89 protein-coding genes and 3 tRNA genes are annotated in these 94,406 nt (G+C 74.4%); 60 read left to right on the forward strand and 32 right to left on the reverse strand.

Features of this window, described 5'->3' with window-relative positions; genetic code table 11:
* Positions 1 to 61 precede the first annotated feature (61 nt).
* Complete coding sequence (locus ACPYN7_RS05425; protein WP_424346946.1) at positions 62 to 1,099, forward strand: zinc-binding dehydrogenase; 1,038 nt, start codon at positions 62 to 64, stop codon at positions 1,097 to 1,099.
* Positions 1,100 to 1,197: 98 nt separating this feature from the next.
* Positions 1,198 to 1,758 (forward strand): hypothetical protein, encoded by a 561-nt coding sequence (locus tag ACPYN7_RS05430; protein WP_424346947.1) that lies wholly within the window; start codon positions 1,198 to 1,200, stop codon positions 1,756 to 1,758.
* A 57-nt stretch (positions 1,759 to 1,815) separates the two neighbouring features.
* Here ACPYN7_RS05430 and ACPYN7_RS05435 read toward each other — a convergent pair whose 3' ends face one another.
* Entirely contained in the window at positions 1,816 to 4,227 is a 2,412-nt protein-coding gene (locus ACPYN7_RS05435; protein WP_424346948.1) for a TIM-barrel domain-containing protein, read from the reverse strand.
* A 126-nt stretch (positions 4,228 to 4,353) separates the two neighbouring features.
* On the opposite strand from ACPYN7_RS05435, the gene ACPYN7_RS05440 reads away from it, so the two are divergent.
* The 3 genes from ACPYN7_RS05440 to ACPYN7_RS05450 are packed head-to-tail and all read left to right on the forward strand — an operon-like array spanning position 4,354 to position 6,754.
* Positions 4,354 to 5,541, forward strand: coding sequence for an LLM class flavin-dependent oxidoreductase (locus ACPYN7_RS05440; RefSeq protein WP_424346949.1), 1,188 nt, complete (start codon positions 4,354 to 4,356; stop codon positions 5,539 to 5,541).
* Positions 5,538 to 6,221 (forward strand): CE1759 family FMN reductase, encoded by a 684-nt coding sequence (locus ACPYN7_RS05445; protein ID WP_424346950.1) that lies wholly within the window; start codon positions 5,538 to 5,540, stop codon positions 6,219 to 6,221. Before ACPYN7_RS05440 ends, ACPYN7_RS05445 begins: the two co-directional genes overlap by 4 nt.
* The gene (locus ACPYN7_RS05450; RefSeq protein WP_424346951.1) at positions 6,218 to 6,754 is read left to right on the forward strand and encodes a MarR family winged helix-turn-helix transcriptional regulator; all 537 of its coding nucleotides are present in this window, start codon (positions 6,218 to 6,220) and stop codon (positions 6,752 to 6,754) included. The genes ACPYN7_RS05445 and ACPYN7_RS05450 overlap by 4 nt, the downstream gene beginning before the upstream one ends.
* Before the next feature lie 66 nt (positions 6,755 to 6,820).
* Here ACPYN7_RS05450 and ACPYN7_RS05455 read toward each other — a convergent pair whose 3' ends face one another.
* The 4 genes from ACPYN7_RS05455 to ACPYN7_RS05470 all read right to left on the reverse strand — a co-directional run bounded on the left by ACPYN7_RS05455 (position 6,821) and on the right by ACPYN7_RS05470 (position 11,186).
* Positions 6,821 to 7,327 carry a hypothetical protein gene (locus ACPYN7_RS05455; RefSeq protein WP_424346952.1) on the reverse strand — a complete coding sequence of 169 codons (507 nt, stop codon included), beginning with the start codon at positions 7,325 to 7,327 and terminating at the stop codon, positions 6,821 to 6,823.
* Positions 7,328 to 7,471: 144 nt separating this feature from the next.
* Positions 7,472 to 8,629 carry an acetate/propionate family kinase gene (locus ACPYN7_RS05460; RefSeq protein ID WP_424346953.1) on the reverse strand — a complete coding sequence of 386 codons (1,158 nt, stop codon included), beginning with the start codon at positions 8,627 to 8,629 and terminating at the stop codon, positions 7,472 to 7,474.
* A gap of 58 nt (positions 8,630 to 8,687) precedes the next feature.
* Positions 8,688 to 10,781 carry a phosphate acetyltransferase gene (gene pta / locus ACPYN7_RS05465; protein ID WP_424346954.1) on the reverse strand — a complete coding sequence of 698 codons (2,094 nt, stop codon included), beginning with the start codon at positions 10,779 to 10,781 and terminating at the stop codon, positions 8,688 to 8,690.
* A 147-nt stretch (positions 10,782 to 10,928) separates the two neighbouring features.
* Positions 10,929 to 11,186 carry a metal-sensitive transcriptional regulator gene (locus tag ACPYN7_RS05470; protein ID WP_058875528.1) on the reverse strand — a complete coding sequence of 86 codons (258 nt, stop codon included), beginning with the start codon at positions 11,184 to 11,186 and terminating at the stop codon, positions 10,929 to 10,931.
* Between the two features lie 125 nt (positions 11,187 to 11,311).
* Here ACPYN7_RS05470 and ACPYN7_RS05475 point away from each other — a divergent pair, with 125 nt between their 5' ends.
* The 4 genes from ACPYN7_RS05475 (at position 11,312) to ACPYN7_RS05490 (ending at position 13,746) form a co-directional block, all read left to right on the forward strand.
* Positions 11,312 to 11,881, forward strand: coding sequence for a rhodanese-like domain-containing protein (locus tag ACPYN7_RS05475; protein ID WP_058875527.1), 570 nt, complete (start codon positions 11,312 to 11,314; stop codon positions 11,879 to 11,881).
* A 139-nt stretch (positions 11,882 to 12,020) separates the two neighbouring features.
* Positions 12,021 to 12,338 (forward strand): thiamine-binding protein, encoded by a 318-nt coding sequence (locus ACPYN7_RS05480; protein ID WP_058875526.1) that lies wholly within the window; start codon positions 12,021 to 12,023, stop codon positions 12,336 to 12,338.
* A 71-nt stretch (positions 12,339 to 12,409) separates the two neighbouring features.
* Positions 12,410 to 12,877, forward strand: coding sequence for a GNAT family N-acetyltransferase (locus tag ACPYN7_RS05485; protein ID WP_424347014.1), 468 nt, complete (start codon positions 12,410 to 12,412; stop codon positions 12,875 to 12,877).
* Positions 12,874 to 13,746: a spermidine synthase gene (locus tag ACPYN7_RS05490; protein ID WP_424346955.1), complete on the forward strand. Its 873-nt coding sequence runs from the start codon at positions 12,874 to 12,876 to the stop codon at positions 13,744 to 13,746. Before ACPYN7_RS05485 ends, ACPYN7_RS05490 begins: the two co-directional genes overlap by 4 nt.
* A gap of 104 nt (positions 13,747 to 13,850) precedes the next feature.
* Here ACPYN7_RS05490 and ACPYN7_RS05495 read toward each other — a convergent pair whose 3' ends face one another.
* Positions 13,851 to 14,414: an NADPH-dependent FMN reductase gene (locus tag ACPYN7_RS05495; protein WP_424346956.1), complete on the reverse strand. Its 564-nt coding sequence runs from the start codon at positions 14,412 to 14,414 to the stop codon at positions 13,851 to 13,853.
* Between the two features lie 191 nt (positions 14,415 to 14,605).
* On the opposite strand from ACPYN7_RS05495, the gene ACPYN7_RS05500 reads away from it, so the two are divergent.
* Together ACPYN7_RS05500 and ACPYN7_RS05505 are read left to right on the forward strand one after the other, a co-directional pair.
* Positions 14,606 to 15,283, forward strand: a complete 678-nt coding sequence (locus ACPYN7_RS05500) for a haloacid dehalogenase type II (RefSeq protein WP_424346957.1) — start codon at positions 14,606 to 14,608, stop codon at positions 15,281 to 15,283.
* A gap of 37 nt (positions 15,284 to 15,320) precedes the next feature.
* A complete protein-coding gene (locus ACPYN7_RS05505) occupies positions 15,321 to 16,484 on the forward strand; it encodes an aminotransferase class V-fold PLP-dependent enzyme (RefSeq protein ID WP_424346958.1) in 1,164 nt (387 codons plus the stop codon).
* Here ACPYN7_RS05505 and egtC read toward each other — a convergent pair.
* From egtC to ACPYN7_RS05525, 4 genes are all read right to left on the reverse strand, one after another.
* A complete protein-coding gene (gene egtC / locus ACPYN7_RS05510; protein WP_424346959.1) occupies positions 16,436 to 17,260 on the reverse strand; it encodes an ergothioneine biosynthesis protein EgtC in 825 nt (274 codons plus the stop codon). The genes ACPYN7_RS05505 and egtC overlap by 49 nt on opposite strands.
* Positions 17,261 to 17,264: 4 nt before the next feature.
* Entirely contained in the window at positions 17,265 to 18,617 is a 1,353-nt protein-coding gene (gene egtB, locus ACPYN7_RS05515; protein ID WP_424346960.1) for an ergothioneine biosynthesis protein EgtB, read from the reverse strand.
* 101 nt (positions 18,618 to 18,718) lie between these two features.
* Positions 18,719 to 19,537: an alpha/beta fold hydrolase gene (locus tag ACPYN7_RS05520; protein ID WP_424346961.1), complete on the reverse strand. Its 819-nt coding sequence runs from the start codon at positions 19,535 to 19,537 to the stop codon at positions 18,719 to 18,721.
* A gap of 54 nt (positions 19,538 to 19,591) precedes the next feature.
* Complete coding sequence (locus ACPYN7_RS05525) at positions 19,592 to 20,941, reverse strand: dihydrolipoyl dehydrogenase family protein (protein ID WP_424346962.1); 1,350 nt, start codon at positions 20,939 to 20,941, stop codon at positions 19,592 to 19,594.
* A 331-nt stretch (positions 20,942 to 21,272) separates the two neighbouring features.
* On the opposite strand from ACPYN7_RS05525, the gene ACPYN7_RS05530 reads away from it, so the two are divergent.
* Together ACPYN7_RS05530 and cysE are read left to right on the forward strand one after the other, a co-directional pair.
* On the forward strand, positions 21,273 to 22,214 hold the full coding sequence (locus ACPYN7_RS05530) for an ABC transporter substrate-binding protein (protein WP_424346963.1): 942 nt from the start codon (positions 21,273 to 21,275) through the stop codon (positions 22,212 to 22,214).
* 122 nt (positions 22,215 to 22,336) lie between these two features.
* Positions 22,337 to 23,164, forward strand: a complete 828-nt coding sequence (cysE, locus tag ACPYN7_RS05535) for a serine O-acetyltransferase (RefSeq protein ID WP_197412748.1) — start codon at positions 22,337 to 22,339, stop codon at positions 23,162 to 23,164.
* A 36-nt stretch (positions 23,165 to 23,200) separates the two neighbouring features.
* Here the strand turns inward: cysE and ACPYN7_RS05540 are convergent, their stop codons facing one another.
* Together ACPYN7_RS05540 and ACPYN7_RS05545 are read right to left on the reverse strand one after the other, a co-directional pair.
* On the reverse strand, positions 23,201 to 24,166 hold the full coding sequence (locus ACPYN7_RS05540) for an alpha/beta fold hydrolase (RefSeq protein WP_424346964.1): 966 nt from the start codon (positions 24,164 to 24,166) through the stop codon (positions 23,201 to 23,203).
* The gene (locus tag ACPYN7_RS05545; RefSeq protein ID WP_424346965.1) at positions 24,163 to 25,818 is read right to left on the reverse strand and encodes a flavin-containing monooxygenase; all 1,656 of its coding nucleotides are present in this window, start codon (positions 25,816 to 25,818) and stop codon (positions 24,163 to 24,165) included. Before ACPYN7_RS05545 ends, ACPYN7_RS05540 begins: the two co-directional genes overlap by 4 nt.
* A gap of 70 nt (positions 25,819 to 25,888) precedes the next feature.
* On the opposite strand from ACPYN7_RS05545, the gene ACPYN7_RS05550 reads away from it, so the two are divergent.
* From ACPYN7_RS05550 to ACPYN7_RS05560, 3 genes are all read left to right on the forward strand, one after another.
* Entirely contained in the window at positions 25,889 to 26,914 is a 1,026-nt protein-coding gene (locus tag ACPYN7_RS05550; protein ID WP_424346966.1) for an AraC family transcriptional regulator, read from the forward strand.
* A 139-nt stretch (positions 26,915 to 27,053) separates the two neighbouring features.
* Positions 27,054 to 27,917: an SDR family NAD(P)-dependent oxidoreductase gene (locus tag ACPYN7_RS05555; RefSeq protein WP_424346967.1), complete on the forward strand. Its 864-nt coding sequence runs from the start codon at positions 27,054 to 27,056 to the stop codon at positions 27,915 to 27,917.
* Between the two features lie 9 nt (positions 27,918 to 27,926).
* Entirely contained in the window at positions 27,927 to 28,292 is a 366-nt protein-coding gene (locus ACPYN7_RS05560) for a VOC family protein (RefSeq protein WP_058875515.1), read from the forward strand.
* Positions 28,293 to 28,302: 10 nt separating this feature from the next.
* Here the strand turns inward: ACPYN7_RS05560 and ACPYN7_RS05565 are convergent, their stop codons facing one another.
* Positions 28,303 to 28,692 (reverse strand): YchJ family protein, encoded by a 390-nt coding sequence (locus tag ACPYN7_RS05565; protein WP_424346968.1) that lies wholly within the window; start codon positions 28,690 to 28,692, stop codon positions 28,303 to 28,305.
* Between the two features lie 164 nt (positions 28,693 to 28,856).
* Positions 28,857 to 30,326: an NCS2 family permease gene (locus ACPYN7_RS05570; RefSeq protein WP_424346969.1), complete on the reverse strand. Its 1,470-nt coding sequence runs from the start codon at positions 30,324 to 30,326 to the stop codon at positions 28,857 to 28,859.
* A gap of 485 nt (positions 30,327 to 30,811) precedes the next feature.
* Here ACPYN7_RS05570 and ACPYN7_RS05575 point away from each other — a divergent pair, with 485 nt between their 5' ends.
* The 9 genes from ACPYN7_RS05575 to ACPYN7_RS05615 all read left to right on the forward strand — a co-directional run bounded on the left by ACPYN7_RS05575 (position 30,812) and on the right by ACPYN7_RS05615 (position 40,695).
* Positions 30,812 to 31,291: a general stress protein gene (locus ACPYN7_RS05575; protein WP_058875512.1), complete on the forward strand. Its 480-nt coding sequence runs from the start codon at positions 30,812 to 30,814 to the stop codon at positions 31,289 to 31,291.
* 220 nt (positions 31,292 to 31,511) lie between these two features.
* The gene (locus ACPYN7_RS05580; RefSeq protein ID WP_424346970.1) at positions 31,512 to 33,206 is read left to right on the forward strand and encodes a nitrite/sulfite reductase; all 1,695 of its coding nucleotides are present in this window, start codon (positions 31,512 to 31,514) and stop codon (positions 33,204 to 33,206) included.
* The gene (locus tag ACPYN7_RS05585) at positions 33,203 to 33,970 is read left to right on the forward strand and encodes a phosphoadenylyl-sulfate reductase (protein WP_424346971.1); all 768 of its coding nucleotides are present in this window, start codon (positions 33,203 to 33,205) and stop codon (positions 33,968 to 33,970) included. Before ACPYN7_RS05580 ends, ACPYN7_RS05585 begins: the two co-directional genes overlap by 4 nt.
* A gap of 26 nt (positions 33,971 to 33,996) precedes the next feature.
* Positions 33,997 to 34,929 carry a sulfate adenylyltransferase subunit CysD gene (gene cysD / locus ACPYN7_RS05590; protein WP_058875552.1) on the forward strand — a complete coding sequence of 311 codons (933 nt, stop codon included), beginning with the start codon at positions 33,997 to 33,999 and terminating at the stop codon, positions 34,927 to 34,929.
* A gap of 2 nt (positions 34,930 to 34,931) precedes the next feature.
* Entirely contained in the window at positions 34,932 to 36,314 is a 1,383-nt protein-coding gene (locus ACPYN7_RS05595; RefSeq protein WP_424346972.1) for a sulfate adenylyltransferase subunit 1, read from the forward strand.
* 1 nt (position 36,315) lies between these two features.
* The gene (locus ACPYN7_RS05600) at positions 36,316 to 37,461 is read left to right on the forward strand and encodes an ABC transporter substrate-binding protein (RefSeq protein ID WP_424346973.1); all 1,146 of its coding nucleotides are present in this window, start codon (positions 36,316 to 36,318) and stop codon (positions 37,459 to 37,461) included.
* Complete coding sequence (locus ACPYN7_RS05605) at positions 37,458 to 38,222, forward strand: ABC transporter ATP-binding protein (protein WP_424346974.1); 765 nt, start codon at positions 37,458 to 37,460, stop codon at positions 38,220 to 38,222. The genes ACPYN7_RS05600 and ACPYN7_RS05605 overlap by 4 nt, the downstream gene beginning before the upstream one ends.
* Positions 38,212 to 39,168 (forward strand): ABC transporter permease, encoded by a 957-nt coding sequence (locus ACPYN7_RS05610; RefSeq protein ID WP_424346975.1) that lies wholly within the window; start codon positions 38,212 to 38,214, stop codon positions 39,166 to 39,168. The genes ACPYN7_RS05605 and ACPYN7_RS05610 overlap by 11 nt, the downstream gene beginning before the upstream one ends.
* 99 nt (positions 39,169 to 39,267) lie before the next feature.
* Positions 39,268 to 40,695 carry an FAD-dependent oxidoreductase gene (locus ACPYN7_RS05615; RefSeq protein ID WP_424346976.1) on the forward strand — a complete coding sequence of 476 codons (1,428 nt, stop codon included), beginning with the start codon at positions 39,268 to 39,270 and terminating at the stop codon, positions 40,693 to 40,695.
* 116 nt (positions 40,696 to 40,811) lie between these two features.
* On the opposite strand, the gene ACPYN7_RS05620 is transcribed toward ACPYN7_RS05615, so the two are convergent.
* A complete protein-coding gene (locus ACPYN7_RS05620; protein ID WP_424346977.1) occupies positions 40,812 to 42,173 on the reverse strand; it encodes a D-arabinono-1,4-lactone oxidase in 1,362 nt (453 codons plus the stop codon).
* Positions 42,174 to 42,350: 177 nt separating this feature from the next.
* Here ACPYN7_RS05620 and ACPYN7_RS05625 point away from each other — a divergent pair, with 177 nt between their 5' ends.
* Positions 42,351 to 43,430, forward strand: a complete 1,080-nt coding sequence (locus ACPYN7_RS05625; protein WP_082697270.1) for a universal stress protein — start codon at positions 42,351 to 42,353, stop codon at positions 43,428 to 43,430.
* A gap of 10 nt (positions 43,431 to 43,440) precedes the next feature.
* On the opposite strand, the gene ACPYN7_RS05630 is transcribed toward ACPYN7_RS05625, so the two are convergent.
* Positions 43,441 to 43,785: a metallopeptidase family protein gene (locus ACPYN7_RS05630; RefSeq protein ID WP_408669435.1), complete on the reverse strand. Its 345-nt coding sequence runs from the start codon at positions 43,783 to 43,785 to the stop codon at positions 43,441 to 43,443.
* A gap of 163 nt (positions 43,786 to 43,948) precedes the next feature.
* On the opposite strand from ACPYN7_RS05630, the gene ACPYN7_RS05635 reads away from it, so the two are divergent.
* The 5 genes from ACPYN7_RS05635 to ACPYN7_RS05655 all read left to right on the forward strand — a co-directional run bounded on the left by ACPYN7_RS05635 (position 43,949) and on the right by ACPYN7_RS05655 (position 45,099).
* Positions 43,949 to 44,021: transfer RNA gene (locus ACPYN7_RS05635), tRNA-Glu, on the forward strand.
* Between the two features lie 79 nt (positions 44,022 to 44,100).
* Positions 44,101 to 44,174 (forward strand) — tRNA-Asp (locus ACPYN7_RS05640).
* A 62-nt stretch (positions 44,175 to 44,236) separates the two neighbouring features.
* Positions 44,237 to 44,309 (forward strand) — tRNA-Phe (locus tag ACPYN7_RS05645).
* Positions 44,310 to 44,412: 103 nt separating this feature from the next.
* Entirely contained in the window at positions 44,413 to 44,874 is a 462-nt protein-coding gene (locus ACPYN7_RS05650; RefSeq protein ID WP_424346978.1) for a hypothetical protein, read from the forward strand.
* 66 nt (positions 44,875 to 44,940) lie between these two features.
* Entirely contained in the window at positions 44,941 to 45,099 is a 159-nt protein-coding gene (locus ACPYN7_RS05655) for a hypothetical protein (RefSeq protein ID WP_157571486.1), read from the forward strand.
* Between the two features lie 27 nt (positions 45,100 to 45,126).
* On the opposite strand, the gene ACPYN7_RS05660 is transcribed toward ACPYN7_RS05655, so the two are convergent.
* The 5 genes from ACPYN7_RS05660 to ACPYN7_RS05680 all read right to left on the reverse strand — a co-directional run bounded on the left by ACPYN7_RS05660 (position 45,127) and on the right by ACPYN7_RS05680 (position 51,303).
* Positions 45,127 to 46,830, reverse strand: a complete 1,704-nt coding sequence (locus ACPYN7_RS05660; RefSeq protein ID WP_424346979.1) for a glycoside hydrolase family 13 protein — start codon at positions 46,828 to 46,830, stop codon at positions 45,127 to 45,129.
* A gap of 128 nt (positions 46,831 to 46,958) precedes the next feature.
* Positions 46,959 to 48,014 (reverse strand): DMT family transporter, encoded by a 1,056-nt coding sequence (locus tag ACPYN7_RS05665; RefSeq protein ID WP_424346980.1) that lies wholly within the window; start codon positions 48,012 to 48,014, stop codon positions 46,959 to 46,961.
* Positions 48,011 to 49,036: a Gfo/Idh/MocA family protein gene (locus ACPYN7_RS05670; RefSeq protein WP_424346981.1), complete on the reverse strand. Its 1,026-nt coding sequence runs from the start codon at positions 49,034 to 49,036 to the stop codon at positions 48,011 to 48,013. The genes ACPYN7_RS05665 and ACPYN7_RS05670 overlap by 4 nt, the downstream gene beginning before the upstream one ends.
* Before the next feature lie 109 nt (positions 49,037 to 49,145).
* Complete coding sequence (locus tag ACPYN7_RS05675; RefSeq protein ID WP_424346982.1) at positions 49,146 to 50,393, reverse strand: MFS transporter; 1,248 nt, start codon at positions 50,391 to 50,393, stop codon at positions 49,146 to 49,148.
* Positions 50,394 to 50,517: 124 nt separating this feature from the next.
* Entirely contained in the window at positions 50,518 to 51,303 is a 786-nt protein-coding gene (locus tag ACPYN7_RS05680; protein ID WP_424346983.1) for a formate/nitrite transporter family protein, read from the reverse strand.
* A gap of 439 nt (positions 51,304 to 51,742) precedes the next feature.
* Between ACPYN7_RS05680 and ACPYN7_RS05685 the strand changes: the two genes are divergently transcribed.
* The 4 genes from ACPYN7_RS05685 (at position 51,743) to ACPYN7_RS05700 (ending at position 55,718) form a co-directional block, all read left to right on the forward strand.
* Positions 51,743 to 52,276, forward strand: a complete 534-nt coding sequence (locus tag ACPYN7_RS05685; protein ID WP_424346984.1) for a hypothetical protein — start codon at positions 51,743 to 51,745, stop codon at positions 52,274 to 52,276.
* 116 nt (positions 52,277 to 52,392) lie between these two features.
* A complete protein-coding gene (locus ACPYN7_RS05690; RefSeq protein WP_424346985.1) occupies positions 52,393 to 53,961 on the forward strand; it encodes a phospholipase D-like domain-containing protein in 1,569 nt (522 codons plus the stop codon).
* Between the two features lie 167 nt (positions 53,962 to 54,128).
* The gene (locus ACPYN7_RS05695; protein WP_424346986.1) at positions 54,129 to 54,554 is read left to right on the forward strand and encodes a hypothetical protein; all 426 of its coding nucleotides are present in this window, start codon (positions 54,129 to 54,131) and stop codon (positions 54,552 to 54,554) included.
* A gap of 219 nt (positions 54,555 to 54,773) precedes the next feature.
* Positions 54,774 to 55,718 carry a metallophosphoesterase gene (locus ACPYN7_RS05700; protein WP_424346987.1) on the forward strand — a complete coding sequence of 315 codons (945 nt, stop codon included), beginning with the start codon at positions 54,774 to 54,776 and terminating at the stop codon, positions 55,716 to 55,718.
* A gap of 27 nt (positions 55,719 to 55,745) precedes the next feature.
* Here the strand turns inward: ACPYN7_RS05700 and ACPYN7_RS05705 are convergent, their stop codons facing one another.
* A complete protein-coding gene (locus tag ACPYN7_RS05705; protein WP_424346988.1) occupies positions 55,746 to 56,273 on the reverse strand; it encodes a hypothetical protein in 528 nt (175 codons plus the stop codon).
* A gap of 413 nt (positions 56,274 to 56,686) precedes the next feature.
* On the opposite strand from ACPYN7_RS05705, the gene ACPYN7_RS05710 reads away from it, so the two are divergent.
* Positions 56,687 to 57,190, forward strand: a complete 504-nt coding sequence (locus ACPYN7_RS05710; RefSeq protein ID WP_424346989.1) for a hypothetical protein — start codon at positions 56,687 to 56,689, stop codon at positions 57,188 to 57,190.
* Between the two features lie 142 nt (positions 57,191 to 57,332).
* Positions 57,333 to 58,646, forward strand: a complete 1,314-nt coding sequence (locus ACPYN7_RS05715; RefSeq protein ID WP_424346990.1) for an AI-2E family transporter — start codon at positions 57,333 to 57,335, stop codon at positions 58,644 to 58,646.
* 30 nt (positions 58,647 to 58,676) lie between these two features.
* On the opposite strand, the gene ACPYN7_RS05720 is transcribed toward ACPYN7_RS05715, so the two are convergent.
* The gene (locus ACPYN7_RS05720; protein WP_368827477.1) at positions 58,677 to 59,549 is read right to left on the reverse strand and encodes a hypothetical protein; all 873 of its coding nucleotides are present in this window, start codon (positions 59,547 to 59,549) and stop codon (positions 58,677 to 58,679) included.
* 6 nt (positions 59,550 to 59,555) lie between these two features.
* Positions 59,556 to 60,362, reverse strand: a complete 807-nt coding sequence (locus tag ACPYN7_RS05725; RefSeq protein ID WP_058875492.1) for an exodeoxyribonuclease III — start codon at positions 60,360 to 60,362, stop codon at positions 59,556 to 59,558.
* 164 nt (positions 60,363 to 60,526) lie between these two features.
* On the opposite strand from ACPYN7_RS05725, the gene ACPYN7_RS05730 reads away from it, so the two are divergent.
* Complete coding sequence (locus ACPYN7_RS05730; RefSeq protein ID WP_424346991.1) at positions 60,527 to 61,771, forward strand: CAP domain-containing protein; 1,245 nt, start codon at positions 60,527 to 60,529, stop codon at positions 61,769 to 61,771.
* 75 nt (positions 61,772 to 61,846) lie between these two features.
* Here the strand turns inward: ACPYN7_RS05730 and nadE are convergent, their stop codons facing one another.
* Complete coding sequence (gene nadE, locus ACPYN7_RS05735) at positions 61,847 to 62,671, reverse strand: ammonia-dependent NAD(+) synthetase (protein ID WP_424346992.1); 825 nt, start codon at positions 62,669 to 62,671, stop codon at positions 61,847 to 61,849.
* Between the two features lie 159 nt (positions 62,672 to 62,830).
* Between nadE and ACPYN7_RS05740 the strand changes: the two genes are divergently transcribed.
* The 16 genes from ACPYN7_RS05740 to ACPYN7_RS05815 all read left to right on the forward strand — a co-directional run bounded on the left by ACPYN7_RS05740 (position 62,831) and on the right by ACPYN7_RS05815 (position 78,017).
* The gene (locus tag ACPYN7_RS05740) at positions 62,831 to 63,646 is read left to right on the forward strand and encodes an enoyl-CoA hydratase (RefSeq protein ID WP_424346993.1); all 816 of its coding nucleotides are present in this window, start codon (positions 62,831 to 62,833) and stop codon (positions 63,644 to 63,646) included.
* A gap of 49 nt (positions 63,647 to 63,695) precedes the next feature.
* Entirely contained in the window at positions 63,696 to 66,050 is a 2,355-nt protein-coding gene (locus ACPYN7_RS05745) for a glycoside hydrolase family 65 protein (protein WP_424346994.1), read from the forward strand.
* A gap of 33 nt (positions 66,051 to 66,083) precedes the next feature.
* A complete protein-coding gene (recQ, locus tag ACPYN7_RS05750; RefSeq protein WP_424346995.1) occupies positions 66,084 to 68,069 on the forward strand; it encodes a DNA helicase RecQ in 1,986 nt (661 codons plus the stop codon).
* Positions 68,070 to 68,129: 60 nt separating this feature from the next.
* A complete protein-coding gene (locus ACPYN7_RS05755; RefSeq protein WP_424346996.1) occupies positions 68,130 to 68,528 on the forward strand; it encodes a TOBE domain-containing protein in 399 nt (132 codons plus the stop codon).
* Between the two features lie 7 nt (positions 68,529 to 68,535).
* Positions 68,536 to 69,306: a molybdate ABC transporter substrate-binding protein gene (gene modA / locus ACPYN7_RS05760; protein WP_424346997.1), complete on the forward strand. Its 771-nt coding sequence runs from the start codon at positions 68,536 to 68,538 to the stop codon at positions 69,304 to 69,306.
* Positions 69,303 to 70,109 (forward strand): ABC transporter permease, encoded by an 807-nt coding sequence (locus ACPYN7_RS05765; RefSeq protein WP_424346998.1) that lies wholly within the window; start codon positions 69,303 to 69,305, stop codon positions 70,107 to 70,109. Before modA ends, ACPYN7_RS05765 begins: the two co-directional genes overlap by 4 nt.
* Positions 70,106 to 70,765 (forward strand): sulfate/molybdate ABC transporter ATP-binding protein, encoded by a 660-nt coding sequence (locus tag ACPYN7_RS05770; RefSeq protein WP_058875484.1) that lies wholly within the window; start codon positions 70,106 to 70,108, stop codon positions 70,763 to 70,765. The genes ACPYN7_RS05765 and ACPYN7_RS05770 overlap by 4 nt, the downstream gene beginning before the upstream one ends.
* A gap of 114 nt (positions 70,766 to 70,879) precedes the next feature.
* Positions 70,880 to 72,088 (forward strand): acyl-CoA dehydrogenase family protein, encoded by a 1,209-nt coding sequence (locus ACPYN7_RS05775; protein ID WP_424346999.1) that lies wholly within the window; start codon positions 70,880 to 70,882, stop codon positions 72,086 to 72,088.
* Positions 72,089 to 72,156: 68 nt separating this feature from the next.
* The gene (locus ACPYN7_RS05780; protein WP_424347000.1) at positions 72,157 to 72,915 is read left to right on the forward strand and encodes an SDR family NAD(P)-dependent oxidoreductase; all 759 of its coding nucleotides are present in this window, start codon (positions 72,157 to 72,159) and stop codon (positions 72,913 to 72,915) included.
* Between the two features lie 25 nt (positions 72,916 to 72,940).
* A complete protein-coding gene (gene pyrE / locus ACPYN7_RS05785) occupies positions 72,941 to 73,522 on the forward strand; it encodes an orotate phosphoribosyltransferase (RefSeq protein ID WP_058875481.1) in 582 nt (193 codons plus the stop codon).
* Positions 73,515 to 74,165 carry a TrmH family RNA methyltransferase gene (locus ACPYN7_RS05790; RefSeq protein ID WP_058875480.1) on the forward strand — a complete coding sequence of 217 codons (651 nt, stop codon included), beginning with the start codon at positions 73,515 to 73,517 and terminating at the stop codon, positions 74,163 to 74,165. The genes pyrE and ACPYN7_RS05790 overlap by 8 nt, the downstream gene beginning before the upstream one ends.
* An 88-nt stretch (positions 74,166 to 74,253) precedes the next feature.
* Positions 74,254 to 75,276 carry a class II fructose-bisphosphate aldolase gene (gene fbaA / locus ACPYN7_RS05795; RefSeq protein WP_058875479.1) on the forward strand — a complete coding sequence of 341 codons (1,023 nt, stop codon included), beginning with the start codon at positions 74,254 to 74,256 and terminating at the stop codon, positions 75,274 to 75,276.
* A 184-nt stretch (positions 75,277 to 75,460) separates the two neighbouring features.
* A complete protein-coding gene (locus tag ACPYN7_RS05800) occupies positions 75,461 to 75,901 on the forward strand; it encodes a helix-turn-helix domain-containing protein (RefSeq protein WP_058875478.1) in 441 nt (146 codons plus the stop codon).
* Positions 75,902 to 75,952: 51 nt separating this feature from the next.
* Positions 75,953 to 76,552 (forward strand): PIN domain-containing protein, encoded by a 600-nt coding sequence (locus tag ACPYN7_RS05805; protein WP_424347001.1) that lies wholly within the window; start codon positions 75,953 to 75,955, stop codon positions 76,550 to 76,552.
* 177 nt (positions 76,553 to 76,729) lie between these two features.
* Positions 76,730 to 77,149: a DUF3151 domain-containing protein gene (locus tag ACPYN7_RS05810; protein WP_058875476.1), complete on the forward strand. Its 420-nt coding sequence runs from the start codon at positions 76,730 to 76,732 to the stop codon at positions 77,147 to 77,149.
* A 103-nt stretch (positions 77,150 to 77,252) separates the two neighbouring features.
* A complete protein-coding gene (locus tag ACPYN7_RS05815; protein ID WP_424347002.1) occupies positions 77,253 to 78,017 on the forward strand; it encodes a maleate cis-trans isomerase family protein in 765 nt (254 codons plus the stop codon).
* A gap of 26 nt (positions 78,018 to 78,043) precedes the next feature.
* Here ACPYN7_RS05815 and ACPYN7_RS05820 read toward each other — a convergent pair whose 3' ends face one another.
* Positions 78,044 to 78,754, reverse strand: a complete 711-nt coding sequence (locus ACPYN7_RS05820; RefSeq protein ID WP_424347003.1) for a maleate cis-trans isomerase family protein — start codon at positions 78,752 to 78,754, stop codon at positions 78,044 to 78,046.
* Between the two features lie 92 nt (positions 78,755 to 78,846).
* Between ACPYN7_RS05820 and ACPYN7_RS05825 the strand changes: the two genes are divergently transcribed.
* The 3 genes from ACPYN7_RS05825 (at position 78,847) to ACPYN7_RS05835 (ending at position 81,533) form a co-directional block, all read left to right on the forward strand.
* Positions 78,847 to 80,292, forward strand: coding sequence for an amidase (locus ACPYN7_RS05825; protein WP_424347004.1), 1,446 nt, complete (start codon positions 78,847 to 78,849; stop codon positions 80,290 to 80,292).
* Complete coding sequence (locus ACPYN7_RS05830) at positions 80,289 to 80,792, forward strand: DUF3830 family protein (protein WP_368827500.1); 504 nt, start codon at positions 80,289 to 80,291, stop codon at positions 80,790 to 80,792. Before ACPYN7_RS05825 ends, ACPYN7_RS05830 begins: the two co-directional genes overlap by 4 nt.
* A 78-nt stretch (positions 80,793 to 80,870) precedes the next feature.
* Entirely contained in the window at positions 80,871 to 81,533 is a 663-nt protein-coding gene (locus tag ACPYN7_RS05835; protein WP_424347005.1) for a GntR family transcriptional regulator, read from the forward strand.
* Between the two features lie 38 nt (positions 81,534 to 81,571).
* Here ACPYN7_RS05835 and ACPYN7_RS05840 read toward each other — a convergent pair whose 3' ends face one another.
* Positions 81,572 to 82,498 carry a trimeric intracellular cation channel family protein gene (locus tag ACPYN7_RS05840; protein WP_424347006.1) on the reverse strand — a complete coding sequence of 309 codons (927 nt, stop codon included), beginning with the start codon at positions 82,496 to 82,498 and terminating at the stop codon, positions 81,572 to 81,574.
* A 214-nt stretch (positions 82,499 to 82,712) separates the two neighbouring features.
* On the opposite strand from ACPYN7_RS05840, the gene ACPYN7_RS05845 reads away from it, so the two are divergent.
* Complete coding sequence (locus ACPYN7_RS05845; RefSeq protein WP_424347007.1) at positions 82,713 to 83,660, forward strand: helix-turn-helix transcriptional regulator; 948 nt, start codon at positions 82,713 to 82,715, stop codon at positions 83,658 to 83,660.
* 31 nt (positions 83,661 to 83,691) lie between these two features.
* Here the strand turns inward: ACPYN7_RS05845 and ACPYN7_RS05850 are convergent, their stop codons facing one another.
* From ACPYN7_RS05850 to ACPYN7_RS05870, 5 genes are all read right to left on the reverse strand, one after another.
* Positions 83,692 to 84,984, reverse strand: coding sequence for a PLP-dependent aminotransferase family protein (locus tag ACPYN7_RS05850; protein ID WP_424347008.1), 1,293 nt, complete (start codon positions 84,982 to 84,984; stop codon positions 83,692 to 83,694).
* A 4-nt stretch (positions 84,985 to 84,988) separates the two neighbouring features.
* Complete coding sequence (locus tag ACPYN7_RS05855; RefSeq protein ID WP_424347015.1) at positions 84,989 to 86,218, reverse strand: M24 family metallopeptidase; 1,230 nt, start codon at positions 86,216 to 86,218, stop codon at positions 84,989 to 84,991.
* Between the two features lie 79 nt (positions 86,219 to 86,297).
* On the reverse strand, positions 86,298 to 87,803 hold the full coding sequence (locus tag ACPYN7_RS05860; RefSeq protein WP_082697266.1) for an NAD-dependent succinate-semialdehyde dehydrogenase: 1,506 nt from the start codon (positions 87,801 to 87,803) through the stop codon (positions 86,298 to 86,300).
* The gene (locus ACPYN7_RS05865; protein ID WP_424347009.1) at positions 87,800 to 90,838 is read right to left on the reverse strand and encodes an FAD-binding and (Fe-S)-binding domain-containing protein; all 3,039 of its coding nucleotides are present in this window, start codon (positions 90,836 to 90,838) and stop codon (positions 87,800 to 87,802) included. Before ACPYN7_RS05865 ends, ACPYN7_RS05860 begins: the two co-directional genes overlap by 4 nt.
* Positions 90,835 to 92,106 carry an aspartate aminotransferase family protein gene (locus ACPYN7_RS05870; RefSeq protein WP_058875470.1) on the reverse strand — a complete coding sequence of 424 codons (1,272 nt, stop codon included), beginning with the start codon at positions 92,104 to 92,106 and terminating at the stop codon, positions 90,835 to 90,837. Before ACPYN7_RS05870 ends, ACPYN7_RS05865 begins: the two co-directional genes overlap by 4 nt.
* A 63-nt stretch (positions 92,107 to 92,169) precedes the next feature.
* On the opposite strand from ACPYN7_RS05870, the gene ACPYN7_RS05875 reads away from it, so the two are divergent.
* A complete protein-coding gene (locus ACPYN7_RS05875) occupies positions 92,170 to 93,171 on the forward strand; it encodes a D-2-hydroxyacid dehydrogenase (protein ID WP_424347010.1) in 1,002 nt (333 codons plus the stop codon).
* Between the two features lie 73 nt (positions 93,172 to 93,244).
* Positions 93,245 to 94,339 carry an alanine dehydrogenase gene (gene ald, locus ACPYN7_RS05880; RefSeq protein ID WP_058875468.1) on the forward strand — a complete coding sequence of 365 codons (1,095 nt, stop codon included), beginning with the start codon at positions 93,245 to 93,247 and terminating at the stop codon, positions 94,337 to 94,339.
* Positions 94,340 to 94,406: the final 67 nt, after the last annotated feature.

Genomic DNA, 94,406 nt, shown 5'->3' on the forward strand with positions numbered 1-94,406 from the left:
GCGGGGACGCATCACCGGCATGCCGCCTGCGGGGGCCGCGCGGCCGTGGGAGAGTGGGGGCATGCGTGCCGTGGTCATCGATGCGTTCAGGAGCCGGCCCGAGGTCCGTGAGGTGGCCGAGCCCACGGCCCCGCCCGGCGGGGTGGTCGTGCGGGTGATGGCCACGGGCCTGTGCCGCAGCGACTGGCACGCCTGGGCCGGGCACGACGAGATCGCGCTGCCCCACGTCCCCGGGCACGAGCTCGCCGGCGTGGTCGCCGCGGTGGGCGCGGGCGTGCGGCGGTGGCGGACCGGGGACCGGGTGACCGTCCCGTTCGTCTGCGGCTGCGGCCGGTGCGAGTGGTGCCGGTCCGGTGACGCACAGGTCTGTCCCCAGCAGGAGCAGCCCGGGTTCACCCACTGGGGGTCGTTCGCCGAGCACGTCGCCCTGCGCGCGGCCGACACGAACCTCGTGGCCGTTCCCGAGCACGTGGACTTCGCGACCGCGGCCGGGCTGGGATGCCGGTTCGCCACGGCCTACCGGGCCCTGGCCGGGCGGGCGCAGGTCGCCGCCGGGGAGTGGGTGACCGTGGTCGGCGCCGGCGGAGTGGGACTCAGCGCGGTGATGATCGCGCGGGCCCTGGGCGCCCGGGTCATCGCGGTCGACCGCAATCCGGAAGCGCTCGCCGTGGCGCGCGGGCTCGGCGCGGAGCACACGCTGCGCGCGGCCGGGGCCGACGTGCCCGCGGCCGTCGCCGACCTCACCGGCGGGGGCAGCCACGTCGCCGTCGACGCGGTGGGCAGCGAGCAGACCTGCGCCGATGCGGTGCTCAGCCTGCGCCGGCGCGGGCGGCACGTCCAGATCGGGCTGCTGCCGCCGGTCGAGGGCCACCCGCGGGTGCCGATGGCGCGGGTCATCGGCTGGGAGCTCGACCTGCTCGGCAGCCACGGCATGGCGGCCGCCGACTATCCGGACATGATGAGGCTCATCGAGCAGGGCGCCCTGGAGCCGCAGAGACTCGTCGAACGGACCATCGGGCTCGAGGAGGCCGCGGCGCTGCTGCCGGTGTTCGACACGACGCCGGTGGCCGGCATGACGATGATCGACCCCGCGCTGTAGGCGCGCCCGCGCCGGCCCGGTGGGCGTCCGGGGCGGAATACGCCGCGCAGCGGCACCGTTGATGATGGGACTCAGTGCCCAGCGACGAGGAGGCCGGCTTGCCCCCACCACGACCGGCGCGCGACGGCGACGACCACCAGGAGCCCGATCCCCACCCTCTGGACGTCGAGCTCGAGGCGCTGATCAGCGACTACCAGGAGCTGCACAAGGACGACGAGCGCCTGCGCCGGATCGAGCGCATCGTCCACCCCGGGCACCGGACCGCCGACGAGGAGCCCGGGGAGCGTGCCGGGGCGGTCCGGGAGGAGCAGATCGTCCCCGAGCTGAGGACCCAGGACCTCCGGCGGGTCGCCGCCGGGCTGCTGCGCACCGAGGCGGACATGCGGGCCTACGCGGCCCGGTTCGCCCAGCGCAGCACGCGGCAGGACCCGGCCGGACGGGACCTGGACCGCCAGGCCCACGCGCTGGACGCCGCGGGCCGGCACTGGCTGCTGATGATCGGCCAGAACCGGGACCACGGGCTGGTCGCCTGCCGCTTCGTCCGCGAGCAGGGCATCCCGCACGCCAGGGTCGTGTCCTTCACCCCCGAACGGCTGCGGCTGCCGATCCTCGTCGTCGAGCTCGGCCCGGACGCGGACGGCTCCGCGGCGGGGTGCTGATCCTCGTGGGGAGCCGCCGGGCTCCGGTCCCGAGGGCCGGGGACCGTGCCCGGACCGTCACCGCCTGGCCAGCACCAGCTCCGTGAGCGCGCTCAGCAGCGGTCCCTCGACGCCCAGGGCGCTCGCCTGCCCGAGCGCCCCCACGGGATCCCGCCGCACGGCCTCGTGCACCCGCTCCTTGACGTCGTAGCCGATCTGCGCGTCGTTGAGCAGGTCGAACACGCGGGCGGCGAGGTCCGGGGCGGCCACGGTGCGCAGCGCGGCCGACCGCACGACGATCCGCGCCCCGGGGGCCACACCCTCGACGACGACGGAGGTGCGGTGTCCGCGCACGGCGTCCCCGTGCCGGACGGTCCGCGCCGGGACCGTTTCTCCGTCCACGGTCACGGCGAGCTCCGCCGGCTCCTCGAAGCCGATGAGGGTGAGGGTCCAGGTCCGCGCCGCCGGCAGGCAGCCGAGGTTGCCCCGTGCCGGGCCGACCGTGAGCTCCCCGGCGGCGACGTCGAGGGCGAGCGGGGTGCGCGCCCAGCGGCCCGGATCGCGGCCGTCGCCGCTGTCGTCGTCCTCGTCCAGGGCGGAGGTGTGCGAGGCGCCGGCGACCACGAGGACCTCCAGCTCGTCGGGATTGCCGACGTCCGGCGCGGCGTCGTCGTCGGACCCGGCGAGGGGCACCACGGCGCCGGCCCGGGCGAGGACGGGGACGTCCTCCAGGCGGCGGTGCAGCACCAGCTCCCGCCCGCCGTCGTAGACGGCGCCCGTGAACAGGTCCGTCCAGGATCCCTCCGGCAGCCACACCGGCACCGCCGCGCGCGTGACCACGGGGTCCGCGGGGGAGGTGACCGGGGCGACCATCAGCTCGGACCCGAACAGGTACTGGTGCCCGTAGCGGTAGGCCTGCTCCGCCTCCGGGTGCTCGTAGTACAGCGGCCGCACCAGGGGGACGCCCTCCACGGCGGCGGCCCGGTTCGCGGTGTGCAGGTAGGGGACCAGCCGGTGCCGCAGCCGGAGACCGCGCTCCATGACCTCCGCGAAGGGGGAGCGGTAGCGCCAGGGCTCCTTGGCGATGAAGTCGTTGTCGCCCGAGTGCAGGCGCAGGATCGGCGAGAACACGCCGAACTGCAGCCAGCGGGTGGCCAGCTCGTCGTCGCGGGCGCCGAAGACGTGCCCGCCGATGTCGTGGCTCCACCAGCCGAAGCCGATGTTCGCCGCCGTCGCCGTGAAGTACGGCTGGAAGGCCAGGGACGCCCAGGAGATGACGGTGTCGCCCGAGAAGCCCACCGGATACCGGTGGCTGCCGGGACCGGCGTAGCGGGAGAGCGTCAGCGGGCGGGACCCGTCCGCCCCCGAGTCCAGGAAGTGGTAGTGGTTGAGCACCCACAGGGGGTCCACGCCCGGCAGTCGGGAGTGCGGCCCGGACTGCCAGTCGATCCACCAGAAGTCCACGCCGTCGGCCTCCAGGCCGCGGTGCAGGACCTCGAAGTACGCGGCCACGAACTCCCGGTCGGTGACGTCGAAGGCCACCGGCTCCTCCGATCCCGGGTCCCGGCCCAGGGCCTCGAGCATGGCCGGGTGCGCGTCCTCGAAGGAGCGCACCCCGTCGGCCGGGTGCAGGTTGAGCGTGACCCGGTAGCCGCGCTCGTGCGCCCACGCGAGGAAGTCCCGGGGGTCCGGGAACAGCTCCCGGTTCCAGGTGTAGCCCGTCCAGCCCGAACCGTGCCGGCGCTCCACGTGCTCGTCGGTGAGGTGCCAGTCCATGTCCACCACCAGCACGGAGAACGGCAGCCGGTGCCGGTCGAAGTCGGCGACCAGCTGCCGGTACTCGGCGTCGTCGTAGGCGTGGTAGCGGCTCCACCAGTTGCCGAGCGCCCAGCGGGGCAGGACGGGCTGCGGTCCGGACAGGGCGTAGAAGTCCCGCAGCGCCTGCTGGTGGTCGTGGCCCCAGCCGAAGAGGTAGAGGTCCACGGCCCCCTCCTCGCCGGCGCGCGGCGCGTACCAGCCGTCCTCCGTGAGCAGCACCGAGGCGGAGTCGTCGACCACCCCGAAGCCCTCGCGGGAGGTGATGCCCGGCTCGAGCGGGATGGGTCCGTCCGCCTCGTCCAGGGTGCGCGCGGTCCCGCCCAGGGTGGGCACCGGGGTGCCGTAGCGCCACACGCTGTGGTAGCTGGTCACGCCGCCGCGGATCTGCGCGGACAGCCCGGTCGGGCTGAAGGCCCGCTCGTCGTAGCTGAGGTGGATCCGCTCGGTGACCAGCTCGATCCCGGCCGCCGTGCGCCGCACCCGGAACTCCGGCACCGGGAAGCGGCGGTCGAGGGCGAACGCGGACGGGCGGTCCTCGAAGCGTCCGCTGGGGCTGTGCTCCAGGCGTAGCAGGCCGGGGCTCAGCACGCTGATGCGGTAGTGCTCGCCGGCGACCACGGCGTCCGGGTCAACGGCTCCGGTGCCGGTGGGGCGGAAGTGGGGGAGGGGCATGCGTCCACCCTAGGCGGACCGGGGCGGGAATAACCCGCCCCGGGGATGCCTTGTACGGAGTAGTTCAAATTTGAAGCAACTGTGCGGGGTGTCCGACCGGGCGCCTCCGCGGAGCAGGAGGACGGCATGCAGTTCGGCATCTTCACCATCGGGGACGTCACCGAGGACCCCACCACGGGGCGCACCCCCACCGAGCACGAGCGGATCAGGGCCACGGTCGAGATCGCGAGGAAGGCCGAGGAGGTGGGCCTGGACGTCTTCGCCACGGGCCAGCACCACAACCCGCCGTTCGTGGCCCCGGCGAACCCGCCGATCCTGCTGGCGAGCATCGCGGCGCAGACCGAGCGGATCCAGCTGTCCACGGCCACCACGCTGATCACCACCACCGATCCGGTGCGCATCGCCGAGGACTACGCCTATCTGCAGCACCTGAGCGGCGGGCGCGTGGACCTCACCATGGGCCGGGGCAACACCGGCCCGGTCTATCCGTGGTTCGGCCAGGACATCCGCCAGGGCATCCCTCTGGCGGTCGAGCACTACGGTCTGCTCCACCGGCTGTGGCGGGAGGACGTGGTGAACTGGCAGGGCCGGTTCCGCAGCGCCCTGCAGGGCTTCACCTCGACGCCGCGCCCGCTCGACGACGTGCCTCCCTTCGTGTGGCACGGGTCCATCCGCTCCCCCGAGATCCCGGAGCAGGCCGCGTACTACGGCGACGGGTTCTTCCACAACAACATCTTCTGGCCCGCCGAGCACACCCGGCGGATGGTGGAGTTCTACCGGGCCCGCTACGAGCACTACGGCCACGGCTCCGCCGACCAGGCGATCGTGGGCCTGGGCGGCCAGGTGTTCATGCGCCGGAACTCCCAGGACGCCGTGCGGGAGTTCCGCCCCTACTTCGACAACGCCCCGGTCTACGGCCACGGACCCTCGCTGGAGGACTTCACCACGCAGACGCCGCTGACCGTGGGCTCCCCGCAGCAGGTCATCGAGAAGACCCTCGCCTTCCGCGACTACGCCGGCGACTACCAGCGCCAGCTGTTCCTCATGGACCACGCGGGCCTGCCGCTGAAGACCGTCCTGGAGCAGCTCGACCTGCTCGGCGAGGAGGTCGTGCCGGTGCTGCGCCGGGAGTTCGCCGCGCTCAAGCCCGCCCACGTGCCCGAGGCCCCGACCCACGCCTCGCTGGTGGCCCGCCGCCGCGACGGCCAGGACCCGGTGCCGGGCGGCGCCGAGGACTCGCCCGCCGGGCGCGCCCGCGCCGCGCAGGCCGCGGAGCGGGGCGCGGGGACGACCGCGGAGGGGGCCCGCCGATGAGCGCCCCCACGACGACGCCGGAGCCCGGCGCGGCGCGCCCGCTCACCCTGACGGTGGTCTCGGCCGGGATGTCGGACGCGTCCGCCACCTCGCTGCTGGCCGGCCACCTCGCCGAGGCGGCCCGCGACGCCCTGGAGGGGACGCCGGTGCGGATCGAGCGCGTGGACCTGCGCCCGCTGGCCCATGCGATCGCCGATCACCTGCTCACCGGGTTCCCCGGTCCGGAGCTGCGGAGCGCGCTGGAGGCGGTCGCGGGGGCGGACGCCCTGATCGCGGCCACGCCGACGTACAAGGCCTCCTACTCGGGACTCTTCAAGTCCTTCTTCGACCTCCTCGAGGAGGGGGTCCTCGAGGACCTGCCGGTCCTGGTGGCGGCCACCGGCGGCACCGCGCGGCACTCCCTGATGCTCGACTCGGCCATGCGCCCGCTGTTCGCCCATCTCAAGGCCCTGGTGCTGCCGATGGGGGTGTACGCGGCCACCGAGGACTGGGCCGGGGAGACGCTCGACGCCCGGATCCGGCGGGCCGGGGCCCAGCTGGCGCGCGCGGTCGCCCCGGGCGCCGAGCCTGCCGGGCGCACGGCGGGCACCGTTCCGGCCGGGGCCCGGCGCCCGCAGCGGGAGGACGGGTACGAGCAGGTCCCGGACTTCGCGGACCTGCTCGCCCGGGCCGGACGGTGACCGCCCTGCCGGGCGGCGCCGCGTCCGCGGGTGCTCCCTCCGCGGACCTTCCCTCCGCGGGCTCCCCCTTCGCCGGCGTTCCTGCGGAGGGCGCGCCGGAGGAGAGCTCCCGCCCGTGGCAGGTCTGGCAGCTGTACTTCGAGACCACGGCGCGGCTCACCACCGAGATCGAGGCCCGGCTCAAGGAGCACGGGTGCTCGCTGATGGACTACCAGGTCCTGCTGCTGCTGACCGACGCGGAGGGGCACCGGCTGCGGATGGGGGAGCTGGCCCAGCGGATGGTGTTCTCCCCGAGCCGGCTCAGCTACCAGATCGGCGTGCTCGAGAAGCGCGGCTGGGTGCGGCGGCGGCGCTGCGCCCAGGACGCGCGCGGGCTCGAGGCCGAGCTCACCGACGAGGGGCAGCGAGCCTTCCGCCGCCTGCGTCCCGCCCACGCCCGCGACGTCGAGAAGCTGTTTCTCAGCGCACTCGAGGGGGACGACGCCGAACGGCTGGCCGCTGTGATGGGCCGGCTGGCCCGCAACCTGGCGTGAGGGCGTGAGGGGGCGACCTCGGGAGGCGGGGGCGGCCACGGCCGGGCCCCGCCGCCGCTCGCCGGCTCAGCGCAGGGCGGCCCGCACACCGGGGCGGACGGCCACCACGAGCCAGGTCACGTCCACGACCGCCTTGAGCGCGCTCGTCAGGAGGCCGGCCGAGACGCCGGCGGGGACCACGAGCAGCAGCGCGGCGTTGGCCAGGGTGCCCAGGAGCGCCATGGACGCGAGGACGATGCCGAGGATCCACGCCCACTGCCGCTGCTCGCGCAGCGGGAAGTACACCAGGGCGTAGAGCCCGGCGGTGACGCCGAGCCCGAGCAGCACGGAGCCGACGAGGACGACCGTGTCGAACGCCGGGCCCAGCGCCGTGGCCGCGGCCTGCTCCGGGGCCGTGAGGAACCCCACCGCGCTGCCGAGGAGCGCCATCACGAAGGACGCCACGGTGAGCCGCAGGAGCAGCCGCAGGTCGGCGGTCAGCGGTGGCCGGGGCGAGCGGTCCTTCGCGTAGGGCGGAGCTCCGGGCGGGGGCGGGCCGCCGTGGGCCCGCGGTTCGTGGGGCTGCTGGGACATCGTCGGTGCCTCCTGGCGCAAGGATCCGTCACGGGGAAGGGGCCCGGGCAGGCCCAGCACCGAACCTATCCGCCGAAATCGCTTTCGCGAACACCCGACGGCCCGGTTGCGGCCTGTGCGGCGGACCGTGACGCCCCGAGCCGCTCAGCTGCCGGACCGGCCGCCCGCCACGAGGGCCGCGGTCGCGGCCGCGATGGCCTGCTCCTCGTCGGTGGGCACCACGAGCACCTCGAGCGCGGAGTCCGGCGCGGAGATCCGCCGGACCTCCCGGGAGCGGGCGGCGTTGGCGTCGTCGTCGAGCACGACGCCGAGGGCACCCAGCCGGGAGCAGACGCGGGCCCGGAAGGCCGAGGCGTTCTCGCCGATGCCGGCCGTGAAGACCAGCGCCTGCGCCCCGTCCACGGCCACGTGGTAGCCGCCCAGGTACTTCGCCAGGCGGTGGGCGGCCATCTCCAGGGCGAGCTCGGCGCGCTCGTCGCCGCGGTCCGCGGCCTCCTGGACGGCGCGCATGTCGTGGTCCCCGGCGATCGCCCGGAGGCCGGACTCCTTATTGAGCACGGCGTCCAGCCGCTCGGCGGTCATCCCCGGGTCCCGGCGCAGGACGGCGGTGACCACGGAGGGGTCCAGGTCCCCGGTGCGGGTGCCCATGACGAGCCCCGCCAGGGGGGTGTAGCCCATCGACGTGTCGTAGGACGCGCCGTCCTTGACCGCCGTCACCGACGCGCCGTTGCCCAGGTGCGCCACCACGCAGCTGAAGCGCTCGCGCGGGACCCCCAGGAACTGCGCGGCCCGCCCCGTCACCCAGTCGTGGGAGGTGCCGTGGAACCCGTAGCGGCGGATGCCCCAGTGCTCGTAGAACTCCTCCGGCACGGCGTAGCGCCACACGTGCTCGGGCATCGTGCGGTGGAAGGCGGTGTCGAACACGCAGATCTGCGGCAGGTGCGGCCACGTCCGCTGCACGGCCCGCAGGCCGAGGACGGCGGCGGGGTTGTGCAGGGGCGCCAGCGGCACCAGCCGCTCGATGTCGCGGATGATCTCGTTCGTGGCGAGCACCGGGGCGGAGAAGCGCTCGCCGCCGTGGACCACGCGGTGGCCAGCGGCGTCGATCGTGCGCCCCTCCAGCTCGACCTCGAGGCGCTGGGCGAGCAGCTCGAGGGCCTGCGTGTGGTCCTCGATCTGCGAGCTGCCGATGTTCTCGATCAGCCCGGAGGCCAGCACCGTCCCGCCGTCCGCACCGGCCTCGAGCTCCCGGACCTGGTACTTGAGCGAGGACGAGCCGCAGTTGACGACGAGCACGAGCATGGAGGACTCCCTGGGGCGGTGCGGACGGGGACGGTGGGGCACGCGGTGCCGGGCCGGCTCACATGCCCTGCGCCTGGATCGCGGTGATCGCCACCGTGTTGACGACGTCGTCCACGGTGCACCCGCGCGAGAGGTCGTTGACGGGCTTGCGCAGCCCCTGCAGCACCGGGCCCACGGCCACGGCGCCGGCCGACTGCTGGACGGCCTTGTAGGTGTTGTTCCCGGTGTTGAGGTCCGGGAAGACGAACACGGTCGCCCGGCCGGCCACCGTGGAACCGGGCAGCTTGGAGGCCGCGATCGAGGCGTCCACCGCGGCGTCGTACTGGATGGGGCCCTCGACCTCGAGCTCCGGGTCGGCACCGCGCACGATGTCGGTGGCCGTCCGGACCTTGTCCACGTCCTCGCCGGAGCCGGAGCCGCCGGTCGAGTAGGACAGCATCGCGACCTTCGGCTCCACCCCGAACCGGCGGGCGGTGCGGGCGGAGGCGAGCGCGATGTCCGCGAGCTGCTGCGCGTCCGGATTGGGGTTCACGGCGCAGTCGCCGTAGACCAGCACGCGGTCCTCGAGGAGCATGAAGAACACGGAGGAGACGATCTTCACGCCCTCGGAGGTCTTCACGAACTCCAGGGCGGGCCGGATCGTGTTGGCGGTGGTGTGCGCGGCGCCGGAGACCATGCCGTCCACGTCCCCCAGCTGCACCATCATGGTGCCGAAGTAGGAGCCGTCGAGCATCCGCTCCAGGGCGGTCTCCTTCTGCATCCCCTTGTGGGCGCGCAGCCGCACGTACTCCCCGGCGTACTTCTCGCGCAGCTCCTCGTCGTGCTCGAAGTCCACGAGGGTCAGCCCGTCCTCGGTGAAGTCGAGGTTGATGCCCTCCGTCTGGCACAGTTGGGCGATCCGCCCGGGGTCGCCCAGGATCGTGAGGTCGCAGAAGTTGCGGCGGTGGATCATCTCGGCGGCGCGCAGGATGCGGGGGTCCTCGCCCTCGGGCAGCACGATGTTCTTCCGCTCCGCCCGGGCGGTCTCGACGAGCTCGTGCAGGAAGCGCAGGGGTGTGCGCTTGGCGGGGCGGGGCAGGTCGAGCCGGCTCACCAGCTCCTCGCCGTCCACCCGTCGGGCCCACTCGCCGAGCGCGGCCGCGACCTTGCGCGGGTGCGCCCCCGAGAGGGTGCCCCGGGTCCGGGACACCTCGCGGGCGGCGCGGTAGGTGTCCAGCCCGGTGGTCAGCACGGGGAACGGCGCCGCGGCGGTGAGCTCCCGGATCCGACCCTCGGTGTCGAAGCCGCCCGTCAGCAGCATCCCCGAGGGGACGGGCAGGGCGGGGGAGAGGGCGGAGGCCAGGGACGCCACGACGATGTCGGAGCGGTCTCCCGGCGTGATGACGAAGTCGCCGTCGGCGAGCTGCTCGAGGTAGTGGCCCACGGTCATCGCGGCGATCTTCACGCCCTTGACGTCGCGGTCGAGGGAGACCGTGGACGGGCCGTCCCCGAAGCCGTGCCGGTCCCGCAGCTCGGCCACGGTGGGGGCGGCCACCGCCTCGTTCTCGGCGATGACGTACACGGGCAGGCCCCGCACGCCGCGGGCGGCGTTGTGCTCGATCCGCTCCACCCAGTCGGGGCGGGCCCGGTTGACGATGACCGCGAAGATGTCGCACCGCACCTGGTTCAGCTCGGCGCGGGTGACCTCGATGGCGTTCAGCACGTCCTCGGGGCTCTCGGACTCGTCGGCGCCGATCACCGCCAGGACGGAGGCGCCCAGGTTGTTGGCCATCCGGGCGTTCATGTCGAACTCGGCGGTGGCCGCGTTGTGCGCCAGGAGGTCGGTGCCGTCCACCACGACCACGTCGCAGTGCCGGGCCATCTCGCCGTAGACCGTCACGGCCATCGCGTCCAGCTCGTCGTGGTCCCCCGCGGCGAGCAGCTCGCGGGTGCGGGCCAGGGAGATGCCGCCGCGGCAACGCTCGTCCGGGAGGTCGAAGTTGCGCTTCATCAGCTGCACCATCGGGTCCTCCGCCGGCGTCTCCCCGAGGTGGACGGGCCGGAAGTAGCCCAGGCGGTCCGTCTTGCGGAACAGCGAGTCGGCCAGGCCGAGGGCCACGAGCGACTTGCCGGACTGCGGCGTCATGGCGCTGACGTAGATGCCTTGGGTCATGGTGGCGGGGTCCTCCGACGGTCGGGCTGGGTCCGTGCCCAGTGTAGGGCCCGCCCCCCGGAGAACCCGGCGCGGGAATCGCGCCGGTGGTCGCACCGTTGCCCCGGCCGGGGCCGTCCGTCCGGCCGGGGCCGCTCAGGCCGGGGATCAGGCCAGGGAGAGGAACATCTTCTCCAGCTCGGCCTTGTCCAGGCTCGGGTCCTCCTGGCGCAGGCACTGGTCCAGGCCCGTGGCGATGATGCTGAAGCCGGCCTTGTCGAGGGCGCGGGAGACCGCGGACAGCTGCGTCACCACGTCCTTGCAGTCGCGGCTCTCCTCGAGCATGCGGATGACGGCGCCGAGCTGGCCCTGGGCCCGCTTGAGGCGGTTGATGGTGGGGGTGAGGTCCTGGGGATCGAGTTGCACGGGGCGCTCCTGGGTGTGGTGGTGGGCTTCCACCATTGTATACCCCCTGGGGGATCTTGCATACCCAGGGGGGTATGGTGCATCATGGAGTCACACCCACCGCCACCTCCGGAAGGAACTGCCGCATGACCTCGAAAGTCGCCCCCGCCGAACTGAAGTCCTGGATCGACTCCGGCGAGGAGGTCGCCGTCCTCGACGTGCGCTCCGCCGCCGAGTTCGCCGCCGAGCACATCGACGGCGCCTACAACGTCCCCGTCGACCTCGTGGCCGACCACGCCAAGGACATCGCCGAGGCCCTCGGCGGCAAGGTCGCCCTGATCTGCCGCTCGGGCGCCCGTGCCTCCCGCGCCCAGGAGATCCTCTCCTCGGTCGGCACCGAGAACGCCTACGTCGTCGACGGCACCGTCGACGACTTCGAGAAGGCCGGCGGCGCGGTCGTCCGCGGCGCCTCGACCTGGGCGATGGACCGCCAGGTCCGCATGGTCGCCGGCTCGCTCGTGCTGGCGAGCGTCGTGGGCGGGCAGCTCGTCTCGCCGAAGCTGCGCGCCGTCGCCGCGGGCGTCGGCGGAGGCCTCGCGTACTCCGCGCTGTCCAACACCTGCGCCATGGCCAACGTGCTCTCGAAGATGCCCTGGAACCAGGGCGCCAAGGATCCCTCCAAGGACGCCGTGCTGGAGCAGCTCGCCGCCCAGTGAGCCGCCGGGATCGATCCGTCGCCGAGCCACGGGCCGCCCGGCCCTGCGACCGGCCCCGCCGCCACGCCGTCCGCGTGGCGGCGGGGCCGTCGTCGTCCCCGGGGTTCACCCGGACGCCGCCGGGTGGGAGGATGGGGGCATGCTGGTTGCCTTCTCCGTCTCCCCGTCCGGTGGCGAGAACCCGAGCGGTTCCGTCCACGACGCCGTTGCCGCCGCCGTCCGCGTGGTCCGCGAGTCCGGCCTGCCGCACGAGACCGACGCCATGTTCACCACGATCGAGGGCGAGTGGGACGAGGTCATGGACGTCGTCAAGCGCGCCACCGAGGTGGTGGGCGACTACGGGCCCCGGGTCTCCCTGGTGCTCAAGGCCGACATCCGCCCCGGGCACACCGGTGAGCTGCAGGGCAAGGTCGAGCGCCTCGAGGCCGCGATCCAGCGGCAGGCCATAGAGTCCTGAGCACTGTCCCCGCGGCGGTCCCCCTGCGGGCCGCCGGGCCGTCCGACGCCGAGGCCTGGACCGCCCTGCACCTGCACTGCCTCGACGAGACCTACCGGCCGCTCTTCGGCGACGCCTTCGCCGACCGGCAGCAGGCCGCCGCCGGGCGCACCGCCGGCTACGACCGCGCCCTCCTCGCCGACCCGCACGTGCGCACCCTTCTCGCCTTCGACGACGACGGCACCGCGCTCGGGCTGGTCTCGGCCGGCCCGGCCCCTGCCGCGTGGGAGGGGCGCGCCGGGGTGCCCGCCCCGCTCGTCCCCCGACAGCTGTTCCAGCTCTACGTGCGCCGGGCCGCCCACGGCACGGGCCTCGGCGCCGCGCTGCTGGAGGCCGCGCTCGGCCCCGCGGACGCCTACCTGTGGATCATGGACGGCAACGCCCGCGCCGAGCGCTTCTACGTCAAGCACGGCTTCCGGGCCCTGGCCGAGTCCTTCCCCGCCGGCGGGCCCTGGGCCGGGCAGCACATGCACCGGATGCTGCGGAGGGAACCCGCGTGAGCCGGGCGTCCCGCCGCTCACGGGCCCTGCCGGCGCCCGCGGGGCCCACCGGCCCGGCGGCCGGGTCCTACGAGATCTCGACCGGCACCGCCGAACTGGTGCCGGACGCGTACGCCCCCGGCTCCTGGGTGCTGCACGTCAACGGCGTCCCCTCCTCCCACGTGGACCCGGAGCACCCCGAGCGGCTCGACTTCGAGTACATGCGCTGGATCGCCGCGCTCGTGCACGCCCACGTGGACGTCCACCTAGACCCGGAGCGGCTGCGGGTCCTGCACCTCGGCGGCGGTGCCTGCTCCCTGGCCCGGTACCTCGCCCACGCCCACCCCGCGGCGCGGCAGGTGGTGGTCGAGCTCGACGGCCGGCTCGCCGAGCTGGTCCGGGAGTGGTTCGACCTCCCGCGGGCCCCGCTGCTGCGGATCCGGGTGGGGGAGGCGCGGGCCGTCACGGAGTCGCTGAGCCCCGCCACCCGGGACGTGGTGGTCCGCGACGTCTTCGCCGGCGCCGTGACCCCCGAGCCGCTGACCACGGTCGAGTTCGCCCGGCACGTCCGGCGCGTCCTGGCCCCGGGCGGGCTGTACGTGCTCAACTGCGGCGACACCCGGGACCTCGCCGGGGCCCGCGCCGAGCTCGCCGCGCTGTCCGAGGTCTTCGAGCACGTCGCCGCCGTGGCGGACCCGGCGATGCTCAAGGGCCGCCGCTACGGCAACATCGTGCTCGCCGCCTCCGCCGCGCCGCTGCCGCTGGAGGGCTCGCCGGGAGCGGCCGCGCTGGGCCGGGAGCTGCTGGGCGGCGCGGTGCCCGCCCAGTACAAGGACCAGGCGTGGGTGCGCTCGTTCACGGGCGGCACCCCGCCGCGCCGGGACCCCTGAGCACCGCGCGCACCCTGCGCGCGGTCCGGCGCGCCCCGTGCTCCCGGGGCGGCGCCGGCGGGCGGGCGCCCCGTCCGCTGCCCGCTCGCGGCGGGGCGCCGGCCCTACGGCCGGCCGCGCAGGGGCGCGAGCGCCTCGGCCCAGGCGACGACCTGGTCGAAGACGGTCTGCAGCGCGCCGGCGGCGTCCTCGGTGGGCGTGAAGGCGAAGTCGTCGTCGAACTCGGAGCCGAACGGCAGGAAGACCTGGGCACGGACGTCGGCCATCTGCAGCTCGGCCGCGATCAGCCGCCAGGCCTCCACGGCGCGGGTGCCGCCGGCGCTGCCGTAGCTGACGAAGCCGATCGACTTGTTGTTCCACTCCGCGTACAGGTAGTCCACGGCGTTCTTCAGCGCCGCCGGGACGGAGTGGTTGTACTCCGGGGTGACGAAGACGAACCCGTCGTAGGAGGCGATCTTCTCCGCCCAGGCCCTGGTGTGCTCCTTCGAGTACTGCCCCGTGGCCGGGGGCATCGGTTCGTCGAGCAGCGGCAGGTGCTGGTCGGCGATGTCGACCAGGTCGAACTGCGCGTCGGTGCGGTCCTGGGCGTGCTCGTGCACCCAGTCGGCGACGGTCCTCGCGTTGCGGTTGGGGCGGGTGCTTCCGGCGATGACGGCGATACGGGTCACAGGGCGACTCCTTCGGCCTCGGCTGCTGGTGCGATCGGGGCGCGCACAGTGCGGCGCACCTCGCTCCTCAGCGTAGTGACCGGGCGCGGGAAGGGAAGACCGGTGCCGCCGGGTTCCGGCACCGCGTAGGCTCGGCGGCACGCCGGTCCGCTCCGGGCCGGGGCCGCAGCGAGGAGATGCGAGGCAGCACCATGGCGACCACCCCGGACCTGATCGTGTTCGACGTCAACGAGACCCTCTCCGACCTGGCTCCGCTGGGTCAGGCCTTCGAGCAGGAAGGAGTGGCGGCGGGCCTGTCACGGACGTGGTTCGCCGGCATCCTGCGCGACGGCTTCGCCGTGACGGCCGCCGGCGGGAACACCGGCTTCACCGAGATCGCCCAGGACAGCCTGCACCGGCTGCTGAGCGAGCACGGGGTCACCGCACCGGGTGAGTCCGTGGAGCGGATCATGGGCACCTTCAAGAGCCTGGACGTGCACCCCGACGTGGTGGCCGGGGTCAAGGCCCTGCACCAGGTCGCCGAGCTGATCACCCTCACCAACGGGGCCGCCCAGGTCGCCGAGACGCTGCTGAGCAGTGCCGGGGTCCGGGAGCACTTCTCCGAGCTGCTCAGCGTCGAGGACGCCCCGGCGTGGAAGCCGGCCCGGTCCGCCTACGACTACGCCGCCACCCGTCGCGGCACGGACCCGCAGGACATGCTGCTGATCGCGGTGCACCCCTGGGACATCCACGGCGCCCACGAGGCCGGGCTGCGCACCGCCTGGATCAACCGGACGGGCGCCGAGTACCCCGGGTACTTCGCGCGCCCGGACCTGGAGGCCCCCGATCTGCCGGCGCTGGCCGAGCAGCTCGCGCGCTCGCGCGGCTGAACCCGGGGGAGGCCGACCGCTTCGAGAGGACGGGACCATGGCGATCGACGTGGACGCGGCGCGGCAGGACACCCGGGGGACGGCGCACGTCACCCACCTGGACAGCGCAGGCAGTTCCCTGATGCCCCGGTCCGTGGCGGACACCGTGGTCGCCCACCTGCGCCGCGAGGAGCTGGTCGGCGGGTACGCGGCCGCCGCCGAGGCCGCGGAGCGCCTGGAGGCGGTCTACTCGTCGCTGGCCCGGCTGATCGGGTCCTCGCCCGGGGAGATCGCCGTGCTGGAGAGCGGGTCCACCGCGTGGGCCGCCGCCGTGTCCCGCCTCCGGCCGGCCGCCCCGCGCGTCCTGCTCGGACGCTCGGAGTACTGGCACAACGTCCTGGTCCTGCGGCGGCTGGCCCGCCGGGACGGCCTGGAGCTGGTGGTGCTCGACGACGACGCGCACGGCCAGGTGGACGTGGCGCACCTGCGGCGCGAGCTGGACCGGGGCGACGTCGGGATGGTGGCCCTCACCCACGTGCCCATGGGCGGGGCGCAGGTCCAGCCGGCGGCCGAGGTGGGCCGGGCCTGCCGCGCGGCCGGGGTGCCGTTCGTCCTGGACGCCTGCCAGTCGGCCGGGCAGCTGCCGCTGGACGTGCAGGAGCTCGGCTGCGACGTCCTGGTCGGCACGGGCCGGAAGTTCCTGCGGGGACCGCGGGGCACGGCCTTCGTCCACGTCCGCCGGGAGCTGCTGGACCGGCTGGAGCCCGAGCTGCTGGACCGACGGTCCTCGGTGCCCGGCGCCGGCGAGGTCCGGGCCCGGCTGCTGGAGAGCTGGGAGACCGGCGTGGCCGCCCGGCTGGGACTGGGCCGGGCCGTGGACCACGCCCTGGAGGTCGGGCCGGAGCCGATCCGGGACCGCGTCCGCGCGCTGGCGGAGTTCCTGCGCGCCCGGCTGGCCGCGGTCCCGACGGTGCAGGTGCACGACCGGGGCCTCGTCCGGTGCGGGATCGTGACGTTCTCCGTGCGGGACCGGCCGCCCGACCGGGTGCAGGCCCACCTGGCCGGGCAGCGGATCACCGTCTCCACCGCCCCGCTCCCACCGTCGGCGGCGGAGCACGTCCTGGACCCGGGCCCCGAGCAGCAGACCGTGGCGGTGCGGGCCTCCGTGCACTACTACAACACCGAGGAGGAGCTCGACCGGCTGGCTGCCGCACTGTCCTGAGCGGCACCGTCCTGGGCGGAGGCGTGCCCGGTCCGGGCGGAGGCGATGGGGCCCACGTGCACGTGCTCCCGGGTGGCCGTGAGCACGGACCCGTCCGGGACGCAGTGCCACCCGGGCCCGTCGTCGGAGGGCTCGCTGGCCACCACGGTCCCGGAGCCGTCCCGGCGCCAGCACAGGGTGTCCCCGGCCGCCGTGGCGGCGATCGTGGTGCCGTCGGTGAGCAGGAGGTTGAACCGGCCCGTGGTCCGCGCCGAGACGTCCTGGACCACGGCGGCCAGTGCCTCCGGTGCCGAGGACCCGGCGGCGAGCCGCTCCTGGACCAGGGCCCAGAGCAGGGCGGAGTCGACGCGCGCCTCGAGGCCCAGCAGGCGGACCGGGGGCAGGGAGGCGGCCAGCGTCTCCACGGACCGCGGCCAGCCGTCGACCCGCCCGTTGTGGCTGAACAGCCACCGGCCGTCCGTGTAGGGGGCGGCCGCGGCCTCGTCGGGGGTGGTGCCCGGCGTGGCCGAGCGCACGGCGGCCAGCACCGCCGTGCTGGTGGTCACCCGGGCCACGTCGGCGAAGGAGGAGTCCGCCCACATCGGCACCGCCCTGCGGTACCGGGCCGGCACGGCATGACCGGGGGCGTACCACCCGGCGCCGAACCCGTCGGCGTTCATGAGGCCGTTGCGCTGGTGCCGCGGCGCCCAGGACTGGGTGAGCAGCCCGTGCTCGGGGGCCAGGAGGAGATCCGCCAGGGACGTCGGCGGGCCGAGGAAGGCCAGGTGGCGGCACACCCGGCTACCGCCCCTCGGCCGCGGCGTCGCGCACGGTGCGGAAGCCGGTGAAGATCTGCCGCCGGACGGGGTAGTCCCAGTTCCGGAACGTGCCGCGGCAGGCCGCCGGGTCCGTGGCCCAGGACCCGCCGCGCAGCACCTTCTGCTCGGGCCCGAAGAACACCGCGCTGTACTCCCGGTACGGGAACGCGCGGAACCCCGGGTACGGCAGGAAGTCGCTCGAGGTCCACTCCCACACGTCCCCGATGAGCTGGTGCACGCCCAGCGGCGAGGCGCCGGCGGGGCAGGAGCCCACCGGCGCCGGGCGCAGGGCCGTCCCGCCGAGGTTGGCGTGGCGGGACGTCGGCTCCTCGTCCCCCCACGGGTAGCGCCGGGACCGGCCGGTGGCCGGGTCCCAGCGGGCGGCCTTCTCCCACTCCGCCTCCGTGGGCAGCCGGCGTCCGGCCCACCGGGCGTACGCCTCGGCCTCCCAGTAGGACACGTGCTGCACCGGTTCGTCGCCGGGCACGGGTTCGACGACGCCGAAGCGCCGCCGCCACCACTGCCCGGCCTCGCGCCGCCAGAACCCCGGGGCGCTGATCCCCGTCCGCTGCCGGTGCGCCCAGCCCGCGGGGCTCCACAGGTCCTCCCGGTCGTAGCCGCCGTCCGCCACGAAGCCCGCGAGGTCCGCGTTGCTGACGAGCTGCGTGTCGATCCAGAAGCCGGGCACGTGGACCTCGTGGGCGGGGCGTTCGTTGTCGAGGGCCCACGGGTCCACGGAGGTCCCCATGGTGAAGGAGCCCGCGGGCACGTGCACCTCCCGCGGCAGGCCCGTGCCCCGGGGGGCGCGCACGGCGGGATCCAGCGGCTCCGCGTGCAGCACCGGCTCCCCGGTGCGCAGCTGGTGGGTCGCGAGCATGGTCTCGGCGTGCTGCTGCTCGTGCTGGACGATCATCGTGAAGGCGAAGCCGGACTCCAGCAGGGGCGAGCCCGCCAGCGGCACGCGGTCGAGGATGTCGAGGGCCTTGGCCCGGACCTCTCCGATGTAGGCGCGGGACTCCGCCGGGTCGAGCAGCGGCAACGACGGGCGGGAGCTGCGGGAGTGCTCGAAGGCGTCGTAGAGGGAGTCGATCTCCGGGCGCAGGGGCTCCAGACCGCCCACGTCCCGGACCAGCCACAGCTCCTCCTGGCTGCCGACGTGCGCCAGGTCCCACACCAGCGGCGACATCAGCGGGGAGTGCTGGGCGAGCAGCTCGGCGTCGTCGCACGCGGTGAGCGCGTGCACACGGCGGCGCGACCGCTCCAGTTCGCCGGCGATGCGCTCCTTCAGCGCCGCGGGGGTCCCTGCGGCGTCCGTGCGCGGATCGGTGTGGTTCATGCGGCGTGCTCCTCGTCCTCGGGGGTGTCGTCCAGCAGGTCTCCGGTGCCGGGCCGGCGCGCCGGCCGCTCGTCGGCGGGGCACCGGGCCGGCGCCCGGTGTCAGCCGGTGAGATGCTCGGCGATGGCGTCGGCGACCTGCCGGGGCGAGTCCTCCGTGGGGAGGTGCTTGCCCGCGACCTCCACGAGGTCGGCGCCGGGGATCTCCTCGACGTAGCGCCGGGCGAAGCCGAGCTTCTGGAACTCGTCGTCGCGGCCCCACACCAGGCGCGTGGGCAGGGCCTTCCGCTGGAGCGCGGGCACGATGTCGAGGGTCCAGCGGGGGTCGGCGGCGGCCGCCATCGCCGTCCACGACCGGGCCCTGGCCGGTTCGTGCCAGGGGGAGAGGTAGTCGGCCAGCTCGTCGTCGCTCAGCTCCCGCACGGTGCTGCGGCGGGTGGAGGCGGCGCGGGCCTCGAGCAGGTCCTCGACGGTGGTGGCGGCCCTGACCTCGGGATCGCGGAAGCGTTCGACCGCCGGGACCGGCCAGGAGTCGAACATCACCGAGTTCATCAGCACCATCCGCTGCACGCGGTCGGTCGTGGCGGCCAGGTGCTGGGCGATGCCGCCGCCGATGTCGTGACCGGCCAGGTCGAAGCCGTCCACGCCCAGCGCGTCCGCGGCGTCCAGCACCGTCCGGGCCAGCGCCGGGACGGTCGCGTGCTCGGGATCGAGCTCACCGGCGCTGGCACCGAACCCCGGCAGGTCCAGGGCGATGCACCGGCGGATCCGCCCCAGGTCCGGCAGCACCGGTTGCCAGACCCGGCTCCAGAAGGTGCCGTGCAGCAGCACGAGGGGACGGGCCCGGTCGTCTCCCGCCGTCAGGTACGACAGCTCGGTGCCGTCGACGTCGACCTGTCGGCGCTCCAGGGGGTGCTCCACGGGGGTTCCTCTCGTCGTCGGGCCGGGGACGGGCGTCCTCCTCCGATCCTCCCGCTAGGCGTCGAGCTCGTCCAGGGCGGCCTGGTAGGCCTCGTGGTAGGTGGGGAACTGGGCGACCTGGTCCCGCAGCACGTCCAGCGGCAGCTGCGTGCGGACGGCCAGTGCGGCCTGGTGGATCCACTCGCCGGCCATCGGCCCGACCGCCCACGCCCCGATCAGCACGCCCCGGTCGGCGTCGGCCAGCAGGCCGAGGTGTCCGCGGGGGTCCCGCTCGTAGGTCCAGGGGCGGGCGAGGGACCGGGCCAGGTCCAGCTCGACGGCCGCGGTGCGGATCCCGCGCCGCTCCGCCTGCTCGGCGGTCAGCCCGGCGGCGGCGATCTCCGGGTCGGCGAACACCACCCGCGGGATCCCCTCGTAGGTCGCGGGGCGGGGCCGGCCGAGGACGGCGTCGGCGGCGATCCGCCCCTGGTACTTGGCCACGTGGGTGAAGGGCATGACGCCGGTGACGTCACCGATCGCCCACAGGTTCTCCGCCGCGCGGCAGTGCTCGTCGACGAGCACCTCGCCGTGCTCGCCCAGCTGCGCCTCGGCGTCCTCGCAGCCGAGGTCCCGGGTGCGGGGCCTGCGGCCGGTCCCGAAGACGACGACGTCGGCGGCGGCCTCGGTCCCGTCGTCGAGGGTCAGGACGCTGTCCTCGCCCACGCGCCGGGCGCCGGTGGCCGAGGCCCGCAGCCGGACGTCCACGCCGGCCTCGGCCAGGCAGCTGTGCAGGAGCTCTCCCACCCGGGGTTCCTCCCGGTCCAGCAGCCGGGGGCCGCGGTGGACGAGGGTGACCTCGACCCCGTAGCCGGCCAGGAACGTGGCGGTCTCCACCCCGACCGCCCCGCCGCCGACGATCACCGCGCGCCCCGGCAGCTCGCGGACGGTGTAGGCCTCCCGGTTCGTCCACGCGGTGATCTCCTCGATGCCCTCGATCGGGGGGACGACGGCCTGGGAGCCGGTGGCGACGACGATGTGCTCGGCGGTGATCTCCCGCTCGCCCACCCGGATCCGGCCCGGACCGGTGATCCGTGCTGCTCCGCGGATCACGGTGGCGCCCTGCTCGGCGTAGCTCTCGGCCTGGGCGGAGTCGTCCAGGTGCCGGGCCATGACGTCGCGGTACTCGCGGGCCCCGGCCCAGTCCGGCTCCGGACCGGACATCCCGGGGGTCCGCCGCACCTCGGTGCGGGTCTCCACGGGCCGCAGGACCGTCTTGGACGGGATGCACGCCCAGTAGGCGCACTCCCCGCCGATGAGCTCCCGCTCGAGGACCGCGACCTTCTGCCCGGCCGCGATGAGCCGGCCGGCCGCGACCTCACCGCCGGGGCCCATGCCCAGCACGGCCACGTCGAAGTGCTCGCTCATGTCTGTACCTCTGCTTCCTGCCCGGATCCCTGCCCGGGCTCCGCGCTGGGATTCCTGGATCGAACTCCTGGGGCCCGAGGGATGCGCGCCGTGGGAGCGCCGTGCCGGCAGGCCCGACCCCAGTGTGCACCTTCCCCCGCGGAGGTCCAGGGGAAGGCGGAGGGGAAGGTCGCGGGAAGGCTGTGGGGAAGGCCGGTGGGAAAGCCGGGGGAGCGGACGGCCGGGCGGGACCGGCCCCGGTCCCGGGAGCGCCCATATACTGGCCGCGCGGCAGAGGGAGGATCCCCACGGCCGGCTCGCCACCCGACCACCGACCGCCAGGAGAACGACCATGACCGCAGCTTCCCCCTCCCGCGCCCGCCGTGCCGCCGGACCCGTGCTGGGCGCCGCCCTGCTCCTGGGCCTCACCGCCTGCGGAGGCGGCGGCGACCCCCTCGCCGGGGGCGAGGGCTCCGAGGACGGCGCCACCGGGACCGTGACCGTGGGCTCGGCGGACTTCCCGGAGAACGAGATCCTGGCCCACCTCTACGCCGGGGCGCTGGAGTCCGCCGGGGTCGACACCGAGACGAACCTCGGCATCGGCTCCCGCGAGGCCTACGTCGGCGCGGTCCGGGACGGGGCCGTGGACGTGATCCCCGACTACTCCGGCAACCTGCTGCTCTTCGCGGACCCGGAGGCCACCGCGAGCTCCGCCGAGGAGATCATGGACGCCCTGCCGGACGCTCTTCCCGAGGGGCTCACCGTGCTGGAGCCGGCCGAGGCGCAGAACAAGGACACCCTGGTGGTCACCCCGGAGACCGCCGAGCAGTACGGGCTGACGAGCATCGCCGACCTGGCGGCGGTCTGCGACCAGCTGGTGCTCGCGGCCACCCCCGAGTTCGCCGAGCGGGCCTACGGCCTCGACGGCCTCGAGCAGAACTACGGGTGCGTGCCGAAGTCCTTCGAGCCGATCAACGACGGCGGCGGCCCCCTGACCCTCCAGGCGCTGCTCGACGGCAACGCGGACGTCGCCGACATCTTCAGCACCACCCCCTCGATCGTGGAGAACGACCTCGTGGTGCTGGAGGACCCGGAGAACAACTTCATCGCCCAGCAGGTGGTGCCCCTGACGGCCGAGGACCGGCTGCCCCAGGAGGCGGTGGACGCCCTCAACGAGCTGTCCGGCAAGCTCAGCACGGAGGACCTCATCGAGCTCAACCGCAAGGTCAGCGGCCAGGACCAGGTCAACCCGGCCGAGGCGGCCGAGGAGTGGCTCTCCGCCAACGGGTACTGAGATCGGGCCCACAGTCCGATCGGGCCCACGCACGGAGCAGGCCCGCGGACACCGACCCGGGCCCACGACCCCGGGACCCCGCGCCGGATCGGGGCCGGAACGAGGACGGAGAGGAAGCCAGCGTGAGCGAGCACGGAAAGGAAGCAACGATGCAGCAGATGAAGGAACGACTCGGCGTGTCCGCGGTGTGGGAGATGCTCCGGGAGAGCGCGGCGTCACCGCAGGAGCCCAGCCTCGAGGGCCTGATGCGGGCCGTCGTCGCGGAGTGCGACTCGTTCGAGCAGAGCCTGTCCGGGCTCATGGCCCACCGGATCGCCGACGAGCACGTGACCCGCGAGGACCTCGTGGTGCTGTTCACGGAGGCGCTCGCCGCGGAGCCGGCCATCGCGGAGAGCGCGGCCGTGGACCTGCTGGCCAGCGTGGCCCGCAATCCCGCGTACCCCAGCGTGCTGGTCCCCTACCTCTTCGCCAAGGGGTTCCTCGGGCTGCAGGTGCACCGGGTGGCGCACCACCTCTGGCACCGGCAGCGCCCGCTGGCGGCCATGTTCCTGCAGAGCAGGGTCTCGGAGGTCTTCTCGATGGACATCCACCCCGGCGCCGCCATCGGGTCGGGGGTCTTCATCGACCACGCGACCGGGGTGGTCATCGGCGAGACCGCGGTGGTCGGCGACGACGTCTCGATCCTGCAGAACGTGACGCTCGGGGGCACGGGCAAGCAGACCGGGGACCGCCACCCCAAGATCGGCTCGGGGGTGCTCCTGTCCGCCGGGGCCAAGGTGCTCGGCAACGTGGCCGTCGGCGACGGGGCGAAGGTCGGCGCGGGCAGCGTGGTGCTCGCCCCCGTCCCGGCGGGGACCACGGCGGTGGGGGTGCCCGCCCGTGTCGTCCGGTGCCGGGCCGGTGAACCGCCCGCCGAGTCGATGGACCAGTCCCTCGACTACGAGATCTGACGGCTGCATGAGCCGGGGCCGGGGCGCCCGGCGGGGTCAGCGGGCGGCGCGAGCCTGCTCGACCGAGGCCACGAACTCCCGGGCCAGCGCCACCAGCTCCTCGGTCCGCTCGATCTGGGGCATGTGGCCGGTCTCCGGGAAGACGTGCAGCCGGGCCTCCGGCAGGGCCGCGGCCGCAGCCTCGGCGTGGTGGGCGGGCAGCACGGCGTCCGAGTCGCCCCACACCACGAGCACGGGCAGGCCCGACGCCCGCACCCGATCCAGGAGGGCCCGCCGCCACCCCGGCAGCACTCCGACCACCGGCAGGCCGATGCTGCGGTAGGTGCCCAGGAACGTGGCCCGGAAGTCCGGCTGGGAGCCCACCAGCGCCGCGTGCCGGAGCAGCTCCGGGGTGGCCAGGGCGGGGTCGAAGAAGCAGCTCTGGTTCGAGCGCACCGCGGCGGCCCGCGCGAGCGGGCGGAAGCGGCGGCCCACCACCGGCAGCCGCGACAGGGCGGCCCACACCATGGGCAGGGCGGAGACGTTGGCCTCCCGGCCGAACCCGGCGCTGTTGGCGAGCAGCAGCCCCGCGACCCGCCCGGGGTGCTCGGCGGCCACGGTCATGGCCACGGCGCCGCCCAGGGAGTTGCCCATGAGGTGCACCGGCCGGTCCTCGCCGAGCGCGTCGAGCACGCCGACCACGGCGCGGGCGAACGTCCCGAGCCCCGGCTTCTCCGGGCCGGCGGGGGTGAGCCCGAAGCCGGGCAGGTCCATGCTGAGCACGCGGTGGTCCCGCGCCAGCAGCTCGTGGGCGGCCGCCCAGTCCTCCAGGCTGCGGCCGATGCCGTGCAGCAGCACGACCGGCGGGGCCTCCGCCGCGCCGGAGCGGCGGAGGCGCACGGGGCGTCCGGCGACCTGCACCGTCGTCGTCGTGGTGTGCGGCGCCCCGGCCGGGACGTCCCCGGCGGGGGCGTCCGCGGGAGCGGCGTCCGCCGCCGGGCGCGGGGTGTGCCGGCCGGTCATGCGCGGGCCTCCTGGGGGCGGGCACCGCGGCGGGCCGCGGTGCGGGGGACGAGGTCGAGGGTCCGGGACAGCGGGGTGCGCAGCGTGGTCGCGGAGTCCAGCAGGTAGTTCTGCCGCACCCGCCACGGGTGCCGGTCGCCCTGGCGCGGGAACGCGTCGATCGCGCGCCGGACGTAGCCGGAGCTGAGGTCGAGCAGCGGGTGCTCGGCCATCTCCCGGCGCGCGCGGGGCACCACGGCCCCGGCGTCGTGGCGCCGCAGGTGCCGCAGCACCTTGCACACCAGGCGGTGGGTGAGGTCGGCGCGCAGGGTCCAGGACGCGTTGGTGTAGCCGATGCACAGCGCGAAGTTCGGCACGCCGGTGAGCATCGCCCCGTTCCACACGAACTGCTCGGACAGCTCCACCGGCGTCCCGTCCACGGCCAGGACGATCCCGCCGAAGGGAAGCAGCCGCAGACCCGTGGCGGTGACCACGAGGTCGGCCTCGAGCACCCGGCCGCCGCTCAGCCGGACGCCCTCCGGCACGAACGTGTCGATCGTGTCCGTGACGACCTCCGCCCGCCCCTTCCGCAGGGCCTTGAACAGGTCCGCGTCGGGCACCGCGCACAGCCGCTGGTCCCAGGGGTCGTAGGACGGGGTGAAGTGCTCGGCCACGAGCTCCTCCGAGCCGAGCATCCGTGCGGCCCGGGACGTGAAGAACTGCCGGGCCGCGGCCGGGCGGCGGCGGCAGAACTGGTACACGGCCGTGCTGAACAGGATGTTCTTGGCCCGGACTGCCCGGTGGGCGAGTCCCGCGGGCAGGACCCGGCGCAGCGCGTCGGCCCGCCGGTCGCGCCCGGGCACGGCGCTGATCCACGTGGGGGAGCGCTGCAGCATCGTGACGCCCGCGGCCTCGGCGGCCATGGCCGGCACCAGGGTCACCGCGGTGGCGCCGCTGCCGACCACCAGCACGCGCCGGCCCGTCCAGTCCAGGTCCTCGGGCCAGAACTGGGGGTGCACCACCCGGCCCCGGAAGTCCTCCAGGCCCGGCAGCACGGGGTCGTGGCCGCGGTCGTAGTCGTAGTAGCCGGCGCACGAGTACAGGAACGAGCACGTCATGGTGCGCTCGTGCACGGCCCCGTCCTCGTCGCGGACCTCGAGGCCGAGGGTCCAGCGCTGCTCGGCCCCGGACCAGTCGGCGGAGACCACCCTGGTGCGCAGACGCAGGATCCGGTCGATGCCGAACTCCTGCGCCGTCTCGTGGATGTACGCGAGGATCGACGGTCCGTCGGCGATGGACTGCGGGTCCCGCCACGGCTTGAAGGAGTAGCCGAGGGTGAACATGTCGGAGTCGGAGCGCACGCCCGGGTAGCGGAACAGGTCCCAGGTCCCGCCCAGGTCGTCCCGCGCCTCCAGCACCGCGCAGGACAGCTCGGGGCACTCGGTCTGCAGGCGGTAGGCGGCGCCGATGCCGGACAGGCCGGCCCCGACGACGACGACGTCCCGGTGGTCGGTCCCGCCGGAACGGTCACCGGGGGAGTCGCCGGAGCGGTCACCGGGGAAGTTCCCGCGGGAGCTCCCCCGGGAGTTCTCGGGGGAGTCGCCGGAGGCGTCGCGGAGGGGCTCGGCGGGGATGGCGCCGGGGATCCCTCCGGCCGTGGAAGGTGCTGGCATGGTTCCAGGATCACCCGGCGCCCTGGGGGAAGACTTGACGCTGGGCGACAGATGCTTGACCCTGGGCGACATGACGGTCATCCGGTCCGCGGGTCTGCGCGGCTTCCGCGCCGCGGTCGCGGAGCTCGGCGGCAGCGCCGAGGCCCTGGCCGACGCCGCCGGCCTGCCCCGCGCCGCCCTGGACACCGACGACCTCCTGGTGCCGGAGCGGGCCGTGGGGCGGGTGCTCGAGACCGCCGCCCGGGAGCTGGGCTGTCCCGACCTGGGGCTGCGGGTCGCCGCCCGGCAGGACCCGGGCGTGCTCGGCCCGCTCGCGCTCGCCGCCCGCCACTCGGAGACGGTCCGCGACGCCCTCGAGTGCACCTCCCGCTACCTGTTCGTCCACGCCCCGTCCCTCGAGCTGGCGCTGGTGCAGGACCCCTACGGCGCCCGCGGGGTGACGGCGGTGCGCTACGGCGGGTCCGCCGCGTCCGCCCGGGACCCCGGGCGGGGCAGCCCCCAGGGCGCCGACCTCGGCCTGGGCCTGCTGCACCGGGCCCTGACCTCCCTGGTGGGAGGCCGCTACGGGCTGCGCACGGTCGAGCTGGCCCACCGGCCGGCGGCGCCGCTGCGGGCCTACGAGGAGTTCTTCGGGGCGCCCGTGCGCACCGGCCGCCCCGAGGTCCTCCTGCGCCTGCCCACGAGCACGCTCGCCCGGCCGCTGCACGGGGACGCCGGGGTGCGGCAGGTGGCGCTCGCCTTCCTCGACACCCAGCTCCCCGGGGCCGGCTCCGCGTGGGCGCCCCGGGTCCGCGGCGTGCTGGTGCAGCTGCTCGGCACCGCGGCCCCGGAGATCGAGGCCGTGGCCCGGGTGCTGGACCTGCACCCCCGCACCCTGCAGCGCCGGCTCGCCGAGGAGGGCACCACCTTCGGCGCCGTGCTCGACGAGACCCGGCGCAGCGCCGCCCTGCGCTGGCTCACCAGCACCGACGTCCCCCTCGGCCAGATCGCCGGGCTGGTCGGGCTCTCGGAGTCCTCGGCCCTCACCCGGTGCGCCCGCCGCTGGTGGGGCGCCCCGCCGCGGGACGTCCGCCGCCGGGGCGTCCGGGCCGCCTGACGGTGTCGCAGGACGTCAACTTCCTGTCGCGGAGGGTCAAGCGGCGGCGCGGATCCGCCCCCACACTGGACAGCGGGCCCCGCGCCCGCCCCGCGCCACGACCCCGTCCCGGCCCCCGCCACGACCCCAGGAGCAGCCCGTGTCCCCGTCCGCACCCTTCCGTTTCCCCGGCGCCACCGCGGTGCTCACCGGCGCCGCCTCCGGCATCGGCGAGCAGCTCGCCCACGGCCTCGCCGCCCGCGGCACCCACCTGGTGCTCCTCGACCGGGACGCGGCGGGACTCGAGCGAGTCGCCGGGGCGGTCCGCGCCGGGCACCCGGACCTGCCGGTGCGCACGGTCCTCGCCGACCTGGCCGAGCTGTCCGCGCTGCCGGGCGTGGCCGGGCGGATCCGCGCCGAGCACCCGCGGATCGACCTGCTGGTCAACAACGCGGGGGTGGGCCTGGGCGGGACCTTCGAGCAGGTCTCCGCCGAGGAGTTCGACTGGCTCATGGACATCAACTTCCGGGCGCCCGTGGTGCTCACCCGCGAGCTGCTGCCCGCCCTGCTCGCCGCCCCCGGCAGCCACCTGGTCAACCTCTCCAGCCTGTTCGGCCTCATCGCCCCGCCCGGGCAGGTGGCGTACTCCGCGAGCAAGTACGCCCTGCGCGGGTTCAGCGAGGGCCTGCGCCACGAGCTGGCGGGCCGGGTGGGGGTCACCGTGGTCCACCCCGGCGGGGTCCGGACCCGGATCGCCGAGACCGCGCGCACCCCGGTCGGTGTGCCCGAGGAGCGGGCCCGGAAGGACCGCGAGGACTTCGCGGGGCTGCTGAGCTATCCGGCGGAGCGGGCGGCCGCCGACATCCTGGGGGCGGTGGAGCGGCGCCGCGGACGGTTGCTCGTGGCTCCCAGCGCCGTGCTGCCGGACCTCGTGGCGCGGCTCCTGCCGGGCTCCTACTGGCCGGTCCTGCGGCACGCGCCGCGGCTCCTGCAGCGCCTTCCCGGGCGGCGGCGCCGGGCCTAGGCTGGGCGCATGACCAGCACGCTGTCCGCCGTCGCCGTCGACTGCCGGGACCCCGAGACCCTCGCCCGCTTCTGGTGCGCCGCCCTGGGCTACGTCGTCCACGGCGAGGCCGAGGGCTACGTGGGGATCGTGCCCGCGGAGGGCCGCGGCCCGCACCTCGACTTCGTGCTCGTCCCCGAGCCCCGGACGGTCAAGAACCGGCTGCACCTCGACCTGCGCGCGGTGGACACCGACCAGGACGCGGAGGTCGCGCGGCTGGAGTCCCTCGGCGCCCGCCGCGTGGACGTGGGGCAGGGCCCCGAGGTGACCTGGGTGGTGCTGGCCGATCCGGAGGGCAACGAGTTCTGCGTGCTCGCCGATGCCGAGGACGCCTGACCCGGCGGGCTCAGGCGACCACTCCGTCCACGTAGTACCACCGGCCGTCCTCGCGCCGGAACCGGGAGCTCTCCCGCTGGGTCCCCCGGGCGCCGCCCGCGCCGCGCCAGTGGGCGGTGAAGTCCACCCGGCCCTCGTCGTCGAAGGGGCCGCCGCCCGTGGTCCCGTGGACGTCCAGCCGGGTCCAGCGCAGCGCGGGGTCCAGGCCCACCGCGTCCGGGCGCGTGGCAGGGTGCCACGTGGCCAGCAGATAGGGCTCGTCCCCGGCGGCGAAGGCGCTGAACCGCGAGCGCATGAGCAGCTCCGCCGTGGGCGCCGGGCGGCCGCCGTGGAAGCGGCCGCAGCACGCGCCGTAGGTCTCCCCGGTGCCGCAGGGGCAGCGGGCGTCGTCGTCGATCATGCCTCCGATCCTCTCACCGGCCCCGCTCCCGCTCCCGCTCCGGGGCGCGAGGTTGCGGACGACGGCCACCGGACGCGTTCCGGTGGCCGTCGTCCGCAACCTCGCGGAGGGAGGACTCGCGCAGGAGGAGTCGCGCAGGAGGAGTCGCGCAGGGGAGAGGGCGCTCAGGCCATCCAGCCCTCGACCACGCCCTTGCCGAAGAACACCACGAACGCCGCCGCCACGACGTACATCAGCGGGTGCACCTCTTGGCCCCGGCCCTGCACGAGCCGGATGAAGACATAGGAGACGAAGCCCGCGCCGATGCCGTCCGCGATCGAGTAGGTGAACGGCATGACGGCGAACGTCAGGAAGGACGGCACGGACAGGCCCCAGTCGTCCCACTCGATGCGCACGACCTGCTTGGCCATGAGGAAGCCCACCACGACCATGGCCGGGGCCACGGCCTCGAACGGCACCACGTTGACCAGCGGCGTGATGAACATGGCGAGCAGGAACAGCACGCCGGTGACCACGTTGGCCAGGCCGGTGCGCGCGCCGTCGGCGATGCCGGTGGAGGACTCCACGAAGATCTGGTTGGAGGACACCGAGCCCGCGCCGCCGGCGATCGCGCCCGCGGCGTCCACGAGCAGGATCTTGTCCACGTTCTGGATCTGACCGTTGCGGCCCACGAGCCCGGCCTGCTGGGAGAGCCCGACCATCGTGCCCATCGCGTCGAAGAAGATCGAGAGCAGGATGGTGAAGATCAGCAGCGCCGCGGCGAGCGCCCCGAGGCTCTGGAACGCCTCGAGCGGGGCGGCCGAGCCCACGAGGGAGAGGTCCGGCAGCGCCACGAAGGAGGTGGGGGCCGCGGGCACGACCAGCGACCAGCCGGTGGGGGCGTCCACCGAGGAGCCGGACGGGACGACTGCCTCGAGCACGTGGGCGAGGACCGTCGTGGCGACCACGGCGATCAGGATGGCGCCGCGGACGTTGCGGACGATCAGGGCCACGGTCAGCAGCAGGCCGACCACGAACGTCAGCATGGGCCAGCCGAGCAGCGTCCCGCCGTCGCCGAGCTGCACGGGCACGGTGGTGCCGGCGGCGTCCGGGATGCGGCGCACGAAGCCGGCGTTCACGAAGCCGATCAGGGCGATGAACAGCCCGATGCCCACCACGATGGCGGTCTTCAGAGAGGCCGGCACGGCGTTGAACACGGCGGTGCGGAAGCCCGTGAGGACCAGGACGAACATGATCAGGCCCGCCCACACCACCAGGCCCATCACCTGCGGCCACGTGAGCTCCGGGGTGGTCACGATCGTCACGGCGAGGAACGCGTTGACGCCCAGGCCGGTGGCGATCGCGAAGGGCGCGCGGGCCACGACGCCCATGAGGATGGTCAGCACCCCGGCGACGAGCGCCGTGACCGCGGCGACGCGCTCGCCGCCCAGGACGTTGCCGGCGCCGTCCGGTCCGTAGCCGAGGATCAGCGGGTTGAGCACCACGATGTAGCTCATCGCGATGAACGTCGCCACGCCGCCGCGGACCTCGCTCGTCACCGAGGAGCCGCGCTCGCTGATCTTGAAGAAGCGGTCCAGGCCGTTGCGCGGCGGGCCGGAGGGAGTCTCCGTGGAGACGGAAGCGGAGGATGCCATGGTGGTCCTTCAGGCACTCGACGGGAGGGAGCGGGACTCCACGAGGGGGCGCTCCCGGGCTGACGGCGGCACCGTTGCCACCGGGACGACACTACCTGCCCGCGTCCGGGCGCGTCCCGGCCGGAACGTGCCGCGGGACGGGACGCGGTCCCGCCGGAAGCCGGGGCGCGCACCCGGCGCAGGACGGGACGCGGACCCGCCGGAAGCCGGGGTGCGGTCCCGCCGGAAGCCGGGACGCGCACCCGGCGCCGGGCGACCCCGGCGCCGGTCCACCGTGGCTCCCGGGCGGGGACCGGGGCCACGCGCCGGGAACCGGCCGGGAGGCCCTGCTCCGTTGGAACACTGACCGGGCGGAGCCCGTTGACGTGGTCGTGGGCGCCGCACGAACCGCGGCGCACGCCGACACCGACCACCGACCAACCGAGCACCGCGGCCGGCCGGCGGCACCGCCGCACAGCACGGCCGCACGAAGGAGTGCACACCTCATGAGCCAGCCCTCACCGATCCCTCCCACCGCCTCCGGCAACTACCGGATCCTCCGCAGCGTGCCCACCTACGACGCGGCGCAGGAGATCGTCGACACGCTCTCCGACGCCGGGTTCCCCGTGGAGCACGTCCGGGTGGTGGGCACCGGCCTGCGCTCGGTCGAGCAGGTCACCGGGCGGATGACCAACGGGAAGGCCGCCCTCTACGGCATGGTCTCCGGCGCGTGGCTCGGCCTCTTCGTGGGTCTGCTCCTCGGCCTCTTCGCCGTGGGCGCCTGGCTGAGCGTGGTGCTGTGGGGCGTGGCCCTGGGCGCTGTCTGGGGCCTGGTCCTCGGCCTCGTGGGCCACGCGGCGACCGGCGGGCGCCGGGACTTCCGCAGCATCCAGGGCTTCGAGGCCGACGCCTACGACGTCCTGGTCGACGCCGAGCACGTCGACGACGCGGCGGCGCACCTCGCCGGGGAGCGGCCCACGGCCTGAGCCCCCGCCCACGGCACGGCACGGCGCAGCGGCGCAGTACAGCACAGCGCAGAGCGGGACGGCCCCTCGGGCCCCGGCCCCGCCCCTCCGGGCGGGCCGGGGCCCGATGCCGTGGCACATGACGGCCGCCCTGTCCACCCCTGTGTCAAGGGGAGACGGTTCATGGCGGTTTGTGACGATCGGCGTGACTGTCCTGCCGGACGCGCGAACAATCGACGCCATGACACAGACGACGCGCGCGCCCCGCGCTGCCCGGAAGCCGAAGCCCGAGGGGCAGTGGAAGGTCGACGGCCGGGATCCCCTGAACCCCAACGAGGTCTTCAAGCAGGCCGACGACGGGCTCAACGTGCGCACCCGGATCGAGGAGATCTACTCGAAGCACGGCTTCGCGTCGATCGACCCGCAGGACCTGCACGGGCGCTTCCGCTGGTGGGGTCTCTACACCCAGCGCCGCCCGGGCATCGACGGCGGGAAGACCGGGTCCCTGTCCGACGCCGAGATCGAGGACGAGTACTTCATGATGCGCGTCCGGCTCGACGGCGGGGCCCTCACCCGCGAGCAGCTGCGCGTGCTCGGGCAGATCTCCGCGGACTTCGCCCGGGACTCGGCCGACATCACGGACCGCCAGAACATCCAGTACCACTGGATCCGCGTCGAGGACGTCCCGGAGATCTGGCGCCGGCTCGAGGACGCCGGCCTGGACACGGTCGAGGCCTGCGGCGACGTGCCGCGCGTGATCCTGGGCTCCCCGCTCGCCGGGATCGCCGAGGACGAGATCATCGACCCCACCCCGGTGATCGAGCAGATCAAGTCCACCTGGATCGGCTCCCCGGAGTTCTCCAACCTGCCGCGCAAGTACAAGACCGCGATCACCGGCCACCCGTCCCTGGACGTGGTGCACGAGATCAATGACTGCGCGCTCGTGGGCGTGGTCCACCCCGAGCTCGGCCCCGGCTACGACCTGTGGGTCGGCGGCGCCCTGTCCGTGGTGCCGTTCCTCGGCAAGCGCCTGGGCGCCTTCGTGACCGAGGAGCAGGCCCCCGCGGTGTGGAAGGGCGTCACGAGCATCTTCCGCGACTACGGCTACCGGCGGCTGCGCAACCGTGCCCGGCTGAAGTTCCTGGTCCAGGACTGGGGACCCGAGAAGTTCCGGCAGGTGCTCCAGGACGAGTACCTCGGCTACGAGCTCGCCGACGGCCCCGCGCCGGAGAAGGCGGCCACCCCGGGCGACCACATCGGCGTGCACCGGCAGAAGGACGGCCGGTTCTACATCGGCGTGGCCCCGCGCGTGGGCCGCGTCTCCGGGGCGAAGCTGCTGGCCCTGGCCGACGTCATGGCGAAGTACGGCTCCGACCGGCTGCGCACCACCCCGCACCAGAAGCTCGTGCTGCTCGACATCGCGGAGGCCGACGTCGAGAGCGCCGTCGCGGACCTCGACGCCCTGGACCTGCAGGCGAAGCCCTCGGCGTTCCGCCGCTCGACCGTGGCGTGCACCGGCATCGAGTACTGCAAGCTCGCGATCGTCGAGACCAAGCAGACCGCCTCGGACACCATCGACGAGCTCGAGCGGAGGCTCGACGGCGTGGAGCTGCCCCACCCCATCTCGATGCACGTCAACGGCTGCCCCAACTCGTGCGCCCGCATCCAGACCGCGGACATCGGGCTCAAGGGCCAGCTGCTGCCCACCGAGGACGGCGGGCAGAAGCCCGGCTACCAGGTCCACCTGGGCGGCGGGCTCGCCGACGACGACCGGGCCGAGGCCGAGCTGGGCCGGACCGTGCGCGGGCTGAAGGTGTTCCAGGACGACCTCGCCGACTACGTCGAGGGACTGGTCCGCCGCTTCCTGGCCCAGCGGACCGAGGACGAAAGCTTCGCCGAGTGGACCCGCCGGGTCGAGGAGAGTGAACTCGCATGACCGCCACCGACACGGGCACCCGCCCCGCCCTGCGCGACGAGCAGCAGCTGCGCGCGCTCGCGGAGGCCGGCGCCGCCGCGCTGCACGCCGAGCTCGACGCCGAGGGCAGGGTCCCGGCCGAGGGCGAGGCCTCCACGGAGGAGGCCATCCGCTGGGTGGCCGAGAACTTCGACCTCCGCAACGTGACCGTGGCCTGCTCGATGGCCGACGCCGTGCTCCCGGCCCTGGTCGCCGAGCAGCTGCCCGGCGTGGACGTGCTCTTCCTGGAGACCGGCTACCACTTCCCGGAGACCATCGGCACCCGGGACGCCGTGGCGCACATGCTCGACATCACCGTGGTGGACGCCCTGCCGGAGCTCACCGTGGCCGAGCAGGACGAGAAGCACGGCAAGGACCTCTTCGCCCGGGACCCCGGCCTGTGCTGCGCCATCCGCAAGGTGGCGCCGCTGAAGAAGTCCCTCGAGGGCTACGAGGTGTGGTTCACCGGCGTGCGCCGGGACGAGTCCTGGACCCGCACCAACGCCCCGATGGTGACCTTCGACGAGACCCACAAGCTCGTGAAGGTCAACCCCATGGTGCGCTGGACCCTCGACGAGCTCGTCGAGTGGTCGCAGGACCACGGCGTGCCCACGAACCCGCTGATGGCGGAGGGCTACCTCTCCATCGGCTGCGCCCCCTGCACGCGGCCCACGGCCCCGGGCGAGGACCCGCGCGCGGGCCGCTGGGCGGGCCAGGACAAGATCGAGTGCGGGATCCACCTGTGAGCGCACCCACCACGACGGAGGCGAACGTGACCACCCCGACCACCGCCCCGGCCCCCGCGGAGGCCGGCGTGCACAGCAGCCTCGACGCGCTCGAGGCCGAGTCCATCCACATCCTGCGCGAGGTCGTGGCGGAGTTCGACCGCCCGGCCATGCTGTTCTCGGGCGGCAAGGACTCGGTGGTCATGCTGCACCTGGCCGCCAAGGCCTTCTGGCCCGGACGGATCCCCTTCCCCGTGCTGCACGTGGACACCGGGCACAACTTCCCGGAGGTCCTGGACTTCCGGGACCGCACCGTGGAGCGGCTCGGCCTGCGGCTGGTCGTGGCGAGCGTGCAGGACTACCTCGACGACGGCCGGCTGCTCGAGCGCGCCGACGGCACCCGCAACCCCCTGCAGACCCTCCCGCTGCTGGACGCCATCGCGGAGCACCGGTTCGACGCCGTGTTCGGCGGCGGCCGCCGCGACGAGGACAAGGCCCGGGCGAAGGAGCGGATCCTGTCCCTGCGCGACGAGTTCGGGCAGTGGGACCCCCGCAACCAGCGCCCCGAGCTGTGGAACCTCTACAACGGCCGGCACACCCCCGGCCAGCACGTGCGGGCGTTCCCCATCAGCAACTGGACCGAGCTCGACATCTGGCGCTACATCGAGCGCGAGAACATCGAGCTGCCGCCCATCTACTACGCCCACGAGCGGGACGTCTTCCGCCGGGACGGGATGTGGATGGCCGTGGGCGAGTTCTCGGCGCCGGCCGGGGCCGAGACCGTGGAGCGGCAGACGGTGCGCTACCGCACCGTGGGGGACATGTCCTGCACCGGCGCCGTGCTCTCCGGGGCGCGCACCGTGGCGGACGTGGTGGCCGAGGTCGCCGTGTCCACGCTCACCGAGCGCGGGGCCACCCGCGCGGACGACAGGATCTCCGAGGCCGCCATGGAGGACCGCAAGAAGGACGGGTACTTCTAGACATGACTTCCCTCAGCACCGCCGCGCCGGCGGCCGAGCACGTCCCCACGATCGACCCCGGCTCGCTGTTCCGCTTCGCGACCGCCGGCTCCGTCGACGACGGCAAGTCCACCCTGGTGGGCCGGCTGCTGCACGACGCCAAGGCGATCCTCGCCGACCAGCTCGAGGCCGTGGGCCGCACCTCCGCCGAGCGCGGGTTCGGCGGCGGCACGGGCCGGCTCGACCTCGCCCTGCTCACCGACGGCCTGCGCGCCGAGCGGGAGCAGGGGATCACCATCGACGTGGCCTACCGCTACTTCGCCACGGACCGCCGCTCGTTCATCCTCGCCGACTGCCCCGGCCACGTGCAGTACACGAAGAACACCGTCACAGGCGCCTCGACGGCCGACGCCGTCGTGCTCCTCGTGGACGCCCGGCACGGGGTGGTCGAGCAGACCCGCCGGCACCTGGCCGTCGTGTCCCTGCTGCGCGTGCCGCACGTGGTGGTCGCCGTGAACAAGATCGACCTCGTCGACTACGACCAGGAGGTCTTCGACCGGGTCGCCGCGGACGCCACCGCCGTCGCCGCCCGGCTGGGGGTCGTGGACGTGCACGTGGTGCCCGTCTCCGCCCTCGAGGGCGACAACGTGGTGGAGCCCTCCGCACGGACCCCGTGGTACTCCGGGCGGCCGCTGCTGCGGGTGCTCGAAGAGCTGCCCACGGTGGACGAGTCCGGCCGCGGCACCGCGCGCCCCTTCCGCTTCCCCGTCCAGTACGTCATCCGCCCGCAGGGCGGCACGGCGCCGGGCGCGGACGCCGAGCAGCTGCGGGACTACCGCGGCTACGCGGGCCAGATCGCCTCGGGCACCGTCGCGGTCGGGGACGAGGTCGTGGTCCTGCCCGCGGGCCGGCGCACCACGGTCACCGGCATCGACGTGGCGGGCACCGCGCCCGCCCCGGGGGCGCCCCTGCCCGGCGAGCAGCTCACGGAGGCCGCGGCGCCGCTGTCCGTGACCCTGCGGCTGGCCGACGACATCGACATCGCCCGCGGCGACCTCGTCGCGAGCGCCGACGACGAGCTCCCGGAGCCCGTCCAGGACCTCGTCGCCTCCGTGGCGTGGCTCGGCGCGCGGCCCCTGCAGCCCCGCGCCCGCGTGCTCGTCAAGCACGGAGCGGCCACGGTCCAGGCCATGGTCACGGAGCTCGAGGGGCGGCTGGACCTCGAGGAGCTCGTGCTGCGGGACGCGGCGACCCTCGAGCTCAACGACATCGGGCGGGTCCGGCTGCGGCTGGCCTCCGCGCTGCCCGTCGACGCCTACGACCGGCTGCGGCGCACCGGCGCCTTCCTGGTCGTCGACCCGGCCACCGGCAACACGCTCGCCGCCGGGCTCGTGCGGGACGCCTGAGGTGGGCCGGCAGCAGCCGCTGGACCTCGCCACGGTGACGGCCGGCCGCGGCGGGCGCCCCGCCGCGGCACGCCGTCCCGGCTGGCCGCTGGTGCTGACCGCCCTCGCGCTCCTGACCGCCCTCACGGCCGCCGCCACGTGGCTGCGCGCCGACGGGACCTTCGCGGCGTGGGAGCAGGCCGCCGTCGAGACCTCCGACGCCGGGGCGCTGCGGCTGGGATACTTCGGCAACCTCACGCACGGGCCCGCCCTGGTGGGCATCGAGGAGGGCCTCTTCGCCCAGGAGCTGGGCGGGACCGAGCTGTCCACCCAGGTCTTCGGCAGCGGGCCCACCGCCGTGGAGGCCATGAACGCCGGGACCCTGGACGCCGCGTTCGTGGGCCCCAGCCCGGCGATCAACTCCTACGCGCAGTCCGGCGGGGAGTCCCTCGCGATCGTGGCCGGCGCGGCCTCCGGCGGCGCCCAGTTCGTGGTGACCGGCGACGTCACGGGCGCGGACGACCTCGCGGGGAGCACCCTGGCGACCCCCGAGTTCGGGGGCACCCAGGACGTCGCGCTGCGCACGTGGCTCGCCGGACAGGGCTACGAGGTCGACGGCGACGGGGAGCGCTCCGTCGCGATCACCCCCATGCCCAACGGGCAGGCCCTGCAGATGCTGCGGCAGGGCCAGATCGACGGCGGCTGGCTGCCGCAGCCCTGGGCCACCCGCGCCGTCCAGGAGGAGGGCGCCCGCGTCCTGGTGGACGAGCGGGACCTGTGGGCGGCCGGCCGGTTCCCCACCACCGTGCTCGTGGTGCGCCGGGACTACCTCGAGCGGCACCCGCAGACCGTCGAGCGGCTCGTCCGCGGCCTGCAGCGCTCCGTGGACTGGCTCGAGGCCCGCGAGGACGACCCCGTGGAGGTGGCCGGCACCCTCAACGCCGGGCTCGTGCGGGCCGGCACCGAGGCCCTGCCGCAGACCACGCTGATCGACGCGCTCGACGCCCTCGAGTGGACGGTCGATCCGCTCCCCGCGGCCTACCCCGCCCTGCTCGCCGACGGCGTCGCGGCCGGCACCACCCAGGACGCCTCGCTCGAGGGCCTCGTGGACGAGCGGTTCCTGGCGCGGGTGCGCCCCTCCGCCGCGGCGGGGGAGGGGGCACCGTGACGGCGATCCGGCTCGAGGGCCTGAGCAAGAGCTTCGGCCCCGCGGACGGCCCGGTCCTGGAGGACGTGGACCTGGAGGTGGAGCGGGGCCAGTTCGTGGCGCTGCTCGGCGCCTCCGGGTGCGGGAAGTCCACGCTGCTCAACATCGTGGCGGGGCTCGAGGAGCCCACCGGCGGCTCCGTGACCGTCCCCGCCGAGGGCGCGGCCCTGATGTTCCAGGACGCCGCCCTCTTCCCGTGGCTGAGCGCGCGCCGCAACGTGGAGCTGGCCCTCGAGCTGCGCGGCATGCCGCGGGCCGAGCGCCCGGAGCGGGCCCGCGAGCTGCTCGAGCTCGTCCGGCTCGGCCACGCCGGGGACAAGCGCCCGCACGAGCTCTCCGGCGGAATGCGCCAGCGCGCGGCCCTGGCCCGGGCCCTCGCCCAGGAGCGGGAGGTGCTGCTCATGGACGAGCCGTTCTCCGCGCTGGACGCCATCACCCGGGACCTGCTGCACGACGAGCTGCTGCGGATCTGGCGGGCCACCGGCCGCACGATCGTGTTCATCACCCACAACGTGGGCGAGGCCGTGCGCCTGGGCCAGCGGGTGCTGCTGATGTCCTCCCGCCCGGGACGGATCGTCCAGGAGTGGGACACCCGCCCGTGGAAGGACCCCGACGCCTACGGCTTCGAGGGCAACGCCCAGTCGCTCGACGACACGCTCGGGGAACTGACCCGCACGATCACCGCACGACTCCGGGAGGAGATCAGCCGCCATGCCGCCTGAGACCGCCGCACCCGCCGTCCCGGCCCGCCCGGCCGCGGCGCGCCCCGCCGTCGCGCACCCCCAGGCCACCGCGGCCCCGGCCGGCGCGCGCCCCGCCGCCGACGAGCTCGCGGGGCTCGACGCCCTGCAGACCGAGCGCACCCGCCGCACGTCGGGGGCCGAGGTGCTGCGCACCAAGGTGGCCCCGCCGCTCGTGGCGCTCCTGTTCGCCCTGCTGCTGTGGCAGCTGCTCGTCGCCGTCCTCGGCCCCCGCCCGGACGTGGTGCCGGGCCCGCTCGACGTCGCCCGCCAGGCCGCCGCGCTGCTCTCCGAGGGCACGGTGCTGGGCGCCCTGGGCACGAGCCTGTGGCGCGGGGTCAGCGGGTTCCTGATCGCGGTGGTCGTCGCCACCCCGCTGGGCCTGCTCGTGGCGCAGTGGCAGGGACTGCGCAACGCCGTGGGCCCGCTCATCTCCGGGCTGCAGGTGCTGCCGTCCGTGGCGTGGGTGCCCGCCGCGATCATCTGGTTCGGGCTCTCCGACGCCACCGTGTACTTCGTGGTGCTCATGGGCGCCGTCCCGTCCATCGTGAACGGGATGCTCGCGGGCGTGGACCAGATCCCGCCGCAGCTGCGCCGCGCCGGGCACGTGCTCGGCGCCTCGGGCTGGACGATGGCGAGCCGGATCGTGCTGCCCGCGGCCCTGCCCGGCTACGTGGCCGGGCTCAAGCAGGGCTGGGCGTTCTCGTGGCGCTCGCTCATGGGCGCCGAGCTCATCGCGATCGGCGGCTCCATCGGCTTCGGCCTCGGCTCCCTGCTCGCCCAGGGCCGGACCGTGTCGAACATGGCCGTGGTGATGGTCGCGGTGCTCGCGATCCTCGCCGTCGGCATCCTCGTGGAGCTGCTGTTCTTCAACCCCGTGGAACGGCGTCTCCTGCGCGGGAGAGGGCTGCTCGGCCACCGGTCGTGAGCCTGCTCACCCAGGAGATTCTGCGCTTGATTCACTACCCTTGAACCCGATCTACGATGCGCGCGGTGGACGCCGTGCGCGCAATCGAAAGGAACCCACGTGGCTGACACCACCACCCGCCCCCTGCGCGTCGCCGTGATCGGCGCCGGCCCGGCCGGCATCTACGCCGCGGACATGCTGACCAAGTCCGAGCCCGTGCAGAACGGGGAGCTCGAGGTCAGCATCGACCTGTTCGACCGCTACCCGACCCCGTTCGGCCTCATCCGCTACGGCGTGGCCCCCGACCACCCCCGCATCAAGGGCATCATCACCGCGCTGCGCGCCATCCTGGGCCGCGGCGACATCCGCTTCTTCGGCAACGTGGAGTTCGGCCGGGACCTGACCCTGGCCGACTTCGGCACCCACTACGACGCCGTGATCTTCGCGACCGGAGCCGTCTACGACGCCCCGCTGAACATCCCCGGCAACGACCTGTTGGGCGTGCACGGCGCCGCCGAGTTCGTGGCCTGGTACGACGGCCACCCGGACTTCCCGCGCACCTGGCCGCTCGAGGCCCGGGAGATCGCCGTCATCGGCAACGGCAACGTGGCCCTCGACGTCGCCCGCGTGCTCTCCAAGCACGCCGACGACATGCTCGTCACCGAGATCCCCGGCAACGTCTACCAGGGGCTCAAGGCGTCCCCGGTCACGGACGTGCACATCTTCGGCCGCCGCGGCCCCGCCCAGGTGAAGTTCACCCCCCTCGAGCTGCGCGAGCTCGCCAAGTCGCGCGACGTCGACATCGTGGTCTACGACGAGGACTTCGTCTACGACGAGGGCTCCGAGCAGGCGATCGCCGAGAACAACCAGGTCAAGGTCATGGTCAAGACGCTCGAGAAGTGGCGGGCCGACGACGCCCCGAAGACCGCCTCCCGCCGGCTGCACCTGCACTTCCTGCAGAGCCCCCGCGAGGTGCTCGGGGAGGACGGCCGGGTCACGGGCCTGCGCATGGAGCGGACCCGGCTCAACGGGGACGGCTCCGTGTCCGGCACCGGCGAGCACATCGACTACCCGGTGCAGGCCGTCTACCACGCGGTGGGCTACCTGGGCTCCCGGCTGCCCGAGCTGCCGTTCGACGACGGCCGCGGCGTGATCCCCAACGCCGAGGGACGGGTCCTGGCCGAGGACGGCACCGTGCTGCACGGGCTCTACGCGACCGGCTGGATCAAGCGCGGTCCGGTGGGGCTGATCGGCGCCACCAAGTCCGACGCCCTCGAGACGGTCACCCACCTCCTGGAGGACCGCCCGGTGCTGCCGGGCGCCACCCGCCCCGACCCCGAGTCGGTCGACGACCTGCTCGAGGCCCGCGGCGTCGAGTACACCACCTGGGAGGGCTGGCTGGCCCTCGACGAGTACGAGCAGGACCTCGGGCAGTCCTCCCACGACGCCGAGGGCAACCCGCGCGAGCGCGTCAAGGTGGTCGAGCGCGAGGAGATGGTCAGCGTCTCCCGCGAGGGCGTGGCGGAGCCGGTCTCCTCGCCCGTCTGATCCGCGGCTCCCTGCCGCCGTGCCGCCTCTCGAGGGGCCGCGTCCTGCCGGGCGCGGCCCCTCGAGCCGTGCGGTGCCACCCGTGCGGCTCCGGGCGGTGGGACCTCGCGCGGGGCCTACAGGCCCAGCAGCCCGCGGACGTGGTCGTTGAGGAACACCCCGTCCGGGTCCACCGACGCCCGCACGTCGAGGAAGTCCTGGAACCGCGGGTACACCGAGTGCAGGTGCTCCGCGCCCTGCGTGTGCACGGTGCCCCAGTGCGGGCGGCCGCCGTGGGCCACGAAGACCTCCTCGGCCGCGGCGAAGACCTTCGGGTCGTACCTGCGCCAGTACTGGCGCAGCGCGATCCAGCCGGTCTCGCGGCCGTGGGCGGGGGAGAGCCAGGCGTCCTCCGCGGCCGAGCAGCGCACGTCCACCGGGAGCGAGAAGGAGTAGTCGCGGCGCTCGATGAGCGTCTGCAGCTCCCGGAAGGCCCCGACGAGCTCCTCCGCGGGCAGCGCGTACTCGGAGGAGACGAAGCGGGTCCGGCGCGGCACGGTGAACACCCGGAAGGAGAGGTCGCTGTACTGCCGCGGGCTGTTCGTGTAGGCGTCGAGGCGGTTGAGCCCCGGTGTGGAGCGTGGGAGGACGGTGGCCAGCTGGTTCAGCCCCGCGGTGAGGGTGTTGCGCAGCAGGGCGTCGTCGAGCCGGCGCACGGTGCGGGCCACGGGGGAGCCCGGCCGCGTGAAGGAGTCCGGGAGCTTGTGCAGGCGCGTCAGGATCCGGGTCTGGGCGGTGGCGGTGCCCGGGGTCCAGAAGAACTCGAAGTGGTCGGCCCCGGACATCCGGCTCCCCAGGGTGTCCACGAGCTGGCCGAGAGGCTCCTTGAGCTCCGCCGCGTGCAGCCGGAACGTCGGCTCGCAGGCCAGGGTGGCGCTCGCGACGATCCCCACGGCGCCCAGGCCCACGCGGGCGGCCTGGAACAGCTCGGGGCGCTGCTCGGCGGAGCACTCCACCAGCTCGCCGCGCGCCGTGACCAGGCTCAGGGCGACCACCTGCTGGGACAGGGAGCCGAAGCCCAGGCCGGTCCCGTGGGTGCCCGTGGAGATGGCGCCGGCGACCGTCTGCCAGTCGCTGTCCGGCAGGTTGGTCACGGCCAGCCCGTGGGCGTCCAGCTCCTGGTTCAGGTCACGGATCGTGGTGCCCGCGAGGACCGTGACCCGCTGGTTCTCCCGGTCGACGGCCGGCAGCCCGGACAGCTCGGAGAGGTCGAGCATGACGTCCGGGGCGAGCGGCAGCGCCGAGAAGCTGCACCCGGAGCCCACCGCGCGCACGCCCAGTCCGCGGCGCGCGGCGGCGGCGACGCCCTCCGCGAGCTCGGACACCGAGGCGGGGCGCAGCACGTGCCGGGGGGTCACGGAGTGCGTCCTGCCCCACGTGGCCCACTCTCTCGTCCCGGTCTCGCCGGGCAGGGCGTCGGGCAGCGAGACCTCGCTCATCGGCGGGACCGTCCTTCCTCGCAGGCAGGTGCACAGTGCGCCCTCATCCTCTCATCCCGGTGCCGCTCCGGCGCCCTGCGGGGGCGGGTCGCCGCCGTGCCGCGCGTACCATCGGAGGCGAAGCTCGCAGCGGGACCGGAGCACCGCGGGCCGAGGACGCGCACAGGAGGCAGCACCATGACCGACCACCCGTCCCGGGACCGGGAGCGCGAGGAGCCGCACGGGAGCAGCCTGGGCGAGGAGGCGGTGCGCCGGCGCGTCCCCTCGGGGGGTGGGCAGAGCCGCTCCCTCGACGCCACGGGAGAGGTCGTCGTGGGCATCGACGGCTCCGAGCAGAGCCTCGGCGCCCTGCGGTGGGCGGCCCGGGAGGCGCGCCGCCGCGGCCGCCCGGTGCGGCTGGTCACCGCGTACAGCCTGCCGGTGTTCTCCGGCTCGGGCTTCGACACCGGCTACGCCACCGTGGACGAGGCCGCCCTCACCCAGGGCGTCGAGGAGCTGCTGAACCACGCCGCGGAGCACGTCCGCGACGTGGGGGTGGAGCTGCGGGCGACCGTCGAGACCGGGGACCCCTCCGGCGCCCTGCTCGAGCTGAGCCGCACGGCGGAGCTGCTGGTCCTGGGCTCCCGCGGCCGGGGCGGCCTGCTGGGCCGGCTCCTCGGCACGGTCTCCACGGCGGTGCCGGCGCACGCGAAGTGCCCCACGGGCGTGGTCCCCCTGCCGTGGGCGCAGGAGCACCTGGGCGCGGCGGAGCTCACGAGCACCCGCGCCCTCGTGGACCGCGTGGTCGTGGGCTCGGACGGCTCCGCCCAGGCGCGGGCGGCCATGCTCTACGCCGCGGAGGAGGCGCGCCTGCTCGGCGTCCCGCTGACGGTGCTGTGCGCGCTCCCGCCCGTGAGCGGGGCGCTCGCGTGGATGCCCACGGCGGTGGACTTCGAGGCGATGTACGACGACGTCGCGCGGGCGCTGAACGGCGGCGTCGCCTGGCTCGAGAGCTGGTTCCCGGACCTGGAGATCGGCTCCGAGCTCGCGGACGGGTCCCCGGTGCAGGTGCTGGTCGAGCGGACCCGGCGCAACGGCCTCGTGGTGATGGGCACGCGCGGCCGGGGCGGGTTCGCCGGGATGCTCCTGGGCTCCACGTCGCAGGGCGTGCTGCACAACGCCGCGGGCCCCGTGCTGATCGTCCCGGACCGCTACGACGAGCGGATCGAGACCCGCAAGGACTTCGACTCCGACGACATCCGCCCCTGGGACGCCTGAGCGGGCCGGCTCAGCCCCAGCCCAGTTCGTGCAGGCGGTCGTCGTCGATGCCGAAGTGGTGGGCGACCTCGTGGATGACGGTGACCGTGATCTCCTCCACGAGCTCCTCGCGCGCCGCGCACATGCGCTGCAGCGGCCCCCGGTAGACGAAGATCCGGTCCGGGAGGGAACCGGCGCCCCAGCCGCCGTCCCGGGCCGTGAGGGGCACGCCCTCGTAGAGGCCCAGCAGCTCCGGGGCGTGCTCCGGCGGCTCCTCCTCGACCAGGATCACCACGTTGTCCATCGCCCGGAAGAGGGCGTCCGGGATCAGGTCGATGGCGTCGTCGACGGCGCCGTCGAACTCCTCGCGGGTCATCTCGATCACGGTCCATTCCTACCGCACCGGCCCGTGCGGCGGCTGGGTCCCGGGGGCCGGGCGGGAATTGTGCGGACTCCGCGCATGCCTCTAAGCTGTACTCGGTTTCCCCCGTGTCACGGTCCTCGGTCGCCGAGGTCGTGGCCGTCGACGCGGGTGTCCGGCCCCCATCGTCTAGTGGCCTAGGACACCGCCCTTTCACGGCGGCGACACGGGTTCGAATCCCGTTGGGGGTACGCGATCGGAGGGTCCGCCCACCGATTTGCACAACCGCCGAGGAATGCTGGTAAGATCAGTCCTCGTTGGAAACAGCAAGGCCCTGTAGCGCAGTTGGTTAGCGTGCCGCCCTGTCACGGCGGAGGTCGCGGGTTCAAGTCCCGTCAGGGTCGCTCGGACGGCGTTCATCGAGAGATGCGGCGCCGTCGCGGCATATCCGCTGTGGATGTGCCGGGGCTCTGTAGCTCAGTTGGTAGAGCGTACGACTGAAAATCGTAAGGTCACCGGATCGACGCCGGTCGGAGCCACCGCGGAAACCGCCGGTCCCCTCGAGGGGACCGGCGGTTTTTTCGTGCCCGGGCGGTGCCGGCTGCCAGGCGGCACCGAGGTTCGCTCCCTACCCTGGGAGCCGTGATCCGGTATCCCCGTCGCCCGAGCTCTCGCGGGGCCGCAGCCGCCGCGCTGTCCGCCCTGTGCCTGCTGGCGCTCGCCGGCTGCGGCACCGGCCAGCAGCAGCCCGGGCTGGTCCTCGAGACCAGGGCGGGCTCGCCCTCGGCGGTGCCGTCCGGTCCCTCCCCGGAGCCGCGGACCTGCTTCGACGTGGCGAGCGCCTACACCGCCCTGACGCTCGTACCGCTGTCCGGCGACGAGCCGGACCCGCACTTCCGGCCGCAGGACGCGGCCGCCTCCGTGCGCGAGCTCGTTCCCGGGCTGCCCGCCGAGCTGCGCCCCGCGTTCGACGACGCCGTGGCCGCCCTGGGTGCCGCGGGCCCCTCCGTGCAGCCCGCCGAGCTGGCCGAGCTGCAGCGGACCCTGGCGCCGGTCGGCGACTGGCTGCGCGAGGCGTGCGCGGAGCCCACCCCCTCGAAGTGATCAGCACCCTGCCTAGACTGGGCCTCAGGCCGCCCGGCCCGGGCGGCCACGACGGGAGGAGCTGACATGAGCGAGCACGGACGCGAGCAGGAACCCGGGCGCGGACCGGTCGACGACCAGCGCGAGGACGGCGTGGTCATCGAGCCCGGCGCCGAGCTCGACCGCGACCTGGAGCAGCAGGGGCTGGACCCCGAGCAGCCCCGGGACGAGCGGCAGGCTCCCTGAGGGGCTCCGGCCGTCGGCCGGGGCGGCTCACGGCAGGCGCCACCACACGGCCCGCTCGGGGCACAGGGCGCCGTCCTGCACGGCGTCCTCGCGGCTGAGCACGAGCGGCTCTCCCGCCGGCAGGGGCACCGGGGCGCCGCCCAGGTTCGCCGCCACGAGGATCCGCTGCCCGGTGCCGGTGGTGTTCACGAAGGAGAGCAGGCCCGTCGCGGCGTCGTGCGTCGCGTGCCACGCGAAGGAGCCGCGGCCGAGCCCGAGCTCCCGGCGCACCCGCAGCGCCGTGCGGTACAGCGTGTGCGTGGAGCCGGGGACCCCCACCTGCCGGTCCGCCGCGAGCTCCGCGAAGACCTCGGGCTGCGGCAGCCACGGGTCGGGGCCGAAGCCGTGGCCGGGCTCTCCCGCGGCCCAGGGCAGCGGGACGCGGCAGCCGTCGCGGCCGATCTCCTCGCTCCCGGTGCGGGCGAACGCCGGGTCCTGGCGCAGCTCCGCGGGCAGGCACGTGTGGTCGGGCAGCCCCAGCTCGTCCCCCTGGTACAGGTAGGCGGACCCCGGCAGGGCGAGCTCCACCAGGGCGGCGGCGCGGCCCCGGGCGAGGCCCTGCTCGTGGTCGGGCTGCTCGCCGGCCGCGTCGATCCCCTGGGGGTAGGCGATGGGGTCCGCGAGGCCGAAGCGGGAGACGTGCCGGACGGTGTCGTGGTTGGACAGCACCCAGGTGGTGGGGGCCCCGACCGCCGCCGCCTCCCGGAGGGAGCCCTCGATGGCCCGGGACAGCCGCGCCCAGTCCCATCCGGCCACCAGGAAGTCGAAGTTGAAGGCCTGGTGCATCTCGTCGGAGCGCACGTACATCGCCAGCCGGTGGGCCGGCTCGACCCACGCCTCGGCCACCATCATCCGGTCGCCCTCGTACTCGGCGAGCACCCGGTGCCAGTCGCGGTAGACCTCGTGCACGCCGTCCTGGTCGAAGTAGGGGCTGCCGCTGCTCATGGGGGTGTCCGGCTCGTCGTGCTCCCGCGCGTCGTGCTCGCCCTCGACCATGTGCACCTGGTGGTCCCAGTCCGGCAGCCCCTCGGCCTTGACCAGGCCGTGGGCCACGTCCACGCGGAAGCCGTCCGCGCCGCGGTCCAGCCAGAAGCGCAGCACGGAGCGGAACTCCTCCCACACCTCCGGGTTCTCCCAGTTGAGGTCCGGCTGGGTGCTGTCGAACAGGTGCAGGTACCACTGCCCGTCCGGCAGCCGGGTCCACGCCTCGCCGCCGAACACGGAACGCCAGTTGTTCGGCGGCAGCTCGCCGTGGGCGCCCCGGCCGTCCCGGAACATGTACCGGTCCCGTTCGGGGCTGCCCGGCCCGGCGGCCACGGCGGCCCGGAACCACTCGTGCTCGCTGGAGGTGTGGTTGGGCACCAGGTCCACGATCAGCCGCATCCCGAGCTCCGCCATCCGGGCGCGCATCCGGTCGAAGTCCTCGAGGGTGCCGAAGCGGGGGTCGACGTCCCGGTAGTCCGAGACGTCGTAGCCCGCGTCGTGCTGCGGCGAGACGTAGAACGGGGACAGCCACAGGGCGTCCACGCCCAGGTCCGCGAGGTAGTCCAGGCGGTCGACGATCCCGGGCAGGTCGCCCAGGCCGTCACCGTCGGAGTCGTTGAAGGAGCGGGGGTAGATCTGGTAGATCACCGCGGAGCGCCACCACGGGTCGTCCTCGGCCGTGGGGGACTGGCTGATCTGCTGCGTCATGGGCTGTTCCTCGGGTCCTTCCTCAGGGCTGTCCGGTGCGGGGCGCCCGGTGCGGGGCGCCCGCGCGGTGCGTCCGGCGCGGGGGCACCGGGCGCCGCGGTGTCCGGCGCGGGGCGTCCCCAACCTAGTCAGTCCCCGGGGGCGGTGTCACGGCCGCGCCGCGCCGCGGCCGCGCGCACCGTGACCGGGTGCTCCACCGCGGGCGCACGGACGGCCGCCGCCCCGGCGGCCCGCGGGACGGCGGGCACCGGGCCGGCCGGTGCCCGGGCGGGCGTGCCCGGCCGCTGCCCGACGACGTTGGCGGGGGCCAGGGCGAGCACGACGAGCGCGGAGGCGATGACCGCCAGCCCGGCCCAGCCGGCGCCCGTCAGCCGCTCGCCCACGACGACGACGGCCAGGACCGCCGCGACGGCCGGTTCGGTCAGGGTGAGGGTGGTCGCCGTGCTGGGGCGCACCCGCGCGAGCCCGATGCCGAACAGGAAGTACCCGAGGAACATCGGCACCAGCGCCATGTACGCGGCCACGGCGAAGGACTGCGCCGAGGCCAGCAGGGGCGCTCCCGTCGCGGCGAGGACGGGGAGCAGGAGCGCCCCGCCGGCCCCGAAGACGGCGCCCATCGAGGCTGCGCGGCCCACCCCGTGGCCCATCAGCCGGTGGACGACCCACGAGTACAGGGCGTAGGTGGTCCCGGCCACCAGGCCGAGCCCGATGCCGGCCGTGGTCCCCGAGGCGGACATCGCCGGCCGGCCGCTCTGCGACAGGACCAGCAGGACGCTGCCCAGAACGCCCAGGGACGCCGCGAGCATCCACCACCGGCTCAGCGGGCGGCGCTCGAGCACGCGTTCCAGGACGCCCGAGGCCAGCGGCGCGGAGGCCAGGGAGACGACCGTGCCGATGGCGACGCCGCCCAGGTGCATCGAGCTGTAGAACGCCAGCGGGTAGACGGCCACGGCCAGGGCTCCCGCCGCCACCAGCCCGGCGTGCGGGCGCAGCGCCCGCCGCGAGCGGCGCAGCGCGGGCAGGGCGATCGCTGCCTGCAGCAGCCCGCCGACCCCCAGGGCGGCGGCCCCGACGGCCAGCGGACCGGCGCCGGGGGCGAAGGTCGCCGCGGTCCCGGTGGTGCCCCACAGGACCGCGGTGAGCAGGATCGCCGCGACGCCGGCACGGTGCCCGGTGCGGGTCACAGGGCCTCGCGCGCTCCCGTGCGGGCGCTGCGCCGCGCCGCGTCCAGCACCGCGGCGACGGCCACGGCGTCCCAGGGGTCCACCGGCACGTCGCCGTCGTCGTGGAGCCACCGGGCCACCGCCCGGTAGAAGTCCGCGGGCTCGCCCGGGGCGGTGGGCACGGGCGTGGTCTCGGCGCCGCGGACCAGCAGGCCCGTCGTGCCGTCCCCGGGGTCCAGGAGGTCGAAGGGCCCGGGGCTGTCCGCGTGACCGGGGACGAGGAGGGCGCCGGCCGAGCCGAGCACCCGGGTCCGCGGGCCCGGCGCGCCCACCAGGCTCCCGGCCCACAGGTGGCTGATCGTGCCCGAGACGTGGTCCAGGGCCAGGAAGACGTCGTCCTCCGTGGGCGTCGTCAGGGCGCGCAGCTCGGCCCGCACCGCGGACACGGGCCCGAACAGCTGGATCGCCGCGTCCACCAGGTGCGGTCCCAGGTCGAGCAGCAGTCCGCCGCCCTGGCCGACCGCGTTCTCCCGCCAGCGGTCCTTGGGCACCGGGCGCCAGCGCTCCCAGCGGCGCTCGAAACGGTGCACGTCCCCGAGGCGGCCCTCGGCGAGCACGCGGGCCAGGGTCAGCTGCTCGCTGTCCCAGCGACGGTTGTGGAAGACCGTCAGCGGGGTCCCGGTCGCCTCGGCGCGGCGGACCACGGCCGTGGCGCCCTCGTGGTCCATGGCCAGCGGCTTGTCGACCACCACGGGGATCCCGGCCTCCAGGCCGGCCAGGGCGTGCTCCACGTGCAGCCCGGTGGGGGAGGCGACCACCAGCACGTCCGGCCTCGAGCCCGCCAGCAGCCCGGCCAGGTCCTGGTGCACCTGCACCCCGGGCCAGTCCGCGCCCGCCCGGGCGGCACGCTCCGGGTTCCCGGTGACCACGTCGGTGACCCGGCCGCCGGCCCGCCGCAGCAGGTCCCCGTGGAAGTCCCGCCCGGCCATGCCGTAGCCGACCAGTCCGGCGGTGAGCACTCGCCCTGCACCCTGTTCAGTCATGCGGTCACGATAGCCGCTCGGGCGCGGTCTCCGGGGCCGGGCGCCCCGTCCGGCCCCGACACCCAGGAACGGTGCCGTGCCGGTCCTGGGGCGGCGCCGGGCCGTGCTGCTACGTCCGGGGCGGGCCCGTGATCTCGTCGTCGACGAAGCGGGGCGCGGCCGCGACCCCGCCGGCCAGCACGAGGAGCACCGCGGTGCCCATCAGCAGCAGCAGGGGAGCGGTCCAGCTGCCGGTGGCCTCGCGCAGGGCGCCGACCGCGAAGGGCCCGGCCGCCGCGAGCAGGTAGCCCACGGGCTGGGTGAACCCGGACAGCTGTGCGGTGACCCGGGGGTCCCGGGAACGGGCCGTGAGCAGGGCCAGGGCGGTGGGGAAGGCGAAGCCGCCCACCCCCAGCAGCAGGGCCCAGGCCCACGGTGTGCTGCCGGGCGCCAGCAGCAGCCCGGAGTAGCCGGCGACCATGCAGACGCCGAGGCCCACGATCCACCGCCGCAGGTGCGGGGACCGGGCCACGAGGACGGGCATGAGCAGGCCGCCCGGAATGCCCATGGCGGCGATCAGAGCCGCCATCAGCCCCGCCTGCGCCTGCTCCAGGCCGCCGTCGCGGTAGATCTGGGCCACCCAGCCGAACTGGACGTAGGCGTGCATCGACTGGATGCCGAAGTAGACGCACAGCGCCACGGCGGTGCGGGAGCGCAGGATCGAGGAGCCGCGCCCGGCACGCAGCGCCCGTCCGGGCGCGGTGGCGGGCTCGCGCCGGTCACGGGCGGTGACGAGCACCCACGGGACGACGGCGACGAGGGCCACGAGCCCCCACAGGCCCAGCGCGGCCCGCCATCCGCCGGGCCCGTGCGCGGCCAGCGGCCCGGCCGCCAGCAGCGGCAGGGTGGCGCCGACGGCCAGGCCGGTCGTGTAGAGGGAGTTCAGCGCCGGCGTGCGAGAGCCGCCGTGGCGCTTGATGAGGGCCGGCACCAGGATGTTGCCGACGGCCATGCCGGCGAAGCCCAGCACGGACAGGGCCAGGAACACCGGCACTGATCCGGTGACCGCCCGGGCCAGCAGGCCGGCGGCGACCAGGGCGAGACCGGCGGTGACCGCACCGCTGATCCCGGTCCGGCGCGAGAGCGCGGCCGCGCACGCGCCGGCCGCGGCGAACGTGAGCCCGGGCAGGGCGGTGAGCACCCCGGCCATCGTGGGGCTCAGCCCCAGGCCCTGCTGCACCTCCGCGAGCACCGGGCCCACGGACGTGGCCCCGGGGCGGAGGTTGACCGCCACGAGCAGCACCGCGGGCACCACCAGCCACCCCGGCAGCCGGGGCGGGGCGGAACGACGGTCAGGGGGCGGAGTGGAGTGGCGCACCGGCTCGTTCTATCACGCGGCGTGACGGTCCGCGGCGCGGGAGAGCCGAACAGCCAGGCCGGTCGACGTCGCCGAGGGCGCTGCGACGATGCTCTGGACGGTCGCCGGAACGGGGCCGCCCGGATCAGTCGGATCCGGGGGAGCTCTTGGCCTGGACGGTGTGGGTGAGGGTCATCAGCAGCAGCCCGCCGACGAGGTTCCCGGCGACCGCCAGCCCGAAGTTCTGCCCCAGGTCCCCGACGGTCACGGCGGCACCGAGCCCGATCCCGAACAGCAGGTGCAGCCCGGAGACGACCACGTGGTCGAAGGGGCCCAGGGCGAGGAAGACCCCCACCAGGTAGGCCAGCACGATGCGGGCGGTGGCCGAGTCGGCGGCGTGCAGCAGGTAGGAGAGCAGAGTCAGCAGCGTGCCGGCGGCGACGGCGCGGGCGAAGGTCGCCCATCCACTCTTGGCCGCGATGTCCTCGGCGACCGACACCAGGACCTCGTGGGCCCCGGCCGGCAGGGCGCCCTGGACGGTGAAGACCGCGGCCATGACCGTCCCGCCCACCAGGTTGAGCATCAGCACCAGGACCCACAGCCGGCCCAGCCGCAGCCACACCGAGGGCCCCTGCCGGTCGATGGCCGCGGCGACGGGGTCGAAGAAGTTCTCGGTGAACAGCTCGGAGCGGCCCATCACGAGGAACACCACTCCGGTGCCGAAGGCCAGGGCTCCGGCCAGTTTGCCGGGGCCGGTGCCGAAGGCGGGGGTGATCAGCTCCTCGGTCATGGCCAGGGCGACGATGCCGAAGACGATGGTGACCCCGGCGATGAACCCGGTGGAGGCCTGTTCCAGGGGCGGCATGGACAGCCGCCGCGCTCCCTCCTCCGTGGCGCGGTCGTAGATCTCGGCGGGGTCCGGTGCGCTCATGGACCACACCTACCCCGCCGACCCTCCAGGAACAAACACCCTTCGCACCGTTCCCGGCCCAGGGGACGACGGTGCACGGCTCCGGCGGACCGGTCCGACCCGGCGGTGGAACAGTCCCCGCGTGCGAGCTCCGCGCCGTCCCCGGCCCGTTGTCCCGCGGGCCCTCGGGCGAAGCCGCCCGTGGCGTCCTTGCGGGGTCCCTGCCGGCCGCGCCGGGACCTGGGTGCCACCCCAGCGTCTCCGGCGAAATCCCACTGGAGACCATCACGGGCCGGTCACGTTTCCGGCCGGGTGCGGTCCCAGGGACCCTCGCCTGTTGAAAGGCCCAGCTCAGCGTGCTTACGGTCGGCCGGTCCACCGCAGGTTCGCCCCGCACTGGACCCGCGCACCGGGTCCACCGCACCGAACCCGCCGCAGCAGCACGTCCAGGAGGCACCGGATGACCGCTCGTGATCGACGCTCCACCGCCCGCACCGCCGCCGCGGCTCTCACCGCCGCCGCCGGGCTGGGCCTGGCCGGCTGCAGCACCGGGGGACCCGAGACCGGCGCCGACGTCCAGGACGTCACCGAGGGCGAGATCCTGGAGTCCTCCCCGGCCCCGGAGAACGATCCCACGGCCGGGAACACCGTCACCGGCACCTACGACCAGGACTTCTCCGACGAGCGCGAGACCTACGTCGGCCAGGAGGTCAGGCTCTCGGCCGAGGTCAGCGACGTCGTCAGTGACGACGCCCTGGTCATCGCCGGCACCGCGGAGAACACCGTGGACCCGCTGCTGGTGCTCTACGACCTGGACCTGGTCGACATCGAGGAGGGCCAGGTCGTCGAGGTCGCCGGCACCGTCCGGCAGGCCTTCGACCCCTCGACCCTGGACCCCGAGGCCCGGGACGAGTTCACCGACGAGCTCTACGAGGACCACGAGCAGCGGCCCTACATCGAGGCCACCGACGTCCGCCTGCTGCCGGAGGAGTAGGATCCTGCCGCACCGATCGACCGCACGGGCCCCGGTGCGCACCGCGTCCGGGCCCCGGCCCGGGTGCCGGGGCTTGACCGGCACGCTCTGCACGACGACCGCCCCGAGGTGAACCCGTGGACATCGCCCAACTGCTGTGGAACACCGTCCCGCCGTGGGCGGGGGCCGCGCTGTTCACCGTGGATCTGGTCATCCGGTTGCTGGCGCTGGGCACGATCCCGCACAACCGGCGGCCCTCGGCGGCCTGGGGCTGGCTGCTGGTGATCTTCTTCTTCCCGATCCTGGGCGGGCTGGTGTTCCTGGTCCTCGGCCGGGCGGACCTGCCCGAGGCCCGCAAGGCCAAGCAGCGCGAGGCCGCGCAGCGGGTCGACGCGCACGGCCCCGGAGCCGAGGCGCAGGAGGTCCGGGACATGCCGGACTGGCTGGCCGAGACAGCCCGGCTGAACCAGCACAACGGGGCGTTCCCCGTGGCCGGCGGGCACCGGATCGAGGTCCTCGACGACTACGACGCGTCACTGGCCGCGATGGCCGAGGCGATCAGGGCGGCCGAGCACTACGTGCACTTCGAGTTCTACATCGCCGTGGCCGATCCCACGACCGAGCCGGTGGTCGCGGCTCTGGAGGAGGCCCACGCCCGCGGGGTGACCGTGCGGGTGCTCGTGGACCACCTCGGCTCGGCCGGCTACCCCGGCTACCAGGACCTCGTGCGCCGCCTGGGGGCGGCGGGGATCGACTGGCGGCGGATGCTGCCGGTCCGCCCGTGGCGCGGGGAGTACCAGCGCCCGGACCTGCGCAACCACCGCAAGATCCTCGTGGTCGACGGGGAGGTGGCGTTCACCGGGTCGCAGAACGTCATCGACCGTTCCTACAACAAGGCCAAGAACAAGCGGAAGGGCCTGCAGTGGATCGGGATGACGGTCCGACTGCAGGGGCCGGCCGTGGGGCACCTGGACGCGCTGTTCGCCACGGACTGGTACTGCGAGACCGACGACATGATCCTGGACGCCGACGCCGACGCCGACGCCGACGCCGACGCCGACGCCGACGCCGACGCCGACGCCGACGCCGACGCCGACGCCGAGGCCAGCGCCGGGGACCCGTCGGCGCGCAGCCCGAAGGCATCCGCCCCGGGCCACCTGGCCTGCCAGGTGCTGCCCAGCGGGCCGGGGCTGGCCCAGGAGTCCAACCAGCAGCTCTTCAACCACCTCTTCGCCTCCGCCCGGGAGCGGATCACGGTGTGCAGCCCCTACTTCGTGCCCGACGACTCGATGTACAACACCCTGCGCACCGCGGTGGGCCGCGGGGTGGCGGTGCACCTGTACATGGGCGAGACCTCCAACCACGCCCTCACCCACCACGCCCAGCGGTCCTTCTACGAGATGCTGATCCGGGACGGGATCCGGATATTCCTCTACCAGGCCCCGTGGGTGCTGCACTCGAAGTTCGTGCTCATCGACGAAGACGCCGCCGTGGTGGGTTCCTCCAACATGGACATCCGCTCCTTCGTGCTCGACCACGAGGTCAACCTCCTGGTCAGCGGCCGGGACTTCGTGGGCCGGCTGGACGAGCTCGTGGACGACTACCGGCAGCACAGCCACGAACTCGAGCTGGCGGACTGGCTGGCGAGACCCTGGTACCAGAAGTACCTCGACAACACCGCCCGCCTCACCTCCGCCCTGCAGTGACCCGGCGGACGCCCCGTGGGTGGGTATGGAGGGTCTGACAAGGCAGTGCCCACCTGCCGTCCAGAACTTCGTTATTCCTGCGTGACGGGTTTCGGAGATGCCGAGGAGGCTGAGCTCCTAGGGTGAAAAGGTCAGCAGCGAACGCATTCCATCGAATGGAGAACATCATGTCGACCAGCTCGAAGAAGGAGATGTTCGCCCTGCCGGCCGCGGCCGCTGTCGCCTCGGCCCTGATGGTCGGCTGTGCCGAGGAGACCCCGGTGCAGGAGGCCGAGGAGGCCGGGCCCACCGCGGAGGCCGCGATCCTCGACGAGACGGTCACGATGCAGAACGAGGTCACCGAGATCGTGGGCCCGAACCTGTTCACCGTCGGCGAGGACGACACCCCGGTCGTGGGGGTGGACGCGGCCGCCCAGGACATCCAGGACGGGGACATGGTCCAGGTCACCGGCACGGTCCGCCAGATCGTGCAGACCGACATCGAGTCCGAGTGGGACTGGGACTTCGACAACGACGAGATGGACTACCTGGTCGAGCGCGAGCTGGACCTGGCCGTGATCGCGGACGAGGTCCGGGAGTTGCCCGCGGAGTGACGGCCGCCCGGCAGCACCATCCCGGATCGCCCGTGCACCGGCGGTGCACGGGCGATCCGCTGTCCCGGCCGACGCAGCCCGGCCGGGGCGGTGCCCGCTCGGCGGCGGCCCCGGTGGCGCGGCGCGGGGCGGAGCACGTGGACGGGCCGGACGTGAGAGCGTTGGCCCCCGAGCGCAGAGGACGCCCTGCGCCGGGCCGACGCACAGGAGAGGACTGCGATGAGCCACTCAGCTGCCCGGGACGACGGGCCCCGCAACGAAGGACGGGGACGACGGGGCGGTCGTGCCCGTGCCGTGCTCACCGGCCTGGTCGCGGCCGTGGTGGCCCTGGGCCTGCTCGTGGCCGGCTACGGAGTGGCGATCGAACCGCGGCTGATCCTGGACGAGGAACGCATCCAGGCCCGCATCCCCGGGCTGGGCCCGGACTGGGAGGGGGCGCAGGTGCTGGTGTTCTCCGATCTGCAGGTGGGGATGTGGTGGGACAACACCGGGATGATCGAGCGCGTGGTGCAGCAGGCCGTGGCCGCCGATCCGGCGGCGGTGCTGCTGCCGGGGGACTTCCTCTACCAGAGCGAGACCAGCATCCAGGAACGGGTCAGTGACGTGACCCGGCTGCTCGAGCCGCTGACCGAAGCCGAGATCCCGGTGTACGCGGTGATGGGCAACCACGACTACGCCGTCGGAGCCGTCGAGGAGCTCACCGCCGCCTTCGAGGAGCGCGGGATCGAGGTGCTGGCCGACGAGGCCACCGTCGTGCCCGCCCCCGGCGACGGCCCCGGACCGGGACTGTTCCTGGCCGGGGTGGGGCCCTCCTCGGTCGGAGCTGCTGAGCCCCAGGAAGCCCTTGATGACGTACCGGAGGCCGCACCACGGCTGGTGATGATGCACAACCCCACCACGTTCCCGGAGCTGCCCGCCGGCACCGCCCCGATGGCGGTGGCCGGGCACACCCACTGCGGCCAGATTGCCCTGCCCCTGCTGTCCCGGTGGTCCTACCTGGGGCTCACCGAGGAGGAGGAGATCGTGGCCGACGGCTTTGCCCCGGACGGCTACGGGGCCGAGGGCAACCAGATGTTCGTGACCTGCGGGATCGGGTTCAGTCTGCTGCCGGTGCGGATCAACGCCCCGCCCCAGCTGCTGACGATCGAGCTGCACCGGGGCTGACCCGGGCCGGTCGCCGCCCGTACCGGACTACTCGGTGCCGAGGCCGGCCTGGTCGAGGTAGGGCTGGCCGACGTGGCGGTCGTAGAAGCCGGCCTCCTCGTCCATGTCGTCCTGGTCGACCGGGGCCTGGAAGTTCTCCTGCACGGTGCCGGTGACGTCCACGACCGTGCCTTCCTCGGCGTCGGGGAACGCGAACCGGGCGCTGACCAGCAGCGGGTCCAGGTCCGGGTTCTTGGGGTCGGTGAGGACCAGGGCGGAGCGGGAGGGCACCAGGTCGGTGATCTGCCCGGTGAGGCTCACCTGCTGCCCGGCGTAGGAGGCCATGTCCGCGCGGAAGTCCTCGTCGTAGGGCCCGGTGTAGGCGACGGTGGCCTGCTCACCCGGGGTCTGCCCCGGCTGGGCGGGGCTGGACTCCGCTCCGGTCCCGGCTGCCGTCCCGCGGTCGGGCTCCGGGGAGCCGCTCGTCCCGCAGCCGGCAGTCGCGCCGGCGGCCGTGGCCAGGGCCACCGCGGTGGCCAGCTTCCGGGACCGGAGGAGACGGTGGGTGGTGTTCATGGTGCTCCTTCTCGTCGTCGACGGGGTGCTCGGCGCCGGCCGAGACCCTCCGGGCACTGCGGTTCGGGCGCGACACCCGGTGCGGAACCGGTGAACCAGTCATCCCTCACCGGTTCGACGGTAGCCCGGCGGCTCGGGGTTCGGAACCCGTCCCCGGCCGGGCTCCGCCGCTGCCCGGCCGCGCCAGAGTCGGGGGAACGGTCGATCCGACCTCCCGCTGACATGCGATAACGATGCTCTAACGGTGCGGTCGGAAGATGCGGAGAACATCGGGCCGATCCTTGCCACCGGATGAACAGCTTCCTTACGGTCGATGAGCACCACGCCGGGAGCCTGCTCGACCAGGGCCTCGGCGACAACGATCGAAACCCAGGAGGACCACCATGCGGACACGAGATCGACGGAGCACGCGGATGATGGCGGCAGGGATCTTCGCCGTCGCCGGACTCGGGCTGGCGGGGTGCAACACCGAAGGCCCCGAGGAGGGCACGGACGTGGAGGACGTCTCCGAGGGCGAGGTCCTGGAATCCTCCCCGGCGCCGCAGGAGACGGATCGGGAGGTCGGAGCGGGTTATGTCGGGCCCTATGACCAGGCCTTCTACGACGAGAGCGAAACCTACGCCGGCCAGGAGGTCACCGTCTCCGCGGAGGTGACCGAGACACTGTCGACCGACACGTTCGTGATCGCCGGTGCGGAGGAGACCGCGGTGGATCCGCTGCTGATCGTCGAGGAGCAGGAGATTCCTCCGCTCGACGACGGGCAGGTGGTGGAGGTGACCGGCACGGTTGCCCAGGACTTCGACATCGCCGCCACCGAGGAGGAGCTCGGCATCGACCTGGAGGACGATCTCTATGCCGACTACGTGGGCGAGCCCTACATCATGGCCACCCGCGGGGAGATCCTCGACGCGGAATGACGCACGGCGTGGGCCGGCCGGACGTCCTGGAGACTGGCCCGAGGACGGGCCCGGGCCGGGCCCGTCCTCGGCCCGGGGCCGCTTCGGGGTTCATCCGCCGTCGGAAACGGGCACTCGGCGGCCATCGTGGCAGGATCCGACCATGTCCACGACAGCAGACGGCACGCAGCGGCCCGCCCGCCCGGGGGCGGGCCGCCGGTCCTGGCCGCCGGACGGTGACGCCGCCGCAGCGGTGTCGGTCCCGGTGCGGGTGGCGGCCGCCTGGTCCTGGCGGCTGCTGGTCGTGGTCGCGGCCGTGGGGCTGCTCGGCCGTCTGCTCTCGACGATCACGGTGGTCGTCGTTCCCGTGCTCCTCGCGGGGCTGCTGGCCGGTCTGCTCTTCCCCGTGGTGCAGTGGGCCCGCAGTCACCGGGTGCCGGCGGGAGCAGCCTCCGGCGTCACCGTCCTCGGCCTGGTCGGGGTCGTCGCGGGGCTGCTGGTGCTGGCCGGCCGGCAGATCGTCCTGGGCTTCGCCCAGCTCTCCGGCAGCGTGGTGACCGGCAGCCGGCAGCTGCTGGAACGTCTCGAGGGCAGCCCGTTCGGGTGGGACGTGGGCACCTTCGACGACTGGATCGGGGACGTCGGGGCCACGGTCGAGGACAACAGCCAGGCGATCCTGGACGGAGCCATGTCCTTCGGCTCCACGGCCGGCCAGCTGCTGGCCGGTGTCGTGATCCTGCTCTTCACGCTGCTCTTCCTGCTGATGGAGGGCGAGCGGATCTGGTTGTCCGTGGTCCGGCTCTTCCCGGCGCCGGCGCGCCGAGCGGTCAACGGGGCGGGCCGGCACGGGTGGACGGCGCTGGTCCAGTACGCCCGTGCCCAGGGGCTCGTCGCGGCCCTCGACGCCGTGGGCATCGGGGTGGGCGCCGCCCTTCTCGGCGTGCCCCTGGCCCTGCCGATCGGCATCCTCGTGTTCCTGGGCTCGTTCGTCCCCGTCGTGGGAGCGGTGGCCACCGGGGCGGTCGCGGTCCTGGTGGCGCTGGTGGCCAACGGGACGACGAACGCACTGCTCATGCTGGGCGTGGTGGTGCTCGTCCAGCAGCTCGAGGGCAACGTCCTGCAGCCGCTCATCATGGGCAAGGCCGTCTCCCTGCACCCGCTGGCCGTGTTCCTGTCCGTGGCGACCGGTGCGGTCCTCTACGGCATCGCGGGGGCGCTCTTCGCGGTGCCGGTCATCGCCGTCCTGAACACGGTGGTGCGCTACCTCGCGGCGGGGGCGTGGCGGGCCGACGCGGACATCGGGTGGGAACCGTACTACTACCCCTGGGAGATCCGCCGGAACGCCCGGCGGCACGGGGCGGACCGGCAGCAGATCCAGGGACAGCTCGAGCGGTTCCACCGGGTCCGGGCCGAGGAGCGCCGTCGGGCCCGGGCCGGACGCCGGCCGTCCCGGCGCCCACGGCTGCGACGTCGGTGAGAGAGGCCCGCAGCCGCTGCCGTTCCCGCCTCAGCTGGCGCTCTCGAGGTGCGCCAGCGGCAGCCAGCGGTGCATGAGCCGGCGGAACGCCACGGCGGCGCCGTGGGCGTCCTGCGCGGCCAGCAGCTCCACGGCGTCCGCGAAGTCCTGCGGGCTCTCGTCGGGCTGGAAGGGATCCGCGAGCGAGCCGTAGTGCAGGACCACGAGGGAGTTGGCCGAGAACGCCCCGAGCCACCGGCCCAGGTGCGTGAGGTCCTCGGCGAGGTCCTCGAGGTCCTCGCCGCCCGCGTCCTCCACGACCTGCGCCGCGCGCACCACCCGCCGGGTCGCGAGGTCCACCGGCACTGCGCACCGGTGGACGCGGTTGCCGTGGTGGAAGCTCTCGGTGTGGTCCTGGGCCGTGAACAGCGAGAACCACGCCATGGGCACCGTGAACGCCGACTGGCGGGCGTGGACGGGCACGAAGTGCTCCCGGCTCACGAGCTCGCCCGCGGCCCGGACCGCGTCCTCGGGGATCAGCAGGTTGGGCAGGGGCTGGCCGCCCTCCTCCTCGGCGAGCGCCACGAGCCGCAGCGAGCGGCGCAGCCGTTGCGGGGGGTGGTAGACGGGGAAGTCGCCGACCCCCGCGGCGAGCATGTCCCGGCCCCGGGGCGCCGCGGAGAACGGCAGGGTCCACAGCGGCTCCACGGCCGGGGGCAGCGGCTCCTGACCCGGCTCGGCCAGCCGGGCGAGCTGCTCGGTCAGCTCGTTGACCCCGGCCTCCTCGGGGGGCAGCGCCCGCGGCAGCAGCGGGGCGTACACGGCGTCCAGCTCCTCGGCGGGCACGTACACCCGCAGCGCGAACTGGTGGGGGATCCCGGTGGCCGAGCGGAACGTCCGGCCGACCTGCAGCAACTGGGCCACGGCCGCTCAGGCGATCTCGACGATCACGGGGGCGTGGTCCGAGGCGCCCTTGCCCTTGCGCTCCTCGCGGTCGATCGACGCGTCCGTCACGCGGCCGGCCAGGGCGGGGGAGTAGAGCTGGAAGTCGATGCGCATGCCCTCCTTCTTCGGGAAGCGCAGCCCCTTGTAGTCCCAGTAGGTGTAGACGCCCGGGCCGGGGTGCCGGGGGCGGACCACGTCCTGGTAGCCGGCCTCCTCGAGGAAGGCGCGGAAGGCGGCACGCTCGGGGGCGCTGACGTGGGTCAGGCCGTTGTCGAGGAAGAACTGCAGGTCCCACACGTCCTCGTCCTGGGGGGCCACGTTCCAGTCGCCGACCAGGGCGACCTGCGCCTGCGGGTCCTCCTCGACCCACTGCTTGGCGTGGTCCTTCAGCACCCGCAGCCACTCCAGCTTGTAGGGCATGTGCGGGTCCTCCAGGCCGCGGCCGTTGGGGACGTAGAGGGACCAGACGCGCACGCCGCCGCACGTGGCCCCGATCGCGCGGGCCTCCTGCACGGGCTCCTCGCCGGGCTTGCCGAAGGCGGGCTGGTCCGGGAAGGTGCGCTCGACGTCCTCGAGGCCCACCCGGGAGGCGATCGCCACACCGTTCCACTGGCTGAGGCCGAAGTGGGCGACGTCGTAGCCCATGAACTCGAAGAGCTCCCAGGGGAAGTTCTCGTCCTTCGCCTTGGTCTCCTGCATGGCCAGCACGTCCACGTCCGAGCGCTGCAGCCACGCCTCCACGCGGTCGGCGCGGGCGCGGACGGAGTTCACGTTCCAGGTGGCGATCCTCATGGTCCCCACGTTACCGGCTGGCCCGGACGCCCCCGCCCACGGGCCGGACCGCCCGCCCCGCCGGTGGTTCCGTACGGGACCCCTTCCCCCAAGCGATTGCATATGCTAACTTCCTGCTGGCCCGTGCCCCCGGCGGCGCCGTCCCCAGCACGGAGAGACCTCCCATGAACCTCGCACGGACCGCGCTCGTCGTGTCCACCGTTTCCGCCCTCCTCCTCAGCGGCCTGCCGGCGGCGCTCGCCGCGCCGGCCCCGCCGGCCGCTCCGTCCGAGCTCGCCCGCACCGCCGACGCTCCGGTCCTCTCCGGGGGCTCGGCGGGCGACCCCGCCCCGGCGGGGGCCCCGGCGCCCGCGCCGGAGGCCCCGCCCGCCGGCGGCCTGGCCGCGGCGGCCGGCGCCCACCCGACCACGGTCGAGCAGGTCACCGAGGCCTTCGAGATCGTCAACGACCACCGGCGCCAGGCCAACCGTGCCCCGCTGGTCTACAACACGGCCCTGTCCCGCAACGCCCAGCAGTGGGCGGAGACCATGGCCGGTGCCCGCACGGAGTCGCGCAATCCGGATCCCTGGGCGGGCGCCCCCGCCGGCGGCGTCCGGATGGACCAGTACTACGGGAAGGGCGTCTTCACCGGCGCGTTCCAGGGCGTCGACGCGGTCGAGGCCCTCACCCACTACCTGCTGGACTTCTACCCCCGCAACGGGACCGACCAGTTCGCCCGGGACCTGACCCACCTCGGCATCGGCGTCAGCCACGTCGCCACGTCGGGCTCGGACGGGCCCGGCTGGGAGACCTACCTGACCGTCTACTACTACGCCTATCCGGCCGGGCCGGCCGTGCCCGGGACGTATACGACCCCGGCGCAGGGGTTCGTGCCCCCGGTGACCGCCCCGGCCCTCACCGTCCGCGGCGCCATCGGCACCAAGTACCACCGCCTGGGCGGAGCCTCCGTGCTCGGCGAGCCCACCATGAACGAGCGCGGCGGCCTGGTGCACGGCGGCGTCTACCAGCAGTTCCGGAAGGGCACCCGCACCACCACCATCTACTGGGCCCCCGGCTACGGGGCGATGGCCGTGAAGAACTACGGCTCCATCGGCGCCCGGTGGATCGCGGCCGGCCGGGAGCACAACTTCGGGCTGCCCGCCACGGACGAGCGCCCCGCCGCCGGCGGCGCGTACCAGGTCTTCCGCCGCGACGGGCGCTCCACCCAGGTGATGTGGAGCCCCGGCACGGGCTCCCGCGCGATCAAGCTGTACGGGGCGATCGGCCGGGCCTGGACGGCCGCCGGCCGGGAGCGCGGCTACGGCTTCCCGGTCACCGACGAGTACCGGTACGGCACCGAGGTGCGCCAGCGCTTCTCGAAGGGCTACACCGTCCACTACGCGGCCGGCCGGACCTGGGCCACCCGCTGAGGGGGCCCGACGACGGCGGAGCCGCGCACCCCGGCCGGGGTGCGCGGCTCCGCCGCTCCGCGGGTGCTCCCGGCGTCAGGCCCGCCACCAGTCGTCGAGGAGCGTGGCGGGGGTCGTGCGCTTGTGCCGGGTGATGCGCCAGCGGTGCTCGATCTTCTCCGCCACGGCGGCGTCGACCTCGTGGCCCTCCAGGTAGTCGTCGATGTCGTCGTAGGACAGCCCCAGCTCCGCCTCGTCGGTCTGGCCGGGGGCGTCGTCGAGCAGGTCCGCGGTGGGGGCCTTCGCCCACAGCCGCTCCTGCGCGCCCAGGGTCTTCGTCAGGAGCCGGTTCTGCCGCTTGTCGAGGCCGAACAGCGGCAGCACGTCCGCGCCGCCGTCGCCGTACTTGGTGAAGAACCCGGTCACGGACTCGGCGCCGTGGTCCGTGCCGATCACGAGCAGGTTCCGCTCCCCGGCGATCGCGTACTGGGCCGTCATCCGGACGCGGGCCTTGATGTTGCCCTTGTTGAAGTCGGAGATCTCCCGGCCGGTGGCCTCCCGGAACTCGGCCTCGAAGCCGTCCACGGCGGGGGCCACGTTGTAGGTCACGGTGCTGGACGGCCGGATGAACTCCAGGGCGGCCTGGGCGTCGTCCTCGTCGTGCTGGACGTTGTAGGGCAGCCGGACGGCCACGAAGTCCGCCTCCACGCCCTCCTCCGCGAGCCGGTCCACCGCCATCTGGGCCAGCCGGCCGGCCAGCGTGGAGTCGAGGCCCCCGCTGATGCCGAGCACGAAACCGTTCGTGCCGCTGGCGCGCAGGTAGTCGCAGAGGAAGCCGACGCGCGCCTCGATCTCCTGCTGGGGGTCGATCTCGGGCTTCACGCCCATCTCTTCGATGATTGCTGCCTGCAGTGTCCGCATGGGCCCCATGCTAGTGCGGGGCGCTCCCGGCGGGGCAAGGGCGCACCTGCCGGGAACCACGGGCGCGGTGCGTAGGATGCGGGCCATGCTCCTGCGCCGCCCCGCCCTCGCCGCCGGGAGCACCGAGATCCGACCGACCGAGCGAACCAGGAGCACAGCATGAGCGAGCAGCACGGGACCAGCCACGGGACCAGCCACGGGACCGGCTACGAGAACATCCTGGTCGAGGTCCGCGGGAGGGTCGGGATCATCACCCTGCACCGGCCGAAGGCGCTCAACGCCCTCGACGCCGCGACCCTGCGGGAGGTCGTCGCGTCGTCCACCGCCCTGGACGCGGACCCCGGGATCGGGGCGATCGTCCTGACCGGGTCGGAGAAGGCCTTCGCCGCGGGCGCCGACATCAAGGAGATGGCCGGGCGCAGCGCCCCGGAGATGTACCTCGCCGACTGGTTCGCGGGCTGGGACGCCTTCACCCGCGTGCGCACCCCCGTCGTCGCCGCGGTCTCGGGCTACGCCCTCGGCGGGGGGTGCGAGCTGGCGATGATGTGCGACCTCCTGATCGCCGCGGACACGGCCCGCTTCGGCCAGCCCGAGATCAACCTCGGGGTGATCCCCGGGATGGGCGGCTCCCAGCGCCTGGCCCGCGCGGTGGGCAAGGCCAAGGCGATGGACATGGTCCTCACCGGCCGGCAGATCGACGCCGCGGAGGCCGAGCGGGCGGGGCTCGTCTCCCGCGTGGTGCCCGCCGCGGACCTGCTGCAGGAGGCCCTGGACGTCGCCGGGACCATCGCGGCGAAGTCCCTGCCCTCGGTCCTCGCGGCCAAGGAGGCCGTGGACGCGGCGTTCGAGACCACCCTCGCGCAGGGCGTGCACCTCGAGCGCCGGCTCTTCCACGCCCTGTTCGCCACCGAGGACCAGAAGGAGGGCATGGCCGCGTTCGCGGAGAAGCGCGAGCCGCGGTTCACGCACCGCTGAGTTCCCGCCGCGCCCGGACGGTCCCGGCCGCGCGGGCTAACGTGGTGCCATGCCGACACCGTCGAACGAAGCCCCCGCCTGGCAGGTCCGCGAGTCCGCCCTCGACCCGGGCGCGCACGGCGCCCTGGAGTCCGTCTTCGCCCTGTCCAACGGGTACGTCGGAGTCCGGGGCACCCTGGACGGGGCGCAGCCCAGCGACTCCCGCGGCACCTTCCTCTCGGGCGTCTACGAGTACCACCCGCTGTCCTACCCCGAGGGCGGCTACGGTCACCCCGAGCACGGCCAGGCCATCATCGGCGTGGCCGACGGCAGCACCGTGCACCTGCAGGTGGACGGCGTCCCCCTGGACGTGCGGGACTCGCCGCCGGAGCAGCACGAGCGGGTGCTCGACCTGCGGGCCGGCACGCTCCACCGGGAGACGGAGTGGGTCACCCCGCGGGGCGCCCGGATGCGGCTGCGCTCCACCCGGCTCGTCTCGCTGGGCCACCGCCCGGTGAGCGCGCTCCACTACACCGTCGAGGCGGTGGACCGCTCCGTCCAGGTGGTGCTCCGCTCCGCCCTCGTGGCCAACGGCACCCCGCCCAAGGTGGAGAACTCCGACCCGCGCGTGGCCGAGGTCCTGGCGAAGCCGTTCCGCCCCGAGATCCACCACTGCCACGGGACGGGCGGCGCCCTGGTCCACCGCACCCACGGCAGCGGGATCGGGGTGGGCGCCGCGGTCGAGCACGACGTCGACCTCCCGGCCGGCGGCGCCGTGAGCACGCAGTGCGACGAGGACCAGGTGGTGACGACCGTCGTCGCCGACCTCGGCCCCGGTGAGAGCGTGCGCTTCGTGAAGTACCTGTGCCACTCCTCGGCCGCGGACGACCCCGCCGAGGACCTCCGCGGCCAGGTGCTCGCGGCCATGGCCGGGGCGCGGCGGCGCGGCTGGGAGGGGCTGCTCGCCGACCAGCGCACGGAGCTGGACGAGTACTGGGCGGGCGCGGACGTGGAGATCGACAGCGACCCCGAGCTGCAGCTGGCGGTGCGCTTCGACCTGTTCCAGCTCCTGCAGGCGGCGGCCTGCGTCGACGGGGCACCGGTCGGGGCGAAGGGACTGACCGGCGGCGGCTACAGCGGGCACACCTTCTGGGACGTCGAGGGCTTCGTGCTGCCGGCCCTCGCGCTGCTGCGCCCCCGGGACGCCGCACGCCTCCTGCGCTGGCGCTCCTCCACCCTGGACCGGGCGCGGCAGCGGGCGCAGGTCCTGGACCTGGGCGGCGCCTCCTTCCCGTGGCGCACCATCGACGGGCACGAGACCTCGGCGTACTGGCCGGCCAGCACCGCGGCCATGCACGTCAACGCCGACATCGCCCGGGCCTTCAGCTGGTGGGCCGACGTGACCGGCGAGGACCTCACCACGGTCGGCGGGGTCGACGTCCTCGTGGAGACGGCGCGCGTGTGGGCCGCCATGGTGCACGAGGACCACGAGGGCCGCATCCACCTGCTCGGGATGACCGGACCGGACGAGTACACCGGCGTGGTGGACGACAACGTGTTCACCAACCTCATGGCCCGGCGCAATCTCCGGGCGGCCGCCGACGCGTGCGAGGAGCACCGCGAGCACATCGGGCGGCTGTCCGTGACGGCGGACGAGCTCCAGCGGTGGCGGGCCCTGGCGGACGCGATCCACGTGCCCTACGACGCCGTGCGGGGCGTGCACCCCTCCAACGCGGGGTTCACGACCTACCGCGAGTGGGACTTCGAGGCCAAGCAGGACGGCTACCCCGTGGAGGAGCACTTCCACTACGCGAAGATCTACCGCCGCCAGGTCGTCAAGCAGGCCGACCTGGTCCTCGCCCTGTGGTGGTGCGCCGAGGCGTTCACCCCCGAGCAGACCGCCCGGGACCTGGACTACTACGAGCAGCGGACCGTGCGCGACTCGTCCCTCTCGGCCTGCGTCCAGGCCGTGGTCTGCGCCCGCGTGGGCCACCTGGACCTCGCCCTCGAGTACCTGCGCGAGTCGGCCCTCGTGGACCTGCGGGACATCCAGCAGGACGCCGGACAGGGGCTGCACCTGGCCTCCGCCGCCGGGTCGTGGCTGGCCGTGGTCTGCGGGTTCGGCGGTCTGGACACGGGCGGGGACGAGCTGCGCCTGGCCCCCCGGCTGCCGGAGCGGCTGCACCGGCTCGCCTTCCGCCTCCACTGGCGCGGCCGCCGGCTCGGCGTGGAGATCACGCGCTCGGGCACGGCGGTGCGGCTCCTGGACGGGGACCCCGGCGAGGTCGCGCTGCGGATCGACGACGAGCCTGTGACCCTCACGGCCGACCGCCCCGTGCACGCCCCGCTGCGCGCCCCCCACCCGCCCACCCCCGCACCGCGCCAGCCACCGGGCCGCGCCCCCCGGGCTCCCCGCGGCTCGTGACGACGTCCCGCCCGCACCGGCTACCCTGGCCGTGTGGGTGAGACGTGGAGCGGACCGGGGCCCGGCGGGGCGCAGCCTCCGCCGCACGCCCCGCACGCCCCGCACGCCCCGCACGCCCCGCACGCCCCGCACGGGCGGGACGTGCAGGACCCGGCGGTGGCTGCCGCCTTCGCGACCGGGACCGCCCCGCCCACGACGCCGGGCGAGGCCCCCGCGACGCCGTCCACGCCCCTCGAGGTGCTCACCCGCGTCTGGGGCTACGACGCCTTCCGCGGGCAGCAGGCCGAGATCATCGAGGCCGTCAGCAGGGGTGAGGACGCGCTCGTGCTCATGCCCACCGGCGGCGGCAAGAGCCTGTGCTACCAGATCCCCGCGCTCGTCCGGGAGGGCACCGGCGTCGTCATCAGCCCGCTCATCGCGCTCATGCACGACCAGGTCGACGCGCTCGAGCAGCTCGGGGTGCGCGCCGCGTACCTCAACTCCACCCAGACGGCCGACGAGCGCCGCGCCGTGGAGCGCCGGCTCCTGGCGGGCGAGCTCGACCTGCTCTACCTCGCCCCCGAGCGCCTGCCCGTGGCGGCGGAGCTGCTCGACCGCGCCCGCATCGCGCTCTTCGCCGTCGACGAGGCGCACTGCGTGGCCCAGTGGGGCCACGACTTCCGCCCCGACTACCTCGGGCTCACGATCCTGCACGAACGCTGGCCCGGGGTCCCGCGCATCGCGCTGACCGCCACCGCGACCGAGGAGACGCGCGAGGAGATCGTCCGCAACCTCCGCCTGGGCGGCGCCCGCGTCTTCGTCTCCAGCTTCGACCGGCCCAACATCCAGTACCGTGTCGGGACCAAGCAGGAGGCCCGCCGGCAGCTGCTGCAGCTCATCCGGACCGAGCACGACGGCGAGGCCGGCATCGTCTACTGCCTCAGCCGCGCCTCGGTGGAGCGCACGGCCGAGTGGCTGGCCGGCCAGGGCGTTCCCGCCCTGCCCTACCACGCCGGTCTGCCCGCCGAGCTGCGCCTGCAGCACCAGACCCGGTTCCTGCGCGAGGACGGCGTCGTCATGGTCGCGACCATCGCCTTCGGCATGGGCATCGACAAGCCCGACGTGCGCTTCGTCGCCCACCTCGACCTGCCCAAGAGCATCGAAGGCTACTACCAGGAGACCGGTCGCGCCGGGCGCGACGGGCTGCCGTCGACGGCGTGGCTGGCCTACGGGCTGCAGGACGTCGTCCAGCAGCGGCGGATGATCGAGGGCGGCGAGGGGGACCGGCAGCGCAAGCGCGCCCAGACGCTCCACCTGGACGCGATGCTCGCGCTGTGCGAGACGGTGCAGTGCCGCCGCCAGCAGCTGCTGCGCTACTTCGGCGAGGCGAGCGGACCGTGCGGCAACTGCGACACCTGCCTCGACCCGCCCGAGGCCTTCGACGGCACGGTCCCGGCGCAGAAGCTCATGTCCACGATCGTGCGGCTGCAGCGGGAGCGGGGCCAGCAGTTCGGCGCCGGGCACCTGGTGGACATCCTGCTCGGCCGGGAGACCGAGCGGGTGGTGCGGATGCGCCACACCGAGCTGACCACGTTCGGCATCGGCACCGAGCTGAGCGACCAGGAGTGGCGCGGCGTGGTGCGCCAGCTGCTGGCCCAGGGCCTGCTCCAGGTGCAGGGCGAGTACGGCGTCCTGGCGCTCACCGACGCGGCGGGGGAGGTGCTGCGCGGGCGGCAGGAGGTGCGCCTGCGCCGCGAGCCCGAGCGGGCCAAGGCCGTCCGCCGGCCCAGGGGCGGCGCCGCGCCGCCGGCCCTGGACGAGCCCCAGCAGGAGCTCTTCCAGCAGCTGCGGGCCTGGCGCGCCGCCGTGGCGAAGGAGCAGGGCGTGCCGGCGTACGTCGTCTTCAACGACGCGACGCTCGCCGCGATCGCGCAGGCCCGGCCGACCTCGCTCAACGAGCTGCGCGGCATCTCCGGCGTGGGCGACGCCAAGCTCGAGCGCTACGGCGAGGCCGTCCGCGAGCTCGTCACCGGCAGCTGACCCTCCGCACCTGCGTCCCATCTCTCCCCTCACATCCGCAGCTGCGGATAGGGTGGCGCCATGACCGAGATCAGGATCGCCGACGCCGCCCGCTTCCTCGGCGTCAGCGACGACACCGTCCGGCGCTGGATCGACCAGGGCACGCTGCGCAGCACCCGCGGCGTGACCGGCCAGACCGTGGTGGACGGACTGGAGCTGGCCCGCCTGCTCAAGGACCGCTCCGTGCGGCCCGAGGACCCCGCGCGGGTCGCCAGCTCGGCGCGCAACCGGTTCGTGGGGCTGGTCACCGAGGTCGTCTCGGACACCGTGATGTCCCAGGTGGAGCTGCAGTGCGGCCCGCACCGGGTGGTCTCCCTCATGAGCACCGAGGCCGTCCGGGACCTGGGCCTGGAGCCCGGCCGCGTGGCCACGGCCGTCGTCAAGTCGACCGACGTCGTCGTCGAGACCCCGGGGACGTGAGGCGGCGGTGCACACCAGGACCACCGCCGTCGCGCTCCTCCTCGCCGGTCTCGGGCTCGGCGCCGCCGGGTGCGGGGCCGGCCCGTCCCCCGCGGCCGGCGGCGAGCCCGCCACCGTCCTCGACGTCCACGCCGCGGCCTCCCTCACGGACGTCTTCACCGAGCTCGCCGAGCAGTTCGAGGCGCAGCACCCGGAGGTGGAGGTGTCGCTGAACTTCGCCGGCTCCTCCGCCCTGGTCCAGCAGATCGCGGCGGGCGCGCCCGCCGACGTCCTCGCCACCGCCGACGAGCGGAGCATGGCCGCGGCCGTGGACGCCGGCCTCGTCGACGGCGCGCCCGAGGTCTTCGCGACCAACGTCCTGACCGTGGTCGTGCCCGCGGGCAACCCGGCCGGCGTCGGGACCTTCCGGGACCTGGCCGAGCCGGGCGTGCAGGTCGTGGTGTGCGCGCCGCAGGTGCCGTGCGGCGCCGCCGCGGAACGCGTCGAGGAGGCCGCGGGCGTGCGGCTGAGCCCGGTGAGCGAGGAGGGCGCCGTGACGGGCGTGCTCGGCAAGGTCGTCTCGGGCCAGGCGGACGCCGGCCTGGTCTACGCCACGGACGCGCGCTCGGCCGGGGACGCGGTCGAGGTCGTCGAGGTCCCGCAGGCGTCCCGGGCCGTGACCCGCCCGGCCGTCGCCGCGCTCGCGGACGCCGACGCGCCGGCCCGGCAGTTCCTCGAGCTCGTCGCCGGCGACCGCGGCCGGGAGGTCCTGGCCGGGGCGGGGTTCGGGGCGCCGTGATCCGGCGTCGTCCCCGCGGGTTCAGCACCGTCCCCGGCTGGGTGTGGATCCCGGCCGCCCTGGGCGCCCTGGTGGTGGTCCTGCCGGTCCTCGGGATGCTCTCCCGGGTGGACGGGGGCGGCTTCCTCGGCCTGGTCACCTCGGAGTCCTCCCGCACCGCCCTGTGGCTGAGCCTGCGCACCGCGGCCGCCTCCACCGCGCTGTGCGTGCTGCTGGGCGCCCCGCTGGCCCTCGTGCTGGCCCGCGCGCGGCCGCCCGGCGCCCGGCTGCTGCGCTCGCTGGTGCTGCTGCCCCTGGTGCTGCCGCCCGTGGTCGGCGGGATCGCCCTGCTCCACACCTTCGGGCGCCACGGGCTCGTCGGGCGCCACCTCGAGCTGGCCGGCATCAGCGTCGCCTTCACCACCGTGGCCGTGGTGCTTGCCCAGACGTTCGTGGCGCTGCCGTTCCTCGTGGTCAGCCTCGAGGGCGCGCTGCGCAGCGCCGCGGCCGGCTACGAGGAGGTCGCGGCCACCCTCGGCGCCCGGCCCACCACCGTGCTGCGGCGCGTCACCCTTCCCCTGGTGCTGCCGGGACTGGCCTCCGGCGCCGTGCTCTCCTTCGCGCGCTGCCTGGGCGAGTTCGGGGCCACCCTGACCTTCGCGGGCAGCCTGGAGGGGACCACCCGCACCCTGCCCCTGGAGATCTACCTGCTGCGGGAGACCGACCCGGACGCCGCCGTCGCCCTCTCGCTCGTGCTCGTGGTCGTGGCGGTGCTCGTCGTGGGGCTCACGGCCCCCGGGCGCCGGACGGCGGGCCGGCGATGACGGAGGGACTGTCCGTGGACGCCCGGGTGGCCGCGCGGGACTGGGCCCTCTCGCTGAGCGTCCCGCCGGGGGCCACCGTGGCGGTGACCGGCCACAACGGCGCGGGGAAGTCCACCCTGTTCGCCGTCCTCGCCGGGCTGCTCGTGCCGGACACCGGCCGGTGCACCCTCGGCGGGTCCGTCCTCTTCGACCTCGACGGCTCCGGGCGCGGGAGCTGGGCGCCCCCGCACGAGCGCGGCATCGCGCTCATGGCGCAGGAGCCCCTGCTGTTCCCGCACCTGAGCGTGCTCGAGAACGTGGCCTTCGGCCCGCGCAGCCGCGGCGCCGGCCGCGCCCGGTCCCGGGACGCCGCCCGGCACTGGCTCGCCGAGGTGGGGGCCGAGCAGTTCGCCGGCCGCCGCCCGGCCCAGCTCTCCGGCGGGCAGGCGCAGCGCGTGGCCATCGCCCGGGCCCTGGCGGCCGAGCCGCGGCTGCTGCTGCTGGACGAGCCGTTCTCCGCCCTGGACGCGGCCACCACGCCGGTCGTCCGCGAGCTGCTCGTCCGGGTGCTGGAGGGCCGGACCGCCCTGGTCATCAGCCACGACCCCGAGGACGCCGCCGCGCTGGCCGAGCGCGTCGTGGTGCTCGAGAACGGCCGGGTCGCCGGTCCGCGGTGAGCCGCCCCCTCCGCCGGCGGTGAGCTGGATCACAGTACGATGTGCTCACCACCGTACGGTTCGACCCGGTCCCGGCGGGCCACCCCTCCGCCCGGACCGACGAAAGGACATCCCATGAACCCGGTCCTGCGCGGGGAATCCCCGTCCGTGGAGCAGCACCCCGGCATCCCCTTCCCGGACGCCGACCTCTTCTGCTTCGCCGCCCTGCTGTCCCCGTCCGAGCGCGCGCGGCTGGCCGGGCTGCGCGCCTTCCTCCAGGAGCAGGTCCGTCCCGTGGTCACGCCGTACTGGAACCGCGAGGAGTTCCCGTCCCACCTGCTCCCGGACCTGGCCGCCCACGGGCTCGGCGAGCTCGAGCTCTCCGGGGCGAGCCGGCTGTTCCGGGGCCTGGCCTACGCCGAGGTCGCCCGGGCCGACGTCTCCCTGAGCGCCCTCGTGGGCATCCACAACGAGCTCGTCGTCGACCTGATCGACGCCCTGGGCTCGCCCGAGCAGAAGGCCCGGTGGCTGCCGGAGCTGCGCCGCTTCCGGGCCCTCGGCGCGTTCGCCCTCACCGAGCCCGAGCACGGCTCCGACATCGCCGGCGGACTGGCCACCACCGCGACCCGCGACGGCGACGAGTGGGTGCTCACCGGGACCAAGCGCTGGATCGGCGCCGGCACGATCGCCGACGTCGCGATCGTCTGGGCCCGGGACACCGCCGACGGGCAGGTCAAGGGCTTCCTCGTGGAGACCGACCGCCCGGGCTGGTCCGCCACGAAGATCGAGCACAAGATCGGCCTGCGGATCATGCAGAACGCCGACGTCGTCCTGGACGAGGTCCGGATCCCCGCCGCCGGCGCCCTGCCCGGGGCGCAGGACTTCGCCGCGGCCAACGAGATGCTGCGCAACTCCCGCGCCTGGGTGGGCTGGCAGGCGGCCGGGGTGCAGCTGGCGATCTTCGACGTCGCCCGGGCCTACGCCCTGGCCCGGACGCAGTTCGGCCGCCCGCTCGCGAAGTTCCAGCTCGTCCAGGAGCCCCTCGCCCGGATCCTCGGCAACACCACCGCCACCCTGGGCCTCATGGCCCAGATCGCCCGGCTGCAGGAGGACGGCGGCTTCGACATGCCCCACGCCGCCCTGGCCAAGGCCACCACCACCTCCCTGGCCCGGGAGTCGGCCGCCCTGGGCCGGAACCTGCTCGGCGGCAACGGCGTGGTGACCGACCACGAGATGGCCAAGCTCTTCAACGACGTCGAGATCCTCTACACCTACGAGGGCACCTACGAGATCAACGCCCTCATCGTGGGCCGCGCCGTCACGGGCGTCTCCGCGTTCGTCTGAGCGGGGCCCGCGCGCCACCGCCCGGCCACCTCCCACCACCCCCGAGCAGCTCCCCGGAAGGAGCCCGCATGGACGTCACCGACACCTCCGCCCTCGTCACCGGAGCCGCCTCAGGACTCGGCGCCGCCACCGCCGCGATGCTGGCCGGGCGCGGCGTGCGGGTCTTCGCCGTCGACCTCCCGGCCGCGATCGAGAAGGCCCCCGACGTCCCCGGCGTGCGCCACGTCCCCGCCGACGTCACCGACCGGGAGCAGGTGCGCGAGGCCGTGGCGGCCGCGTCCGCCGCCGGGCCCCTGCGCACCGTGGTGAACTGCGCCGGCATCGGCCCCTCCGCCCGGGTGCTGGGCAGGCAGGGCGTGCACGACCTCGACCTGTTCGAGACCGTGCTGCGCGTCAACCTCCTCGGCACGTTCACCGTCCTGGCGCTGGCCGCGGAGCGGATCGCGGCCACCGACCCGGTCGACGACGACGGGCAGCGCGGGCTGGTCGTCAACACCGCCTCCGTCGCCGCGTTCGAGGGGCAGGTCGGGCAGGCCGCCTACGCGGCGTCGAAGGGCGGGGTGCACAGCCTGGGCATCACCGCGGCCCGGGACCTCGCGAGCGCCGGGATCCGGGTGAACACCATCGCCCCCGGGGTGGTGGAGACGCCCATGCTCGCGGCGGTGAGCGACGAGTTCCGGGCCGGTCTCGCCGCGGGCGTGCCGTTCCCGCGCCGGCTGGGCCGGCCCGGGGAGTTCGCCCAGCTCGTGGCGACGTTCCTCGACAACGACTACCTCAACGGCGCCACGGTCCGCATGGACGGGGCGCTGCGCATGGCGCCCCGCTGAGGGCCCGCCCCATAGACTGGGGCCCATGACCACCGACTTCTCGCCCGTCGACCTCGCCACGGCCCGCGACCGCCTCCGCCAGCTGATCACCGACCTCGCCGTGGTGCGGGGCAAGGTGACGCTCGCCAGCGGCATCGAGGCCGACTACTACGTGGACCTGCGCCGCGTGACCCTCCACCACGAGGCGTCCCGCTACGTGGGCCAGGTGATGCTGGCCCTGCTCGACGAGGCGGGGATCTCCTGCGACGCCGTGGGCGGGCTGACCATGGGCGCGGACCCCGTGGGCCACGCGATCATGCGCACGGCCGGTGACCAGGGCCGGGCGATCGACACGTTCGTGGTCCGCAAGGCCCAGAAGAGCTACGGGATGGGCCGCCAGGTCGAGGGCCCCCCGGTGCGGGGCCGCGACGTCGTCGTGGTGGAGGACACCTCCACCACGGGCGGCTCCGCGCTCACCGCGGTGGAGGCCCTGCAGCGGACCGGCGCCAACGTGGTGGCCGTGGCGATCATCGTGGACCGGCGGACCGGCGCCAAGGAGCGCATCGAGGAGACCGCGGGCGTGCCGTGCCTCTACGCCTTCACGAAGGACGAGTTCGGGCTTGACTGACCCCGTCGACGAGGCCGGTGCCCCGGCGGCCCCGGCGGTCGGCGTCGGCCCCTGGGAGGGCCCCTGGCCCGAGGGCGGGCAGTGGGACCCGGAGCTGCTCGAGCACGGGGACCGGCGCAACGTCGTGGACGCCTACCGGTACTGGACGATGGACGCCATCGTGGCCGATCTCGACACCCGCCGGCACGGCTTCCACGTGGCCGTGGAGAACTGGCAGCACGACCTCAACATCGGCTCGGTGGTGCGCACCGCCAACGCGTTCCTCGCCCGGGAGGTGCACATCGTGGGCCGGCGGCGCTGGAACCGCCGCGGAGCGATGGTCACCGACAGGTATCAGCACGTGCGCCACCACGCGAGCGTCGAGGAGTTCACGGACTGGGCGCACGCCGAGGGCCTGCCCGTGATCGGGATCGACAACTTCCCCGACTCGCAGCAGCTCGAGACCTACGACCTGCCGGCGCGCTGCGTGCTGGTGCTCGGCCAGGAGGGACCGGGGCTGAGCCCCGAGATGCACGCGGCGGCCGGGACCACCCTGTCCATCGCCCAGTTCGGCTCGACCCGCTCCATCAACGCCTCGGCCGCGGCCGCGGTGGCGATGCACGCCTGGATCCGGCGGCACGTCTTCGGCCAGCCCGTCGTGTGACGGGCGACCCGCGGCGTCCACCCGTCGTCCCCCGGCGCCGGTTTGGCTAGAGTGGGAGCCAGGCCACACCCGAACCGAAGGAGCCAGCATGCCCATCGCAACCCCTGATGTCTACGCCGAGATGATCGACCGGGCCAAGGAGAAGGGTTTCGCCTACCCGGCCATCAACGTCACGTCCTCCCAGACCCTCAACGCGGCCATCCGCGGCTTCGCCGAGGCCGGATCGGACGGCATCATCCAGGCTTCCACCGGCGGGGCGGCCTACTGGTCCGGGGCCTCCGTGAAGGACATGGTCACCGGCTCGCTCGCGATGGCCGCCTTCGCCCGCGAGGTCGCGAAGAACTACGACGTCAACATCGCCCTGCACACCGACCACTGCCCGCAGGACAAGCTCGAGGGCTTCGTGCTGCCGCTGCTCGAGGAGTCCGAGAAGGCCGTGGCCCGCGGCGAGGACCCGATCTTCCAGTCCCACATGTGGGACGGCTCCGCCATCGAGCTCGACGAGAACCTGAAGATCGCCCAGGAGCTGCTGGCCCGCACGAACAAGGCCAAGATCATCCTCGAGGTCGAGATCGGCGCGGTCGGCGGCGAGGAGGACGGCGTGGAGAACGCGATCAACGAGAAGCTCTACTCCACCGTCGAGGACGGCCTGGCCACGGTCGAGGCCCTCGGCGCCGGCGAGAACGGCCGGTACCTCACCGCCCTGACCTTCGGCAACGTGCACGGCGTGTACAAGCCCGGCGGCGTCAAGCTGCGCCCGGAGCTGCTGCAGCAGATCCAGGAGGAGGTCGGGAAGAAGATCGGCAAGGACCGTCCCTTCGACCTCGTCTTCCACGGCGGCTCCGGCTCCACCGCGCAGGAGATCGCGAACTCCGTGGAGTACGGGGTGGTCAAGATGAACGTGGACACCGACACCCAGTACGCCTTCACCCGCCCGGTCGCCGGGCACATGTTCACCAACTACGACGGTGTGCTCAAGGTCGACGGCGAGGTCGGCAACAAGAAGAAGTACGACCCGCGCGTGTGGGGCGCCCTGGCCGAGGAGCACATGGCCGCCCGCGTGGTCGAGGCCTGCCAGAACCTCGGCTCCGCCGGGACCTCCGTCAAGTAGCGACTCCACCCCGCCGCGGCCGCCCTGCGCGGCCGCGGCGGGCGACGGCGGCGCCCTGCCCGCGCGGGGCGCCGCCGTCACTCTTTCCACGTGCGAGCATCGGTTCTTCCTCTACCTCATTCAGGCATTGCACTTATTGCACTTATTGTTCGAGAGTGCCATGATCAGACATGAAGGAGGGACCATGTCCAAGACATCGAGGCTTGAGATCCTCGACCCTACAAAGGTCCAGATCGAACAGGCTCGTGAACTCGTCTCAGCTCTCAAGAGCCAGACGAGTCCGACAGTGCGGATCCAGATAGGCGAGAGCTCCCATGAGGTTCCGGCTCAGCTCGCCGGACTTGTGGAAGATCTGCTGAAGCGAGTGGCCCAAGGCCAGCACGTATCCATTGGGGGTACGCCAGAAGAAGTCACCACGACGGTTGCGGCCAAGATGTTGGGGATGTCCCGTCCGACACTGATGAAGCTGGTGCGGGAGCGCAGGATCCCGTCGCGCTCGGTGGGCAAGCACACCCGTCTTCGCGCGGAGGACGTTCTGGCATACCGGAAATCCGAGTGGGAAGCGCGCGACCAAGCATTCGAACGTCTGCGCAATCCCTCCGAGGATCTCGAGATGGCACCCTAGTCCAGTCGTACCGTGCGCGTGGGGCCGGCGCTCATAGACTCAAGGTCATGAATGCTGGCCCCACTCACGTCCTCCTCGACGGCCAACGTCCTCTTCTCCCGTGCTTGCCGGGATTGGATCGCTCGGGGAGCACTGCTGTGCCGAGAGGGGATGTTCGTGCCCCACTGGACGGAGGACGTCCTGTCCGAGTGGATGTACCGATTGAGGCGAAAGAACCCCACGGCGCCTGACAGCAGCATCGGCCAGAAGAGGCGGGATCTGGAGGGAGCCTTTCCGCAGGCCCTTGTCACCGGGTACGCCATCATGGACTCACCCTTCGCCGATCCGAATGACGCTCATGTTCATGCAGCGGCAGTCCAAGCCGGTGTGGACATGGTGATCACGCAGGATTCAGGATTCCACGCGGTCGATGGTCATGTCCTCGATGACTTGCCCTATGAAGTGTGGACGCCGGACGACTTCCTCGTGCTCATGGCGGACAGCTCGCCCGGACTTCTGTTTGCGCTGGTCGAAGACCAGCTCGGATATTGGAGCAGAAGGAGTCCCGGCGATGTCGACCTGCCCGGGCGTCTGCGCGCCGCTCAGCTGTGCCAGTTCGCCTCGCAGGTCGAAGAGGTGCTGAGAACGATGGCGATGAGCGGTCGGTGGTAGGTACGGCTTCCTGCTCACTTTTCTCCCTCGGCCTTACTTGCAGCACTCGCAACTGCCCGGATATTGGTCGCACCTGCTTGCAGAGGCCGAGACATACCTGAGCCACCCGCCGCGTAGGCTTAGAGATGATCATCCGGGGCCAGGCCCCGTCGCACAGAGACCTACGGAGCACACAGCATGTCCCTCACCGGCAAGAACCTGCTCGGCGGCCCCGAGCCCACCCATCTCACCGAGGACCCGGGGCTGACCGAGCGCATCGAGGCGGGCGACGAGGCGGAGGACCTCGCCGCGCGCTTCCCGAAGGCCTCCCTCGCGTGGGCCATGTGCGCCGAGGACGCCCTCGCCGAGGGCCGCACCCTCGAGGGCTACGCCTTCGCCCGCGTGGGCTACCACCGCGGCCTCGACGCCCTGCGCGGCCACGGCTGGAAGGGCCACGGGCCCGTCCCGTTCTCCCACGAGCCCAATCGCGGCTTCCTGCGGGCGCTCGCGGCCCTGGGCCGGGCGGCCGCGGCGATCGGCGAGTTCGACGAGGCCGAGCGCATCCAGAAGTTCCTCAACGACTCGGACCCCACCGCCGCGGAGCAGCTGCAGCGCTGATCCGGCAGGCCGGACGGGCCCGGGGACGGCTGACGTCCCCGGGCCGTCCTCGTGCGCGGTCACGACCGTTGTCGCCCGGCCGGCGCGGTGCCAGCATGGAGGCATGGCAGCCCTGCAGATGCCGATCCCGGAGGGCCCCGGGGTCCACCGCGTGCTCGGGGTCGTGAACCCCTACGACATGGCTCTCGACCGGGAGATGTGGCGGTGGATGCCCGCGCCGACGTCCCTCGCGGTGGCGCGCACCCCGTTCCACCCCATGGTGGTCGACGAGCTCATGGCCGCGCGGATCGGCGACGACGCCGAGATCCGGGCCGCGGCCCGCTCCCTGGCGGCCGTGGCCCCGGAGTCCGTGGTCTACGCCTGCACCTCCGGCAGCTTCGTGCACGGCGGGGAGGGGGCCCGGCGGATCTCCCGGACGATCGCGGAGGAGGCCGGCGTCCCGGCGGTCACCACGTCCGAGGCGCTGCTGGAGGCCCTGGACGTCCTGGGCGTGAGTGCCCTCGCGATCGCGACCCCCTACGTCGAGCGGCTCACGCAGCGGCTGGAGGACTTCCTCGCGGAGGACGGCAAGGACGTCGTCGCCTGCGCCGGGCTGGGGCTGGACCGGCTCATCTGGCACGTCCCCTACGCCGTGACGGCGGACCTCGTCCGCCGGGCGGACCGGCCGGGGGCCCAGGCCGTGTTCGTGGCGTGCACCAACCTGCCCACCTACGACCTCATCGCGCCCCTCGAGGAGGAGCTGGGCAAGCCGGTGCTGAGCGCCAACCAGGTGACGCTGTGGGCGGGCCTGCGCCGGATGGGCCTTGCCCCGGAGGGCCCGGGGCAGCGCCTGTGCGCCCTGCCGGCCCCGGAGGTCGAGCGGTCCTGACCCGGGCGGCCCGCTCGGTGCCGGGGTCAGGCCCGGAACAGGGCGCCGAGCCGGTCGGCGCGGGCGGGGTGCCCGGCCAGCCGCAGCCCGTGCCACGCCGTCACCTGGTTGGCGGTCAGCACGGGCAGCCCGAGCGCCCGCTCGAGCCCCGGCAGGGCGGCCACCGTGTGCAGGGCCGTGTCCGGGACGAGCAGGCACTCGGCGCCCCGGACGTCGGCGGCGCGCGCGGCCCCGAGCAGCCACTCGGCGTCGAGGCGCCCGGCGTCCTCGCCGCTGGGGACGTCGTGGGCGGACAGCGCCGTGACCGTGATGCCGTCCCCGGCCAGGAAGGCCGTGAAGTGCGCCGCGACGTCCGCCGGGTAGGTCGCCGCCACCGCGACCCGGCGGGCCCCCAGGTGCCGGACCGCCGCGGCGAAGGCCCAGGACGTCGAGGAGGCGGGGACCCCGCTCGCCGCGCCCACCCAGTCCGACTGCGCGCGCGCGCCCTCCCGGCCGTGCACGAAGCTGCCCGAGGTGCAGGCCCACAGCACGGCGTCCGGGGCGTGGGTGCGCGCCCGCCGGGCCGCGGGCTCCAGGTGCCGGCGGGAGCCGAGGTCCAGCAGCGCCGCGACGTCGTGCGCCGTGCCGCCCTCCCAGGTGCGCACCACGGGGAAGGCGGCGTCCGGCACGAGGCGCTCCAGCACCTCGTAGTCGTCCTCCGCGCTGTGCCCCGGATAGAGCATGACCACGGTGTGCACGGTCCCGGCACCTCCTTCCCGGCGGGGTTGACCGGATCGACGAAAAGCTTACAGTTTGATTGTCGACAATCGTAGCGTCCGGAGGAGGTCCCGTGCAGGACGTGCTGGAGCTGTCCGCGGTGGAGCTGACGTCGGCCTACGCGGCCGGTGAGCTCTCGCCCGTCGAGGTCGTCGAGGCGACGCTGCGCGCCATCGAGGCCGTGGACCCGGTGCTCAACGCCTTCTGCCTGGTCGAGGGGGACGCGGCGCTGGCCGGCGCCCGGCAGTCCCGGGAGCGCTGGGCCCGCGGCGCGGGGCGCGGACCGCTGGACGGGGTGCCCACCACCGTCAAGGACCTGCTCCTGGCCCGCGGCCGGCCCACCCTGCGGGGCTCCCTGCTCATCGAGGAGACGGGGCCGTGGGAGGAGGACGCGCCGTCGGTGGCACGTCTGCAGGAGGCCGGCGCGGTGCTCGTCGGCAGGACCACCACCCCGGAGTTCGGCTGGAAGGGCGTCACCGACAGCCCCCGCACCGGTGTCACGGTCAACCCCTGGGACACCGCCCGGACCGCGGGCGGCTCCTCGGGCGGCTCGGCCGCCGCGGTCGCGGCCCGGCTCGGCGCCCTGTCGGTCGGCACCGACGGCGGAGGATCCGTGCGCATCCCCGCCTCCTTCTGCGGGATCGTCGGGCTCAAGCCCACCTACGGGCTGGTGCCCCTGTACCCGGCGAGCCCCTTCGGCACGCTGGCCCACGCCGGGCCGATGGCCCGCACCGTGGCCGACACCGCCGCGATGCTCGACGTCCTGTCCGGGTACGACCCCCGCGACTGGTCGGCGCTGCCGACCCCCACCGGGAGCTTCCTCGGGCGGCTGGCCGGTCCGGAACGGGCGGCCGGCCTGCGCGTGGCCTTCAGCCCGGACCTGGGCTACGGCACCAACGACCCCGAGGTCGAGCGCGCCGTCCGGGCGGCCGTCGGGGTGCTGGCGGACCTCGGCGCGTCGGTCGAGGAGGTGGAGCTGGGCGAGGAGGACCCCGCGTGGGCCTACCACGTGCTCTGGTTCAGCGGCGCGGCGTCCGTGGTGGCCGGCTACGGCCCGGGCGCGCGCGAGCGGATCGACCCCTCCCTGCGCGCCGCGCTCGAGCGGCACCACGGCTTCAGCGCCCAGGACTACCTCGACGCCACGGCCTGCCGCATGGCCTGGGGCCGCCGGATGGGGCTGCTGCACGAGCGCTACGACGTCCTCGTCACGCCCACGCTGCCCCGGACGGCCTTCGAGGCCGGCACGGACGTCCCGGCCGGGTCCCCGAGCCCGGACTGGACCAGCTGGACGCCCTACTCCTACCCCTTCAACCTCACCCAGCAGCCCGCGATCACCGTCCCGTGCGGACTCACGGGGGAGGGCCTGCCCGTCGGCCTGCAGATCGTGGGCCCGCGCCACGGCGACCAGCGGGTGCTCGACGTCGCGGCCGCCTACGAGGCCGCCGCCGGCCGGGACCCCCTGCGCCCGCCGCTCGCCGCCCGGTCCTCCTCCGCCGTCGCCGAAGGGAGCACCCCGTGACCCGCTACCTCACCGTCACCCTGGAGCGCCGCGCCGTCACGGCCCGCGCCCGCCTCCTCGACCGCGAGGCCCCCCGGACCGCCGAGGCCGTGTGGCAGGCGCTGCCGCTGGCCGGACAGGTCTTCCACGGGAAGTTCGCCCGCAACGAGATCTACGCGCTGGTCCCGGGGTTCGCCCCCGAGGAGCCGGGGCCCGAGAACCAGACGGTGACGCCGATCCCGGGGGACCTCTGCTACTTCAGCTTCGACGGGGTGCTCGAGAACCCGGCCTACGGCTACGACGCCTCCTCGGGGACCTCGGAGCACCGGCTGCTCATCGACCTCGCGGTCTTCTACGGGCGCAACAACCTGCTGCTCAACGGCGACGTGGGCTGGGTGCCGGGCAACGTCTTCGCCACGATCGAGGACGGCCTCGACGACCTGGCCGCCGCGTGCCAGGACGTGTGGATGGGCGGGGCGCGCGGGGAGACCCTGCGGTTCGCCCGCGCGGAGGGGCCCTGAGCCGGCACCGTGGCGCGAACTAGGATGGATCCTCGGTCCGGGCGCCCGCCCCGGGCCGTGCAACAGATGGAGAGCAGCATGGCAGCCCGGTCGACCCTTCCTCCCGTGGTCCAGGAGTCGACCCCTGCGCTCATCGCCAGGATCCTGCGGGAGGCCATCGCCGACGGGCGCTTCCCGCCCGGGAGCCAGCTCGTGGAGCAGGAGCTGGCCCGGGAGCTCAACGTGAGCCGCGGGCCGCTGCGCGAGGCCATGCAGCGCCTCACGCAGGAGGGCCTGCTCGTGGGCCACCGCAACCGCGGCCTGTTCGTGATGGAGCTGACCGAGGACGCGGTCCGGGACATGTACCTCGCCCGGGAGGCCGTGGAGTGCGCGGCCGTGCGCCGGATCGTGGCCACGGGCACGGGGCCACGGGCCGCCGAGGCCCTGGCCGTGCCGCTGGCCGCGATGCGGGAGGCCGCCCCGGAGCCGAACGGGCACGAGATGTCGGAGGCGGACCTGCACTTCCACGAGCTGCTCGTGGAGCTCGCGGGCAGCCCCCGGCTGCTCAACATGCACCGGACGCTGCTCACCCAGATCCGGATGTCCCTGACCGGCATGCAGGGGACCTACGAGTCCGCCGACGCCCGCCTCCGGGAGCACGCCGAGATCGTGGCGGCGCTGGACGAGGGGGACGCGGAGCGCGCGGACGGGCTGCTGCGGGCGCACATGCAGGACGGCCTCGAGCGGGTGCTGGGCGCCTGAGCGGTCCCCGGGGCGTGCTCCGGGCCGGAGCGGTCCGGTCAGGGCACGCCGGGATCCTCGCCCCGGCCGGGACCGTCACCGAGACCGTCACCGGGGCCGTCTCCGAGGTCCTCGGCGTTCCGCGGCTCACCGTTGCGGGGCCGCTCACCGTGGCGCGGCGGCTCGCCGTTGCGGGGCTGCTCACCGTGGCGCGGCCCTGAGCCGTTGCGGGTCCCCGGGCCGCTGCGGGTCCGCCGGCCGCTGCGGGTCCCCGTGCCGCTGCGGCGGCCGGGCCCGCGCGGGCGCCACGAGGGGCGGGGCCAGTCCCGCTTGGGCAGGCGCACGTTCCACTCGCCCGCCCCGGGCAGCCGCCACCCCCGCCGCCGGGCCACCACGGTGACGGCGGCGGCCGTGAGGATCGCCGCGGCCATGCCCCAGTTGGGGTAGCCCAGGCCGTGCAGCACGGCCATCTCGGCGCTGGCGATCACCGCACCCGTGGCGTAGAGGGTGTTGCCGCCGAAGATCATCGGCACCCGCCCCACCGCGATGTCGCGGATCATCCCGCCGCCCACGGCGGTGATCACGCCGATCATGACGGCCGGCAGCCAGGTCAGGCCCACGTCGAGGGCCTTTCCGGTGCCCGTGGCCGCCCAGCAGCCCACGGCCAGGGCGTCGGCCACGACCAGCACGCGGTTGGTCCACTTCCCCTGGAGCTGCAGGAAGAAGGCGATCGCCGCCCCGGCGATCGCCGTGATGAGGTACGCGGGGTTCGTCAGGGCCACGGGGAAGCCGACCTGCAGCAGGGTGTCGCGCAGCAGGCCGCCGCCGAGCGCCGAGACGACGGCCAGGAACAGGAAGCCCACGGGGTCCATCTTCAGCTGGCGCGCCACCGCCCCGCCCAGGATGCCGTTGGTCAGCACGCCGAGCAGGTCCACGACGTCGAAGGCCATGCTCGGGTCGAGGTCCTGCACCGCCACCACGTCCACGCCCACCTCCTCCACGGCCCACCGACGCCCGAGAGTAGCACCCGGCCCCCGCGCCCCGGCCTCCGGGGACCGCGTCCCCGGAGACGCTGCTCCGGCGGGCCGCGGAGCGGGAGAGGCAGGTCACAATGGCGCGAGATCCCGGTGTTCCGCCAGAATGAGCGGCAGGAGCTGAGCCGACGCCGGGTGAGGCCCGTGCGGAAGGTGGTGTCGGCTCATGAGCGGAGTGTTCCGGCACGAGCTCACGGTCACGGACCCGCTGGTCCTGGCCGCCCTGGGGGAGCGGACCGGGATGCGCTTCGGGTACGGCACCGAGGACCCGCACTTCTCGTACTCGCTGTCCCGGGCCGGGGACGAGCAGGTCGCGGTGTCCACGGTGCACGTGGGCGGCGCGATGTCCCTCTGGGGGGACACCGAGGTCTTCACGGTCGCGCACGTGCGCGGCGCCCGCTACGACTGGCAGATCCGCGACGAGTCCGGGGCCGCCGCCGGCGGGTCCTCCGTGCTGTTCCGTCCCGAGCACCCGTCCCTGGTGGTGGCCCAGGACGTGGACGTCACCCTGGTCCACCTGCCGGTGGAGCTGGTGCAGGAGACCGCGGACACCGTGTACGGGACGAGGACCCCGGTCGCCTTCGCCGCCGCCACCTCGGCGGGCGACCGGCTGGGGCAGTACTGGTCGGGCCTGGCCCGCTACGGGGCCGGTGTCGTGGCCTCGGGGGCCTTCGCCGAGCCGCTGGTCCGCGCCGAGCTCACCCGACAGTTCATGGTGGGACTGCTCGAGTGCTTCCCGCTGACGGGGGACCCCGACGAGCGCTGCCTGTCCATGGAGGCCCAGGCGCGCCGCTACCGCCTCGCGGTGCAGTTCCTCGACGACCGCGCCTCGGACCCGGTGACCGTCGAGGACGCCGCCCGGGCGGCGGGAACGACCACGGGCGCCCTCGTGCGCGCCTTCCGGGCCAATCACCCGCTGGGGCTGACCCCCGCCCAGTACCTGCGGCGGATCCGGCTGGACGCCGCCCACCGCGAGCTGGCGGCCGGGGACCCCGGGGCGGGGGACACCGTGAAGGAGATCGCCGCCCGCTGGGGCTTCAGCCACCCGGGCCGCTTCGCACGGGACTACCGGCAGCTCTACGGCACCACCCCGCGCCGCACCCTCGACCACTGAGCCGCACCGGCCCCGGGGCACGGCCCGCCGCTCAGCCCGCGAGCTCCGCCCGGGCGAGGTCCAGGGCGCGGGCCAGGCGCTGCACGCCCACCTCCGTGCGCTCGGGGCTCGTGGACGCGAAGCACAGCCGGAAGGCGTCCTGGAACCGGCCCGAGGGGGACAGCGCGGGGCCGGGGATGAAGGCGACGCCCTCGGCGAGCGCGATCTCGAACAGGCGGGGAGTGGCCACGGCCGCGTCCTCGCCCTGCAGGGTCACCCACAGGAAGAACCCGCCCTCGGGGTCGGTCGTGACCACCCGGGAGCCCAGGTGGCGGGCGATCGAGGCGTCCATGGCCTGCTTGCGCCGCCGGTACTCCGTGCGCAGCCCGGTCAGGTGGTCGTCGTAGCCGCCCTGGCGCACGAAGCGCTCCACGATGTGCTGGGCGGGCACGTTCGTGCACGTGTCCATGGCCTGCTTGCCCGCGATCAGCAGCTTGCGCAGCCGCGGGTCCGCGTCCACCCAGCCCACGCGCAGGCCGGGGGCGAGGACCTTGGAGAAGGTCCGCACCGAGAAGACGAGCGGGTCGTCCGGGCTGATCTCCCGGAAGCCGGGGACGTCCTCGCCGGCGAAGCGCAGGCCCCCGTACGGGTCGTCGTCGATGATCACGGACCCCCACCGGTGGGCCAGCTCCAGCAGGCGCCGCCGGCGCGGCTCGCTGAGCGTGGTGCCGGAGGGGTTCTGGAAGTTCGGGATCGTGTAGACGGCCCGCGGGGTGCGCCCGGTCTCGGCGACCAGCGTCTCGAGCGCGTCCACGTCCAGGCCGTCCTGGTCCACGGGGACCTCGAGGACGTCGGCGCCGTAGCTCAGGGCGGTCCCGGAGCCGTTCGTGTACGTGGGGGACTCGACCACCACGAGGTCCCCGGGGTCCACGAAGAGCTTGAACGCGAGGTCGAGGCCCTGCATGCCGCCGGAGGTGATGACGAGCCGTTCGGGCCGGGTCGGCTCCGGGGTCGTGGAGTGGTGGGCCACGACGGTCTCCAGCAGGCCGGGCTCGCCCTCCGTGGCCCCGTACGTGAACGAGCTGTCGTCGAGGACCTCGGCGGCGATCCGCCGGAACTCCTCCGTGGGGATCACCTCGGCGGCCGGGGCGCCCATCGCGAAGCGGACGATGTCGTGGGTCTGGGCGGCGAGCAGGGACGTCGAGGAGTCGATGACCGAGCCCACGAGCCCGTCGGCCCGTCGGGCCAGGGGCAGCAGGCCCCGGTCGGGGTCGCCGCCCACGCCGGCGGTGGGCTTGGTGAGCAGGCTGTCGACGGTGGTGAGGGACGTGGCGGTGGTGGTCATGGGCTCACTTCCTGATGAGGGCGCGGGGGAAGGAGGTCAGGGCCTCCGTCCCGGTGGCGGTGATGCGGATCGTCTCGGAGACCTCGTAGCCGTACCCGGTCATCCACATGCCGCAGATGAGGTGGAACGTCATGTTCTCGGCGAGCACGCTCTCGTCCTCCGAGCGGATGCTGATGGTGCGCTCGCCCCAGTCGGGGGGATAGCCGATGCCCACGGAGTAGCCGAGCCGGCTGGGCTTCTCGAGCCCGAACTCCGCGAGCGCCCAGTTCCAGGTGCTCGCGAGCTCGCGCACCGGGACGCCGGCGGCGGTGACGTCGAGCACGGCCTCCAGCCCGGAGGCGACGGCCTCCTCCAGCAGGCCCAGCTCGGCCGTGGGCGGGCCGAGCATGACCGTGCGGGCCAGCGGCACGTGGTAGCGCCGGTGCACCCCGGCGAGCTCCACCACCACGGCGTCGCCCTCCTGCAGCACCCGGTCCGACCACGTGAGGTGAGGGGTGTCGGCGGAGGCCCCGGTGGGCAGCATGGGGACCATGGCCGGGAAGTCGCCCCACGCGTCGCCGACCCCCTCGACCTGGGCCCGGGAGATCTGCGCCGCGACGCGGTGCTGCGGGACCCCGGGCTCGATCGCGTCGATCGCGGCCTGCATCGCCGCCGTGGTGACACGGGCCGCCGTGCGCAGGTACTGGATCTCCGCCGGGGACTTCACAACGCGCACCCAGTTCACGAGGTCGAAGGCGTCCACGAGGGTCCACTCCGGGAGGGCGTTGACGAGCGAGCGGTAGCCCTTGGGGGAGAAGAAGTGGGAGTCCATCTCCAGGCCCACGCAGCCCCGGGCGGCCGGGGCGACCTGGCCGCGGCGGCGCAGGGCGAAGGCCACCCAGTCGAACGGGTGCAGGTGCGGCCGGTGCACGTAGCGCTCGGGGTAGCCGACGATCTGCTCGGGGTGCAGCCGGGCGGTGCGGAACGCGCCGTTGGCGTCCATCTCCCGCAGGAACAGCAGCAGCTCGCCCTCCGCGGGCACGAACAGCAGCTGCGGGGTGTAGAAGGACCAGGCGTCGTAGCCCGTCAGGTAGAACATGTTCCCGGGGTCGGTCACGATGAGCCCGCTCAGCCCCTGCTCCGTCATCTTCTCCCGCACCGCGCGCAGCCGGGCGGCGTACTCCTCGTCGGGGAACAGCGCGGGGCGCACCTCCGGATCCGGCCGGGCCCCGCCGGCCGCGCGCCCGTCGGGCAGGGCCCCGCCGGCCACGGGAGCATCGGTCAGGGGGCCGCCCGTCACGGCGGCACCGGTCGCAGCGGCATCGGTCACGGTCTCATCGGCCACGGGGCACCGCCGTGTACTTCGTCTCGAGGAACTCCTCGATCCCCACGCGGCCCCCCTCGCGCCCGAGGCCCGAGGCCTTGACCCCGCCGAAGGGCGCCGCCGGGTTGGAGACCAGACCCGTGTTGACCCCCACCATGCCGACCTCGAGGGCCTCGCTCACGCGGAAGCTGCGGTCCACGTCGCGGGTGAAGAGGTAGCCCACGAGCCCCCACGGGGTGTCGTTGGCCCACCCGAGCACCTGCTCCTCGGAGTCGAACGGCACCACGGGCGCCACCGGCCCGAAGATCTCCTGGGACATGAGATCGGACTCGGGGCTGACCCCGGACAGGACGGTGGGCGCGTAGAACCAGCCCCGGCCACCGGGCCGGCGGCCCCCGCACAGCACGCTCGCGCCGCGGGTCAGGGCGTCGTCCACGAGCTCCTCCACCTTGGCCAGGGCCTTCTCCTCGACGAGGGGGCCCACCTGGGTGCCCTCGGCCACGCCGTGGCCCACGGTGAGGGAGCCCATGCGCTCGGCGAGGCGGGCGGAGAACTCCTCCGCCACGGAGCGGTGCACGAACAGGCGGTTGGCCGCGGTGCAGGCCTCGCCCATGTTGCGCATCTTGGCGGTCATCGCGGCCTCGACCGCCACGTCGAGGTCGGCGTCCTCGAACACGATGAAGGGGGCGTTGCCGCCCAGCTCCATGGACGAGCGCATGACGTGCTGGGCGGCCTGCTCGAGCAGGCGGACCCCCACCTCGGTGGAGCCCGTGAAGGAGACCTTGCGGGCGATCCCCGAGGACATCCAGGGCCCGACCACGGAGGAGGCCTTCGAGGTGCACACGACGTTGAGCACCCCCGCCGGGAGGCCGGCCTCCACGAGGACGTCCACGAGCGCCAGGGAGGACAGCGGGGTGAGGTTGGCGGGCTTGAAGACCATCGTGCAGCCGGCCGCGACGGCCGGGCCGATCTTGCGGGTGCCCATGGCCAGCGGGAAGTTCCACGGGGTGACCAGCACGCAGGGCCCCACGGGCTCCTTCGACACCAGGATCCGGGTCCTGCCGTCGCCCGAGACGGTCATGTCCCCGCCGATCCGCACGGCCTCCTCGGAGAACCAGCGGAAGAACTCGGCGGCGTAGGCCACCTCCCCGCGGGCCTCGGCCAGGGGCTTGCCCATCTCCGTGGACATCACCAGCGCGAGCTCGTCCTGGCGGGCCATGATCAGGTCGTAGGAGCGGCGCAGGATCTCCCCGCGCTCGCGGGGCGCGGTCCGCCCCCACTCCTTCTGGGCCCGCCCGGCGGCCTCGATCGCCCGGGCGGCGTCCTCGGGGCCGCCGTCCGCGACCGTGGCGACGACCTCCTCGGTGGCGGGGTCCACCACGTCGAAGCGGCGGCCGGAGGCGGCCTCGGTCCAGGCGCCGTCGATGAAGACCCCGGTGCTGACCCCGGCGACGGCGTCCCGGGACCGGCGCAGGACGTCGGCGGAGGCGGTGGTGGGGGCGGCGGAGGTGGTCACGGGGTGTCCTTCCGGTCGGGATCGGTGCGCGGGCCCGCAGGGTCGGCGGGGCGCGGGTCGAGGAGCTGGGCGAGGTGCCGGCCGGGCCGGTCGGGGCGCAGGTGGCGGACCTGCTCGTGGCACGAGAACCCGTCGGTGAGCACGGGCACGGAGTCCTCCGTCTCCCGCAGGGCCGGGGCCAGGGCCTGTTCGGCCACGGCGAGGCTGACCTCGTAGTGGGCGGCCTCGAAGCCGAAGTTCCCGGCCACCCCGCAGCAGCCGGTGGCCTCCCGGACCTCCCCGACACCGGCCGCGGCCAGCGCCCTGCGCTGGGTCGCGGCGCCGAAGGCGGAGTACTCGTGGCAGTGGGTCTGGACCACCACGGACGGGGGCAGCGGGGTGCCGGGGGCGGGCAGCGCACCGTCCCGGGCGAGCTCGGTGACGTGCTCGGCGAAGCTGCGCACCCGGGCCGCCACCCGGCGTGCCGCGTCCGTGGGCACGAGCCCGGGCAGGTCGTGGCGCAGGGCGGCCGCGCAGGAGGGCTCGACGACGACGACGGGGCGCGCGGAGCCGTCGTCGAGCGCCGCGACCGTGCGGCGCAGGACCTTCTGCGCCGTGCCGAGCTGGCCGGTCGAGATCCACGTCAGCGCGCAGCAGGCGTCGGGGGCGCACTCGACGGGGCGCCCGGACCCGGCGAGGACGCGGGCCGCGGCACCGGCCACCTCCGGCCGGAAGCCGCGGGTGAAGCTGTCCACGAACAGGACCGTCTCGCCGGTGCCCGCCCCCGGGCGGGCCACCCCGGCGGCGGCGACCTGGCGGATCCAGTCGGCCGCCCCGGCGAAGCGCGGCAGCGGGCGCTCGGGGGCCAGCCCTGCCGCCCGCATCCCCGCCCGCAGCAGGGGACGGGTGGCGGGGCGGTCGCGCAGCGCCGCGTTGAGCAGCCGGGCGAACCGGCCGGTGAGCCCGAGCCAGCGGGGCAGCCGGCCGAGGCTGTAGTGGCTGAAGGGCCGCAGCCGCCCCCGGTAGAAGTGGTCGAAGAACTCGGACTTGTACGTGGCCATGTCCACGCCGGCCGGGCAGTCGGTGGCGCACGCCTTGCAGGACAGGCACAGGTCGAGGACCTCGCGCACGTCCCGGGACCGCCACCCCGTCTCCTGGTCGGGGGCCGAGCGGACCATCTCCTGGAGCACGCGGGCCCGCCCGCGCGTGGAGTCCCGCTCGTCCAGGGTGGCCCGGTAGCTGGGGCACATGACCCCGCCCGTGTCCGCGCGGCAGCGGCCCACCCCGATGCACCCCTGCACGGCGTGCACGAAGGGGTCCTGGCGGTCCTCCCCGGCGCGCAGCTCCCCGAGCGGGAAGGAGGTCCGCCACTGCCGCTGCGGCACGCCCTCGAGGGCGAGGTCCGCGGTGAGCGCGGCCGGGTCGACGAGCACGCCGGGGTTGAGCAGCCCGTGCGGGTCCCAGGCCCGCTTCACGGCGGCGAAGGCGCCCAGCACGCGCGGGGAGTACATGAGGCCCAGCAGCTCCGAGCGGGCGCGGCCGTCCCCGTGCTCCCCGGAGAGGGACCCGCCGTGGGCGACGACGAGCCGCGCGGCGTCCTGCGTGAAGGCGCGGAACACGGCCCGCCCCTCCTCGGAGCGCAGGTCGTAGGTGATCCGGATGTGCAGGCACCCGGCGCCGAAGTGGCCGTAGACCACGCCGTCGAGGCCGTGCTCCCCGAGCAGGGCCCGGAGCTCGGCCAGGTAGCCGGCGAGCCGCTCGGGGGCCACGGCGGAGTCCTCCCAGCCGGGCCAGGACTCGCTGCGCTCCAGGGCGGCGTCCGGGGCCAGGCGCGAGGAGAGCCCCGCCCCGTCCTCGCGCACCCGCCACAGGGAGGTCCGCTCGACCGGGTCCGGCACGGTCCGGCCGTCGAGGGCGTGGCCCTCGCGCAGCAGCCGCTCGAGCAGGGCCTCGGCGCGCTGGGCCACCTCGGCGGCATCGTCCCCGTCGAGGTCCACGTAGAGCCAGGCGCCGCCCCGGGGCATCGCCGCGACCGCGTCCGCGCCCCGGCGCCACCGCATCGTGGCGACGATCTTGTCGTCGATCCCCTCGACCGCCGCCGGCTCCTCCTCGAGCAGGATCGGCACGTCCCGGGCCGCCGCGACCACGTCCTCGTAGCCGAGGCACAGCAGCAGCGCGCTGCGGGGGCGGGGCACCAGGCGCATGCGGGCCCCCACCACCACGGCGAGCGTGCCCTCCGAGCCCACGAGGGCGCGGGCGACGTCGAAGCCGCGCTCGGGCAGCAGGTGCTGGAGGTGGTAGCCGGAGACCTGCCGCGGGATCCGGCCCAGTTCCACGCGCAGCTCGGCCAGGTGGGCGGCGGCCACCTCCTGCAGGGCCCCGGCGAGCTCGCCGGCCCGCCGGGCCGAGACCTCGTCCGCCGGATCGGTGGCCCGCAGCCCGCCGGGCCCGGCGGTGAGCAGGGCGCCGTCGGCGGTGACGAGGTCGAGCTCCACGGTGTGGTCGCTCGTGCGCCCGTAGCGCACCGAGTGGTTGCCGCAGGCGTCGTTGCCGACCGACCCGCCCACCGTGGCGCGGGTGCGCGAGGACGGGTCCGGGGCGAACGTGAGCCGCCCGTCCGTGCGCCGCTCCACCTCGCGGGCGAGCACGGAGAGCACCGCGCCGGCCTCGACGTCCACGGTCAGGGCGTCCTCGTCCACGGTGCCGATCCGGCGCAGGTGCCGGGAGAGGTCGAGGACGAGCCCCGGGCCCACGGCGTTGCCGGCCATCGAGGTGCCCCCGCCCCGGCTGGTCACCGGCACGTCCAGGTCCCGGCACACGGACAGCGCCGCGGCCACGTCCGCCGCGGAGCGGGGGAAGACCACCGCCCGGGGGCGCACCCGGTAGTTGGACGCGTCGTAGGCGTACTCTGCGAGCCGGCGGGAGCCGGTGTCGGCGTCGAGGCCGGCAGCGCGCAGGCGCCGGCCCAGCTCGCCGTCGTCCGGGGTCCCCGGAGCGGGCGGCGCGCCCCCCGGCCCGGCTCGGCGGACCGGGAAGGGCAGGGCGGCGGTGCTCATGCGCTCGCCGCCGCCCCGACGAGGGCCTCGGCCAGGGCCGCCTCGAAGCGCTCGAGGCCCGTGCGGATCTCCTCCTCGGAGACCACCAGGGCGGGGATCAGGCGGACCACGTTGCCCGCCGGCCCGCAGGTCAGGGTGAGCAGCCCGTGGCGGGTGGTGGTCTGCTGCACGGCCAGGGCGGCGGCGGCGTCGGGGGAGCCGTCCTCCTTCGCGAACTCGATGCCCTGCATCAGCCCGCGGCCCCGGACGTCGCTGATCCCGGGGTGCCGCTGCTGCAGGGGCAGCAGCCCGGCCTGCAGCTGGTCCCCGCGCAGCCGCGCGTTCTCCACGAGGCCCTCGTCCCGCACCACGTCCAGGGTGGCGCAGCCCGCCGCGGCGGCCACGGCGTTGCCCCCGTAGGTCCCGCCCTGCGAGCCGGGCCAGCCCCGCTCCATGAGCGCGGTCGGCGCCGCGATCGCGGAGATCGGGAAGCCCGAGGCGAGGCCCTTCGCCGTGATCAGCACGTCCGGGACCACGTCCGCGAACTGGTGGCCCCAGAAGCGCCCGGTCCGGCCCACCCCCGCCTGCACCTCGTCCAGGACCAGCAGGATCCCGTGCCGGTCCGCCCGCTCCCGGAGCCCTTCGAGGAAGGCCGGCGGGGTGGGCAGGTAGCCGCCGTCGCCGAGCACGGGCTCGATGAGGAAGGCCGCGGTGTCCTGGGGCGCCGTCCGGGTCATCAGCAGGTAGTCCAGCTCGCGCAGGGCGAAGTCCACGGCCGTGCGCTCGTCCCACCCGTAGCGGTGGGCGTAGGGGAACGGGGCCATGTGCACCCCGCCCATCAGCGGGGAGAACCCGGCGGAGAACCGCGTGCCCGCGGTGGTGAGGGTCGCCGCGGCCACCGTGCGGCCGTGGAAGCCGCCCTGGAAGACCACGATGTTGGGCCGGCCCGTGGCCATCCGGGCCAGCCGCACGGAGGCCTCGACCGCCTCGGAGCCCGAGTTGGCGTAGAACACGGAGTCCAGCCCCGGGGGCAGGACCTCGCCGAGCTTGTCGGTGAGCTCGAGCAGCGGCGGGTGCATCACGGTCGTGTACTGGGCGTGGATGACCCGCCCGACCTGCTCCCGGGCCGCCTCGACCACCCGGGGGTGGCAGTGGCCCGTGCTGGTCACCCCGATCCCGGTGGTGAAGTCCAGGTAGTCCCGCCCGTCGGTGCCGTGGATCCAGCACCCCCGGGCGGAGTCGACGACGACCGGGGTCGCCTGTTTCAGGAGCGGGCTCAGTGAGGTCATGGCTCATCATGGGAACAGCCCGCGGAGATTGTCAACAATCGGACCAGCCCGTAGGGTGGCCGCATGAGCACCGTGCGCGAGCCTCCCCGTGTCGTCGTGCTGACCGCCGACGGCACACCACCGCCCGCCAACGAGGCCGCCCTCCGGGAGCTCGCCGACGTCACCGTGGTGACGCGCGAGGGGCTCGCCGCGGCCCTCGCGGGGAGCGGCGGGCGGCGCCCGGCGGAGGTGCTGCTCCTCTGGGACTTCTTCTCGGACGCGCTCGCCGAGGCGTGGGACGCCGCGGCGGGACTGCGCTGGGTGCACGTCGCGGCGGCCGGCGTGGACGCCATGCTGTTCCCGGGGCTGCGGACCTCCGAGGTCCTGCTGACCAACGCCCACGGGGTCTTCGACCGCCCCATCGCGGAGTTCGTCCTCGCCGCGGTCCTCGCCCAGGACAAGCAGCTGCACCGCAGCCGGGCCCTGCAGTACGAGCACCGGTGGGTGCACCGCGAGCTGCGGCGCACCCGGGGCGCCACGGCCCTCGTGGTGGGCACCGGGGGGATCGGCCGCGAGACCGCCCGCCTGCTGCGGGCCGTGGGGATGGACGTCCGCGGCGCCGGGCGCACGGCCCGGGCGGGAGACCCCGACCTCGGGACCGTGGTCCCCGCCGCGGACCTCGCCGAGCACGTGGGGTGGGCCGACCACGTGGTGCTGGCCGCGCCCCTGACCGAGCAGACGCGCGGGCTCGTGGGCCCCCGGGTGCTCGCGGCGATGGCCCCGCACGCGCACCTCGTGAACGTGGCCCGCGGCGCACTGGTGGACGAGGACGCCCTGCGGGAGGCCCTCCGGGCGGGACGTCCCGCCGCGGCGACCCTGGACGTCTTCGACACGGAGCCCCTCCCGCCCGGTCACCCGTTCTGGGACATGGACAATGTGCACGTCTCCGCGCACATGTGCGGGGACGTGGAGGGGTGGCGGGACGAGCTCGCCGCCCAGTTCGAGGCGAACCTCCGGCGCTGGACGGCCGGGGAGCCGCTGCTCAACCAGGTCGACAAGGGCGCCGGCTACGTCCGCTCCCCGTGACGGGGCGGGGCCCGCGGCGACGGCGCCGCGGGCCCCGGGGGCGCAGCGCCACGACGAGAGGAGAGCGCAGACCATGCGCGTAGCAGTTCCCAGAGAGATCAAGCCGGCCGAGCAGCGGGTGGGCCTCGTGCCCGCCGGGGTGACCCAGCTCGTGCGGGACGGCCACGAGGTCCTCGTGGAGACCGGCGCGGGGGCGGGCTCGGGTTTCGACGACGACGCCTACGCCGCCGCGGGGGCCGAGGTGGTCGACCGGTCCGCCGCGTGGGAGCGGGCGGAGCTGCTGGTCAAGGTGAAGGAGCCGGTGGCCGAGGAGTACGGCTTCCTGCGCCCCGACCTCACGCTCTTCGCCTACCTGCACCTGGCCGCCGACCGGCCGCTGACCGAGGCGCTGCTCGAGGCCGGGACCACCGCCGTGGCCTTCGAGACCGTGCGCTCCGGCCGCGCGCTGCCCCTGCTCCAGCCCATGTCCGAGATCGCCGGCCGGCTCGCCGCGCAGTCCGCCGCCCACCACCTGCAGTCCAACGCCGGCGGCCCCGGTCTGCTGATGGGCGGGGTCCCCGGCGTCGCCGCGGCCAGGGTCGTGGTGATCGGCGGCGGGGCCGTGGGCACCCAGGCCGCCCTCATGGCCTCCGGGCTGATGGCCGACGTCACGGTGCTGGACGCCAACGGCGTGCGGATCCGCGAGCTCACCGACCTGCTCGGGCACCGGGCCCGCGTGCTCATGAGCGACGAGCACGTGCTGGAGGAGGAGATCTCCGGCGCGGACGTCGTGATCGGGGCCGTCCTCGTCCCGGGGGCGGCCGCGCCCAAGCTCGTGCGCCGCGAGCACCTCGGGGTCCTGCACGACCACGCGCTGCTCGTGGACGTCGCCATCGACCAGGGCGGGTGCTTCGAGACCTCCCACCCGACCACCTACGACGACCCGACGTTCGAGGTGGACGGCATCACCCACTACTGCGTGGCGAACATGCCCGGCGCGGTGCCGCGCACCGCGACCCGCGCCCTCGCCAACGCCACCACGCCCTATCTCCGGCGCCTCGCACGGGGCCCGGAGCAGGCCCTGGCCGACGACCCGGAGTTCGCCGCCGGGCTCAACACGGCCGCCGGGAGCATCCGGCACGCCGGGGTGGCGGAGGCCTTCGCGGACCTGCCGGCGCAGCTGGGCTGATATGGGGTTCCTGCTTGTCAAGAGGGCAGGGTGAAGCGGGGCACTCATTGATCGGTGAGTGCCCCGC

This window comes from Kocuria sp. CH-021, from assembly GCF_049716185.1.
Taxonomy (GTDB): Bacteria; Actinomycetota; Actinomycetes; order Actinomycetales; family Micrococcaceae; genus Kocuria; species Kocuria cellulosilytica.

Coding starts and splice junctions, on each gene's coding strand:
- ACPYN7_RS05800 (WP_058875478.1), top strand. CDS start 75,461: ATGTCCAAGACATCGAGGCTTGAGATCCTCGACCCTACAAAGGTCCAG.
- ACPYN7_RS05580 (WP_424346970.1), top strand. CDS start 31,512: ATGACACAGACGACGCGCGCGCCCCGCGCTGCCCGGAAGCCGAAGCCC.
- ACPYN7_RS05725 (WP_058875492.1), bottom strand. CDS start 60,362: ATGAGGATCGCCACCTGGAACGTGAACTCCGTCCGCGCCCGCGCCGAC.
- ACPYN7_RS05865 (WP_424347009.1), bottom strand. CDS start 90,838: ATGAGCACCGCCGCCCTGCCCTTCCCGGTCCGCCGAGCCGGGCCGGGG.
- ACPYN7_RS05805 (WP_424347001.1), top strand. CDS start 75,953: ATGCTGGCCCCACTCACGTCCTCCTCGACGGCCAACGTCCTCTTCTCC.
- ACPYN7_RS05620 (WP_424346977.1), bottom strand. CDS start 42,173: ATGAGCGAGGTCTCGCTGCCCGACGCCCTGCCCGGCGAGACCGGGACG.
- ACPYN7_RS05625 (WP_082697270.1), top strand. CDS start 42,351: ATGACCGACCACCCGTCCCGGGACCGGGAGCGCGAGGAGCCGCACGGG.
- ACPYN7_RS05445 (WP_424346950.1), top strand. CDS start 5,538: ATGAGCGCCCCCACGACGACGCCGGAGCCCGGCGCGGCGCGCCCGCTC.
- pta (WP_424346954.1), bottom strand. CDS start 10,781: ATGACCCAAGGCATCTACGTCAGCGCCATGACGCCGCAGTCCGGCAAG.
- ACPYN7_RS05455 (WP_424346952.1), bottom strand. CDS start 7,327: ATGTCCCAGCAGCCCCACGAACCGCGGGCCCACGGCGGCCCGCCCCCG.
- ACPYN7_RS05700 (WP_424346987.1), top strand. CDS start 54,774: ATGAGCCACTCAGCTGCCCGGGACGACGGGCCCCGCAACGAAGGACGG.
- ACPYN7_RS05680 (WP_424346983.1), bottom strand. CDS start 51,303: ATGAGCGCACCGGACCCCGCCGAGATCTACGACCGCGCCACGGAGGAG.
- fbaA (WP_058875479.1), top strand. CDS start 74,254: ATGCCCATCGCAACCCCTGATGTCTACGCCGAGATGATCGACCGGGCC.
- egtB (WP_424346960.1), bottom strand. CDS start 18,617: ATGAACCACACCGATCCGCGCACGGACGCCGCAGGGACCCCCGCGGCG.
- ACPYN7_RS05480 (WP_058875526.1), top strand. CDS start 12,021: ATGCTGGTTGCCTTCTCCGTCTCCCCGTCCGGTGGCGAGAACCCGAGC.
- ACPYN7_RS05570 (WP_424346969.1), bottom strand. CDS start 30,326: ATGGCATCCTCCGCTTCCGTCTCCACGGAGACTCCCTCCGGCCCGCCG.
- ACPYN7_RS05845 (WP_424347007.1), top strand. CDS start 82,713: ATGAGCGGAGTGTTCCGGCACGAGCTCACGGTCACGGACCCGCTGGTC.
- ACPYN7_RS05500 (WP_424346957.1), top strand. CDS start 14,606: ATGGCGACCACCCCGGACCTGATCGTGTTCGACGTCAACGAGACCCTC.
- ACPYN7_RS05685 (WP_424346984.1), top strand. CDS start 51,743: ATGACCGCTCGTGATCGACGCTCCACCGCCCGCACCGCCGCCGCGGCT.
- ACPYN7_RS05550 (WP_424346966.1), top strand. CDS start 25,889: ATGACGGTCATCCGGTCCGCGGGTCTGCGCGGCTTCCGCGCCGCGGTC.
- ACPYN7_RS05705 (WP_424346988.1), bottom strand. CDS start 56,273: ATGAACACCACCCACCGTCTCCTCCGGTCCCGGAAGCTGGCCACCGCG.
- ACPYN7_RS05460 (WP_424346953.1), bottom strand. CDS start 8,629: ATGCTCGTGCTCGTCGTCAACTGCGGCTCGTCCTCGCTCAAGTACCAG.
- ACPYN7_RS05585 (WP_424346971.1), top strand. CDS start 33,203: ATGACCGCCACCGACACGGGCACCCGCCCCGCCCTGCGCGACGAGCAG.
- ACPYN7_RS05730 (WP_424346991.1), top strand. CDS start 60,527: ATGAACCTCGCACGGACCGCGCTCGTCGTGTCCACCGTTTCCGCCCTC.
- ACPYN7_RS05775 (WP_424346999.1), top strand. CDS start 70,880: ATGAACCCGGTCCTGCGCGGGGAATCCCCGTCCGTGGAGCAGCACCCC.
- nadE (WP_424346992.1), bottom strand. CDS start 62,671: ATGCGGACACTGCAGGCAGCAATCATCGAAGAGATGGGCGTGAAGCCC.
- ACPYN7_RS05425 (WP_424346946.1), top strand. CDS start 62: ATGCGTGCCGTGGTCATCGATGCGTTCAGGAGCCGGCCCGAGGTCCGT.
- ACPYN7_RS05835 (WP_424347005.1), top strand. CDS start 80,871: ATGGCAGCCCGGTCGACCCTTCCTCCCGTGGTCCAGGAGTCGACCCCT.
- ACPYN7_RS05715 (WP_424346990.1), top strand. CDS start 57,333: ATGTCCACGACAGCAGACGGCACGCAGCGGCCCGCCCGCCCGGGGGCG.
- ACPYN7_RS05755 (WP_424346996.1), top strand. CDS start 68,130: ATGACCGAGATCAGGATCGCCGACGCCGCCCGCTTCCTCGGCGTCAGC.
- ACPYN7_RS05770 (WP_058875484.1), top strand. CDS start 70,106: ATGACGGAGGGACTGTCCGTGGACGCCCGGGTGGCCGCGCGGGACTGG.
- ACPYN7_RS05435 (WP_424346948.1), bottom strand. CDS start 4,227: ATGCCCCTCCCCCACTTCCGCCCCACCGGCACCGGAGCCGTTGACCCG.
- ACPYN7_RS05565 (WP_424346968.1), bottom strand. CDS start 28,692: ATGATCGACGACGACGCCCGCTGCCCCTGCGGCACCGGGGAGACCTAC.
- ACPYN7_RS05560 (WP_058875515.1), top strand. CDS start 27,927: ATGACCAGCACGCTGTCCGCCGTCGCCGTCGACTGCCGGGACCCCGAG.
- ACPYN7_RS05810 (WP_058875476.1), top strand. CDS start 76,730: ATGTCCCTCACCGGCAAGAACCTGCTCGGCGGCCCCGAGCCCACCCAT.
- ACPYN7_RS05630 (WP_408669435.1), bottom strand. CDS start 43,785: ATGACCCGCGAGGAGTTCGACGGCGCCGTCGACGACGCCATCGACCTG.
- ACPYN7_RS05870 (WP_058875470.1), bottom strand. CDS start 92,106: ATGACCTCACTGAGCCCGCTCCTGAAACAGGCGACCCCGGTCGTCGTC.
- ACPYN7_RS05475 (WP_058875527.1), top strand. CDS start 11,312: ATGACCTCGAAAGTCGCCCCCGCCGAACTGAAGTCCTGGATCGACTCC.
- ACPYN7_RS05670 (WP_424346981.1), bottom strand. CDS start 49,036: ATGACTGAACAGGGTGCAGGGCGAGTGCTCACCGCCGGACTGGTCGGC.
- ACPYN7_RS05545 (WP_424346965.1), bottom strand. CDS start 25,818: ATGCCAGCACCTTCCACGGCCGGAGGGATCCCCGGCGCCATCCCCGCC.
- ACPYN7_RS05575 (WP_058875512.1), top strand. CDS start 30,812: ATGAGCCAGCCCTCACCGATCCCTCCCACCGCCTCCGGCAACTACCGG.
- pyrE (WP_058875481.1), top strand. CDS start 72,941: ATGACCACCGACTTCTCGCCCGTCGACCTCGCCACGGCCCGCGACCGC.
- ACPYN7_RS05505 (WP_424346958.1), top strand. CDS start 15,321: ATGGCGATCGACGTGGACGCGGCGCGGCAGGACACCCGGGGGACGGCG.
- ald (WP_058875468.1), top strand. CDS start 93,245: ATGCGCGTAGCAGTTCCCAGAGAGATCAAGCCGGCCGAGCAGCGGGTG.
- ACPYN7_RS05695 (WP_424346986.1), top strand. CDS start 54,129: ATGTCGACCAGCTCGAAGAAGGAGATGTTCGCCCTGCCGGCCGCGGCC.
- ACPYN7_RS05655 (WP_157571486.1), top strand. CDS start 44,941: ATGAGCGAGCACGGACGCGAGCAGGAACCCGGGCGCGGACCGGTCGAC.
- ACPYN7_RS05530 (WP_424346963.1), top strand. CDS start 21,273: ATGACCGCAGCTTCCCCCTCCCGCGCCCGCCGTGCCGCCGGACCCGTG.
- ACPYN7_RS05540 (WP_424346964.1), bottom strand. CDS start 24,166: ATGACCGGCCGGCACACCCCGCGCCCGGCGGCGGACGCCGCTCCCGCG.
- ACPYN7_RS05850 (WP_424347008.1), bottom strand. CDS start 84,984: ATGACCACCACCGCCACGTCCCTCACCACCGTCGACAGCCTGCTCACC.
- ACPYN7_RS05875 (WP_424347010.1), top strand. CDS start 92,170: ATGAGCACCGTGCGCGAGCCTCCCCGTGTCGTCGTGCTGACCGCCGAC.
- ACPYN7_RS05525 (WP_424346962.1), bottom strand. CDS start 20,941: ATGAGCGAGCACTTCGACGTGGCCGTGCTGGGCATGGGCCCCGGCGGT.
- ACPYN7_RS05745 (WP_424346994.1), top strand. CDS start 63,696: ATGCCGACACCGTCGAACGAAGCCCCCGCCTGGCAGGTCCGCGAGTCC.
- ACPYN7_RS05815 (WP_424347002.1), top strand. CDS start 77,253: ATGGCAGCCCTGCAGATGCCGATCCCGGAGGGCCCCGGGGTCCACCGC.
- ACPYN7_RS05440 (WP_424346949.1), top strand. CDS start 4,354: ATGCAGTTCGGCATCTTCACCATCGGGGACGTCACCGAGGACCCCACC.
- ACPYN7_RS05660 (WP_424346979.1), bottom strand. CDS start 46,830: ATGACGCAGCAGATCAGCCAGTCCCCCACGGCCGAGGACGACCCGTGG.
- ACPYN7_RS05595 (WP_424346972.1), top strand. CDS start 34,932: ATGACTTCCCTCAGCACCGCCGCGCCGGCGGCCGAGCACGTCCCCACG.
- ACPYN7_RS05740 (WP_424346993.1), top strand. CDS start 62,831: ATGAGCGAGCAGCACGGGACCAGCCACGGGACCAGCCACGGGACCGGC.
- ACPYN7_RS05780 (WP_424347000.1), top strand. CDS start 72,157: ATGGACGTCACCGACACCTCCGCCCTCGTCACCGGAGCCGCCTCAGGA.
- ACPYN7_RS05710 (WP_424346989.1), top strand. CDS start 56,687: ATGATGGCGGCAGGGATCTTCGCCGTCGCCGGACTCGGGCTGGCGGGG.
- ACPYN7_RS05610 (WP_424346975.1), top strand. CDS start 38,212: ATGCCGCCTGAGACCGCCGCACCCGCCGTCCCGGCCCGCCCGGCCGCG.